At 71.6% G+C, this 112,108-nt stretch carries 104 protein-coding genes, 7 pseudogenes and 1 riboswitch (2 of these 112 only partly in view); of the genes and pseudogenes, 59 read left to right on the top strand and 52 right to left on the bottom strand.

The genetic code is table 11. The annotated features are described in order from the left end of the window. Positions 1 to 108, top strand: the final stretch of a protein-coding gene (locus ACWC5C_RS21530; RefSeq protein WP_385437910.1) for an inclusion body family protein. The gene continues 399 nt to the left of window position 1, outside the view; only the last 108 of its 507 coding nucleotides appear in the window; the start codon falls outside the window, past its left edge; the stop codon is at positions 106 to 108. 99 nt (positions 109 to 207) lie between these two features. On the opposite strand, the gene ACWC5C_RS21535 is transcribed toward ACWC5C_RS21530, so the two are convergent. Further along, a complete protein-coding gene (locus ACWC5C_RS21535) occupies positions 208 to 519 on the bottom strand; it encodes a hypothetical protein (protein ID WP_450877524.1) in 312 nt (103 codons plus the stop codon). Positions 520 to 692: 173 nt separating this feature from the next. On the opposite strand from ACWC5C_RS21535, the gene ACWC5C_RS21540 reads away from it, so the two are divergent. From ACWC5C_RS21540 to ACWC5C_RS21555, 4 genes are all read left to right on the top strand, one after another. Continuing rightward, a complete protein-coding gene (locus tag ACWC5C_RS21540) occupies positions 693 to 1,409 on the top strand; it encodes a GntR family transcriptional regulator (RefSeq protein WP_450877526.1) in 717 nt (238 codons plus the stop codon). Between the two features lie 64 nt (positions 1,410 to 1,473). Continuing rightward, positions 1,474 to 2,481, top strand: a complete 1,008-nt coding sequence (locus ACWC5C_RS21545) for an ADP-ribosylglycohydrolase family protein (RefSeq protein ID WP_450877528.1) — start codon at positions 1,474 to 1,476, stop codon at positions 2,479 to 2,481. A gap of 33 nt (positions 2,482 to 2,514) precedes the next feature. After that, a complete protein-coding gene (locus tag ACWC5C_RS21550) occupies positions 2,515 to 4,002 on the top strand; it encodes a purine-cytosine permease family protein (RefSeq protein ID WP_450877530.1) in 1,488 nt (495 codons plus the stop codon). Next, positions 3,999 to 4,967: a PfkB family carbohydrate kinase gene (locus ACWC5C_RS21555; protein WP_450877532.1), complete on the top strand. Its 969-nt coding sequence runs from the start codon at positions 3,999 to 4,001 to the stop codon at positions 4,965 to 4,967. Before ACWC5C_RS21550 ends, ACWC5C_RS21555 begins: the two co-directional genes overlap by 4 nt. On the opposite strand, the gene ACWC5C_RS21560 is transcribed toward ACWC5C_RS21555, so the two are convergent. Beyond that, the gene (locus ACWC5C_RS21560; protein ID WP_450877534.1) at positions 4,935 to 5,846 is read right to left on the bottom strand and encodes a LysR family transcriptional regulator; all 912 of its coding nucleotides are present in this window, start codon (positions 5,844 to 5,846) and stop codon (positions 4,935 to 4,937) included. The genes ACWC5C_RS21555 and ACWC5C_RS21560 overlap by 33 nt on opposite strands. Positions 5,847 to 6,093: 247 nt before the next feature. Between ACWC5C_RS21560 and aspA the strand changes: the two genes are divergently transcribed. Together aspA and ACWC5C_RS21570 are read left to right on the top strand one after the other, a co-directional pair. Continuing rightward, positions 6,094 to 7,494, top strand: coding sequence for an aspartate ammonia-lyase (gene aspA / locus ACWC5C_RS21565; RefSeq protein ID WP_450877856.1), 1,401 nt, complete (start codon positions 6,094 to 6,096; stop codon positions 7,492 to 7,494). Positions 7,495 to 7,558: 64 nt separating this feature from the next. Then, positions 7,559 to 8,896: a dicarboxylate/amino acid:cation symporter gene (locus ACWC5C_RS21570; RefSeq protein WP_450877536.1), complete on the top strand. Its 1,338-nt coding sequence runs from the start codon at positions 7,559 to 7,561 to the stop codon at positions 8,894 to 8,896. A gap of 17 nt (positions 8,897 to 8,913) precedes the next feature. Here the strand turns inward: ACWC5C_RS21570 and ACWC5C_RS21575 are convergent, their stop codons facing one another. Further along, entirely contained in the window at positions 8,914 to 10,326 is a 1,413-nt protein-coding gene (locus tag ACWC5C_RS21575) for an MFS transporter (RefSeq protein ID WP_450877538.1), read from the bottom strand. A gap of 118 nt (positions 10,327 to 10,444) precedes the next feature. Between ACWC5C_RS21575 and ACWC5C_RS21580 the strand changes: the two genes are divergently transcribed. From ACWC5C_RS21580 to ACWC5C_RS21590, 3 genes are all read left to right on the top strand, one after another. Next, complete coding sequence (locus ACWC5C_RS21580; RefSeq protein ID WP_450877540.1) at positions 10,445 to 11,170, top strand: GntR family transcriptional regulator; 726 nt, start codon at positions 10,445 to 10,447, stop codon at positions 11,168 to 11,170. 130 nt (positions 11,171 to 11,300) lie between these two features. Next, positions 11,301 to 12,707: a cation:dicarboxylate symporter family transporter gene (locus ACWC5C_RS21585; RefSeq protein ID WP_450877542.1), complete on the top strand. Its 1,407-nt coding sequence runs from the start codon at positions 11,301 to 11,303 to the stop codon at positions 12,705 to 12,707. An 8-nt stretch (positions 12,708 to 12,715) separates the two neighbouring features. Further along, positions 12,716 to 14,065 carry a class-II fumarase/aspartase family protein gene (locus ACWC5C_RS21590; protein WP_450877544.1) on the top strand — a complete coding sequence of 450 codons (1,350 nt, stop codon included), beginning with the start codon at positions 12,716 to 12,718 and terminating at the stop codon, positions 14,063 to 14,065. 104 nt (positions 14,066 to 14,169) lie between these two features. On the opposite strand, the gene ACWC5C_RS21595 is transcribed toward ACWC5C_RS21590, so the two are convergent. From ACWC5C_RS21595 to ACWC5C_RS21620, 6 genes are all read right to left on the bottom strand, one after another. Further along, a complete protein-coding gene (locus ACWC5C_RS21595) occupies positions 14,170 to 14,967 on the bottom strand; it encodes a hypothetical protein (protein ID WP_450877546.1) in 798 nt (265 codons plus the stop codon). Positions 14,968 to 15,054: 87 nt separating this feature from the next. Beyond that, entirely contained in the window at positions 15,055 to 15,903 is an 849-nt protein-coding gene (locus ACWC5C_RS21600) for an alpha/beta hydrolase (RefSeq protein ID WP_450877548.1), read from the bottom strand. Positions 15,904 to 15,971: 68 nt separating this feature from the next. After that, complete coding sequence (locus ACWC5C_RS21605; RefSeq protein WP_450877550.1) at positions 15,972 to 17,504, bottom strand: aminobutyraldehyde dehydrogenase; 1,533 nt, start codon at positions 17,502 to 17,504, stop codon at positions 15,972 to 15,974. After that, positions 17,501 to 18,382 carry a dihydrodipicolinate synthase family protein gene (locus tag ACWC5C_RS21610; protein WP_450877552.1) on the bottom strand — a complete coding sequence of 294 codons (882 nt, stop codon included), beginning with the start codon at positions 18,380 to 18,382 and terminating at the stop codon, positions 17,501 to 17,503. The genes ACWC5C_RS21605 and ACWC5C_RS21610 overlap by 4 nt, the downstream gene beginning before the upstream one ends. Positions 18,383 to 18,428: 46 nt before the next feature. Next, entirely contained in the window at positions 18,429 to 19,820 is a 1,392-nt protein-coding gene (locus ACWC5C_RS21615; RefSeq protein ID WP_450877554.1) for a protoporphyrinogen/coproporphyrinogen oxidase, read from the bottom strand. A 38-nt stretch (positions 19,821 to 19,858) separates the two neighbouring features. Further along, positions 19,859 to 21,208, bottom strand: a complete 1,350-nt coding sequence (locus ACWC5C_RS21620) for an MFS transporter (protein ID WP_450877556.1) — start codon at positions 21,206 to 21,208, stop codon at positions 19,859 to 19,861. A 230-nt stretch (positions 21,209 to 21,438) separates the two neighbouring features. Between ACWC5C_RS21620 and ACWC5C_RS21625 the strand changes: the two genes are divergently transcribed. Continuing rightward, positions 21,439 to 23,301, top strand: coding sequence for a helix-turn-helix domain-containing protein (locus ACWC5C_RS21625; RefSeq protein WP_450877558.1), 1,863 nt, complete (start codon positions 21,439 to 21,441; stop codon positions 23,299 to 23,301). 26 nt (positions 23,302 to 23,327) lie between these two features. On the opposite strand, the gene ACWC5C_RS21630 is transcribed toward ACWC5C_RS21625, so the two are convergent. Continuing rightward, the gene (locus ACWC5C_RS21630) at positions 23,328 to 23,993 is read right to left on the bottom strand and encodes a GntR family transcriptional regulator (RefSeq protein ID WP_450877560.1); all 666 of its coding nucleotides are present in this window, start codon (positions 23,991 to 23,993) and stop codon (positions 23,328 to 23,330) included. Between the two features lie 96 nt (positions 23,994 to 24,089). Here ACWC5C_RS21630 and glyA point away from each other — a divergent pair, with 96 nt between their 5' ends. From glyA to ACWC5C_RS21665, 7 genes are all read left to right on the top strand, one after another. Next, positions 24,090 to 25,412, top strand: a complete 1,323-nt coding sequence (glyA, locus tag ACWC5C_RS21635; RefSeq protein ID WP_450877562.1) for a serine hydroxymethyltransferase — start codon at positions 24,090 to 24,092, stop codon at positions 25,410 to 25,412. A 13-nt stretch (positions 25,413 to 25,425) separates the two neighbouring features. Then, positions 25,426 to 26,646 (top strand): sarcosine oxidase subunit beta family protein, encoded by a 1,221-nt coding sequence (locus ACWC5C_RS21640; protein WP_385446287.1) that lies wholly within the window; start codon positions 25,426 to 25,428, stop codon positions 26,644 to 26,646. A 10-nt stretch (positions 26,647 to 26,656) separates the two neighbouring features. Next, positions 26,657 to 26,953 carry a sarcosine oxidase subunit delta gene (locus ACWC5C_RS21645; protein ID WP_450877564.1) on the top strand — a complete coding sequence of 99 codons (297 nt, stop codon included), beginning with the start codon at positions 26,657 to 26,659 and terminating at the stop codon, positions 26,951 to 26,953. Further along, a complete protein-coding gene (locus tag ACWC5C_RS21650; RefSeq protein ID WP_450877566.1) occupies positions 26,950 to 29,835 on the top strand; it encodes a sarcosine oxidase subunit alpha family protein in 2,886 nt (961 codons plus the stop codon). Before ACWC5C_RS21645 ends, ACWC5C_RS21650 begins: the two co-directional genes overlap by 4 nt. Next, positions 29,828 to 30,448: a sarcosine oxidase subunit gamma gene (locus ACWC5C_RS21655; RefSeq protein WP_450877568.1), complete on the top strand. Its 621-nt coding sequence runs from the start codon at positions 29,828 to 29,830 to the stop codon at positions 30,446 to 30,448. Before ACWC5C_RS21650 ends, ACWC5C_RS21655 begins: the two co-directional genes overlap by 8 nt. A gap of 104 nt (positions 30,449 to 30,552) precedes the next feature. Then, complete coding sequence (locus tag ACWC5C_RS21660; protein ID WP_450877570.1) at positions 30,553 to 31,647, top strand: winged helix DNA-binding domain-containing protein; 1,095 nt, start codon at positions 30,553 to 30,555, stop codon at positions 31,645 to 31,647. Between the two features lie 28 nt (positions 31,648 to 31,675). Beyond that, positions 31,676 to 32,368 carry an HAD family hydrolase gene (locus tag ACWC5C_RS21665; protein ID WP_450877572.1) on the top strand — a complete coding sequence of 231 codons (693 nt, stop codon included), beginning with the start codon at positions 31,676 to 31,678 and terminating at the stop codon, positions 32,366 to 32,368. Between the two features lie 382 nt (positions 32,369 to 32,750). On the opposite strand, the pseudogene ACWC5C_RS21670 reads toward ACWC5C_RS21665, so the two are convergent. Beyond that, positions 32,751 to 32,984, bottom strand: a pseudogene (locus ACWC5C_RS21670) (hypothetical protein); the annotation flags it as partial. A 59-nt stretch (positions 32,985 to 33,043) separates the two neighbouring features. On the opposite strand from ACWC5C_RS21670, the gene ACWC5C_RS21675 reads away from it, so the two are divergent. Further along, on the top strand, positions 33,044 to 33,943 hold the full coding sequence (locus tag ACWC5C_RS21675) for an NAD(P)-dependent alcohol dehydrogenase (protein ID WP_450877574.1): 900 nt from the start codon (positions 33,044 to 33,046) through the stop codon (positions 33,941 to 33,943). A 73-nt stretch (positions 33,944 to 34,016) separates the two neighbouring features. On the opposite strand, the gene ACWC5C_RS21680 is transcribed toward ACWC5C_RS21675, so the two are convergent. Both ACWC5C_RS21680 and ACWC5C_RS21685 read right to left on the bottom strand, forming a co-directional pair. Next, entirely contained in the window at positions 34,017 to 34,646 is a 630-nt protein-coding gene (locus tag ACWC5C_RS21680) for a hypothetical protein (RefSeq protein WP_450877576.1), read from the bottom strand. 111 nt (positions 34,647 to 34,757) lie between these two features. Then, positions 34,758 to 35,927, bottom strand: coding sequence for an aminotransferase (locus tag ACWC5C_RS21685; protein WP_450877578.1), 1,170 nt, complete (start codon positions 35,925 to 35,927; stop codon positions 34,758 to 34,760). Positions 35,928 to 36,025: 98 nt separating this feature from the next. Here ACWC5C_RS21685 and ACWC5C_RS21690 point away from each other — a divergent pair, with 98 nt between their 5' ends. Both ACWC5C_RS21690 and ACWC5C_RS21695 read left to right on the top strand, forming a co-directional pair. Continuing rightward, on the top strand, positions 36,026 to 36,850 hold the full coding sequence (locus tag ACWC5C_RS21690; RefSeq protein WP_450877580.1) for a hypothetical protein: 825 nt from the start codon (positions 36,026 to 36,028) through the stop codon (positions 36,848 to 36,850). Positions 36,851 to 36,993: 143 nt separating this feature from the next. Then, positions 36,994 to 37,875: a peptidoglycan-binding protein gene (locus ACWC5C_RS21695; RefSeq protein ID WP_450877582.1), complete on the top strand. Its 882-nt coding sequence runs from the start codon at positions 36,994 to 36,996 to the stop codon at positions 37,873 to 37,875. Between the two features lie 298 nt (positions 37,876 to 38,173). Here the strand turns inward: ACWC5C_RS21695 and ACWC5C_RS21700 are convergent, their stop codons facing one another. After that, positions 38,174 to 38,788 carry a TetR/AcrR family transcriptional regulator gene (locus ACWC5C_RS21700; protein WP_450877584.1) on the bottom strand — a complete coding sequence of 205 codons (615 nt, stop codon included), beginning with the start codon at positions 38,786 to 38,788 and terminating at the stop codon, positions 38,174 to 38,176. A 161-nt stretch (positions 38,789 to 38,949) separates the two neighbouring features. Continuing rightward, positions 38,950 to 39,717 carry an IclR family transcriptional regulator gene (locus ACWC5C_RS21705; RefSeq protein ID WP_450877586.1) on the bottom strand — a complete coding sequence of 256 codons (768 nt, stop codon included), beginning with the start codon at positions 39,715 to 39,717 and terminating at the stop codon, positions 38,950 to 38,952. Between the two features lie 129 nt (positions 39,718 to 39,846). Between ACWC5C_RS21705 and ACWC5C_RS21710 the strand changes: the two genes are divergently transcribed. Then, on the top strand, positions 39,847 to 40,848 hold the full coding sequence (locus tag ACWC5C_RS21710) for a 2-hydroxyacid dehydrogenase (RefSeq protein WP_450877588.1): 1,002 nt from the start codon (positions 39,847 to 39,849) through the stop codon (positions 40,846 to 40,848). 167 nt (positions 40,849 to 41,015) lie between these two features. Here ACWC5C_RS21710 and ACWC5C_RS21715 read toward each other — a convergent pair whose 3' ends face one another. Next, positions 41,016 to 41,708 (bottom strand): GAF and ANTAR domain-containing protein, encoded by a 693-nt coding sequence (locus ACWC5C_RS21715; RefSeq protein WP_450877590.1) that lies wholly within the window; start codon positions 41,706 to 41,708, stop codon positions 41,016 to 41,018. Positions 41,709 to 42,005: 297 nt separating this feature from the next. Here ACWC5C_RS21715 and ACWC5C_RS21720 point away from each other — a divergent pair, with 297 nt between their 5' ends. Next, positions 42,006 to 42,269 carry a hypothetical protein gene (locus ACWC5C_RS21720; RefSeq protein ID WP_450877592.1) on the top strand — a complete coding sequence of 88 codons (264 nt, stop codon included), beginning with the start codon at positions 42,006 to 42,008 and terminating at the stop codon, positions 42,267 to 42,269. Positions 42,270 to 42,418: 149 nt separating this feature from the next. Here the strand turns inward: ACWC5C_RS21720 and ACWC5C_RS21725 are convergent, their stop codons facing one another. The 3 genes from ACWC5C_RS21725 to ACWC5C_RS21735 all read right to left on the bottom strand — a co-directional run bounded on the left by ACWC5C_RS21725 (position 42,419) and on the right by ACWC5C_RS21735 (position 44,334). Continuing rightward, entirely contained in the window at positions 42,419 to 42,646 is a 228-nt protein-coding gene (locus ACWC5C_RS21725) for a cytochrome P450 (protein ID WP_450877594.1), read from the bottom strand. An 81-nt stretch (positions 42,647 to 42,727) separates the two neighbouring features. Further along, positions 42,728 to 43,384 (bottom strand): response regulator, encoded by a 657-nt coding sequence (locus tag ACWC5C_RS21730; RefSeq protein ID WP_450877596.1) that lies wholly within the window; start codon positions 43,382 to 43,384, stop codon positions 42,728 to 42,730. 2 nt (positions 43,385 to 43,386) lie between these two features. Next, a complete protein-coding gene (locus ACWC5C_RS21735) occupies positions 43,387 to 44,334 on the bottom strand; it encodes a HAMP domain-containing sensor histidine kinase (protein WP_450877598.1) in 948 nt (315 codons plus the stop codon). A 280-nt stretch (positions 44,335 to 44,614) separates the two neighbouring features. Between ACWC5C_RS21735 and ACWC5C_RS21740 the strand changes: the two genes are divergently transcribed. From ACWC5C_RS21740 to cobF, 5 genes and pseudogenes are all read left to right on the top strand, one after another. Beyond that, entirely contained in the window at positions 44,615 to 45,028 is a 414-nt protein-coding gene (locus ACWC5C_RS21740; protein WP_450877600.1) for a hypothetical protein, read from the top strand. 3 nt (positions 45,029 to 45,031) lie between these two features. Beyond that, a complete protein-coding gene (locus ACWC5C_RS21745; RefSeq protein WP_450877602.1) occupies positions 45,032 to 46,264 on the top strand; it encodes a cation:proton antiporter in 1,233 nt (410 codons plus the stop codon). A gap of 65 nt (positions 46,265 to 46,329) precedes the next feature. Beyond that, positions 46,330 to 46,446: pseudogene (locus ACWC5C_RS21750) on the top strand (FAD-dependent monooxygenase); the annotation flags it as partial. Between the two features lie 10 nt (positions 46,447 to 46,456). Then, positions 46,457 to 46,783: an FAD-dependent monooxygenase gene (locus ACWC5C_RS21755; protein ID WP_450877604.1), complete on the top strand. Its 327-nt coding sequence runs from the start codon at positions 46,457 to 46,459 to the stop codon at positions 46,781 to 46,783. A gap of 22 nt (positions 46,784 to 46,805) precedes the next feature. Beyond that, positions 46,806 to 47,606, top strand: coding sequence for a precorrin-6A synthase (deacetylating) (gene cobF / locus ACWC5C_RS21760; RefSeq protein WP_450877606.1), 801 nt, complete (start codon positions 46,806 to 46,808; stop codon positions 47,604 to 47,606). Between the two features lie 61 nt (positions 47,607 to 47,667). Here cobF and ACWC5C_RS21765 read toward each other — a convergent pair whose 3' ends face one another. Both ACWC5C_RS21765 and ACWC5C_RS21770 read right to left on the bottom strand, forming a co-directional pair. After that, positions 47,668 to 48,237, bottom strand: a complete 570-nt coding sequence (locus ACWC5C_RS21765; protein ID WP_450877858.1) for an inositol monophosphatase family protein — start codon at positions 48,235 to 48,237, stop codon at positions 47,668 to 47,670. Between the two features lie 13 nt (positions 48,238 to 48,250). Further along, a complete protein-coding gene (locus ACWC5C_RS21770) occupies positions 48,251 to 48,919 on the bottom strand; it encodes a TetR/AcrR family transcriptional regulator (protein ID WP_450877608.1) in 669 nt (222 codons plus the stop codon). A gap of 115 nt (positions 48,920 to 49,034) precedes the next feature. Here ACWC5C_RS21770 and ACWC5C_RS21775 point away from each other — a divergent pair, with 115 nt between their 5' ends. After that, on the top strand, positions 49,035 to 50,243 hold the full coding sequence (locus ACWC5C_RS21775; protein ID WP_450877610.1) for an FAD-dependent monooxygenase: 1,209 nt from the start codon (positions 49,035 to 49,037) through the stop codon (positions 50,241 to 50,243). A 215-nt stretch (positions 50,244 to 50,458) separates the two neighbouring features. Here ACWC5C_RS21775 and ACWC5C_RS21780 read toward each other — a convergent pair whose 3' ends face one another. Continuing rightward, entirely contained in the window at positions 50,459 to 51,373 is a 915-nt protein-coding gene (locus tag ACWC5C_RS21780; protein ID WP_450877612.1) for a helix-turn-helix transcriptional regulator, read from the bottom strand. Positions 51,374 to 51,533: 160 nt separating this feature from the next. On the opposite strand from ACWC5C_RS21780, the gene ACWC5C_RS21785 reads away from it, so the two are divergent. The 3 genes from ACWC5C_RS21785 (at position 51,534) to ACWC5C_RS21795 (ending at position 54,253) form a co-directional block, all read left to right on the top strand. Beyond that, entirely contained in the window at positions 51,534 to 52,295 is a 762-nt protein-coding gene (locus tag ACWC5C_RS21785) for a nuclear transport factor 2 family protein (protein WP_450877614.1), read from the top strand. Positions 52,296 to 52,436: 141 nt separating this feature from the next. Continuing rightward, complete coding sequence (locus tag ACWC5C_RS21790) at positions 52,437 to 53,375, top strand: protein-ADP-ribose hydrolase (protein ID WP_450877616.1); 939 nt, start codon at positions 52,437 to 52,439, stop codon at positions 53,373 to 53,375. Beyond that, the gene (locus ACWC5C_RS21795) at positions 53,372 to 54,253 is read left to right on the top strand and encodes an NAD-dependent protein deacetylase of SIR2 family (RefSeq protein ID WP_450877618.1); all 882 of its coding nucleotides are present in this window, start codon (positions 53,372 to 53,374) and stop codon (positions 54,251 to 54,253) included. Before ACWC5C_RS21790 ends, ACWC5C_RS21795 begins: the two co-directional genes overlap by 4 nt. Positions 54,254 to 54,367: 114 nt before the next feature. Here ACWC5C_RS21795 and ACWC5C_RS21800 read toward each other — a convergent pair whose 3' ends face one another. From ACWC5C_RS21800 to ACWC5C_RS21815, 4 genes are read right to left on the bottom strand one after another with little or no spacing between them, the layout of a single operon-like run. Then, entirely contained in the window at positions 54,368 to 55,456 is a 1,089-nt protein-coding gene (locus ACWC5C_RS21800; RefSeq protein ID WP_450877620.1) for an ABC transporter ATP-binding protein, read from the bottom strand. Further along, positions 55,453 to 56,331, bottom strand: coding sequence for a molybdate ABC transporter permease subunit (gene modB / locus ACWC5C_RS21805; protein WP_450877622.1), 879 nt, complete (start codon positions 56,329 to 56,331; stop codon positions 55,453 to 55,455). Before modB ends, ACWC5C_RS21800 begins: the two co-directional genes overlap by 4 nt. Continuing rightward, a complete protein-coding gene (gene modA, locus ACWC5C_RS21810; RefSeq protein WP_450877624.1) occupies positions 56,328 to 57,155 on the bottom strand; it encodes a molybdate ABC transporter substrate-binding protein in 828 nt (275 codons plus the stop codon). Before modA ends, modB begins: the two co-directional genes overlap by 4 nt. A 35-nt stretch (positions 57,156 to 57,190) precedes the next feature. Further along, entirely contained in the window at positions 57,191 to 57,577 is a 387-nt protein-coding gene (locus ACWC5C_RS21815) for a TOBE domain-containing protein (RefSeq protein WP_450877626.1), read from the bottom strand. 177 nt (positions 57,578 to 57,754) lie between these two features. On the opposite strand from ACWC5C_RS21815, the gene ACWC5C_RS21820 reads away from it, so the two are divergent. The 4 genes and pseudogenes from ACWC5C_RS21820 to ACWC5C_RS21835 all read left to right on the top strand — a co-directional run. Next, the gene (locus ACWC5C_RS21820; RefSeq protein WP_450877628.1) at positions 57,755 to 58,195 is read left to right on the top strand and encodes a molybdopterin-dependent oxidoreductase; all 441 of its coding nucleotides are present in this window, start codon (positions 57,755 to 57,757) and stop codon (positions 58,193 to 58,195) included. Positions 58,196 to 58,208: 13 nt separating this feature from the next. Further along, complete coding sequence (locus ACWC5C_RS21825; protein ID WP_450877630.1) at positions 58,209 to 59,408, top strand: methyltransferase domain-containing protein; 1,200 nt, start codon at positions 58,209 to 58,211, stop codon at positions 59,406 to 59,408. Positions 59,409 to 59,468: 60 nt separating this feature from the next. Then, entirely contained in the window at positions 59,469 to 60,044 is a 576-nt protein-coding gene (locus tag ACWC5C_RS21830) for a TetR/AcrR family transcriptional regulator (protein ID WP_450877632.1), read from the top strand. A gap of 208 nt (positions 60,045 to 60,252) precedes the next feature. Then, positions 60,253 to 60,453 (top strand): annotated as a pseudogene (locus ACWC5C_RS21835) (molybdopterin-binding protein); the annotation flags it as partial. Between the two features lie 62 nt (positions 60,454 to 60,515). Here ACWC5C_RS21835 and ACWC5C_RS21840 read toward each other — a convergent pair. The 13 genes and pseudogenes from ACWC5C_RS21840 to ACWC5C_RS21900 form a co-directional block, all read right to left on the bottom strand. Beyond that, a complete protein-coding gene (locus tag ACWC5C_RS21840; protein ID WP_450877634.1) occupies positions 60,516 to 61,193 on the bottom strand; it encodes a pyridoxine/pyridoxamine 5'-phosphate oxidase in 678 nt (225 codons plus the stop codon). A gap of 124 nt (positions 61,194 to 61,317) precedes the next feature. Next, positions 61,318 to 62,631: a tRNA uracil 4-sulfurtransferase ThiI gene (thiI, locus tag ACWC5C_RS21845; RefSeq protein WP_450877636.1), complete on the bottom strand. Its 1,314-nt coding sequence runs from the start codon at positions 62,629 to 62,631 to the stop codon at positions 61,318 to 61,320. A 9-nt stretch (positions 62,632 to 62,640) separates the two neighbouring features. Continuing rightward, entirely contained in the window at positions 62,641 to 63,384 is a 744-nt protein-coding gene (locus tag ACWC5C_RS21850) for an ABC transporter ATP-binding protein (RefSeq protein WP_450877638.1), read from the bottom strand. Further along, positions 63,377 to 64,338: pseudogene (locus ACWC5C_RS21855) on the bottom strand (ABC transporter ATP-binding protein). Before ACWC5C_RS21855 ends, ACWC5C_RS21850 begins: the two are co-directional and overlap by 8 nt. A gap of 50 nt (positions 64,339 to 64,388) precedes the next feature. After that, positions 64,389 to 65,230: pseudogene (locus ACWC5C_RS21860) on the bottom strand (ABC transporter permease). Between the two features lie 4 nt (positions 65,231 to 65,234). Then, positions 65,235 to 65,786, bottom strand: a complete 552-nt coding sequence (locus ACWC5C_RS21865; RefSeq protein WP_450877640.1) for a GNAT family N-acetyltransferase — start codon at positions 65,784 to 65,786, stop codon at positions 65,235 to 65,237. A 44-nt stretch (positions 65,787 to 65,830) separates the two neighbouring features. Continuing rightward, positions 65,831 to 67,051, bottom strand: coding sequence for a GTP-binding protein (locus tag ACWC5C_RS21870; RefSeq protein WP_450877642.1), 1,221 nt, complete (start codon positions 67,049 to 67,051; stop codon positions 65,831 to 65,833). A 7-nt stretch (positions 67,052 to 67,058) separates the two neighbouring features. Next, positions 67,059 to 67,229 (bottom strand): 50S ribosomal protein L32, encoded by a 171-nt coding sequence (gene rpmF, locus ACWC5C_RS21875; protein WP_450877644.1) that lies wholly within the window; start codon positions 67,227 to 67,229, stop codon positions 67,059 to 67,061. 154 nt (positions 67,230 to 67,383) lie between these two features. Further along, positions 67,384 to 68,010, bottom strand: a pseudogene (locus tag ACWC5C_RS21880) (ABC transporter ATP-binding protein); the annotation flags it as partial. Between the two features lie 7 nt (positions 68,011 to 68,017). Next, positions 68,018 to 68,998 (bottom strand): annotated as a pseudogene (locus ACWC5C_RS21885) (FecCD family ABC transporter permease); the annotation flags it as partial. After that, positions 68,980 to 69,138: riboswitch (cobalamin riboswitch) on the bottom strand. It overlaps the preceding pseudogene by 19 nt. 60 nt (positions 69,139 to 69,198) lie before the next feature. Then, a complete protein-coding gene (locus ACWC5C_RS21890; protein ID WP_450877646.1) occupies positions 69,199 to 69,717 on the bottom strand; it encodes a copper chaperone PCu(A)C in 519 nt (172 codons plus the stop codon). Further along, a complete protein-coding gene (locus ACWC5C_RS21895; RefSeq protein WP_450877648.1) occupies positions 69,698 to 72,118 on the bottom strand; it encodes a heavy metal translocating P-type ATPase in 2,421 nt (806 codons plus the stop codon). Before ACWC5C_RS21895 ends, ACWC5C_RS21890 begins: the two co-directional genes overlap by 20 nt. Next, positions 72,115 to 72,390, bottom strand: a complete 276-nt coding sequence (locus ACWC5C_RS21900) for a hypothetical protein (RefSeq protein ID WP_450877650.1) — start codon at positions 72,388 to 72,390, stop codon at positions 72,115 to 72,117. The genes ACWC5C_RS21895 and ACWC5C_RS21900 overlap by 4 nt, the downstream gene beginning before the upstream one ends. A 262-nt stretch (positions 72,391 to 72,652) precedes the next feature. Between ACWC5C_RS21900 and ACWC5C_RS21905 the strand changes: the two genes are divergently transcribed. The 3 genes from ACWC5C_RS21905 to ACWC5C_RS21915 all read left to right on the top strand — a co-directional run bounded on the left by ACWC5C_RS21905 (position 72,653) and on the right by ACWC5C_RS21915 (position 76,817). Continuing rightward, positions 72,653 to 72,868 (top strand): heavy-metal-associated domain-containing protein, encoded by a 216-nt coding sequence (locus ACWC5C_RS21905; RefSeq protein ID WP_385446965.1) that lies wholly within the window; start codon positions 72,653 to 72,655, stop codon positions 72,866 to 72,868. A gap of 259 nt (positions 72,869 to 73,127) precedes the next feature. Further along, a complete protein-coding gene (locus tag ACWC5C_RS21910; RefSeq protein ID WP_450877653.1) occupies positions 73,128 to 73,823 on the top strand; it encodes a DUF5134 domain-containing protein in 696 nt (231 codons plus the stop codon). Between the two features lie 123 nt (positions 73,824 to 73,946). Continuing rightward, positions 73,947 to 76,817, top strand: a complete 2,871-nt coding sequence (locus ACWC5C_RS21915) for a tetratricopeptide repeat protein (protein ID WP_450877655.1) — start codon at positions 73,947 to 73,949, stop codon at positions 76,815 to 76,817. Positions 76,818 to 76,837: 20 nt separating this feature from the next. Here ACWC5C_RS21915 and ACWC5C_RS21920 read toward each other — a convergent pair whose 3' ends face one another. Then, a complete protein-coding gene (locus ACWC5C_RS21920) occupies positions 76,838 to 77,581 on the bottom strand; it encodes an SDR family oxidoreductase (RefSeq protein WP_450877657.1) in 744 nt (247 codons plus the stop codon). 95 nt (positions 77,582 to 77,676) lie between these two features. Here ACWC5C_RS21920 and ACWC5C_RS21925 point away from each other — a divergent pair, with 95 nt between their 5' ends. The 4 genes from ACWC5C_RS21925 (at position 77,677) to ACWC5C_RS21940 (ending at position 80,649) form a co-directional block, all read left to right on the top strand. Then, the gene (locus ACWC5C_RS21925; RefSeq protein ID WP_450877659.1) at positions 77,677 to 78,240 is read left to right on the top strand and encodes a TetR/AcrR family transcriptional regulator; all 564 of its coding nucleotides are present in this window, start codon (positions 77,677 to 77,679) and stop codon (positions 78,238 to 78,240) included. Between the two features lie 101 nt (positions 78,241 to 78,341). Beyond that, positions 78,342 to 79,793: an amidase gene (locus ACWC5C_RS21930; protein WP_450877661.1), complete on the top strand. Its 1,452-nt coding sequence runs from the start codon at positions 78,342 to 78,344 to the stop codon at positions 79,791 to 79,793. A 176-nt stretch (positions 79,794 to 79,969) separates the two neighbouring features. Beyond that, on the top strand, positions 79,970 to 80,122 hold the full coding sequence (locus ACWC5C_RS21935; RefSeq protein WP_450877663.1) for a hypothetical protein: 153 nt from the start codon (positions 79,970 to 79,972) through the stop codon (positions 80,120 to 80,122). Positions 80,123 to 80,178: 56 nt separating this feature from the next. Then, a complete protein-coding gene (locus ACWC5C_RS21940) occupies positions 80,179 to 80,649 on the top strand; it encodes a hypothetical protein (RefSeq protein WP_450877665.1) in 471 nt (156 codons plus the stop codon). A gap of 84 nt (positions 80,650 to 80,733) precedes the next feature. Here the strand turns inward: ACWC5C_RS21940 and ACWC5C_RS21945 are convergent, their stop codons facing one another. The 6 genes from ACWC5C_RS21945 to ACWC5C_RS21970 are packed head-to-tail and all read right to left on the bottom strand — an operon-like array spanning position 80,734 to position 87,306. Next, entirely contained in the window at positions 80,734 to 81,954 is a 1,221-nt protein-coding gene (locus ACWC5C_RS21945) for an acyl-CoA dehydrogenase family protein (protein ID WP_450877667.1), read from the bottom strand. Further along, on the bottom strand, positions 81,951 to 83,288 hold the full coding sequence (locus ACWC5C_RS21950; protein WP_450877669.1) for an NtaA/DmoA family FMN-dependent monooxygenase: 1,338 nt from the start codon (positions 83,286 to 83,288) through the stop codon (positions 81,951 to 81,953). Before ACWC5C_RS21950 ends, ACWC5C_RS21945 begins: the two co-directional genes overlap by 4 nt. Positions 83,289 to 83,299: 11 nt before the next feature. Further along, complete coding sequence (locus ACWC5C_RS21955; protein ID WP_450877671.1) at positions 83,300 to 84,661, bottom strand: LLM class flavin-dependent oxidoreductase; 1,362 nt, start codon at positions 84,659 to 84,661, stop codon at positions 83,300 to 83,302. Then, positions 84,658 to 85,563 (bottom strand): MetQ/NlpA family ABC transporter substrate-binding protein, encoded by a 906-nt coding sequence (locus tag ACWC5C_RS21960; protein WP_450877673.1) that lies wholly within the window; start codon positions 85,561 to 85,563, stop codon positions 84,658 to 84,660. Before ACWC5C_RS21960 ends, ACWC5C_RS21955 begins: the two co-directional genes overlap by 4 nt. Before the next feature lie 43 nt (positions 85,564 to 85,606). After that, complete coding sequence (locus ACWC5C_RS21965; protein WP_450877675.1) at positions 85,607 to 86,266, bottom strand: methionine ABC transporter permease; 660 nt, start codon at positions 86,264 to 86,266, stop codon at positions 85,607 to 85,609. Continuing rightward, positions 86,263 to 87,306, bottom strand: coding sequence for a methionine ABC transporter ATP-binding protein (locus ACWC5C_RS21970; protein ID WP_450877677.1), 1,044 nt, complete (start codon positions 87,304 to 87,306; stop codon positions 86,263 to 86,265). The genes ACWC5C_RS21965 and ACWC5C_RS21970 overlap by 4 nt, the downstream gene beginning before the upstream one ends. 558 nt (positions 87,307 to 87,864) lie before the next feature. Here ACWC5C_RS21970 and ACWC5C_RS21975 point away from each other — a divergent pair. From ACWC5C_RS21975 to ACWC5C_RS22050, 16 genes are all read left to right on the top strand, one after another. Then, positions 87,865 to 89,295, top strand: coding sequence for an FAD-binding oxidoreductase (locus tag ACWC5C_RS21975; protein ID WP_450877679.1), 1,431 nt, complete (start codon positions 87,865 to 87,867; stop codon positions 89,293 to 89,295). Between the two features lie 53 nt (positions 89,296 to 89,348). Continuing rightward, a complete protein-coding gene (locus ACWC5C_RS21980; RefSeq protein WP_450877681.1) occupies positions 89,349 to 90,527 on the top strand; it encodes an aminotransferase-like domain-containing protein in 1,179 nt (392 codons plus the stop codon). Beyond that, positions 90,524 to 91,078 (top strand): GNAT family N-acetyltransferase, encoded by a 555-nt coding sequence (locus ACWC5C_RS21985; RefSeq protein WP_450877683.1) that lies wholly within the window; start codon positions 90,524 to 90,526, stop codon positions 91,076 to 91,078. The genes ACWC5C_RS21980 and ACWC5C_RS21985 overlap by 4 nt, the downstream gene beginning before the upstream one ends. Beyond that, the gene (locus tag ACWC5C_RS21990; RefSeq protein WP_450877685.1) at positions 91,071 to 92,687 is read left to right on the top strand and encodes an ABC transporter substrate-binding protein; all 1,617 of its coding nucleotides are present in this window, start codon (positions 91,071 to 91,073) and stop codon (positions 92,685 to 92,687) included. Before ACWC5C_RS21985 ends, ACWC5C_RS21990 begins: the two co-directional genes overlap by 8 nt. After that, on the top strand, positions 92,684 to 93,667 hold the full coding sequence (locus ACWC5C_RS21995) for an ABC transporter permease (protein WP_450877687.1): 984 nt from the start codon (positions 92,684 to 92,686) through the stop codon (positions 93,665 to 93,667). Before ACWC5C_RS21990 ends, ACWC5C_RS21995 begins: the two co-directional genes overlap by 4 nt. Beyond that, positions 93,664 to 94,497, top strand: a complete 834-nt coding sequence (locus tag ACWC5C_RS22000) for an ABC transporter permease (RefSeq protein ID WP_450877689.1) — start codon at positions 93,664 to 93,666, stop codon at positions 94,495 to 94,497. Before ACWC5C_RS21995 ends, ACWC5C_RS22000 begins: the two co-directional genes overlap by 4 nt. Beyond that, the gene (locus ACWC5C_RS22005; protein ID WP_450877691.1) at positions 94,494 to 96,197 is read left to right on the top strand and encodes a dipeptide ABC transporter ATP-binding protein; all 1,704 of its coding nucleotides are present in this window, start codon (positions 94,494 to 94,496) and stop codon (positions 96,195 to 96,197) included. The genes ACWC5C_RS22000 and ACWC5C_RS22005 overlap by 4 nt, the downstream gene beginning before the upstream one ends. Before the next feature lie 73 nt (positions 96,198 to 96,270). Then, positions 96,271 to 96,351 (top strand): putative leader peptide, encoded by an 81-nt coding sequence (locus tag ACWC5C_RS22010; protein ID WP_450877860.1) that lies wholly within the window; start codon positions 96,271 to 96,273, stop codon positions 96,349 to 96,351. A 254-nt stretch (positions 96,352 to 96,605) separates the two neighbouring features. Beyond that, complete coding sequence (locus ACWC5C_RS22015) at positions 96,606 to 97,793, top strand: SfnB family sulfur acquisition oxidoreductase (RefSeq protein WP_450877693.1); 1,188 nt, start codon at positions 96,606 to 96,608, stop codon at positions 97,791 to 97,793. A 27-nt stretch (positions 97,794 to 97,820) separates the two neighbouring features. Next, positions 97,821 to 99,017, top strand: coding sequence for an acyl-CoA dehydrogenase family protein (locus ACWC5C_RS22020; protein WP_450877695.1), 1,197 nt, complete (start codon positions 97,821 to 97,823; stop codon positions 99,015 to 99,017). 20 nt (positions 99,018 to 99,037) lie between these two features. Then, the gene (locus tag ACWC5C_RS22025; RefSeq protein ID WP_450877697.1) at positions 99,038 to 100,387 is read left to right on the top strand and encodes an ABC transporter substrate-binding protein; all 1,350 of its coding nucleotides are present in this window, start codon (positions 99,038 to 99,040) and stop codon (positions 100,385 to 100,387) included. 50 nt (positions 100,388 to 100,437) lie between these two features. Continuing rightward, complete coding sequence (locus ACWC5C_RS22030) at positions 100,438 to 101,292, top strand: carbohydrate ABC transporter permease (RefSeq protein ID WP_450877699.1); 855 nt, start codon at positions 100,438 to 100,440, stop codon at positions 101,290 to 101,292. Continuing rightward, positions 101,289 to 102,194 (top strand): carbohydrate ABC transporter permease, encoded by a 906-nt coding sequence (locus ACWC5C_RS22035; protein WP_450877701.1) that lies wholly within the window; start codon positions 101,289 to 101,291, stop codon positions 102,192 to 102,194. Before ACWC5C_RS22030 ends, ACWC5C_RS22035 begins: the two co-directional genes overlap by 4 nt. Then, positions 102,191 to 103,591, top strand: coding sequence for an LLM class flavin-dependent oxidoreductase (locus tag ACWC5C_RS22040; RefSeq protein ID WP_450877703.1), 1,401 nt, complete (start codon positions 102,191 to 102,193; stop codon positions 103,589 to 103,591). The genes ACWC5C_RS22035 and ACWC5C_RS22040 overlap by 4 nt, the downstream gene beginning before the upstream one ends. A 48-nt stretch (positions 103,592 to 103,639) precedes the next feature. Next, positions 103,640 to 104,863 (top strand): LLM class flavin-dependent oxidoreductase, encoded by a 1,224-nt coding sequence (locus ACWC5C_RS22045; RefSeq protein ID WP_450877705.1) that lies wholly within the window; start codon positions 103,640 to 103,642, stop codon positions 104,861 to 104,863. Positions 104,864 to 104,885: 22 nt separating this feature from the next. Continuing rightward, on the top strand, positions 104,886 to 106,262 hold the full coding sequence (locus ACWC5C_RS22050) for an NtaA/DmoA family FMN-dependent monooxygenase (protein ID WP_450877707.1): 1,377 nt from the start codon (positions 104,886 to 104,888) through the stop codon (positions 106,260 to 106,262). A gap of 36 nt (positions 106,263 to 106,298) precedes the next feature. Here the strand turns inward: ACWC5C_RS22050 and ssuE are convergent, their stop codons facing one another. The 6 genes from ssuE to ACWC5C_RS22080 form a co-directional block, all read right to left on the bottom strand. Beyond that, positions 106,299 to 106,862 (bottom strand): NADPH-dependent FMN reductase, encoded by a 564-nt coding sequence (gene ssuE, locus ACWC5C_RS22055; RefSeq protein ID WP_450877709.1) that lies wholly within the window; start codon positions 106,860 to 106,862, stop codon positions 106,299 to 106,301. 66 nt (positions 106,863 to 106,928) lie between these two features. Then, positions 106,929 to 108,332 (bottom strand): FAD-binding oxidoreductase, encoded by a 1,404-nt coding sequence (locus ACWC5C_RS22060; RefSeq protein ID WP_450877710.1) that lies wholly within the window; start codon positions 108,330 to 108,332, stop codon positions 106,929 to 106,931. Next, entirely contained in the window at positions 108,329 to 109,504 is a 1,176-nt protein-coding gene (locus tag ACWC5C_RS22065) for an acyl-CoA dehydrogenase family protein (protein WP_450877711.1), read from the bottom strand. The genes ACWC5C_RS22060 and ACWC5C_RS22065 overlap by 4 nt, the downstream gene beginning before the upstream one ends. Next, positions 109,501 to 110,535, bottom strand: coding sequence for an ABC transporter substrate-binding protein (locus tag ACWC5C_RS22070; protein WP_450877713.1), 1,035 nt, complete (start codon positions 110,533 to 110,535; stop codon positions 109,501 to 109,503). Before ACWC5C_RS22070 ends, ACWC5C_RS22065 begins: the two co-directional genes overlap by 4 nt. Positions 110,536 to 110,588: 53 nt before the next feature. After that, a complete protein-coding gene (locus ACWC5C_RS22075; RefSeq protein ID WP_450877715.1) occupies positions 110,589 to 111,689 on the bottom strand; it encodes an LLM class flavin-dependent oxidoreductase in 1,101 nt (366 codons plus the stop codon). Between the two features lie 8 nt (positions 111,690 to 111,697). Next, positions 111,698 to 112,108 carry the final stretch of an ABC transporter substrate-binding protein gene (locus tag ACWC5C_RS22080; RefSeq protein WP_450877717.1) on the bottom strand. The gene runs 600 nt beyond the window's last position, so only the last 411 of its 1,011 coding nucleotides appear in the window; the start codon falls outside the window, past its right edge; its stop codon occupies positions 111,698 to 111,700.

Genomic DNA, 112,108 nt, shown 5'->3' on the forward strand with positions numbered 1-112,108 from the left:
ACCGGCCGGGTCACGTACCGCTTCTACTTCCAGGTCCTGGACGGCGACCTGAAGCCGGTGGGCTACTTCCAGTGGGACCCGTTCATCACCATCGACAAACGCTCCTGACGACCCTCGCCGCGGTGGGGTAACACCCTCCCCGGCACACCACGTGGACGGCGCGCAGGCCCGCGCCGTCCACCCCGTCGTTCCTGGGGTCCGTGGGCGTCAGCGGATCCAGATGGCCCGCCCCAGCACGGCGATTTCGCCTCCGTCGGACTCGCCGTCGGGCGGGATCACATCGATGACGGGCCCGGAGCAGTCGTTGTTCATGTAGGCGAGCGCGTATTCGTTGGTTTGGTTGTACACGTGGAATCGGTTGTCCTCCAGCGGCACGGAAATGCAGCCGCTGGGGTTGACGGTGCGCCAGGTGCTGTTGAAGAGGTCGCCGTGAGCGGCGGAGGCCGATGGTGCCATGCCGAGGACGAGGGCTCCCGTGGCGGCCAGAATCCCTGCCGTGGTGGTGAGGCGGCGCATCATGCCGGACTCCTTCCCGGAGTGCTGCGGTCGGTGTGGCATATCCAGACCGACTGACCACCTACCTGGATACCGGTACCCACAGGAATTTCGGTGGAGCCCCGGTGGGCGGCAGGAGCCGGTCGATCCCGTCCCCCCTCTAGACAGGACTGGACATGTATGGCTAGCTTCCGGACATGACTGAACAGGTCCGCAAGCACCAGCGCGTCGCCCGCGTCCTGGCCCGTGAGATCCACAGCGGTGCCCTGGAGCCGGGCAGCAGGCTGCCCGGCGAACACGCGCTCACCCGGCGCTTCGCGGTCAGCCGGACCACCGTCCGCCAGGCGCTGGACGAGCTGAGCAAGCAGGGGCTGATCTCCACCCACGCCGGCGTCGGCTCGTTCGTCACCTTCGACGGAACCCTGCTGGACAACCGGCTGGGCTGGACCAGGGCCCTGGCCGACCAGGACGTCCGGATCACCACCGAGGTGCTGCGTCTCGAAGCGGTACGAGACGAAGCGCTGGCCGGGGAGCTGGAGACCGACGGTGGCCGCTTCCTGGCCCTGGACCGCCTGCGCGTCCTGCCCGGGAACACCCCCGTATCGCTGGAGCGCAGCAGGGTCCCGCTGACCCCCGCCCTCGCCGAGGTACCGCTGCGCGGCCTGGTGGACGGTTCGCTGACCAGGACCCTGGCCGAGGTGGGCATCCGCGCCACGTACGGGGACGAGTGGGCGTCGATCACCAGGCTGGACGCGGACGAGGCGGCCCTGCTGCGCCGTGGCGAGGGGGAGGTGTTCCTCCGTACGCGCCGGGTCAGCCGAGGGGCGGACGGCCGCGTCGTCGAGCACGTGACCAGCCTGCTGGACCCAGCCCGCTTCGAACTCCATCTCGGCTTCGGCGAGCCGCCCGGATGAGCCGCCGCCCCGTACCACTCAGCTCTGTACCGCACCCGCACCGCACCGACAGGAACCACCCTTGATGAACGACCAGCACGACCGCGCCCTCGGAGCCCTGTACGGCCTGGCGATGGGCGACGCGCTCGGCATGCCGACCCAGATCATGTCCCGGCGGTCGATCGTCACCCGGTTCGGCGCCGTCACCGGTTTCGAACCGGGCCCGGCCGACAATCCGGTGAGCGCCGGAATGCCCGCTGGATCGGTCACCGACGACACCGACCAGGCCGTCATCGTCGGCCGCCTGCTGGTCGACGGGAGCGGGCGCATCGATCCGACGCGGCTCGCCCAGGAGCTGCTGGAGTGGGAGCGCGCCATGAAGGCCAAGGGCTCCTTCGACCTGCTGGGCCCGTCCACCAAGGCCGCCCTGGAGGCCGTGTCCCGTGGCACACCGCCCGAGGAGGCGGGGAAGTCCGGCGCCACCAACGGAGCCGCCATGCGGATCACCCCGGTCGGCGTGGCCTTCCCCGACACACCGCTGGAGCCCTTCATCGACCAGGTCGCCGCGGCGTGCCAGGTCACCCACGACACCACCCTCGGCATCGCCTCCGCCGCCGCCGTGGCCGCGGCGGTGAGCCGGGGGATCGGCGGCGGTGGCCTGGAGGACGCCATCGCCGCGGCCATCACGGCCGCGACCGCCGGTGCCGAGCGCGGCCACTGGGTCTACGGGGCCGCCATCGCGGCCCGTATCGAATGGGCCGTGGAGCTGGTCCGGGGGCTGCCCGAGCAGCAAGCCCTGGACCTCATCAGCGACCTCGTGGGCACCAGCGTCGCCAGCCAGGAGTCGGTTCCCGCGGCCTTCGCCGTCCTGGCCCTGGCCGACGGCGAACCGTGGCGCGCCTGCCTGCTGGCCGCCAACCTCGGCGGCGACTGCGACACCATCGGCGCCATCGCCGGGGCCGTCGCCGGATCCCTCAGCGGCGCCTCCGGCCTCCCGGCCGACGCGCTCGCCACCCTCCGCTCCGTCAACGGCCTCGACCTGGCGCCGCTGGCCACCTCCCTCCTCGCACTGCGGGCCGCCGCGACCGGGTGACTGCTCTCCCCGAACAGAAAGACAGGTACGACCATGGCCGGATCAGACAACGACCGCGTCGGCGCGGTGGAGACACGTGGCATCGAGCCCGTGCCCGACGCCGAACGCCATGGCCACCCGGGGCAGATGTTCTGGACCTGGTTCGCGGCCAACATCAGCATCCTGGGTCTGCCGCTCGGCGCGGCGCTGGTCAGCTTCCGCGGCCTGAACATCTGGCAGGCGGCCATCGTGGCCGTGCTCGGCTCCTTCGGCTCGTTCGCCCTGGTGGGCGCCCTCAGCATCGCCGGAAAGCGCGGTGGCGCACCCGCGCTCACCCTGTCCCGGGCGGTGTTCGGGGTCCGGGGCAACGCGGGCCCCACGCTGGTCACCTGGCTGAGCAGGCTCGGCTGGGAGACGATCAACACGACCACGGCCGCCTTCGCCCTGCTGGCGCTGCTCGACGTCGCCTTCGGCGTGCGGAAGAACACCGTGCTCACCGTGGTCTGCCTGCTGGTCTTCATCGGCTGCACCCTGCTGATCAGCGGCCTCGGACACGCCACCATCATGTGGATCAACAAGTGGGCCACCTACGTCTTCGGCCTGCTCAACCTGGTCGTCATCGCCTTTCTCGTGGCCACCGTGGACTGGCACAAGGTCTTCCAGGCCCCGGCCGCCCCGGTGGGCGCCATGGTCGTGGGCACCGGCATGATCGCCGCCGGAACGGGCATCGGCTGGGCCAACGCCGGTGCGGATTACGCCCGTTACCTGCCCCGCCGGATCCCCGGCGGCAAACTCGTGGCCGCCTCGGCGTTCGGCGCGGGCATTCCCCTGGTCGTCCTCATCTCCCTCGGCTCGCTGCTCGCGGCGGGACAGCCGGACCTCGCCTCCGCGGCCGACCCGGTCTCGGCGATCAACGCGATGCTGCCCCGGTGGATGGCCATCCCGTACCTGATCGCCGCCTTCGGCGGGCTGCTGCTCTCCAACCACCTGTCCGTGTACTCGGCCGGGCTCACCATGATCACCCTGGGCATACGGGTCCGGCGCACCCTGGCCGTCGCCCTGGACGTGGTGGTCACCTTCGTCGGCGGCATCTACTTCATCCTGATCGCCAAGGACTTCTACGGTCCGTTCATCACGTTCCTCACCCTCCTCGCCGTCCCGATCACCGCATGGGTGGGCGTCTTCGCCGTCGACCTGCTCCTGAGGCGGTCGTACGACACCGACGCCCTGATGAACACCGGCCGCACCAGCCGCTACTGGTACCGGGGCGGCTACTCCTGGCCCGCCACCAGCGCATGGGCGGTGGCCATCGTGGTGGGGCTGTGCTTCACCGAAGCGGGCACCGGCGCCACCGACATCTGGTTCTCCGGACCGCTCTCGGACAGCTGGATCGGCACCAACGGACTGGGATGGGTGGCGACCCTCACCCTCGCCGCCGCCGTCTACGCCATGCTGCGCCGCCTGGACGGCATGGACCGCGGCGACGACACCTCCGCGCGGCACACCACGCCGCTCGCGCCGACCGCACAGGAGCACGCGTGAGTGGCAGGCTCGTACTCCTCGGCAACGCCATCATCGACCTGGTGATGCGGGTGCCGGAGGTGCCCGAGCGCGGTGGCGACACCGTGTCCACGGACACCACCTTCGCCACCGGCGGTGGCTTCAACGTCCTCGTGGCCGCACACCGCCTGGGTCTGCCCGCCCTCTACGCCGGAGCCCACGGCACGGGCCCGTTCGCGGACCGGGTGCGCGCCGACCTCGCACACGAGGGCATCGAGGTGCTGCTGCCGCCCCTGGCGGACACGGACACCGGATTCTGTGTCGCCTTCGTCGACGACGGCGGCGAGCGCACCTTCGCCACCAGCCCCGGGGCGGAGGCCAGGCTGACCGAGGCCGACGCGGCCACGGTGCTCGCCGCGCTGCGCCCCGGCGACCTGGTGCAGGTGTCCGGGTACGGGCTCGCCTACCCGGTGAACGGCCCGGTCCTGGCCTCGCTCATCACCCAGCTTCCCGACGACGTCAGGGTGTTCCTCGACCCGGGGCCACTGGTCGCCGACATTCCCCCGGACGTGCTGGAACCCGTCCTGGCGCGGTGCGACTGGATCACCTGCAACCAGCGTGAGGGACGGCTGCTGACCGGCCTGGACGACGCCCCGCGGATCGCGGCCGCGCTCGCCGCGCGGCTGGGCCCGGACACCGGGGTGATCGTACGGGCCGACGCGGCCGGATGCCGTCTCGTACCGCCCGGCGGCGAGGCCGTACACCTTCCCGGCCGCCGGGTGACCGCCGTCGACAGCAACGGCGCGGGCGACGCCCACACCGGCGCCTTCCTCGCCCTCCTCGCCAGCGGGCTGGCCCCGGTCGAGGCGGCGCGGGGCGCCAACGCGGCGGCCGCCTTCGCCGTCACCCGGCACGGCCCCGCCACCGGGCCGACCCGCGGCGAACTCCGCGGTTTCCTCGACGGCGACCCGCCGTCAGGAGCGGAGGGCGGCGGCCCGGTCCCGTAGTTCGCGCAGCGCCAGCCTCAGCAGCGGGTGGCGCTCGCTGCCGCGCCGGACGGCCGTGAACACCCGCCGCGTGGGGCGGTGGCCGTGGACCGGGCGCGTGGCGGCGCCGCCGAAGGCGATGCCGTGGAGCGCCGAGCGGGGCACCAGCGCCACACCCGCACCCGCCGAGACGAGGGCGCACACCGCCCGGGAGTCATCGGCGAGGCATTCCACCCGAGGCTGGAAACGGGCGTCCTCGCAGGCGCGCAGGACGACGTCGTGCACCGGGTTGCCCGGCCAGGGCGTAACCCACGGATCGTCGCTCAAGTCGGCCAGGTCGACCTCCGGGACGTCGGTCAGCCGATGGCCGGACGGCAGCACGACATCGAACGGCTCCGCGTACAACGGCTCGCGCAGCAGCTGCTCGCTGTTCTGACCGGGGATGTCCCGGTGCTCCACCGACAGGGCGATATCGACCGCACCGTCGATGAGGAGCCGTTGGCTCGCATGGCCTTCGGCGTCCTTCACACGGACCCGCACCTGCGGAGCGTCCTCCCGCAGCATCGCCACCGCCGGGGCCACCACTTCGGTGATCGCGCTGGCGAACGCGGCGATGGTCACTTCACCGGCCAGGCCCTCCGAGCACGCGGCCATCTCGGCCTCCGCCTGCTCCAGCTGCGCGGCGATCTTCGTCGCGTGTGCGGCCAGCACGGTGCCGGTGGGAGTCAGCCGGACGGTGCGCCCGCGCCGTTCCAGCAGGCCGTGGCCGACCTCCGCCTCAAGCGCGGCGAGCTGCTGCGATGCCGCGGACGGGGACATGTAGAGCGCCTGGGCGGCGGCGGTGACGGTGCCATGTTCGGCCAGCGCCCGCAGCACCCGGAGCCTGCGTGGATCGATCACACGACGGAGTAGACCAGAAGCGTGTCCATGAAGCAAAGCTTCATAAGCAACCGGGGAAATTGCCGATGGACCTCACAGCGGCGGCACCGCAGAGTGGTCCTTCATGAGGGCCGCGGTGGCCCTCGCCTGGTACGTCCCCCTCGATACCGATCATCGGCCCGTCGTCGGCGATATGCGCTGACATGCCCGCGTCATGTCCCGTCCCGCATGCTCACGCCCCACCCCCACGAAGGAAACCTCTGTGTCCATCACCGCGGACCATCGCCGCGAGCACGATCTCCTCGGCGACCGGGACGTCCCCGCCGACGCGTACTGGGGCATCCACACCCTGCGCGCCCGGGAGAACTTCCCCATCACCGGTACGGCGATCTCCGCGTACCCGCACCTGATCAACGCGCTCGCGGCGGTCAAGGAGGCCACCGCCCGCGCCAATGAAGACCTCGGACTCCTGGCCCCGGAGAAGGCCGCGGCCATCGTCGCCGCCTGCCAGGAGATCCGGAACGGCCGACTGCACGATCAGTTCACCGTGGACGTGATCCAGGGTGGCGCCGGTACCTCGACGAACATGAACGCCAACGAGGTCATCGCCAACCGGGCCCTGGAGATCCTCGGCCATGAGAAGGGCGAGTACGGCGTCCTCCACCCCAACGAACACGTCAACCTCAGCCAGTCCACCAACGACGTCTACCCGACGGCCCTCAAGGTCGCCACCGTCATCGCCGTCCATGAACTGCTTGACGCGATGGGTGTGTTGCGGGAGGCGTTCGCCGCCAAGGCCGAGGAGTTCCACGACATCCTGAAGATGGGCCGCACCCAGCTCCAGGACGCGGTGCCCATGACGCTCGGCCAGGAGTTCTCCTCGTACGCCGTGATGCTGGAGGAGGACCAGAGCCGGTTGCTGGAGGCATCCGGCCTGGTGCACGAGATCAACCTCGGCGCGACCGCGATCGGCACCGGCCTCAACGCCCCCAAGGGCTATGCCGAGGCCGCTCGCGGGCATCTGGAGGACATCACCGGGCTGCCGCTGATCACCGCCGCCAACCTGGTGGAGGCCACCCAGGACTGTGGCGCGTTCGTCCATCTGTCGGGCGTTCTCAAGCGCATCGCGGTCAAGCTGTCCAAGAGCTGCAACGATCTGCGGCTGCTCTCCTCGGGTCCGCGTGCCGGGCTCAATGAGATCAACCTGCCGCCGGTGCAGGCCGGTTCGAGCATCATGCCCGGCAAGGTCAACCCGGTCATCCCCGAGGTCGTCAACCAGGTGGCGTTCGAGGTGATCGGCAACGACGTGGCCATCACCATGGCCGCCGAGGCCGGACAGCTCCAGCTCAACGCCTTCGAGCCGATCATCCTGCACTCCCTCTCGGAGAGCGTCACCCACCTGCGCGCCGCCTGCCTGGTCCTCGCCGACCGGTGCGTCTCCGGCATCACCGCCAACGCCGACGAGCTGCGCGCCACCGTCGAGAACTCCATCGGCCTGGTCACCGCACTCAACCCCCACATCGGCTACACGGCCGCCACCCACATCGCCAAGGAAGCCCTCGCCACCGGGCGCGGAGTCGCCGAACTCGTCCTGGAGAAGGGACTGCTCCCGGCCGACCGGCTGGCCGCCCTGCTCCGCCCGGCCGAGATCGCCAGGACAACCGGCTGACGCCGATCACGGCCGCAGAGCCGCTGGCCACCACGTAACGCGTGCAACCTATGGAGTTCCCCCTATGAAGACACCTCAGATCCCCGATGAGCGCGCCGGAGGCGACTCCTCTGTGACGGCCTCGCCGACGCGCACCCGGCGCTGGTGGCGGCTGCCGCTCGGTGTGCAGTCGGCGCTCGCCGTCGGCCTCGGCGCGCTGATCGGAGCGCTCGCGCCGAACGTGGGCGAGCAGCTCAAAATCCTCGGGGACATCTTCCTGAACCTGGTGCAGATGGTCGTGCTGCCCCTGGTCTTCCCGCTGATCGTGCTGGGTGTCGCCCGCATGGAGTCGGTGAAGAAGGTGGGCCGGATCGCCGGTAAGGCCATCCTGTACTTCGAGATCGTCACCACGGTGGTCCTCGTGGTCGCGGTGACCCTGGCCGAGGTCACCGGCATCGGCAGGGGCGCCCCGGTCGCCGGTGGCGACACCAAGAGCCTGGAAACCATGGACCAGGGCGTCGACTTCCACGAGCTGATCCTCCACTCGGTCCCGAAGAACGTCTTCGCCGCGTTCGCCGAGGGCAACCTGCTCGCCGCGATCGTCTTCGCGCTCTTCCTCGGCGTCGGGATGGCGGCCATCGGCGAGAAGTCCGCGCCCGTCGCCTCGGTCCTGGAATCCCTCTCGTCGGCCATGTTCAAGGTCGTCGGCTATGTCATCCGCGTCGCTCCGGTGGGCGTCCTCGGCTTCATCAGCTACGACGTGGCGCACTACGGATTCGGCAACCTCAAGAGCCTCGCCGGTTTCATCGCCGTGGTCTACGCGGGCCTGGCCATCGTCCTCGGCGTGATTTTCCCGGCCATCGCGCTGATCTACCGCATCCGGTACGTGGACCTGCTCAAGACGATCGGCGGACTCGTCGGCATCGCCTTCATCACGCGCAGCTCCGAAGCGGTGCTGGCACCGCTGATGGGCAAGCTCGAAGACTTCGGCGTCAGCCGCTCGACGGCCTCGTTCGTCGTCCCCCTCGGCTACTCGTTCAACACCGACGGCTCCGTGCTCTACCAGGCCACCGCCCTGGTGTATCTCGCCCACGCCTACGGCACGGACACCTCGATCCCGTCGCTGCTGCTCATGGTCGGTGTCCTGGTGGTGCTGTCGAAGGGGATGGCGGGCGTCACCTCGGCCTCGATCGTCGTGCTCCTCGCCGCGGGCAAGACGATCGGCATCCCGCCCGAGGGGGTCGCGCTCCTGGTCGGCGTCGACTTCATCGTCGACATGGCCCGTACCGCGGTGAACGTCGTCGGGAACGCGCTGGCCGCCGCCGTCGTGGACCGTTCGGAGTCCAAGAGGAACGCCGGACAGGACACGCCGCGCGAGGCGGGGGAAGTGGCCGTACCCGACCACGAGCCCGTGAAGAGCTGACCGGGGTGAAGGGCCCGTCAGACGGCCACGTGGCGGGGCGCCTTGCGGGGGACACAGAAGAGCGCGAGGACGGCGGCCGTCAGATAGGCCGCCGCGCCGATGGCCATACTGGCCCGCAGCCCCGCGCTGAAGCTGGTCGAGGCGGCCAGCAGCGACCCTCCCAGCGCGACGCCCACGGCGCTGCCGATCTGGCGGGCGGTGTTGAAGAGGGCGGAGGCGGTGCCGGAGTACTCGTCCGGGGCGGCTGACATCACTGTGGCGGTCGACCCGGTGAGGGCGAAGGACGTGCCGAAGCCCGCCGCCATCATCGGTGCCACGAGCAGCGCGTAGCCCGGCTCCGGTCCGGCGGCGGCCCAGCCCGCCAGCCCCGCCGCTCCCAGGAGCATGCCCGTGAGCACCAGCGGACGGTGTCCGGTGCGGCGCGCAAGCCGCCCGGACAGGACGGAGGCGAACATCGTCATCACCACCGCCGGGAAGAGGGCGATCCCCGTGCGCAGCGCGGACAGGCCGCGCTGGTGCTGGAAGTACAGGCTGGCGGTGAAAATCATGCCGTAGAAGGCGAAGTTGAACAGCAGACCGATGGCCGCGCCCCCGCTCAGCGAGCGGGAGCGCAGCAGCCGCAGGGGCAGCACGGGGGTGCGGGCCAGGCGCTCGCGCAGGATGAACGCGACAGCGGCGAGCACACACAAACCGGCCCCGACGAGAATCAGCGGGTCCGCCGGGCCCCGTCGTCCCGCCTCGTTGAGGACGGCGATCAGCAGGGCCACCATCGCGATGAGCGCACACTGGGCGGGCCAGTCCACGGGGCGGTCCAGGCGCCGGGCCGAAGCGGGTACGTGGCGCAGCGTCAGCAGCAGACACGCGCAGCCGACGGGCAGGTTGATGAAGAACACCCAGCGCCACCCCACGGTGGTGACCAGCAGGCCGCCCAGGAGAGGGCCGACGGAGGCGGCGATGCCTGCCATCGAGCCCCACAGACCGAAGGCGCGCGAGCGCGCGGCGGGCGAGGGATACGCCTGCTGGAGGAGGGCGAGGGAGCCGGGCACGATCAATGCCGCGCCGAGTCCTTCCAGGAGCCGGGCGGCGACCAGGGTCCCCGCGCTCCGCGCCACCCCGCACCCGGCCGAGGCCACGGTGAACACCACCACCCCGGTGCAGAAGATCCGGCGGTTTCCCAGCCGGTCGCCCAGCGCGCCGCCGGTGAGCAGCAGACCGGCGAAGACCAGGGTGTAGCCGTCCGTGATCCACTGGATTCCGGTGATCGAGGCCGACAGCTCCCGTCCCACCACGGGAACGGCGACGTTGATGACGGTCACGTCCAGGATGACCATGAAATAGCCCGCGCAGACCGCGAGAAGCGGGGCCAGGGACCGGTCCGGAGCCCCGGCCCTGTCCGGCTGATCGGCCTGCGGAGTACCGGCGCGCACCATGGCGACACGGTATTCCCAGGACGCGTGCCTCCCACGGCTTGACCAGCTCAGCGGCGTGCCGGGCCGCTGGGAGTACTAGGATTCCGGTGGTTGGGTCCGGAGCAGCAGGGAGTTCGTCGTGGGTGAGCCGCGGTACGTGGTGATCGCGGGCGACCTCATGAGGAAGATCGCGGCGGGCCGGTGGGCTGTGGGCGACTTGCTGCCCACCGAGCCCGAGCTCGCCGCCGAGTACGGCGTCTCGCGGGAAACGCTGCGGCGGTCGTTGCGGCGTCTGGAAGAGGCCCGTCTCATCTCCCGGCATCCGGGAACGGGCACCCGGGTGGAACGCTCGGCGCCGGTCGCCGCGTTCACCGCGCAGCTCGGGAGCGTCGGGGATCTGACGCAGTACGGCGAGGCCGCCGTGCGGAGCGTCCTGTCGGTGGAGCCGGTGACGGTGGACGCCGCGCTGGCGGCCGTCACCGGACTGGCCGAGGGATCCAGGCAGGTGTGCGTCACCTCCACCCGGCGGGACCCCGGAAGGCCCGATGAGGTCGTGTCCTGGGCGCGGGTGTATCTGGGCCCGGAGGACGCCAAGGCGGTGGCCGGGGACCTGGAGGAGAGCCGCCGGCTGATCGCCGACTCGGTCGAGGCCCGCACCGGGCGCGCCGTGGAGCGGGTGGTGCAGCAGGTACGGGCGGTGGGCGTGTCCGCGGAGGCGGCGGCGTACCTCGGGGTGGCGCCGGGAACCCCAGGGCTGGAATTCGTACGCCGCTACTACGACGCCTCGGGTGCCCTGTTCGAGGTCGCCGTGAGCACGCACGCCGGTGACCGCTTCGTTTACGAGACGGTTCTGCAGCGGAATTAGCGCGACCGGCGCGCGTCGGCCGCACACCGTGAGCGACTGCCCGAACACCTTTCCGAACAACTCTTGACACTCGCTTTCTCGTGAGCATTCTTGTCTAGACACACCTCATGTCTAGACAAGGACGTGCTGCATGAGATCGCAACAGCAGCTTCTGGACACCGGCCCGCCCCCGGCGGCTCACAAGCCCTGGTACCGGGGGCTCATGGCACAGGTCGTCATCGCGATGGCCCTGGGCGTCGCCGTCGGCTTCGCCTTTCCCGGCTTCGCGGCGGACCTGAAGATCATCGGCGATCTGTTCCTGGCGCTGGTCAAAGCCGGGGTCGCGCCGCTGGTCTTCTTCACCGTGGTCATGGGCATCGCCTCGGCCGGAGATCTGAAGAAGGCCAGTCGCCTCGGGCTCGTGGCGCTCATCTACTTCGAGGTCGTCTCCACCGCCGCCCTGCTCATCGGCCTGGTGGCCGCGAACCTCTTCGGCGTGGGCAAGGGCGCGGGGGACCTCGCCTCGGGCGCCGACGCGTCCCAGGCGCCCCCGGCGGGGGAGGGCGAGCACGGGATCACCGCCTTCCTCCGGGACATCGTTCCCGACAACTTCGTCGGCGCCTTCTCCTCCGGGCAGCTCCTGCAGGTCGTCGTCGTGGCCGTCCTGTTCGGAGTCGGCCTCCTGGCGCTGAAGCCGCAGATGCGGGAGCGGATCAACTCGGGCCTCGAAGTCGTCTCGGAGGCGTTCTTCGGCTTCGTCAACGTCGTCATGAAGCTCGCCCCGATCGGGGCCTTCGGCGCCATCGCGTACTCGGTGGGCACCAGCGGCGGCGCGATGCTCCTGGCCCTGACCGAACTCGTCCTCCAGTACTGGCTGGTCGTCGCCGTGTTCGTATTCGGCGTCCTGGGGCTCGTCTGTCTGATCGCCGGATTCAACATCTGGCGCATCCTGCGTTACGTGCGCGTCGAGATGACGCTCGTCCTCGGCACCGCATCGTCCGAAGCCGCGCTGCCCGGGCTGCTGAAGAAGCTGGTCAGGGCCGGATGTTCGAAGCAGAGCGTCGGCCTGATCGTGCCCACCGGCTACGCCTTCAACCTCGACGGCACCTCCCTCTACATGTCCATCTGCACCCTGTTCGTCGCCAACGCCTACGGGATCCCGATGGGCATCCCCGAACAGCTCGGCCTGCTGCTCATCATGCTGCTGACGTCCAAGGGCGCGGCCACTGTGTCCGGCGGGACGTTCGTCGTCTTCGCCTCCACCGTCGCCGCGACCGGCAACCTCCCGGTCGAGGGCACGGCCGTGCTCTTCGGCGTCTACCGCTTCATGTCGATGGCCACCGCGTTCTGCAACACCTTCGGCAACGTCGTCGCCACCTTCGTACTGGCCAAGTGGTGCAAGGAGATGGACGTCCACACGGTACGGCGGGCCCTGGTCGACCCCGACGCGTTCCTCGCCGAACCCGAACCCGAACCCGAACCCGAACCCGAACCCGAGTCCGCTCCCGAGCCCGATCGATACGACATGCCCCGCCCCCGCCCCACCACCGCGAAGTGAGCCAGCGAATGAGCAGCACCGTCTTCGATTCCCTGCTGTTCCGCGACATGTTCGGCACCCCGGACATGCGCGAGGTCTTCAGCGACACCGCCTACGTCCAGCGCATCATCGACACCGAGATCGCCCTCGCCCGCTCCCAGGCCAAGGTGGGCATCATCCCCGCCGAGGCGGCGGAGAACATCGCCGCCGGGGCCGACGCCGAGGGTCTCGACCTGGAGCGGCTGCGCACGGAGACGGAGATCGTCGGCTATCCGGTCCTGCCGGTCGTCAGGCAGGTGGCGGAGCAGTGCGGGGACGCGGGCCGGTACCTCCACTGGGGCGCCACCACCCAGGACGTCATGGACACCGCGGTGATGCTCCAGTGCAAGAGCGGCGTCGCGCTCCTCCAGGACCGGCTCGACCGCGTACGCCGCGCCCTCCAGCAGCTCGCGGACGACCACGCCGACACCGTCACCGCCGGACGCACCCACCTTCAGCACGCCCTCCCCGTCACCTTCGGCTACCGCTGCGCCGTATGGCTCTCCGCCCTGGACCGGCACGCTGAGCGCCTGGAACAGGCCCGCCGACGCGCCCTGATGGTGCAGTTCGGTGGCGCCGCGGGCACCCTGGCCTCCCTCGGCCCGGGCCCGGAGGGCCTGGAGACCCGGGCCGTCCTGGCCGCCGAACTGGAGCTACGCGACCCCGAGATCACCTGGCACGTCGCCCGTGACGGACTCGTCGAACTCGTCACGCTGTTCGCCGCGATCGGCGGCTCACTGGGCAAGATCGCCTGGGACGTGATGATGATGTGCTCCTCCGAATTCGGCGAAGTGGCGGAGCCCTTCGTCCCGGGGCGGGGAGCCAGCTCGACCATGCCGCAGAAGCGCAATCCCATCTCCAGCGAGCTGATGTTCGCGGCCGCCAAACTGCTCCGCGACAGGTCCACGACCGTCCTCGACGCCATGATGCAGGACTTCGAACGCGCCACCGGCCCCTGGCACCTGGAGTGGGCCGCGGTGCCCGAGGCATTCCTGCTCCTGTCCAGCTCCCTCCACCAGGCCGAGTTCATGCTCTCCGGACTGGAGGTGAACGTCGACAGGATGCGTCAGAACACCCACATCACCGGAGGGCTCATCGTCGCCGAAGCCGTCATGATGGACGTCGCGCCCGTCCTGGGCCGCCAGCGGGCCCACGATGTCGTCTACGAGGCCTGCCGCGCCGCCATCGAGACCGGTACCACCCTGGAGGCCGAACTCCACGGCCACGCCGAGCTGGTGAAGCGGCTGGGCGCCGAACGGATCAGCGAGCTGTGCGATCCCGCCCGCTATCTGGGGAGCGCGACCACCATGGCCCGCGGTGTGGCCCGCACCCCTCGATAGAGGTGGCCGTGTGGCCGCACCCGGCCACCGTGCCCCCGGGAAACTCAGGGTGGCGTGGTGGGCGGGTACGGCCGGTGTACGGGTCCGTCAGCCGGGAGCCGTTGTCAGCCGTCCGTGGACCGGACGGTGGCCATGACCTTCTTGATCTCGGTGTCCGTCAGCGCGTTCGGCACACCCTGGTCCGCGTAGATCACCCAGCCGTGCATGGTGCCGTCCGGCAGCTTCTGCGCGATGCTGTGCACGACCGCGGTCGGCGGGACACACTTGCTGGGGCGGTTGGTGACGGTGACCTTCGCGGTCGCGGTGTAACCGCTGATCCCGCCTTCCTTCCACGGCTTCGGCTGGCTGACCTCGATCTTCGGCTTGTGGTCCGGACCGCCGTACGCGGCGAAGCCCCAGTTGCCCGCCCAGTTGCGGGCGTTCTCCTGCAGGCTGCCGTCCGTGCCGCCGCCCGTGGTGCCCACGGTGGCGAGCTGACCCTTGCCCGCCTCACCCATGGCCTTCGGGTTGGGGCTCGACGAGCAGCCGCCCTCACGGTAGTTGGCGGACCCGGTCATGACGACGATCGGCTTGCCGTTCTGGTCCGTGTAGGAGAGGGCCGTGTCGGCGCCGAGGACCTTCCACTTGTCGGCCTTGGCGGGCACGTCATAGCTGAAGTGGTGCTTCTGCGATGTCTGCGTCTGCCATCCCGCGGCCACCGGCTTGTCGGCCGAGGAGCCCGTCGGGGCGGACGACGGGGACGAGTCCGCCGAGGGCGCCTTCGACCCCGCCGCACCGGTGTCCTTATCCGCGGCCTTGGTGTCTTCGTTGCATCCGGTCAGGGCGACGGCCATGCCGATGCCGAGGGCCGCGATCAGGGTCTTCTTCGGAGCGTTGCGCAGGAAAGCTTTTGACTGAGACATGATCGACACCCTAAGTGAACAGCGCTTTCGCGCCATCCACCGGGTGGGTGTCTGCTACGAGACGGATACGCGCTCGTGACACATCGCTCACAGCGTGGCGAGTTCACCCAGAACTCGCGCCGCCGGTGCCGGGTCGGTCAGCCACTTCAGATGGCTGCCGTCGAGGGTGCGGACGTCGTACGGGTTGTCCGGCGTCAGCGCGTCGCCCTCGCGGATCAGCCGGTCCTGCAGGGCGAGCGGCAGGCTCGCGTCATCGGCCAGCCGTACGTAGGTCTTCGGGAGGCGGCCCCAGGTCGCGGCCTGAGCCCGGTCGGCGGAACTTCCGACGTCCAGGTTCTCGTCGGGCTGGAACGTGTTCAGGAACGTCAGGAACTCGTCGTCGGTGCCATCGGCGAAGAAGGCCGCCTTGAACGCCGCGAGCACGTCCGGATCCGCAGTGCGGAAGTTGGTGCGGAGCAGGCCCAGTTCCGCCGGGTTCCCGGCCATCGCCGGAGCCAGCGACGCCACGTCGACGGTGGCCATCTCCGGCTCGGCGTAGTAGCCGCCCACGTCCAGATCGACCGGGCACCAGGCCGAGACGTAGACGATGCGGTCGATCAGGTCCGGCCGGGCGTTGGCCGCGGCGGTGGCCGTGACACCGCCACGGCTGTGCGCGACGAGGATGACCGGACCGTTGCGCTTGGCCCGTTCCAGGACCGCGATCAGGTGAGCCGCGTTGTCCGCGAGGGTGACGCCCTTGATCGAGCCCGGTGCGGTGGCGAACTCTTCAAGGTCCTGCGGCGCCTGATAGGCGCGCGGGTAGGTTGCCCCGAAGCCATGGCCCGGCAGATCGACGGCGACCGAACGGTGCCCGAGGAGGCCGAGTTCGGCCTGGAGTGGTGCGAAGGAGAAGGAGTTCGCGAAAGCTCCGTGAACCAGTACAAACGTAGGCTGCATTGGCTCACCTTACTCAGCGGAACCGGAGCCGTGGCGCGAACTCCTCCCGACCTCATCACCGCACGGGATCAGCGTCCGTGGTGGTGCATCACATGCTTGGTGCGCGAGAAGTCCTCCAGCGCGTAGACCGACAGGTCCCGGCCGTAGCCGGATCCCTTGAAGCCGCCCCAGGGAGCTTCGCAGGCCAGGACGAGGTGTGAGTTCACCCAGACCGTTCCGCTGTCCAGGCGCGCGGCGATGGCGTGGCTGCGGCGGGCGTTCTCGGTCCACACCGACGCCGACAGGCCCAGCGGGGTGTCATTGGCCCGCCGTACCGCCTCGTCCTCGTCGGCGAAGGTCTCGACCGTGACCACGGGGCCGAAGATCTCCTGGCGAGTGGCTTCCGCTCCCTCGGGGAGGCCGACCAGCACGGTCGGGGCGATGAAGTAGCCGGGCCCGTCGAGAGCTTCGCCCCCGGTCGCCACGCGGGCGCCGTCCTTCTTCGCGCGCTCCAGGTACCCGGTGACGCGGTCGAAGTGTGCCTTCGAGACCATGGGGCCGACCTCGGTCTCCTCGCCCGCGCGTGGCTCGCCGACCGCCAACGACCCTACCTCGCCGACGAGTTGTTCCGTGAACCGCTCGGCGACCGATTCATGGACGAGGATCCGGCAGGCGGCCCCGCACTCCTGGCCCGCGTTCCAGAACGCGGCGGTGCGCAGGGACGAGGCGGCGGCCGCGAGATCGGCGTCCGGGAAGATCAGAACCGGGGCCTTGCCGCCGAGTTCGAGGTGCACGCGCTTGAGAGTGTCCGCGGCGGCCCGGGCCACGGCGCGGCCGCTGGGGACCGAACCGGTCAGGGCGATCATGTCCACGTCCGGGTGCTCGGCGAGCCGGGCGCCGGTCACCGCGCCGTAGCCGGTCACCACGTTCACCACTCCCGGCGGCAGAAGACCGGCGACGAGTTCGGCGAACTTCAGCGTCGTCAGCGGAGTCTGCTCGGACGGCTTGATGACCAGGGTGTTACCCGCGGCGAGAATGGGCGCGATCTTCCAGGCCGCCATCAGCAGGGGATAGTTCCACGGTGTGATCACCCCGATGACCCCGAGTGGTTCCCGCAGAATGACCGACAGGTGGTCCTCGGCGTACTCCCCGGCGGCCATCGAGGTGGTCGCGCGCGACGCACCGGCCATGAAGCGGAAGGCGTCGATGGTCATGGCGACGTCGTCCCGGGACACCTCGAGCGGCTTACCGGTGTTCGCCGACTCCAGCCGGACGAGGAGGTCGGTGTGCTCGGCCAGCCGGTCGGCGATGGCGTGCAGCACCTCCGAGCGGTCCTTGGGGACCAGCCGCGCCCAGGTGTCCTTCGCCCCCGCCGCGGCGGCCACGGCCCGGTCGATGTCCTCGGCGGTGCCCTCGGGAATCCGGGCGATGACGCTCTCCGTGCTCGGATCGACCACCTCGATGACGCGCTCGGACGAGCCCTCGGGGAACGTTCCGCCGATGAAATGACGGGCCGGAGGGAGGTCGGCGGGGGAGATCAGCGGCGGGGCGTCATCCGGTGCGCGGCGGACGGTGGCCGCCGTGGGTCCGGTGGCCGTCGTGGGTCCGGTGGAAGTCGTCATGCCAGCTCCTCGATCAGGGCGGAGATCCTGGTGGCCGTGGCGGCGTCGAGGCCGAGCACCGGTTCGCGCGGAGGCCCGATGGGGAACCCGGACGCCTCCAGGGCGGCCTTGACCGCCGGAATGAACGGAGCGGACATCATCGCGTCCATCAGCGGGTAGATCCGCGCCCACTGCGCTCGCGCGCGCCCAAGTTCGCCGTCGCGCAACGCACGGTGGATGGAGACGAGTTCGGCCGGAATCACGTTCGCCGTCCCGGCCATGATCCCGGCGGCGCCCTCGGAGATGGCCTGGAGCAGGAGGCTGTCCCAGCCGATGAAGGTGGAGATGACGTCGCCGTACCGGTGGATCAGCTGCCCGGCCTGCGCCATGTCGGCGCTGGTGTCCTTGATGTACTGGATGTTCTCGACCTCGCGGGCGAGCTGCCCGACCGTCTCCGGTGGGAGCGGCACACCGGTGGCCGCGGGCAGGTTGTAGAGCATGATGGGGATGTCCACGGCATCGGCCACGGTGCGCAGATAGCGCAGCGTCTCCTCCAGCGTCAGCGGCTCGTAGTACGGGGCCACCACCATCAGGACCGAGGCTCCGGCGGACTGCGCGTGGCGGGAGAGCGCGACCGCCTCCTTCGTGCTCAGCGCACCGGTCTGGGCGATCACCGGCACCCGTCCGGCCACCTGGTCGATGACGGTCTCGACCACCTGGCGCCGCTCCGCGCCGTTCATCGCCGCGAACTCACCGGTGGAACCGCAGGCCACGACGCCGTCGACCCCGCCGTCGACACTGCGGTCGACCAGGCGGCGCAGTGTCTTCTCGTCAATCTGCCCGTCCGGCGCGAACGGTGAGGCAAGGGCGGTCAGGACACCGCTCAGCTGTGACGACATGCTTGAGTCTCCTCGGAAGAAACTGGGGGACAGGGGGGCGGTGGACTCAGGTGACGGCGCGCAGGGGCGCCAGGCCGTGCGGGATGGCCTGCCGGTCGGTGGCCAGCAGGCTCTGCGCCTCTTGCGCGGCGGACAGGCCGGTCTGGATCGCGGTCTCGGTGTAGAGGGTGCCGAGGTAGTCACCGGCCAGGAGCACCCGGCCGCTGCGGCGGGTCAGGGTCTGCTGCAACGCCCCGCGGCCGGGGAAGCAGTAGGGCGAGCCGGTGGGCCAGCGCTGGACCTCGGCCTCGACGACGTGGTCGGCGCAGCCCGGCAGGACCTGGTCCAGGTCGGCGAGGTAGGTCCGGCGGATGTCGTCGTCGTCGCGTTCGAGGAGCGACCGCGCCAGAGTGCCCGGCGAGAAGGCCATGACGCTGCTGCCGGGACGGCGCTCCGGCTCCAGACCGCGCGCGATGTTCGACATGTTCAGCAGGACGTTGAAGGACCGCTTCGGCGTCGCGATGGCGTAGGCGCCGTCCCACTTCTGACGCTCGGTCTCGTCGGTGAGGAACGCCGCGCTCACATACGGGCCGTAGACGATCTTCGACAGGGCCTCTCGGACGTCGCGGTCGAGGTCGACCGCGATCCGGTGGCTGACGGTCGCGGGAGTGGCCAGGACCACGCAGCGGGCCTCGACCTCTTGCGCGGCGCCGTCCTGCCGGTAGCGGACGACGACCGAGCCCTTCTTCTGGACGATCTCGTCGACGGCCGCGTTCCGCCGCACCCGGTCCGACAGGGCCGCGGCGATGCCCTCGGTGAGGGTGGAGGGGCCGCCGAGGATGCTCTGGGAGAGACCGGCGCCGATGTTCCACACCAGGCTGAAGTAGCCGACGCCCGCGCCTGCCGACAGCTGGTCGATGTCGGCGGACGAGCGGGTCACCGTGGGCTTGAACAGCGCCTCGGCGTCCTCCGGCAGATCGCCGATGAAGTCCTTGAAGGAACGGTCGTTCATGAACGCGTAGACCCGCCGCTGGCGGGCGGCCTCGTCCTCGCCGGGCCGCAACCGCACGATCCGCGCGTACTTGGCGACGGCGAGCGCGACCTTGGCACCGGCCTTCATCATCCCGGCGCGGGCGGACCACGGCATCGGGATCCGGAACGGATAGCTTTCCACCCGGCCGTTGAGAAGCAGCTTGCCGTTCATGGCCAGCCCGGCCAGCGATCCCGTCACCGGCGTGGAGTCGATGCCGGTGTCGCGCAGGAGCCACGCCGTGGAGGAGTTTCCGCCCGCGTAGACGTGTCCGCCCCAGTTGAGCCAGTACGGTCCGCGGCGCTCCGAGCGGATGCGTCCGCCGACCCGGCCCTCCGACTCCAGCACCAGCGTGTCCCAGTGCCGCAGGCGCCAGCCCGCGGACAGCCCCGCGATGCCGCCTCCGACGATCACTACGTCCTTCATCATGTCCTTCCCTAGCCGTTGCGGGGGGAGATGACTTGCGGTCAGACACTCGCCGGGCGCCCGGCGGTCTCGGCGCTCTCGCCGGTCCGGGTGGGCAGCGCGGCCGCTTCGTGCAGGGCCATGCCCCGGGTCTCGGGCGCCCACAGGACGGACACGAGGGCGCCGACGAGGCTGATCGCGGCGGCGGCGATCATGGTGCCGCCGATACCCCAGCTGGTCAGCGCCAGCGGGACGAGATAGGTCCCGACGGCGGCGCCGATACGGCTGACGGAGGAGGCCAGCCCGACGGCGGAGCCGCGTACTTCGGTCGGGAACAGTTCGTTCGGGTAGATCCACTGGAGGATCTGGGTGCCGCCGATGATGATCGCGTACAGGGCGAACAGGGTCATGATCACGCCCGACGGGGCGTGCGGGAAGATGCCGAGCAGCAGCAGGGCTAGGCCCGACCAGACGAAACTGTGGATGACCAGGGTGCGGCGGCCCATCCGGTTCACCCCGAGCAGGGCGATCACACAGCCGAGCAGGAACATGACGGTGATCAGCGCCTCCCCGATGTTGGCGAGGCCGCCTTCCAGCTGAAGCGCGTCCAGGATCTTCGGACCGAAGGCGTAGATGGCGAACAACGGGACCACGGAACAGGTCCAGAACACGGAGATGTACAGCATGCGTCCGCCGTAGCCGGAGCGCATGATCGCCTTGACGTCGACGTTCTCGTGCTCCTCCGACGTCAGGTCGGCGATCGTCGCGTCGGGACCGTACACCTGCTTGAGGACGGCCTCGGCCTCGTCGGTGCGGCCCTTGTTCGCCAGCCAGCGCGGCGACTCGGGCGTGCCATGGCGCAGCAGCACGATGACCGTGGCGGGCAGGGTGGCGCTGGCGAGCATCCACCGCCACCCGTCGTCACCGGTCGACAGCAGAAGCTCGCCGACGACGTACGCGGTGGCGGCGCCCACGAACCACATGACGACCAGGCCACCGAGCAGCGGCCCCCGGTAGCGGCGCGGTGTGAACTCGGCCAGCAGCGAGGTGGCGATGGGGTAGTCCGCGCCGACCGCCATGCCGATCAGCAGCCGCAGGACGAACAGCCACACCGGATCGGTGGCCCAGAACTGGGCGACCGAGCAGACGATGATGGCGATCAGGTCGATGGTGTACAGGAGCTGCCGGCCGAACTTGTCGGTCAGCCAGCCGCCCACGAAGGCACCGAGGAAGATGCCGATGAGCGCCGAGGCGCCGATGAGGCCCTGGGCGGAGTCGGACAGGTCCAGCTGTGGCGTGATCTGCACCATGGCGACGCCGATGATGCTCAGGACGTAGCCGTCGAGGAACGGTCCCCCGGAGGAGTACAGCGCCAGTTTCTTGTGGAAGCCCGACAGGGGAGCGTCATCCACTCTGTTTCCTGCGTTGCTTCCTGCGTTTGCGGTCATCACAGCCTCCGGGAGCGGTACCCGGACGGGCCCGGGGCAGGGCCGTCCGGTCCAGGTCGGGGTTGAGGTCGTGTTGTCGGCGGCCGCCGGATGGCAACGAAGTATGTGAACGCCAGGAGCGGCCAACAATGCCCGCGGCGCCCCGCCCGGCCCGGGGGTACAGCCGAATCAGAAGTTCGGCTACGGTTGCCGCCATGGTCGGCCGCCCCCGCGACGCCGTGGTCCTCACCGAGGACGAACGGGCCGCACTGCTGACGTGGACCCGCAGCCGCAGCTGCTCGCAGGCCCGGGCGCTGCGCGCGCGGATCGTGCTGGCCTGCGAGGACGAGCCCACCAACACCGGCGTGGCCAGGCGCCTCGGCATCTCCCGCGACATGGTCGGCACGTGGCGCGCCCGCTTCCTCGCCGAACGGCTGGCGGGCCTGGACGACCAGCCCCGGCCCGGGCGGCCTCCCGCCGCGGACGACGACACCGTGGCCCATGTCCTCGTCCGCACCCTCACCCCGCCACCGCCCGGTGCCGGACAGGCCTGGTCGACCCGTTCCATGGCCGCCGAAACCGGCCTGAGCCAGAGCACCGTGAGCCGGATCTGGCGGGCCTACGGCGTCCGGCCGGGGGCGGGCGCCACGGTCGGGCCGCGCCGGGCGTGGTCCCTGCCGGACCGCGCCGGGGAGGTGGTCGGTCTGTTCATCGCCCCGCCGGTGTGCGTGCTCGCCGTGGCGGCCCGGACGGGTCGTCGGGGCGCCGTACGACGGGCCGGGGGCGTACGTACCTCCGTGGCGGCCTCCGCGGCCCGGCTGTTCGGCCAGGACCGGGATGTGCCCCATGTACTGGCCGTGGCCTGCGCGTTCGCGGCCCTGCGGGGCGCGCGGCACCCGGGGGACACGCCGTGGACGGACCACTCCGCGCTGCGCGCGTTCCTGGAGCGGGCGAGGGCGGCGGCGGACACCGGGGGAGTGGTGCACCTGCTGGCGTACGGTCTGCCCGCCGAAAGCTCCGGCGCCCCCGAATCGCCGGAAGCGGCCGCGTCCTCCCGGCTGCGATGGCACCACCCGCCCGGCCCGGCCGCGTGGACCGATGAGACCCGGCGCCTCTTCGCCGCCGGTGCCCACCACCCTCCCGAGGCCGCGCCCGGTGTGCCCCGCCTCCGGGACCCGCTGCTGAGCTGGTCCACCACCTGGACCCCCGCCGCGGCCGCCTTCACCCGGATCGCCGCGCCGCGCCCCGCGTACGACACCCCGGCCATCTGCGGCTCCGACAGTGACTCGAACGTCCCCGCGGCGTGCGCATCCGGCCACTCCGCCACCCCCGGAGCGGCGCCGGTCACATCGCCCGATGCCCCGCCGCCCGGTGCCCCCAGCACGACGGATCCCGTGGTCGGCCTGTTGCGCGAAGCCCTCCTCGCCGGTCCCCTCCGGCCCGGCGACCGCGTCCGGGAGGCGCCGCTCGCGGCCCGCCTCGGCCTCTCGCGCCGGGCCGTCCGCGCGGGGCTGCGGGCGCTGTCCGAGGAGGGCATGCTCGACCTGCTGCCGGGCGGCGCGACCGCCGTCCCCGCCGTCACGACGAAGGACGTCCTGGACCTCTACGCCTTGCGCGCCAGCCTGGGCGCGCTGCTCATCCGGCGCGTCGCCATGCTCGGGCCCGAGTCGCTCGCCCCGGCCTCAGCGGCCCTGGCGGAGGTCCGCGCCGCCGCCCGGGACGGCGATGACGCCCGGGTGCGGGAAGTCGACTTGTGGTTTCAGGACGCCCTCGCCCGCACCGCCGACCTCCCGCAGGCGGCCCACACCTTCGAACGCCTCACGGCCCGGCTGCGCATGTTCGTCACCGTGCTGGACATGGACTACAGCCAGGCGTGCGACACCATCACCGACGAAGACACCGGCGTCTACGAGGCGTTGTGTGACGCCGACGGGAACGAGGCGGCCCGGCTGTGGCGGGTCAAGATCGAACGCTGCGTCCGCTTCATGATCGCCCAACTCCCCGAGGACGACGCCGCCCCGCATCTGTGGACCACCCTGGCGGGCAGGCCCCGCACACGCCGGGACGACGGGCACTGACACGTAAGTGGGCTCCGGAGGCCGTCTCAGATCGCGGCGCGAATGGCCCGTTCGAAGCCCTCGACATGGTCGCGCGCGAGCTGCGCCGCCTTCTCGGAATCCCCGGCGACGACCGCCTCGATCAGCGGCCCGTGCTCCTCGACGTGACCGGCCATGTCGGAGAGGCGGTCGATGAACAGACACCAGATGCGGGTGGCCAGGTTGTCGTGGCGGACGAGGGTGTCCTCGAGGTACGGGTTGTGGGTGGCGGCGTAGATGGCGCGGTGGACCTGGAGGTCCAGGCGCATGAGGTCGTCGGCGTCGTACCCACGGGCGTCCACGTGTCCCAGCTCCCGTAGCGCGGCCGTCAGGGCCGCCCGGTCGGCGGCCGTGGCGCGGCGCGCGGCCTGCGCGGCGGCCAGGGGTTCCAGCTCCTGGCGCACCTCGGAGATGTGGGCGAGGTCGGTGATGTTGACGTCGGTGGCGAAGGTGCCGCGCCGGGGGTAGGTCGTGATCAGCCGCTCGTACTGGAGCCGCTTCAGCGCCTCGCGCACCGGTGTCCGCCCGACGCCGAGGGACTGGGCCAGCTGGTCCTCGTTGATCGGTGCGCCCGGGCGGATGTCGAGCATGACGAGCCGGTCGCGGATGGCGCGGTAGGCGCGCTCGGCGAGGGACAGCTCCTCGCCCCCCGGCTCGGTCGCCACGTGCCGCATGAAGAGCCCCCTTGACCTGTTCGGCGAGCTCCCATACCTTACCGCAGAGGCTGATATATCAGTTGCCCATTAGTTGGCTCTCAGGATGGTGCACAGATGGCAACGAACCCGTCGATCACCACAATCACCTCCCCCACCTCCCTTCTCTCCTCCCCGCTCCGCGATCTCGACCCGGATGTCGCCGCCGCGGTGGACGCCGAGCTGCACCGCCAGCAGTCGACCCTGGAGATGATCGCCTCGGAGAACTTCGCTCCGGCCGCGGTCATGGAGGCCCAGGGCTCGGTCCTGACCAACAAGTACGCCGAGGGCTACCCCGGCCGCCGCTACTACGGCGGCTGCGAGCACATCGACGTGGTCGAGAAGCTGGCCATCGCCCGGGTGAAGCAGCTCTTCGGCGCGGAGGCCGCCAACGTCCAGCCGCACTCGGGCGCCCAGGCCAACGCGGCCGCCATGTTCGCGCTGCTGAACCCCGGCGACACGATCCTCGGGCTCGACCTGGCGCACGGCGGCCACCTCACCCATGGCATGCGCGTCAACTACTCCGGCAAGCTCTACAACGTCGTGCCCTATCACGTGCGCGAGTCCGACATGCGCGTCGACATGGCCGAGGTCGAGCGGCTCGCGCTCGCCCACCGCCCCAAGATGATCGTCGCCGGGTGGTCGGCCTACTCCCGGAGGCTGGACTTCGCCGCGTTCCGGCGCATCGCCGACGAGGTCGGCGCGTATCTGCTGGTGGACATGGCGCACTTCGCCGGTCTGGTGGCCGCGGGCCTCCACCCGAGCCCGGTGCCCTACGCCGACGTCGTGACGACCACCACCCACAAGACCCTCGGCGGCCCGCGCGGCGGTGTGATCCTCAGCCGCGCCGACCTGGCGAAGAAAATCAACTCCGCGGTCTTCCCGGGCCAGCAGGGCGGACCGCTGGAACACGTCATCGCGGCCAAGGCGGTGGCCTTCAAGGTGGCGGCGGGCGCGGAATTCACCGAGCGCCAGCGGCGCACCCTGGCCGGTGCCCGCATCCTCGCCGGACGGCTGCTGTCGGACGACGTGGCCGAGGCCGGGATCACAGTGCTGACCGGCGGCACCGAGGTCCATCTCGTCCTCGTCGACCTGCGCGGCTCCGCGCTCGACGGGCAGCAGGCCGAGGACCGGCTGCACCGCATCGGCATCACCGTCAACCGCAACGCGGTGCCGTTCGACCCGCGCCCGCCGATGGTCTCCTCCGGGCTGCGGATCGGCACCCCGGCCCTGGCCGCCCGGGGCTTCGGCGACACGGAGTTCCGGGAGGTGGCGGACATCATCGCCCAGGCCCTGAAGGACGACCGGTTCGGCGACGAGAGCACGGGCCCGCTGCGTGCCCGGGTCGAAAAGCTCGCCGGTGCGTTCCCCCTCTACCCCCACCTCAACGCCCCCACCTGAACGGAGACGCGGCATGACCACCCAGCCGCTGCCGGAGCACCCGGACTTCCTCTGGCGCAACCCCGAGCCGCGCTCCTCCTACGACGTCGTCATCGTCGGCGCGGGAGGCCACGGCCTCGCCACCGCCTACTACCTCGCCAAGAACCACGGCATCACCAACGTGGCCGTCCTGGAGAAGGGCTGGCTGGCCGGTGGCAACATGGCGCGCAACACCACGATCATCCGCTCCAACTACCTGCTGGACGAGAGCTCGGCCATGTACGAGCACGCGCTCGGCCTGTGGGAGCGGCTTCCGGAGGAGCTGGGGTACGACTTCCTGTTCAGCCAGCGCGGTGTCCTCAACCTCGCGCACACCCTGCAGGACGTGCGCGAAGGTGTGCGCCGCGTGGGCGCCAACCGCCTCAACGGTGTCGACGCCCAGTGGCTCACCCCGGACGAGGTGGCCGAGGTGTGCCCCATCCTCAACGTCTCGCCCCGCACCCGGTATCCGGTCCTCGGCGCCACCTTCCAGCCGCGGGCCGGGATCGCCAAGCACGACCATGTCGCCTGGGCGCTGGCCCGGCGGGCCGACGAACTGGGCGTAGACCTGATCCAGGGGTGCGAGGTCACCGGCTTCGTCAAGGACGGCGACCGGGTCGTGGGCGTCGAGACCAGCCGCGGCCGTATCCTCGCGGGCCGGGTCGGCCTCGCGGCCGCCGGGCACAGCAGCGTCCTGGCCGAGCTGGCCGGTTTCCGGCTGCCGGTGCAGTCACACCCCCTCCAGGCGCTGGTTTCGGAGCTGCACGAGCCGGTGCACCCCACCGTGGTGATGTCGAACCACGTGCACGTCTACGTGTCCCAGGCGCACAAGGGCGAGCTGGTGATGGGCGCCGGTGTCGACGCGTACAACGGCTACGGGCAGCGCGGCTCGTTCCATGTGATCGAGCAGCAGATGGCGGCAGCCGTCGAGCTGTTCCCCGTCTTCGCCCGGGCGCATGTGCTGCGCACCTGGGGCGGCATCGTGGACGTCACCCCGGACGCCTCCCCGGTCATCGGCGCCACCCCCGTCGAGAACCTCTACGTCAACTGCGGCTGGGGCACCGGTGGTTTCAAGGCCACCCCGGCCGCGGGCTGGACCTTCGCGCACACCATCGCCACCGGCGAGCCGCATCCGCTGAACGCCCCCTTCGCCCTCGAACGCTTCACGACGGGCGCACTGATCGACGAACACGGCGCCGCGGCCGTGGCCCACTGAGGAGAACACCGTGCTGCTGATCACCTGCCCATGGTGCGGTCCTCGCGACGAGGCCGAATACCACTACGGGGGACAGGCCCACGTCCCCTACCCCGGAAACACCACGGACCTCACCGACGAGCAGTGGGCCGCGTACGTCTTCTACCGCGACAACCCCAAGGGGCCCTTCGCCGAGCGGTGGACGCACAGCACCGGCTGCCGCCGCTGGTTCAACGCCCTGCGCGACACCGCGAGTTACCAGGTGCTCGCCACCTACCGGCTCGACGAGCCCCGCCCCGCACTGCCCCAGACCGGAGGGAACCGATGACCCAGCGTTTCCGGCTCCCCCATGGGGGCCGTATCGACCGCGCCACCACACTGCGGTTCACCCTCGACGGCCGGGAGCTGACCGGCCACCCCGGGGACACCGTCGCCTCGGCCATGCTGGCGAACGGGCTCATGGGGGTCGCCCCGTCGATCTACCGAGGCCGTCCGCGCGGCATCGTCGCCGCGGGCGTCGAGGAGCCCAACGCCCTGCTGCGGATCGACGGCCCGTGCGCGGAGGGCATGCTGCCCGCCACGACGGCGGAGCTGTACGACGGGCTGTCCGCCACCACGCTGTCCGGGATGAGCCGCCTCGACCCGGCGCCCGACCCTGCCGTCTACGACAAGAAGTACGTCCACACCGACGTCCTCGTCATCGGCGCGGGGCCCGCCGGGCTCACCGCCGCCACCGCCGCCGCGGGCGCCGGAGCCCGGGTGATCCTCCTCGACGAGCAGCCCGAACCGGGCGGTTCGCTGCTCTCCGGGCGCACCGAGACGGTCGGCGCGCGGACCGCCCTCGCCTGGGCCGCCGAGGCCGGCGCGGCCCTCGACGCCGCCCCCGAGGTCGTCGTCCTGCGGCGCACCACCGCGTTCGGCAGCTACGACGACAACTATGTGCTGGCCGTGCAGCGCCGCACCGACCACCTCGGCGCCGACGCCCCCCAGCCGTCCGACGGGGTCTCACGCCAGCGGCTGTGGCACATCCGGGCCCGCCAGGTGGTCCTGGCCACCGGCGCCCACGAACGTCCGCTGGTGTTCGCCGGAAACGACCGGCCCGGGGTGATGCTGGCCGCGGCCGTGCGCGCGTACCTCAACCGGTACGCCGTGGCCCCGGGCACCCGGGCCGTAGTGAGCACCACCAACGACAGCGCCTACGACACGGTCGCGGATCTGCACGCGGCCGGAGTCGACATCGCCGCGGTGGCCGACGCGCGCCCCGCACTGTCCCACCGGGCCGCCGAGGTGGCCGTGGCCACCGGGGCGCGGGTGCTGACGGGCAGCGCGGTGGTGGCCACCTCGGGCGAGCACCGTCTCACCGGCGTCACCGTCCAGGCCCTGGACGACGACGGCCAACTCATCGGCGAAGCAGAGGCGTTGGACTGCGATCTGCTGGCCGTCTCGGGCGGCTGGACCCCGGTGGTGCACCTGCACAGCCAGCGCCAGGGCAGGCTGCGCTGGGACGACGGCCTGGCCGCCTTCGTGCCCGAGGGCACCGTACGGGACCAGCGGGTCGTCGGCGCGGCCAGGGGGACGTACGGCCTCGATGGCTGTCTGGCCGAAGGGGCGCGGGCCGGTGCGCGGGCCGCGACGGACGCCGGATTCCCGGTCCCCGTACCGCCATCCGACGAGGCGCGGTCCGAGGCCGGCCCGGTGCGCCCGCTGTGGCTGGTGCCCGCGCCCGAGGGCGAATCCGCCACCGGGGACACCCACTTCGTGGACCTGCAGCGCGATGTGACGGTCGCCGACGTCCGGCGGTCGGTCGGCGCCGGGATGCGCGGCGTCGAACACGTCAAGCGCTACACCTCGCTCGGTACGGCCAACGACCAGGGCAAGACGTCCGGCGTCAACGCCATCGGGGTGATCGCCCAGGCCCTCGGCACGGGCGCGTCACCCGGCGACATCGGCACCACGAGCTACCGGGCGCCGTACACGCCGGTGGCCTTCGCCGCCCTGGCCGGGCGTGAGCGCGGCGAGCTGTTCGACCCGGAGCGCACGACCTCCATCCACCGCTGGCACCTCGAACACGGCGCGGTGTTCGAGGACGTCGGGCAGTGGAAGCGCCCCCGGTACTACCCCGGGCCCGGCGAGGACATGGACACGGCCGTGGCCCGCGAGTGCCGCGCGGCCCGTGACGGGGTGGCGTTCATGGACGCCACCACCCTCGGCAAGATCGAGATCTGGGGCGCGGACGCGGGCGAGTTCCTGGGCCGTATCTACACCAACGGCTTCAAGAAGCTGAAGCCCGGCATGGCCCGCTACGGCGTGATGTGCAAGCCCGACGGAATGATCTTCGACGACGGTGTGACGCTGCGCCTGGACGAGAACCGCTACTTCATGACCACCACGACCGGCGGCGCCGCCGGGGTCCTGGACTGGCTGGAGGAGTGGCTGCAGACCGAGTGGCCCGAACTCGACGTCCACTGCACCTCGGTGACCGAACAGTGGACCACCATCGCCGTCGTCGGCCCCCGGTCCCGCGATGTCGTCGCCCAGCTCGCACCCGACCTCGACCTGTCCGCCGACGCGTTCCCCTTCATGGCCTTCCGCGAGACCACCCTCGCCTCCGGCGTTCCGGCCCGTATCTGCCGGATCTCCTTCTCCGGCGAACTCGCCTACGAGATCAACGTGTCCGCCTGGTACGGCCACGCGGTGTGGGAGGAGGTGTACGCGATCGGCCGACCTTACGACATCACCCCGTACGGCACCGAGACCATGCACGTCCTGCGCGCCGAGAAGGGCTACATCATCGTCGGCCAGGACACCGACGGCACCGTCACCCCTGGGGACGCGGGCATGTCCTGGGTGGTCTCCAAACAGAAGGACTTCGTCGGCAAGCGGTCCTACGCCCGCGCCGACACCGCCCGCCCCGACCGCAAACAGCTGGTCGGCCTGCTGCCGAGCGACGGCACGACCCGGCTGCCCGAGGGCGCCCAACTCATCGCGTCGGACGCCCCCTTGGACACGGTGCCCGTGCCGATGCTCGGCCACGTCACCTCCAGTTACCACAGCCCGGCCCTCGGCCGCCCCTTCGCCCTCGCCCTCGTCGCGGGCGGGCGGGAGCGGATCGGGCAGACCCTGCTCGCCCCGGTGGGCGAGGAGCTGGTGCCCGTCCTGGTGGCCGACTCCGTCCTCTACGACCCCGAAGGGACCAAGCGCGATGGCTGAGCTGACCGCCCCCGGCCCGGTGCACCTGCGCCGCAGCCCCCTGTCCCATCTGGAGTCGCGGATGCGCGCCGCCGCCGTCACGGGCGCCCGTGGCGTCCGGCTCGCCGAGTGGCCGTTCCTCACCATGGTGAACCTGCGCGTCGCCCCCGAATCCGACGCCGCCGACCGCATCGGCAAGACCCTGGGGGCGCCGCTCCCGCAGCGCTGCGGCCACACCGCCGCCTCCGGGCCCCACACGGTCCTGTGGCTCGGCCCCGACGAGTGGCTCGTGGTGTCACGGACCGACGGGCCCTCCGTGGCCACCGAGTTGCGGGAAGCACTCGCCGGAGACCCCGGCTCGGTGGTGGACCTCTCGGCGAACCGCACCACCCTGGAACTGAGCGGCCCGGCCGCCCGTCAGGTGCTGGAGAAGGGCTGCCCGCTGGACCTGCACCCCCGGGCCTTCGGCCCCGGCCAGGCGGTGTCGACCACGGTGGGCCCGGTCGCGGTGCTGCTCTGGCAGGTCGACGACGCGCCGACGTACCGGCTGCTCCCACGGTCCTCGTTCGCCGACTATCTGGCGCGGTGGCTCATCGACGCGATGAACGAATACCGCGCCCCCGAGATCCCGTAGCGGAGAATCCCTCGCCGTACCTCAGGAGATGCGGTCACACCCTGACCGCATCTCCTGAGATCGTGCGTTCCGCACACACGGAACCGAAGGGAACACGCGCCACGATGACCGTTCTGGACACCCGGGCGCTGGGCCGCGCCACGCTGGCCCGGCAGTCGCTGCTCGACCGCGCCGACGTACCCGTGCGCGACGCCGTCGCGCACCTCGGCGGTCTGCAGGCGCAGGAGCCACAGGAACCGTTCACCGGCCTCTGGTCGCGGCTGCGCGCGTTCGACCCGGCGGCACTGGACGCCCTGCTGACCGGGCGGAGCGTGGTGCGCACCCACCTCATGCGCCGCACCGTTCACCTCGTCACCGCCGACGACGCCCTGGCGTGGCGGTCCCGCCACGACCCCATGCTGCGCCAGCGGGTGTTGGGCGTCTACCGCACCGAACTCGACGGGGTCGACCTCGGCGAACTCGCCGCGGCGGGCCGCGCGGTGCTGGCCGACGGCGAGCCCCGCTCGATGCCCGAGGTCGCACGCGCCCTCGCCGACCGCTGGCCCACGGTGGGTACGCGGGCACTGGGCGAGATGGTGATGGCCGCCCTCGTCCCGGTCGTGCAACTGCCGCCGCGCGGACTGTGGCGCGTGAAGTCGGGGGTGCGCAACACCCCGCTCGCCCGCTGGCTGGGCCGCGAGCCCGAGCCGCCCGCTCCGGAGGGGACCGACCCGGTCGGCGAGGAGCTGGTACGCCGCTATCTGGCCGCGTTCGGCCCCGCGGCCTCGGCCGACCTGCGCGCCTGGTGCGGCCTCGCCGGACTGCCCGCCGCCGTGGCCGCCGTCCGCGCGGAGCTGGTCACCTTCCGCGACGCGCGCGGCCGCGAACTGCTCGACCTGCCCGACGCGCCGCGCCCCGACCCCGACACTCCCGCGCCGGTGCGGTTCCTGCCCGCGTTCGACAACGCGGTCCTCGGCTATCACGACCGCGGCCGGATCATCGACGACGCCCACCGTGGCCTGTCCGTCGCGGGCGCCCGCGTGGTGCTGGTGGACGGCCGGGTCGCCGCCACCTGGACCGCCGACGCGGGCACTGTGACCGTCACCCCGCTGCGCGGCTTCACCCGCGCCGAGCGCACGGCCGTCACGGAGGAGGGCCGGGCCTTGTCGTCGTTCCTGTCCGACGACGACAGCGACCGCATCAAGATCGCCACGCCGTAACGCCGCGCGGCGGGCTTACGATCGCGGCATGGTCAACGGAGTGATGTTCGACTTTTCCGGAACGCTGATGCGCGTCGAGTCGGTCACGGAATGGCTCGGCGCCGTCCTGACGGAGGCCGCCGTCCCCGCGGACGGCGACACGTTCTCCGACTGGGTGCGACAGCTGACGGAGTACGGAGCACTTCCCGGCGAACCGGCACCCCGGCGCGTTCCCCCGCACCTCGAATCCCTTTATCGCGCACGAGATCTGAGCGCACATCAGCACCGCGCCGCCTACTCGGCGCTCATCGCGGAGGCTGGTCTGCCGACGGCCGAGCTGGTACGGGCGCTCTACGACCGCCACAAGACCCCCGCCGCGTGGCGGCCCTACCCGGACACCGAGGCAACGCTGCGGGAACTGCGCCGACGCGGCATCCCGGTGGCCGTGGTCAGCAACATCGGCTGGGACCCGCGGCCGGTGTTCCGGGCGCATGAACTGGACGGACTGGTTGACGCGTACGTGCTCTCCTACGAGCTGGGCGCGCAGAAGCCCGACCCCGCCATCTTCCAGGCCGCCTGCGACACGCTCGGCCTCGCCCCCTCCGAGGTGCTGATGGTCGGCGACGACCGCACCGCGGACGGCGGCGCGCGGGCGCTGGGCTGCGCGGTGCATTTCGTCGACCACCTGCCGGTCGACCAGCGCCCGGCAGGGCTCGCGCCCGTCCTGGAGCTCCTCGGCTGAGCCCTCCTCGGTCTGGCACGCAGAGCGTTACTGAAGGGCGTTGCGGCCGTTCCCCAGTTCCATCGCCGGGGGAGGTGGGAGAGCGCCAGGGCGCTGTGCCCGGAAACCCGCGAAGAGATAGGCGAGCAGTCGCCGGGAGGCGGCCCTCTTCGGCGCAGTCGCGTTCGTGATCGTGGTCCAGGGCATCGGGAAACCCGTCCAGGAATACGGGGGCGAAGCCACGGTCGGTCACCTGCGTGGTGCACATCCTCTCCAAGAGTGCGTACAGGCCGTGCCCGGGATCAGGGTCGGTAAGGGCATCGTCGAAGGCTGCCGCGCACAGGGCGAGTTGCTCGGCGAAGGCGGCGGTGGCAAGGGCGGTGCGGGTGGGGAAGCGGCGGTAGAGGGTGGCCACGCCGACACCGGCGCGGCGGGCGACCGCGCTCATGGGGGCGTCGATGCGCCGAGAACACCTCGCGCGCGGCTTCGAGAATGCGTTTCCGATTGCGCCGGGCATCGGCGCGCAGACCCGGCGGGTCCGCGTCGCCGGGCACATCGCCGACGTGCCCGGACGGCTTGTGAGAAGGCTGAGGAGGCAATATCTCTCACTTCGAACCAAATGGATGATGCCGTCCATTTACCGGTTTAGCGTGAGCGTACCAGCGGGCGCACACAGGGCCTCCGCAGGTCCTCTACGTGGGCAAGCGGCCGACGCCGACCCCCGCCCCCGACGAGGTGCTGGTGCGGGTGCACGCCGCTAGCGTCAACGGCGGCGAGTTGCTCGATCGGGCCGGGAAAATGCGCTGGGTGACCGGCCGTACATTCCCCAAGACGAGCGGAATCGACTTCGCCGGGGAGGTCGCCGCAACCGGTTCGTCGGTCACCGGATTACGTGAAGGGGACCGGGTCTGGGGGCTGCTGGGGCGCAAGAGCGGCAGCATGGCCGAGTACGTCGCCGTACGCCCCCGACAGATCGCCCCCGCTCCAGCCAACCTCACCCCGGTGCAGGCCATCTCGCTGCTCACCGGCGGGGCCACGGCGGTGACCGCTCTGCGCGAGAAGGCCTTCATCAAACCTGGTGAGCGACTCCTGGCGCGCGGAGGCAGCGGCGGCGTGGGCAGTGTCACGGTGCAGATCGGCAAGCTCTACGGTGCCCATGTCGTCGCTCTCGCGGGTGGGAGGAACCTCGGCTTCGTCCGGGGCCTGGGCGCCGACGAAGCACTCGACTACCGGACGGCTCACCTCTCCGAGCTGGGCCGTTTCGACGTCATCGTCGACACCGTGGGCTCACAGCAGCCCCGCTTCCGCCGCCTGCTGGCACCCGGCGGGCGCATGGTCGCCGTCACCCCCGACTTCGACAGGCTATTCGCCAGCCTCGCCACCATCCTGGCCTCGACCATCCACGGGAGCGGACGCATACGCGCCTTCAGCGGCAACCCCGGCACCGAGCTGCTGACCGAGATCACCCGCTACGCGGAGCACGGCGACATCGTCCCCGTCGTGAACGCCGTCCATCCTCTCGACCGGATCGCCGACGCACACCGGGCCCTGGAAGCCGGTGGCGTCCGGGGCAAGCACATCATCCGGATCACGTGAGGGGCGAACACCACCGCGGCCCCCGACTCCGCTACGTCATCGGCGGGGGCCGCGGCCGGGGATGGATGGCGGGCTACAGGCCGTCTCGTACCATCGCGGCGACGATGTTGACGTGCCGGTCGGCGGCGGTCTGGGAGAACTCGTTGTCGTAGTTCAGGCCGTACGGCCAGAAGTGGCCGCCTCCGGCGGACAGCTTGGCGCTGGCGCCGTCGTACTGCCGGACGAGCCGGGTGGCCTCCGCGCCCTGCCAGGTGCCGCCGCTGGTGAGCGAGGCCCAACGGCCGCTCGTGCCGACGCCGATCGTGTGCGCGATCTCGTGCAGGGCGGTGCGCTCGGTCATATAGGCGCGGTTGCCGAACCGTATGGTCCCGTTGATGTTGCCGTCCGCCGTGGGGACACCCGGGTTGTACTGCACGGTGATGTTCTTGCCCAGGTCGCTCAGGTTGTTGTATCGGGCCACCGCGGCGTTCATGGCCGAGGTGATCCGGTTGTAGGCGTCCTGCTGGTCCGGGGTGGGGTTCGGGGCCTTCTGCAGCGACCAGGTGATGGTCGCCAACGCGGCCTGGGGCGCCCGCTGTTGAGCGGATATCGGCGCCTTCGTGGGGGCGGCGGCCTGCGCCATGGCCGGGGCGGCCATCGTGAACGTGGCGGCGGCCAGCGCGGCGGCCAGGGCTCGGCGTCTGGGGCGGGGTAACGACGTCATGTCCCGTACTCCTCGTGATGCGTGGGGGTGTGCGAGGTCGTTCGACCTTGTGCGGGTATTACGACAAGGCACGGGTGACGGTGTGTCAAGTTGTTGCGCACAGAAGCCACATCAGCGCGGCAGATCCTTGGCCATCAGCTGGAGCCGCCCGGCGAATTCGGTGAGCCCGGCCCGGTCGACGTTGCCGAAGCTGACCCGGAACACCTGGCGGTCGTCGGGCAGGAAGGCGGTGCCCGGGATGACGAGCGTGTCGTAGCGGGTGACGAGATCGCGTACGACGTCGTCGGTGGCGCGCCCGGCGAAGGGGTGGCGGACCCACCCGAAGAACCCTCCGCGGCTCAGCAGCTCGAAACCGCCAGGCCGGTCGGCCATCACGGTCTCCAGCCAGCGCCGCTTGCCGGTGACCTCGTCCGCGCGCGCACGCCGCCACTCCTGGGCCGAGGCCAGCCCGGCCCAGGCGGCCTCCTGCCCGACCCGCGGAGGGCAGATCGCCACGCAGTCGAGCAACTTCATCACCTCGCGGTTCAGCTCCGGCGACGCCACGACCGCGCCCACCCGGTAGCCGGGAATCGCCAGGTCCTTCGAGAAGCTGTGCAGGCTCACCAGGGTGCCCGCCCAGTCCGGCTCGGCGAACAGCTCGTGCGCGGGCTCCCCGGTGTCGCGGAACGAGCGGTAGGTCTCGTCAAGGATCAGCGCGATGTCGTGCCGCTTCGCCACCTCGTAGAAACCCGCGAGCACCTCCGGCGGAATCGTGACACCGCTCGGGTTGCCCGGGGTGACCAGCACGATCGCCCGGGTGCGCGGCGTGATGAGTGCTTCGGCCGCCTCCGGGCGGGGCACCAGGCCGGGCCCGGGCTCCAGATAGCGCGGCACGACGCCGTTCATCCGCAGCCACATGTCGTAGTTGAAGTAGTACGGGAGGGCTTCGATGACCTCGTCGCCCGGCTCGGTGAGCGCCTGGGCGACGAGGCAGAACGCCTGGTTGCAGCCCGCCGTGACCACCATCTGGTCCGGCCCCACCGGGCTCCCGTACCCGTGGCCGAGGTCGGCGGCGAAGGCCTCCCGCAGCCGGGGCAGCCCGGGGCTCGGCACATAGGCGGCGCCGTTCGGCTCGTGGGCGACCGTGGCGACGTGCTCGATCATCTCGTCCGCGGGCGGGTAACTCGGCGCGGCCTGGGCCAGATCGAGCAGCGCCCGCTCTCCGCTGCGACCCGCCAGCAGAGCGTAGGTCGCGCCCATCGGCGAATCGATCTCACGCACGGTTCGCGGGCTGAGTCGCACGTCGGCACTCCTTCGGGGCTGACTGGCCGTTGCCGTTTCACGGCGATGCTACCGATATCCGCCGGGTGCGCGACGGGTAGCGGCGGTACCGTGCCGCCATGTGCATTTCGACAGGTGAGGCCGCGTTCTCCGGCACGATCGTGTACTGCGGGCGGCAGCACCACCCGGTGCACGGCCTCATCCACGTGCTGGGCTACCAGAACACCGCCGTCAACCTGGCGGACGGGCCGAACGCCATGCTGCTGCACCTGCCCACGCGGCAGCTCACCCCCGGCCACTTCCTCTCCGCCGGACGCACCGGCGACGTGCTGCGGCGCATGGTCGCCGCCGTCGAATCCGCCACCGCCGCCGACGACGGCATGGCGTGGATGAGCGCGGAACCGCAGCCCGTCCAGGTCTTCGACCACGACGTCTACACGGTGCTCCTGGCCGCCGACCCCACCCTGATCCCCACCGCTCTGCACCAGGTGCCCTGGCGGCGGCGCCCACGCCTCGACCCGCACCTCCTGCGGTTCTACGCCGACCACTTCCCCGATCACACCATCGCCGTGTGCTGCTTCGACAACGCCGACGCGCGGCGTGCCAAGCCCCTGCTGCTGTGGTACCCGCCCCTCGACCCCGACCAGCTGACCGTGCCCGCGCTGGACAGCCACACCGGAGCGGCGCCGGACCTCGACGCCGGCGTGCCGGTGGACCACTGGGTCCTGCTCTCCACCGACCAGGCCCCCGCCGGCTGGGGCGAACCCGTCGACTACCCGCCCGCCATGCGCCATAATCTGCGCACCTTCCTCCCCACAGCCGTCATGGGCCGGTACTACGGCGAAGGGCAGACCCTGCCCAACGGGGACTTCACCATCAGCCACCGCGATCTGCTCACCGGCGACCTCGACCGCATCACGCGCCTCCAGCCGCCCCGACGCTGAACGGCGACCACGAACGTCCGTACGAGTGGCTAAAACCCACGCCTGTAAAGGAGTTGATGCGTCACACACGGACCGCAACTGAGTCATGCCATCGGGGCATCCGTATAGGACACATACCAGTAGCACCGAAGGAGCACTCCACGATGGCAACACCCCTGAGCGCCGACAGACTCCTGAAGGCCCTGCGCAACGAGGGCCTGACCGTCCACGAATACCGCAACTGGCGCTCGCACAACCGCAACTCCAAGGGCCCGTGGGGCCCGGTGAACGGTGTCATGATCCACCACACCGTCACCTCCGGCACCGCCAGCTCCGTCGAACTCTGTTACGAGGGCCACGCGTCGCTGCCCGGCCCGCTGTGCCACGGCGTCATCGACAAGAAGGGCGAGATCCACCTCGTCGGCAACGGCCGCGCCAACCACGCGGGCCTCGGCGACAACGACGTCCTGAACGCGGTGATCAACGAGACCAAGCTGCCGACCGACAACGAGGCCGACAAGGACGGCAACGCCCGCTTCTACGGCTTCGAATGCGTCAACCTCGGCGACGGCGACGACCCGTGGCCCGAGGCGCAGAAGCTGGCCATCGAGAAGGTGTCCGCCGCCATCTGCCGCGCCCACGACTGGAGCGAGCGGTCGGTGATCGGCCACCTGGAGTGGCAGCCCGGGAAGGTGGACCCCCGGGGCTTCACGATGAACTCCATGCGCACCCGCATCGCCAAGCGGCTCGGCGCCAAGCCGGACGGCCCGACCCAGCCCAAGCCGAAGCCCCCGGCCACGTACGAGCCCTTCCCGGGCGCCGACTTCTTCCGCGGCGGCCGCGTCAGCAAGATCATCACAGCCATGGGCAAGCGTCTCGTGGCCGAGGGCTGCGGCCGCTACGAGGAGGGCCCGAGCCCGGAGTGGACGGACGCCGACAAGAAGTCGTACGCCGCGTGGCAGCGGAAGCTGGGCTACTCCGGCGATGACGCCGACGGCATCCCGGGCAAGAAGAGCTGGGACAAGCTGCGCGTCCCGAACGTCTAGAACCCCCGTTCGGCGGCAGCGACTCATCGGCATTGGAGCCGCTTCGGCCCAGGCCGAGACGGCCCGGACGACGCGGGCAGCCGGATGGGAGTACTACAACTGGTACCTCAGCCAGAACAACTGCCTGGTCGCGGGCGGCGAACTCTCGAAGAACGACCCCAGCATCCGCCAGTACCGCTGCGACGGGGAAGAGGGTTCGTTCCGGTACCTCTACCTGTACCGGGCGTGAACCGCCCCGCCCCCACCTGACGAACCACGGCGCTCCACCGCCCCACGGTGAGAGGCGGTCCGGCCGGAGTCACCCGAGGCGACTCCGGCCGGATCTCGTTCCGTCTGGCTGGTCCTCCGCCGTGGACCAGCCGATCAGGGCGCCGCGGAGGGCGGACACCAGGCGGGTGGCGGCCTCGTCCTCCGTTCGTCCGCTCTTGATGAGGTCGAGGATGTCGCGGGGGTCGAACAGGGTGTTCCACAGATACAGGGCCGCGTCCCCCAGGTCGGCGAGGCCGAGTTCCTCGGTGGTCTGCCGCAGGGGCTCTTCGAGCGCCTCGGCCTGCGGGGCGAGGTAGCCGGTGCCCTCGCGCAGCCGCTCCAGGTAGCCGCGGTGCGAGCGCATCTGCGCCATCGCGCCGCCGTGTTCCAGGACGAGCGAGACCCAGTAGCGGGAGACCGCCTCCAGCTTGACCATGCCGGTGGTGGTCTGCCGCGCGCTGAACTCGCACAGTTCGGAGCCCACCTGTGACCGGAAGGCGTGCAGGATCTCCTCGACGGAGGAGAAGTGCCGGTACGCCGTCGCGGTGGACACCTCGGCGTGCTTGGCGATGTCGGCCAGGCTGACCTGGGTCGGCGAATTCTCGAACAGCCGCGCGGCGGCCTTGATGAGCTGCCTGCGGTTGCGCTCGGTGTCACTGCGCATCGGCCGACTCTCCTGTTGCATGTGAACCACCGTTCAGCGAAGGGCCGAGAGGCCGCGAGCCAGTCGTCGGACCCCCTCGGTGATGGATTCCGGGCTGGCAGGCAGCGTACGACAGCCGTACGTGCCCTTCGCCCCGGGCGCCGAACTCCTCGGATTCGTCGTCAGCGGACCGGCAGCCGGACGCCCAGCTCGGAGGCCGCCGCCTGCAGCAGCGGCACCATGGCGACCAAGTCGTCCATGCTGCGGCGGAAGGCGGGCGCGGCGGTGGACAGGGCGGCGAAGACGCTTCCGCCGGGCCGCAGGACGGGGACGGCGATGGCGCGCAAGCCCCGGTGGTGTTCCTCGTCGGCCGTGGCGTAGCCGCGCTCGGCGGCGTGGGCGACGGCCTCGCGCAGGACGTCGCGGTCGGTGATGCTGTTCGGCCCGTGCGGGGTCAGCTCGACCCGCTCCAGCAGGTCGGTGCGCACATCGTCGGGGGCGAAGGCCATCAGCACCTTGCCCATCGAGGTGCAGTGCAGCGGGCCGTGGCGGCCGGGATCGCTGCGCACGCCGACCGGCTGGGGGCCGTCCACGTAGTGCACGTACAGATGGCGCGTACCGTCGAGGACGGACATGAGGGTGGCTTCCTCGGTCTGCCGCGTCACGCGCTGCATCACGGGGAGCGCGGTACCGGCGAAGCCGTACACCTGGCCCGCCTGCTGGCCGAGCTGGAACAGCCGCAGCCCCGGCTTGTAGCGCTTGCCGTCGGCCTCGAACTCCACCAGGCCCTCCCGGCAGAGCGAGTTGACCAGCCGGTGCGAGGTGCTGACGGGGACGCCGCTCTCGCGGGCCAGGGCCGACAGCGTGATGCCGTGTGGGTGCTCGCCGACGAGGACGAGCAGCCGGATCGCCCGGCCGACGACATCGGCCGGTACGTCGCTGGTGGTCACGCTGTGCAAATTACCACTCCGCGGAATCGATTTTCACTCAGTGGTTGACATCACCCGGCGATCGTACTGACGATGCTTCCCATTGAATAGATGGATTTTCCACTCAGTGGAAAAATAAGGGAGTGGCGCATGACGCAGCGAGTACTCACCACCCGGCCCGCCCTGCCCGGCGGGGGTCTGGACCGGCTGGCGGCCCAGGCGGACCTGGTGCGCTGGGACGGCCACGGCAAGCCCGAACCGGCCGAACTGCACGCCCTCGCCGCCGGTGCGACCGGCATCCTCTGCCTGGGCAACGACCGGGTGGACGCCGCTCTGCTCGACGCGGCCGGGCCCTCCCTGAAGGTCGTCGGACTGGCCAGCATGGGCTTCGACGGCGTGGACCGGGACGCGGCGGCCGAGCGCGGCGTCGTCGTCACCCACACCCCCGGCGTGCTCGCCGAGACCACCGCCGACCTCACCTTCGGCCTCATCCTCATGGCCCGCCGCCGCCTGGGCTCCGCCCGCGACTCGCTCGCCGCCGGGCAGTGGGGCCTGTTCCGGATGGACGACTACCTGGGGCTGGACATCCACGGCGCCACCCTCGGCCTGGTCGGCTTCGGCCAGATCGGCCGCGCGGTGGCCCGCCGCGCCCAGGGCTTCGGCATGCGCCTGCTGCACCACGACCCCTTCGCGCCCGACGACACCCAGGACCCGCCCTCCAAGGCCGTGGACCTGACCACCCTGCTCGCCGAGGCCGACGTGGTCTCCCTGCACGTCCCCCTGACCCCGCAGACCCGCCACCTCATCGGCGCCGACGAGCTGGCGGCCATGAAGTCCACCGCCACCCTGGTCAGCACCTCCCGCGGCGGGGTCATCGACGAGGACGCCCTGCTCAGCGCCGTACGCGAGGGAACCATCCACTCGGCGGGCCTGGACGTCTACGAACGCGAACCCATGGGCGCCGACCTGTCGCCGCTGGCCGGTGAGCCGAACGTGGTGACCCTTCCGCACATCGGCTCGGCCACCGAGGCCACCCGGGCCGCCATGGTCGATCTCGCCGTCGACAACATCCTCGACGTGCTCGCGGACCGGCCCGCGACCACGCCGCTGCCGGGCAGCGCGGCCCGGCCCGGAGCCACGGCCCGCCCCTGAGACGGCCGTGGGGCGGACGGTGAAGGGGCCACCCCACTCGCACCGGTCGACGCGGTTACCGGGTTACCGCCGCCGCGTCGAACCGGAGCGGGTACGGAGTGTGCGCACGGCCTGCCGGACGACCGCCACGGCGGACACTCCATGGGGACCTCGGCCGAACTGACGCGCTATGCGTGGCCGTCGATGTCGCCGCGCTCGCTGATCTGCCGGGCGATGTCCCGCAGTTTGATGTTGCGTTCCTGGGACACCCGCCGCAGCACGCCGAAGGCCTCGTCCTCGCCGATCTTGCGGCGTTCCATGAGGATGCCCATGGCCTCGCCGATGGTGTGCCGGGTGGTCAGCGCGTGCTGGAGCTGGTCGGCGGTGCGGGCGCTGGAGAAGGCGACCGCGGCGTGCGAGGCCAGCAGCCAGCCCGCCGTCTCACTGCCCTCGGTGAACACCGCCGGTCGCCGCGCGTACAGATTCAGGTAGCCGAGTTCCGCTTCGCGCGTGTAGAGCCGGAACGCCATCATGCTCCCGACGCCCTGCGCGTGAACCCGCCTCGCGAACTCGGGCCAGGCCTCCTGCGGCTCGGCGAAGTCCCGGATCCGGTAGACGGGACGGCTACGGAGCGCGGCGTCGAAGCACGGGCCCTCGGCGAGCTGATCCTGCGACTGGTCGGCGCGGACCACCAGCCCGTCCGTGGGGGCCAGGGTTTCCACCCGCTGACCGTGGAAGATCAGAATTCCGGCCGCGTCGCACCCCTCGACGATGTCCACGGCACACGCGGTGATCCGCTCCAGGGTCGCGTCGACCGAGTCCTGCGCCAGCAGGTCCCGCGCCATCGTCGCCATCCGCTCGGCGAACCGTGCCCACTCCATGACCACCCGTCCCTCTCGCCATCACCGCGTCTGCCGTGCGCCCAGGATGGGCACTGGGGGCGTTGCTCGACGTCAGGTTACGGGGAGGCCGGGAGGCCGCGCAGGTGTGTTGGCGGCGAAGCGGCCGACGCCCGGGGCCCGTTCGATCCTGTTGTCCGGGACGCGATCCGGACACGCTCTGATCAGCCCGGACACATCGTGGCTGTCCGGGACAGCCAGCATCTCTTGTTCCGGCCTCTCAGCGGTCAGCAGTCTCTGTGGCATGCCCTCGCCGAGGGCTGCTGAGAGGAGCGAGTCATGCGTATCGGACGAATTCTGGCGGGCACCGCACTGGGGGCCGTACTCGCGGTCGGAGCCGCGACGGTCCCCGCTCAGGCGGCCACCACTCCCGCGCCCCAGACCGTGTCGGCGGCCACCCCGATGGCCATGGAGTTCTACGACGACTACTGGACCCAGGGCGAGTGCCTGCGCGTGGCGAAGGCGGGCGTGAAGGCCGGGATGTGGAAGATCTACAGCTGCCAGCCGTCGGCTTGGGACTGGGACCTGTACGTCGGCTACTGACGTGGACTAGTCGACGATCACTTGGGACGGGCGACCGTCCCAAGTGGTCGTCGCCATCGTCCGCCGCATCCGCAGCCTGCTGGCGGCTGGTCCGAGCACCTCAACGATCACCACGGTCCTGCCGTGCCTGCGGGACACCGGCGACCGTCTTAGCTAGACGAGAACAGGGAGAGCCGTCGGGCCATGAACCAGGCGGGATCGCGCTTGGCGGCCCCGATGGCCACCTGCACCGGGGCATCCGCGGGGGTCTCGACGCCGCCGAGGGTGATGGCCTCCGTGGTGTACCGGAACGTGGCCATGCTGACGGGGGAGCTGAGGCGAAGCAGCTCGTCCAGCACTCCCGGTACGAGGTCCGGTGCGCGGCGCAGCCGTTCCACAGCAGGCCCTTGTCGGCGAAGAAGGCAGCGGTGCCGAGGGGCCGGTGTTCGGCTTGCCGGTCAGCGGGGCAGTGGGGACGGCTACGGTTCGATGAGTCCGGCACGGATGGCGTAGCGGGTGAGTTCGAGACGGTCTTTGAGGCCGAGTTTCTGCAGCAGGTTGGCGCGGTGGCGTTCGACGGTCTTGACGCTGATGACGAGCATGTCGGCGATCTGCTGGGAGGTGTGGCCTTCGGCGACGAGTTTGAGGATCTCCTCCTCGCGGTCGGTGATGGCCCGCTCGGGCACCGGCTCGCCCTGCCGGGCCCGGTCGAGGTGGTTGCGGATCAGGGCGTTGACGGCGCCGGGGTAGAGGAAGGGCTCGCCGCGCATGGTGGCGCGGCAGGCTTCGACGAGGTCGCGGTCGGCGACGGATTTCAGGACGTAGCCGGAGGCACCGGCGGCGAGGGCTTCGAAGAAGTACTGCTCGTTGTCGTACATCGTCAGCATCAGGATGCGGATACCGGGCTGGGTACGGTCGAGTTCGCGGGCGGCCTGGAGGCCGGTCATGCGGGGCATGGCGATGTCGAGGATGGCCAGGTCGGGGTGGTGGGCGCGGGCCGCTTCGAGGGCTTCGGCGCCGTTGCCGGCTTCGGCGACCACGGTCAGGTCGGGCTCGGCGTCGAGGATGAGGCGTACTCCGCGGCGGACCAGCTGGTGGTCGTCGGCGAGCAGGATGCGCGTTTCGGCTGCGGGCATGGTCAGTGGCTTTCGTGGTGGAGGGGCACGACGAGACGTACCTCGGTGCCGCTGTCGGGGCGGGGGCTCAGGGTGAGGTCGGCGCCGATGAGAAGGGCGCGTTCGCGCATGCCGCTGATGCCCGCCCCTTCGGCGGCGCCCTGGATGCCGTGGCCGTCGTCGCGGACGCTCAGCTCCATCCCCGCGGGGACGCGCTTGAGGGTGAGGTCGACGCGGCGGGCGCCCGAGTGGCGGGCGGCGTTGGTCAGGCCTTCCTGAGCGACGCGGTAGACGACGAGTTCCGTGTCGCGGCTCAGGGGCGGCAGGTCGGCGTCGACGTGGTGGCGTACGGCCAGGGTGGGGCCGGTGAACTCGCTGGTGAGGGCTTTGAGGGCGCTGGCCAGTCCGAGTTCTTCCAGGACGCCGGGGCGCAGTCGGCGGGCGATGCGGCGGATCTCGTCGAGGCTGGCGCGGGTGGTCTCCTGGACCTGGTGGAGTTCCTCGCGTACGGCGGATGGCGCGTGGTCGGCGACGCTTTTCAGCTCGAGCAGGACGGCGGTGAGGGTCTGGCCGATCTCGTCGTGGAGTTCCTGGGCGATGCGGTGGCGTTCGGCCTCTTGCGCGGACAGGGCGCGGACGGCGCTGGTGGCGCGTTCGGCCTCCAGCCGGTCGAGCATGGCGTTGAAGGTCGTGATCAGTTCGGCGACCTCGCCGTGGCCGCCGACGGCCGGACGCGTTCCCGGTCGCAGCAGGTCGGTGGTGGTCATGGCACGCGTGAGGCGTTGCAGCGGGGCGAGCCCGACGCGTAGCAGCACGCCGTTGGCGATGAGCATCGCGGCCAGTCCGGCGGTCAGGACGGCGGCCTCGGTGAGCAGGACGGGGGTGGAGACGGTGACCGGTCCCAGCAGCAGGGTGGTCGCCGCTATCAGCACCACGGCGTTGAGCAGGAAGATCCGCCAGAAGAGGGACATCGATACCGCCTCCTCCCGTCGCCGCGCCGACGGCTGCGACCGGTCCGGTTCCGCACACCGACGCGGGTGCCCTGGCTGCCGTCGAGGGGGCTTCGGCCCTTATAGCCAGACTGCCGGGTGCGGTGCGGCGGCGTCCATCGGTGCCGGTGCCCACATGACGGCCGCTCGTGGGGGTCGGGCCCCCGCCGAAATGGGTGCCGCACCCGATGGTGAGGCCGCGAGGCCGCGTGTGACGGTGGCATGGAGCCCGCCTTTTGCCGGTCCCCGGAGGGAGGAAGCCATGGCGCGGCCCGGCACCCAGCCCTCGCACGACGTCCAGGCGCGGACACAGCGAAGCGCCTCTCCCGGCGCCCACGGTCCGGCCGCAGGACACCCGAGCAGGGCGCACGCGGCCCGGCGGCGGCGCGGCCCGGCCCGGGCACTGCTGGCCCTCTCCGTGGTGATGCTGGTCATGGGCATGGTGCTGCCGCAGGGCCTGCTCCTCGCGGCCGGTCTGGTCACCGCGGGGGCGGCGCATCTGCTCGCGCCGCCACCCGACCGGGGCCGCCCCTTACGCGCGGCGCCGCGCCCCACCCGGCAGGGACCATCAGAGCCTGCCAGCCCCGGAACACCTGCCAGCCCCGGAACGAAGGAGGACGTATCCCCTCCCGCCAGCCGCGACACACCACACCCACCACGCTGCGGAAGGTCGTGACCCGTGGGACACGCTGACACCCTGCTCGCCATGGGCGGCGCCTTCCTGGCCGCCGCCGTCTTCGCCCGTCTCGGCAGACGGATCGGGCTGCCGACGATCCCGCTGTTCATCCTCGCCGGGATCCTGCTCGGCCCCCACACCCCGGGCCCGGTCCTGGTGGAGAACCCGCACGACTTCGAGATGCTCTCCGCGCTCGGGCTGGTCCTCCTGTTGTTCTACCTGGGGCTGGAGTTCCACCTCGACGATCTCAAGAGCGGCGGCAGGCGCCTGCTGGCCGCCGGTGGCACCTACCTGCTGCTGAACGTCGGCGCGGGGCTGGGATTCGGGTTCGCCCTGGGATGGGGAGCACGCGAAGCCCTGGTCCTCTCCGGCGTTCTGGGCATCTCCTCCTCCGCGATCGTCACCAAGATCCTCATCGACCTCGGTCGCCTCGCCCGCCCCGAGACCCGCCTGATCCTGGGCGTCACCGTTGTCGAGGACGTCTTCCTCGCCCTGTATCTGGCCGCGCTCCAGCCCGTCATCAGCGGCGCCCAGGGCGTCACGGAAACCCTCCTTCAAGCGGCCAAGGCGTTCGGCTTCCTGATGGTGCTGGCCATCGCGGCCCGCTACGGCACCCGCCTGATCGGGCGCCTGGTCGCGGTGCGCGACAACGAACTGCTGGTCACCACCTTCCTCGGCGCCGCCATACTCGTCGCGGGCGTTTCCGAGGTCCTCGGGGTGGTCGACGCCATCGGCGCCTTCATGGTCGGCCTGATCCTCGCCGGAACCCCCTCCGGGCCTCGGATCCGCGAACTGGTGCATCCGCTGCGCGACGCCTTCGCCGCCATCTTCTTCTTCGCCTTCGGCCTGGCCATCAACCCCGCGAACCTCGCCTCCGTCGCCGTACCGGTCGCCGCCGCGACCGCACTGACCATCGCCATGAACGTGGTCGCGGGACTGTTCGCGGCACGCCTGTACCGCTACGGCCCCCAGCAGGCCGCGAACATCGCCACCACGCTCCTGGGACGTGGCGAGTTCGCGCTGATCCTGGCCGCCATGGCCGCCGGTGCGGGACTCGATGACCGCCTCGCCCCGTTCATCGCCGGGTACGTCCTCGTCCTCGCCGTCCTCAGCCCCATCGTCGCCGGGCGCTCGCACCTCCTCGCCCGCGCCCTGCACGCCGCCCCCTTCCTGCCGCCCGGCGACCGCCCCCGCCCTCCCACGCCCGCCGCCCCACAGGCCGACCCGGCCCGGTGAGCACCGATCCGGCACCGGGACGGACGGGCGTTCCCGGGCACGCGTAGGAACTCGGAGGGCATGTCGAGCTCCACAGCGAACTGACCGCCCTCGCCCAGGACACGCACGCCGTCACCGCGACCGTGCGGCACTCCGACGGCGGCGAAGACGTGATCCGGGCCCGTTACCTCATGGCCGCCGACGGGGGCCGTGGTGGTCCACTTCACCGCTCCCGGTGCGCAGCCGGACGTCGGCCGGGACACCGCACCGCAGGCGCTGCGGCGGTTACTCCAGCACCGCACGGGACACGACCTCACGGTCCGCGAGGTCCGCTGGGTATCCGCTCTCCGGATCCGGGCGGCGATGGCCGACCGCTTCCGTATCGACCGCGTGTTCCTCGCGGGAGACGCGGCGCACACCCGAGGAAGCGGTGCGGGTCTGCCGGATCGGCAAACCCGGACCGGACCCGCAGGGCACCGACCTCACCGACCCAACCGACCTCACCGACATCGCGGGGCACGAACCGCCGTGGCGGCATAGCCGACCTGGGAGACTGCCCTCCATGACCACGCAGCAACGCCGGATTCTCGTCATCGGTATCGGAGCGGGCGACCCCGACCACCTGACGCTCGGGGCGGTCAAGGCGATGCGCCGCGCCGACGTGTTCTTCATCGTCGGCAAGGGGGACGCCAAGTCCTCCCTCACGGATCTGCGTCACCGCATGCTGGAGGAGCACGCGCGGGGGCCCTACCGGGTCGTGGAGGTGGACGACCCGAGCAGGGACCGGCGTCCGATGGACCGGGGCGAGTACACCTCGGCCGTCCAGGACTGGCGCACCCGCCGCGCGGACCTCTTCGAGGACATGCTGCGCGAGGAGATGACGGCCGACGAGACGGGCGCGTTCCTCGTGTGGGGCGATCCGTCGTTGTACGACAGCACCCTCGGCATCCTCGCCGACATCGAGCAACGCGGCGCCGTCGCGCCGGACATCGAGGTCATCCCCGGCATCAGCAGTGTCTCCTCGCTCGCCGCACGCCACCGCATCCCCCTGAACCAGGTGGGACGGCCGGTGCACATCACCCCGGCCCGACGGCTCTCCGACGTGGGCCAGAACGACGAGGGCGACATCGTCGTGATGCTCGACGCGCACGAGTCGTTCACGCGCGTCGAAGGAGACGACGTCTGGATCTACTGGGGCGCCTACCTCGGCACACCGGACGAGCTGCTGGTGGCGGGCCCCCTGCGGGAGGTGTCCGACCGCATCCGGCGGGTGCGGGCCGAGGCGCGTGAGCGGCATGGGTGGATCATGGACACGTATCTGCTGCGCATGAGGGAGCAGCCGACCGCGCCTGAGGGACCGTAACCGCCTCTCCGCTGGGTCGGCGACGACACCCTGTGGGGTGTCAACCGGCGCCACGAAGACACTAGCCTCGACCGCGGATCATCGACAACAGCAGCCCGTGAGTCTCGGCGTCCGAGGCCACGACGAGCCCTCGGCCCGCCTGCCCGATCGGCGTGCCATCGACTCCGGTGATGACGCAGCCAGCGGCCCGGCACAGAGCGATACCGGCGGCGAAGTGCACGCTCCCGGCGAGGTCACCGCCATCGGTGACGTATGCGGCGCGCTTTCCGGCCGCGACCCAGGCCAGCGCCAGCGTCGTGGACACGACTCGTGGCCGGAACCGTTCGACGAACCCGGGGTGAGCGAGCACGTCCACGGCCCTGAATCCAGGCGCGCTCGGAAAGGGCGGATCCAGGTTCACGTCCACCAACTGGGTGGCAGCCGTCGGCGCCAGCCGCGTGTCGCCCCCGTCGTGCCGAACCCAAGCGGTCGCGCCGTCCTCAGGCCGCGCGGCACGGATGACGCCGAGGATCGCCTCCTCGGCCGCCACATCGGCGTCAGTGGCGAAGTCCCCGGCACCTTTGTCGATGCGGGTGAGCCGCCGCCCGTACCTGGCGCGTACGGCCTCCGCACCGGCACGCGCGGCGGCTATCGCGAAGCGGGCATCACATCATGGCCTGGTGGACTTCGTCCGGGGCGAGCGCGCGGTGGGGGAGGGGGGACGGGCCGCTCCGGTCGCGGCGCATGCCGTCCAGGATGAGGGTGAAGTAGCGCTTCCACAGGTCCGGTGCGACGGCCCTGCCGTTCTGGGTGACGGCTCCGAGCATGATGTGGATGAAGGGGAAGTCCGTCGCCTCGATGTCGTCGCGGAGCGGGCCGTGCTGCTGGGCCCGCGCGAAGACATCGCCGATCAGGGGGTGGAGATGCTCCCGGACGGCGTCCACCCGGGGCCTGCTGTGCGCGCCGCCCAGCAGGACCTCTCTCAGTCCGCGGCTTTCGGCGAAGCGCTGGGCGGTGGCCTGGAGGAACTCCACGAGCCCCTCCCAGGGATCGTCCCGGGTGAGGACCTGCTCCGCATGCGCGACCACCTGCCGCACCGCGTCTTCGAAGACGGCCTCGATGAGTTCCTCGCGGCCCGAGAAGCGGCGGTAGACGGTACCGACACCGACCCCCGCGTGATGGGCGATGTCATCGAGGGTGACGTCCAGCCCTCGTTCGGCGAAGACCTCCTGAGCAGCGGCGATGATGCGCTGCCGATTGCGTTCGGCGTCCGCCCGCAGAGGGCGCGCCGGAGTGTTCCCGGAGGGCGGGGTGGAGACGGATCGGCTGCTCATGAGTCCACTGTACCCCGTAACCGGAGAAGGGATCTCCGGTTTGGTGCTACAGTGGCTGCCGTAAGTGGAGATGTCATCTCCGCTTAGCGTCTGCTGCGCCGAAGAAAGGACCGCCATGAACAAGCCGCGCGCCCTGATCGTGGGCATGGGGATCGGGGGCCTGTCCACGGCCCTGCGCCTGCACGACATCGGCTGGGAAACCCTGATCGTCGAGCGCGCTCCCCGGCGCCGTCCCGCGGGCTACTTCATCGGGCTGTTCGACACCGGCAAGTACGCCGCGCAGCGGATGGGCGTGCTCGACGCCATCGGCAACCGGGCCACCTACGAGAGCAAGACGTACGACATCGACCGCAAAGGCCGCCGACGGCCCGGCCTGGGATACGGCGACCTGCCCGGCTCTCCCCGCCTGCTGCTCCGGGGCGACATCGAGGCCGCCCTCTACGACTCCGTCGAGCCCCTCACCGACATCCGCTACGGCACGACACCGGCGGCCATGGAGGAGCACCCCGGTGGTGTGGACGTCACGCTGCGCACCACCTCGGGAGCGGCCACCGTCGAGACCACGGAGCGGTTCGACCTCGTGGTGGGGGCCGACGGCCTGCGCTCCACCGTGCGCCCGATGGTCTTCGGCCCCCACGCCGACTACCTGCGCCCGTTCCACCACATCATCGCCGCCACGGTCCTCAAAGAACCCGTACCCGGCTACGCACTCACCGACGGCATCATCCTGGCGGAACCGGGCCGTTCCGCCTGGGTCTTCGCCTTCTCCGACCACCGGCCGGGGCTGCTGCTCTCCTACCGCACCGACGACGAGGACGCGGAGTTCCGGCGCCCGCCCATCGAGTCGCTGCGCCGCGCCTTCGGCCCCGAACCCGGCGGACCGGTGCTGGAGAACCTCCTCCAGCAGTTCGAGCAGGCCGACGACTACCTCTTCGACTCCGTCCACCAGGTGGTGATGCCGACCTGGCACACCGACCGCGTCGTCCTCCTCGGCGACGCCGCTTGGTGCCCGACGCTGTACTCCGGCATGGGCGCCTCCAGCGCCATCGTCGGCGCCGACCTCCTCGGCACCATGCTCCAGCGCAACCCGGGCAATCCCTCGCGCGCACTGCGCGAGTGGGACCAGAAGCTGCGGCCCTTCATCACCACCATGCAAGAACACGGCCGCAAGGAACTGGGGATGTTCGTCCCCCAGACCCGCCGGGACAAGCTCAGCCGCACCCTCATCACCTCGCTGGCGGGCAACCCGGTCGGCAAGCGCGTGATGAAGACCCTCCTCGCGGGCTCGTTCAAGGACAAGTCCATCGACCCCGCCGCCGCCTGATCCGCCGACCGTGACGGCGCCAGCCGTGGGCCCACCGCCTTCTGGGCGAAGATCCACGTGATGGCGCTCCACGACAACTGCCTGAGCACCGTCGCGCTGCTCCAGGAACCGGACGGCCACCCCGGGCGGCGAGCCCCACGGCTTCACGACGAAGCGATGGGGGTACGACCTGGCCGCTGCCGCTGTCCACCGGCAGATGCCGGAAGGTCCTCGGTTCAGGACTGCTCGCGGCGTACGGCTGTCCAGCCCCCGCGGACCGTGTCGCGGAAGGTGATCGGGGTGTGGCCGGTGCGGTGGTGGAAGTACTTGCTGAAGTGGGTCGCGCTGGAGAAGCCGAGGCGGTCGGCGATGCGGGCGGCGGCCTGGTCGCTGTGGGCCAGGAGGCGCTTGGCCTCCAGGACGACGCGGCGGTCGATGAACTCCTTGGCGCCGAGACCGGCGGCGGCGAGCGTGGCGCGGGAGAGGGTGCGGACCGAGTAGCCGAGCGTTTCGGCGTAGTCCTCCACCCGGCGGGTGCGCGCGAAGTCCCGTTCCACGGCATCGCGGAAGCGCAGGTAGGTGGCGTCGGGTTCGGGGGCGGGGCTGCCGGCGGGGGCGGTGAGGTGGGCCAGCCGCAGGACGAGGACCGCGAGCAGGTGGCGGAGGGCCGCGGTGTGGACCTCGAGGGGCAGGTGTCCGAGGGCGTGGAACTCGGTGGTGAGGTGGTCGGCGGCCAGCCGCAGGGCCGCTTCGTCGTCGGGGAGGGGGCGGCGCAGGATCGGGGCGTGCGGGTCTTCTGTGCTCGCGCCGTGTGTGGTGGCCGGGTCGAGGAAGTCCTGGCCGAAGAGGACCAGGGTGCCGTCGGCGTGGGTGAGGTCGCCCCACTGCTGGACCTGCCCGGGGCGTACCCAGAGCCAGGAGCCGGGTTCGAGGGCGTAGGCGGTGAAGTCGACCGTGTGCCACAGGGTCCCGCCGGTGAGGGTGATCAGGTGGTGGAAGCCCGGGCGCTGGGGGACCACGAGCCGCTCTGCGGGGACCCGGTGGCGCAGGTCTGCGAGGGACAGCACTTCTACGCCGGCGGGGGTGCCTGCGGGTGCGGCGAAGGAGATCTCCGGGATGCCTCGATCGGCATCGTGTCGCTTTTTGACCATGGTGAGTCGTCAGCGTATCCGATTCGGCCTGCTCAGCGCCCATAACGTGAAGGTGTCAGCTCGTCCGGAGCCGAGCCGATGTCGGAAAGCAGTAAGAGGTGAGGAGCGACCACAACCTTCCAAGCCTCCCCTACAACCTGACCTTGCGAGGAGAACCGTCATGAGCAACGCCAAGAACACCGTCCTGACCGCAGCCGGTGAGCTGTTCGGAAAGAAGGACCCGAGCGCGGTGGACCGCTGGGCCGCCGCCGATTACCGCCAGCACAGCGCCCTGGCCGCCGACGGCCCCGAGGCGCTGCGCCAGCTGGTCGCCGGGCTGCCGGAGGGCTTCCGGTACGAGGGCGCCCGGGTGATCGCCGACGGCGACCTGGTCGTCCTGCACGGCACGTACCACGGCTTCGGCCCCGTCCCGCTGGTCGCCTTCGACATCTTCCGCGTCGACGCCGACGGCAAGCTCGCCGAGCACTGGGACGCCCTGACCCCGCTGGTCGAGGACACCGCCTCCGGCCGCTCCCAGACCGACGGCCCCACCGAGCCGGGCGACCAGGACAAGACCGAGGCCAACCGCGCCTTGGTGGGGGAGTTCGCCGAGAAGGTCCTCAAGGGCGCCGACTACTCGGTCCTGACCGACTACATCTCGACCGAGACCTACCACCAGCACAACCCGGAAGCGGCCGACGGCCTCGACGGCTTCGGCGCCGCCGTCGCGAAGTGGTCCGAGCAGGGCAAGAACCTCGTCTACAAGACCGTCCACAAGGTCATCGCCGACGGTGACTTCGTCCTGGTCCAGTCCGAGGGCGAGTTCGGCGTCCCCGCCGCGTACTACGACCTCTTCCGTGTCCAGGACGGCAAGATCGTCGAGCACTGGGACGTCGTCGTCCCCGTGCCCGCCGAACTCCCGCACTCCAACGGCCTGTTCTGACACCGGACCGGCACCCCCGCCGAGGTGGCCCCCGGGCCCGACCACGCCGCAGTGCCCCACCGGCGAACGGGTGAGGGCACTACGGCGTGCCGTGCGCCAGACCTACGACCCGTCACGTGCCCCACTGCCCGGAGGACAACCGTGTACGCCCCGACCGCACTGCCGATCGCCGCCTACCGCGCCGCCGTCGCCCTGGACGAGCCGTTCCGGCCCGCCATCTGCCATGAACCGGATCAACGGTCCGATGGCCTGGTCCGCGAGGCGCTCGGCCTGCTGGGCGACGACCCGGCGGCAGTGCGGGCCGGGCTGCGCCCCGGCGCGGCGGACCGGCTCGACGATGCCGCCGCCCGGCGACTCCTGCGCGCTGTGCTGACCGTCCGGGAGGCAGCCCCTCTGCCCGGCGGGACCGCCCGTGTGCTGGACGCGCTCCTGTCCGGCGAACGCGTGGCGCGCGGCACCACCGACGCCGCCTCGCTGCCCACCATCCGCACCACACTTCCCCCCACCACATACCGGGCCGCCGACCGTACGGCGCTCTGGCAGGGCGACATCACCACCCTTGGCGCCGATGCCGTCGTGAACGCCGCCAACAGCGCCTTGCTCGGCTGCTTCGCCCCGATGCACCCGTGTATCGACAACGCCATCCACGCCGCGGCCGGCCCCCGCCTGCGCGCCGACTGCCACACGATCATGACCCGGCAGGGCCACCCGGAACCGACCGGCACCGCCAAGATCACCCGTGGTTACCAGCTGCCCGCCCGCTACGTCCTGCACACCGTCGGCCCCATCGTCGACGGCCCTTTGCGCCCGGTGCACGAACAGGCGCTGGCGGCCTCGTACCGTGCTTGTCTCGACCTCGCCGCCGAGGTCGACGGTCTGCGCACCGTCGCGTTCTGCGGCATCAGCACCGGCGTCTTCGGCTACCCCCGGAAGCCCGCTGCCCGCACCGCCCTGGACACCGTGGCCGACTGGCTCGCGACCCACCCCGGACGGCTCGACCGCGTGATCTTCAACGTGTACGCGGACGACGACCACGCCGCCTACACCCAGGCACTGACCGAAGGGACCCCGTCCCGATGAACCAGCCCGTCTTCGACCTGGCAGCCGCCGTCGGCACGATACGCACCTGGCTCTCGGAGGCCGATCGCGTCCTGATCACCGCCGGGGCCGGACTGAGCGCCGCCGCCGGATACGACTACGGCGACGAGGACCGCTTTCGGCAGCTCTTTCCCGCCCTGTACCGCCGTGGCCTGCGCTCCCGCTACATGGTCGGCGTGCCCCTGCCGCCGGCGCTGTTGTGGGGCTACTGGGCCGTCCATATCGACGACGTTCGCTTCTCCACCGCCCCCAACCCCCTTTACCAGCGGCTGCGCGCACTGGTCGACGGCAAGGACCAGTGGGTGATGACGTCCAACGTGGACGGTCTCTTCGCCCGGGGTGGCTTCGCGCCCGACCGGATCTTCACCCCGCAGGGCGACTACGGCCGTTACCAGTGCGGCACCCCCTGCACTCCCGCCACGTGGGACAGCCGCCCTCTCGTCGGACAGCTCCTCGCCGCCTACGACCCGGCCACCGGCGCCGTCACCGCCCCCGCTGCCCTGCCCCGATGCCCGAACTGCGGAGGCGAGGTCGAGATCAACGTCCGCGTCGGCCCCCAGTTCGTCGACACCCCGTACCTCCCCGCGGGCCACCGCCTCCAGGAGTGGCTGGGCACGGCGCCCGCCGATACCCGCCTGCTGATCCTGGAGTTCGGCGCCGGATTCAACACCCCCGGCGTGATCCGGCGGCCTGGCGAACACCTCGCCCGCCACTTCCCCGCCGCACGTCTCGTCCGCGTCAACCCCGACCATCCCGAAACCCCCGCCGACCTCGCCGATCGGGCCCTGCCGGTCCCCGTCGGCGCGGGCCGCCTGCTGGACATACTCACCGCGCCGCACCGGCGCCCGACCCTACGGTGACACCATGAGCGCCCCGGAAAAGAACAAGGCCGCGGCCAAAGCGTTCTACCACTCCGGGCTTTGGACGACGATGCGCAGGTGGGGTTGGCCGGGGGTGATGGGTCCGGCCGGGAATCAGGCGGGGTAGGCGTGTGTCTGGGCGGCCTTGACCGCCGCCCACACCGTGGCGCCCGGGTGGAGTTCGAGTTCGGTCGCGGCGACCGTGGTGAGGTCCGCGGCGAGGCGGAGGTCGCCGGTGAGGTCGGCACGTACCTGGTCGCCGTTGGTCTCCAGGCCGGTGACCTCGCAGTGCCAGAGGTTGCGGGCGCTGGAGCCGGTAGGGCAGTCGCGGTACAGGGTGACCGCGCTCGGCGGGAACGCGACGAAGACCGGACCCGTCAGATCGTCCGTGGTCGTGACCTCGGGCCCGCCGTCGACGCGCACCGTGTGGCCCTCGGCCTCGCCCCGGTAGAGGTTGAGGCCGACCAGGTGTGCGATGTAGTCCGTGCGCGGGCGGCGGGCGATATCGGGCGGGGCGCCCTCCTGGACGATCTGGCCGTCCTCGATGACGACGAGGTGGTCGGCCAGGACCATGGCGTCGAGCGGGTCGTGGGTGACCAGCACGGCGACCGCCTCGAACTCGGCCAAGTGGCGGCGGAGCCGGGCGCGGACGTCGAGGCGGGTGCGGGCGTCGAGGGCGGCGAGGGGTTCGTCGAGGAGCAGCAGCCGGGGGCGGGTGGCCAGGGCGCGGGCGAGGGCGACGCGCTGGGCCTGCCCGCCGGAGAGGCGGCGGGGTTTGGCTCCGGCGTGGTCGGCGAGGCCCATGTGGTCCAGCCACTCGGCGGCCTCCGCACGGGCCTCCGCCTTGGTGGCGCCGTGGCAGCGGAGGCCGAAGGCCACGTTGTCGAGTGCGGAGAGGTGGGGGAAGAGCAGATAGTCCTGGAAGACCACACCGACCGGGCGGGACTCCGGGGGCGTACGGTCCAACTCGGCGCCGTCCAGCCGGAGATGGCCGCCGGTGAGCGGGGTGAGTCCGGCGAGCGCGCGCAGGGCGGTGGTCTTGCCCGCGCCGTTGGGGCCGAGGAGCGCGACGACGTCACCGGGCGTCGCGGTCAGCGCCACGTCGAGACGGAACGAACCGCGCTCGATCACGAGCCGGGCGTTGAGCCCCGCACCGCCCCGGGCACCCGTCGTGCTGTGCGTCGTCTTCTCGGTGTGGGTCATGAGGCGGTCATCCAGCGGTCACGGAGCCCGGCCAGTACCGCGATGGACACGGCCAGCAGGACCAGGCTGAGGGCGATGGCCGCGTCCGGGTCGTTCTGGAGGGCGAGGTAGACGGCGAGCGGCATGGTCTGGGTGCGGCCGGGGAAGTTGCCCGCGAACGTGATCGTCGCGCCGAACTCGCCCAGCGCGCGGGCCCACGCGAGCACGGCGCCCGCCGCGATGCCGGGGGCGATGAGGGGGAGCGTGACCCGGCGGAAGGCCGTGAAGCGGGAGGCGCCCAGGGTGGTGGCGGCCTCCTCGTAGCGGGGGTCGGCGGCGCGCAGCGTGCCCTCGACGCTGATGACGAGGAACGGCATCGCCACGAACGCCTCGGCCACCACAACCCCCGTGGTGGTGAACGGCAGCGTGATCCCGAACCAGGAGTCCAGCCACTGCCCGACGACCCCGTTGCGCCCGAGCGCCATCAGCAGCGCCACACCGCCCACCACCGGCGGCAGGACGAGCGGCAGGGTCACCAGCGCCCGTACGAGGCCACGCCCGGGGAACTCGACCCGGGCCAGCAGCCAGGCGAGCGGTACACCGACGACCAGACTCACCGCGGTCGCGGCCGTGGCGCAGACCAGGGAGAGCTGGAGCGCCTGCCAGACCTCGGTGCTGGTCAGCAGGTCGGGCAGGCTGCGCCAGGGGGCCCGGACCAGCAGGGCGACGAGCGGGACGAGCAGGAACGCCAGGCCGATCAGCGCGGGCAGGAGCAGCGGCAGCGGGGCGCCCTTGCGGACCCGGCCACGGACACGGCCCCGGTCCCGGCCGCGCCGCGGAGCGCCCTCCAAGGTCTCCGCGGCGTCTGCCTTGTCCTGCGGGGCCTGCGAGGTCACGGCTTCAGGAACCCGGCCTTGCCGAGCACCTTCTGGCCCTCGGCGGACTGCACCAGCTGGATGAACGCCTTGGCCGCGGGGGCGTTGGGGGCGTTCTTCAGCGAGGCGATCGGGTAGTCGTTGATGGCCTTGGCCGACTCGGGGAACTCCACGCCCTGCACCTTGTCGCCCGCCGCCTTCACATCGGTCTTGTAGACGACGGCCGCGTCGGCCTCCTTCAACTGCACCTTGTTCAGGGCGCTCTTGACGTCCTGCTCGTAGGAGACCGGGGTGAGCTTGAGCTTGCTGGCGTCAAGGGCCTTCTGAGCGGCGGCCCCGCACGGGACCGTCTTGTCGCACAGGACGACCTTCAGCCCGGACTTGGTGAGGCTCTTCAGGGAAGAGATCTTGTCGGGGTTGCCCGGCAGGGTGGCGATCTCCAGCTGATTGCGCACGAAGGTGGCGGGCTTGCCGGAGGTGTCCCCCTTGTCCATGACGGTCTTCATCGTCTTGGGGCTGGCGGCGGCGAACACGTCGGCCGGGGCGCCACCGGTGATGCTCGCGGCGAGGGCGTCGCTGCCACCGAAGCTGAAGGTCACCTTCGTGCCGGGGTGCTCCTTCTCGAAGGTCTTCTTCAGCTCGGTGAAGCTCTCCTTCAGCGAGGCGGCCGCGAAGACGGTCACCGTGCCGGACACCTTGTCCGAGGCGGAGCCGGAATCGGAGGAGTCCGACTTCTTCGACGAGGAATCGCCGGACGACGAGCAGGCGCTGAGGGCCAGCAGGGCTGCGGCGCCAGCAGCAGCCACCTGCGACGTCCGGCGGGTCCGGCGCGCGGAACGGGTCATCACGGGTCCACTCCCTTTGGTCCTGACGGACACATTTACGGTCTCTCGACAACCACGTTGGTCGACTTGATCACGGCATCCGCCGGAACGCCAGGCTCCAGCTTCAGCTCCTCAGCCGATTCGCGGCTGACCATCGCCACCACCCGGAACGGTCCGGCCTGGATCTCCACCTGCGCCGACACATCACCGAGGATCACATCGGTGACGATGCCGGAGAAGCGGTTGCGCGCCGAGGAACCGGCGGACTCCCGCTCCATGCGGTGGACCTCCCGGGCGTAGGCCGCGAGAGTCGGCCCGGGGATGATCCGGCGGCCCAGTTCGTCCCGTTCGGCGGTCAGTTTCCCGCCGTCGACCAAACGCCTCACGGTGTCGGCGCTGACACCGAGCAAGGCGGCCGCGTCCCCGATCCGGTAGGTGTGCATGCCTGGATCATACTGCCGCAGATGCCAGGGCATATACCCCTGTCCCTTCGCATGAGCTGGACCCCTGATCTGAGAGCATGGCATGTGCGTTTGTACGGGATAGGTGTTCGGGCACGGGTCAGCCAGGAGGTGGTAGCCCGTGAGTCAGTCCCTCGCCCCTGCGAATACGACCACCCGGTGGCCGAACTCGTTCTCACCGGCGATCTGACCCGTCCGGCCCGGCTGACGGTGTCCGACCTGATGGCCTGGCCCCAGCACCGGGCACAGGTCAGTTTCGAGTGCGCCACCAGCGGCATACAGCACCACCGCTTCACCGGGCCGCTCCTGCATGACGTCCTCGTGGACGCCGGTCCCGGTTTCGACCCCGCCAAGCGCAAGGACCGCCTGCGCTTCCTGATCGCCGTACACGGCGCGGACGGCCACCGCGCGATGCTGACGTGGGCGGAGATCGACCCGGACTTCGGGCGCGCTCCCGTCCTGCTCGCGGTCACCATCGACGACGCCCCGCTCGACCGGGCGGGTCCTCAGCTCGCGCTGCCTCAGGACCGCTGCGGAGCCCGGCACATCAGCGGCATCGACGCGGTGCGCGTGGACGGCGGTTACCCCGCGTGGACGTGAGGAGAGCGAGCGAGTGAGCCTTGCTGCCACCGCGGATGTGCTGATCGTGGAGCATGCGCCGCAGGAAGGTCCGTACGCCATGGGGACGGCGCTGGAGGCGGCCGGACTGCCGATTCGGGCCTGCCGGACCTGGGCGGGGGACCCGGTGCCCGAGTCGCTGGGCGGCGCCGCGGCGCTGGTGGTGATGGGCGGTCCGGCGGCGGCGTACGAGGACTTTCCCGGCCGTACGGAGGAGCTGGCGCTGCTGCGGACGGCGCTGGAAGCCGAAGTTCCCGTACTCGGGATCTGTCTCGGCGCCCAGCTCCTCGCGGAGGCGGCGGGCGGCCGGGCCCGCACCGGTTCGGGGTCGCAGATCGGCTGGGGCGAGGTACGAACCGCACCGGCCGCGCACACCGATCCGCTGTTCGCCGACGCCCCGGGGCAGCTGACCGTCCTGCACTGGCACGGCGACACCATGGACCTGCCCACCGGGGCGACACTGCTGGCCTCCTGCGACCGCTACTCGGTTCAGGCGTTCCGGATCGGCGGCTCGGCGTGGGGCGTGCAGTTTCATCTGGAGGTCGACAAGGCGGCCGTGGACGCCTTCGCCCGCTTCGCCGCGCTCGTGGCGGGCCGCGCCGCGCGGAGCCGGACCCGGGCCTTCTTCACCTCGATGGCGGCCACGTGGGAAGAGCGCTTCGCCGACGACACCCCGAGGTACGCGGCGGCGGTCGCCCGCATGGGCCTGCGGCCCGGCCAGCGGGCCCTGGACGTGGGGTGCGGCAGCGGACGGGCGCTGCCCGCGCTGCGCGCGGAAGTCGGTGACGAGGGCCTGGTCCTCGGTGTGGAACTCACCCCGGCGATGCTCTCCGCCACCGCCGCCGTGGAGGGCCGCGCGGGCCTCGCCCGGCTGCTCATGGCCGACGCCTGCCGACTGCCGTTGGCGGCCGGGGCGGTGGACGGCAGCTTCAGCGCGGGCCTGATCAACCATGTGCCCGACCCCGCGGTGGCGCTGTGCGAGTGGGCCAGGGTGACCGCCCCGGGCGGTGTGCTGCTGCTCTACCACCCTTCCGGCCGCGCCGAGCGGGCCGCCCGCCACGGCCGTCCACTCGACCCGGACGACCCGCTGGCCGAGGAGAACCTGCGGCCCGCGCTGCACACCGCCGGATGGGCCCTGGACCTCTACGAGGACGCCACTCGCCACTTCCTGGCCCGCGCCGTCCGCGTCCGCTGATGTCGCGGACGGAACATTTCTGACCATGAGTTCTGATCCCCGGAGTATCTGAAGAGGCCTATGAACGCGCCAGCTCGCCGTATGGACGCGGTGCAGAACCGGACCCGCATCGTGGAGGCCGCCCGCGCGGCCCTCGCCGAGTCCAGCGACGTACGCCTCAACGAGATCGCGAAGCGCGCCGGGGTGGGGCAGGGGACGCTCTACCGGAACTTCCCCAACCGAGAAGCGCTTCTCGCCGAGGTGTACCGGCGCGATGTCGAAGAACTCGTGACCGCCGCCTCCGCGCTGCTGGCGGAACACGAGCCGGTGGAAGCCCTGCGCCACTGGCTCGACCGAGTCATCGACTACGCCGAGATCAAGCGCGGTGTCCTGGCGGCGCTCGAACCGGTGGCGTGGCAGGACCTCGTCGCCCACAGCCACAACCCGATCGAAGGTGCCCTCGCCCACCTGCTGGACGCCGGGAAGGCGGCCGGTTCCCTCCGCACCGACGTGGACGCTCCCGGCGTCCTCCTGCTCATCGCCTACCTCGGCCGACTGGACCGGGACGTGTGGGAATCAACGGCGCGGCCCCTGATGAGCGTCATCCTCGACGGCCTCCGCCGACAGAACGCGGACCGGTGGCCACCGGCAATGTGACTGGTCGTCGGCGGTAAACGGGCGGTGGCACAGTGGGAGGCCCGGCCCCTGGCGGCTGCGGGGCACCGTACGCGCGGGCGAGGACGCCCCGGCCGGTGCGTGCCTGGCGCCGCCCGGGACCCGGATCGGTCCCGCCCTGATCGGCCTGGCCGCCGCCCGTGGCCCCGGCACCCTTCCGGTACGACGGCGGCCCCGCGTGTGCGTCCTGGTGACCGGCTCCACCTCGGTCGGTGCCACCGACCAGTTGCGGGCGCTGCTGGGCGAGAGCGGCGCCCGGTGGATCGTGGACACGGTCGCCTGCCGCCCCGGCCATCCCCAGTTGCTGGCCCAACTCCCGGACGGCCGCTGGATCCTGGGCCTGCCCGGCAATCCGTACGCCGCTCTCACGGCAGCGCACACTCTGCTGGCCCCGCTCCTCGCGGGCCTGACCGGACGCCCGCTGCCCACCCGCTCTCCTGAACTCCCGCTACGTCACGGCCACAGCAGTTCATGGCGCCAGGGAGCACGGACGGTGTCCCTGCGGTACACCACCCGGTGGTGGACCCGGTCGACGCTCGCTGCCCAGAACTCGACCTCGGTGGGGGTGATGGCGTAGAGGGTCCAGGCCGGAGGGCACGGCACCTCGCCCGGGTAGCGGGAGCCGAGGCGTTCGTACTCGGCCAGCGCCGTGTGCCGGTCGGGGAGCGGGCCGGGCCGGTGGAGGTGGGCGGCGAGCCGGGAGCCGCGCCCCCGCTCGGCGAAGTCCGCCTCGGAGGCGGCGCGGCCCTGGTCGGCCGCGGTCCCCACGATCCGTACCTGCTGCCCGGTGACCGGCCAGTGGAAGTGGGCCGCCACCTGCGGATTCGCTGCGATGTCGAGGCCCTTGCGGCTGTCGGAGGGGGTCGCGAAGAACAGTCGGTCGTCGTCGATGTCCTTGACGATCAGAACCCGGCTCGACGGAACCCCCGACGCGTCCACCGTGCACAGGCTCATGGCATGCGGTTCCTGCTGGCCCGCGGCACCCGCCGCGAGGATCCACGCGCCGATCGCGGGCACGGGGTTGTCCGGCAGCCCGCGCTCCTCGATGTGCGCGCCACCCACGTCCGCGAACACCGGGAGCGATCTGAGCCTGCCGCGCATCGTCTCGTGCGTGTTGTGCATGCTGTGCATGTGCCGGATGCCACCTCTCCACACGGACCAATTCGATGTGCCGCAGCAGGATAGGCAACCGGACGTTCGCCACCATGGCGGATGACGAACGAACACGCGCGGCCCGGCTGGCGGCATGGGTGGATCATGGACACGTATCTGCCGCGCATGACGGAGCAGCCGCAGGGGCCGACCGCGACTGCGGGACGGTAACCGCCTCTCCGCTCGCCTGCGCGCCGGGCGTGGCGTAGGCGTCGCTGTCCCCGTCCCCGTCCGCTCCGGGCAGCATCACCTGGACGCTGTCCAGCAGGGCCTCCGTCACCTCGTCGAGGTCGAGCCGCTTCTCGACGGCCCGCAGCTGGGGCACACCGGCCCGGGTGGTGACCCGTGGGGGTGTCAGGAGCTGGCAGCAGTCCTCATCGGGCAGCACCGAGATGTCGGCCGTGCCGATGGACCTCGCCTCGTCGATGATCTCCTGCTTCTCCCAGCCGATCAGCGGACGCAGCACCGGCAGCGCCGCGGCCTCGTCCACCGCCACCAGGTTGGCCAGCGTCTGGCTCGCCACCTGCCCCAGGCTGTCGCCCGTCACCAGGGCCTGCGCGCCGGTGCGGGCGGCCAGCTCGGAGGCGGTCCGTACCATCAGCCGCCGCTGGGCGACGACCTGGAGCCGGCCCGCACCGGCCACCGCCAGCTGCTTCTGGGCCTTGCCCAGCGCGACGACATGCAACCGGCCGGGCGGCTGGTAACGGTTCAGCTCGCGGGCCAGGGCGTAGGCCTTGTAGACCGACGACGGGTTGGTGTACGGGGCGCCGCTGAAGTGCACGAAGTCGCAGGACAGGCCACGGCGCATGGCCCGGTGGGCGGCCACGGGGGAGTCGTAGCCGCCGGAGAGCAGCACCAGGGCGCGCCCGCTGGACCCGACGGGCAGACCCGTCACACCGGGGTGGCGGGTCCAGGAGAGGTACGTCTCCTTGCGGTCGATCGTCACCGTCAGCACGACGTCGGGCCGGGTGAGGTCGACCCGCACACCGTCGACCTCCTCCAGGATCCGCGCCCCCACATGCCGCTCCATCCGGGACGACGTCAGCGGGAACGTCTTGTCCCGCCGCCTCGCCCGTACGGCGAAACCGCACCCCGGCCGCTCGGCGGCGACCGAGCGCAGCGCGTCGACGGCCGCCCGGTCTATCTCCTCCAGGGCGCTGGGCACCCGCACGGCGGGCTCGACGGCGTTGAAACCGATGACCCGCCGGGCCCGCTCCACCAGCGCCTCCTGCGGGACCCCCTGACCGCCGAGCACGGTGACGTTCTGGGCGGTCTTGATCCAGGTCGAGCCGCCGATCCCGAGCAGAGCCACCCGTAGATTGTCGTGGAGCCGCTCGGTGAAGCGCTGGCGGTTGTGCCCCTTGAGGAAGACCTCGCCGTGCTTGAGCAGCACGCAGAGATTGCCGGTGGCGGACATGTGAGCCTTTCAGAAGTCCCGGTCGTCGTCGGCGGTGTTCTTCCGCCTCGCCCATAACGTAGGACGATCCGGAGCGTGGTGCGGCATCGCCTCGGCGGGAGGAGCCAGGCTGCCCCAATGGACGCTGCGGTCGCACCAGCGGTGCAGGAGCACCGCGTCGTGCCCGACCGCGAGCAGGCCCGCGCCGGTGGTGGCGCGGTGGTCCTCGACGACCGCGACCAGCGCGGCGGTGGTGGAGGCGTCGAGCATCGCGGTCATCTCGTCGCAGATCAGCCAGCGGGGACGCAGCACGAGGGCGCGGGCGAGGCAGGCGCGCTGGAGCTGGCCGTCGCTGACCTCGTGGGGGCGGCGGCCCAGGAGGTCCGGCGTCAGGCCGACCGCCGCGGCCAGCTCGCCGACACGTTCCGGGATGTCCTTGCGGCGGCCGGTGGAGCGCAGCGGTTCGGCGATCACGTCGGTGAGCCGCAGCCGGGGATCCGCGGCGAGTCTGGGCTGCTGCAGGACGACACCGAAGGCGGTGCGCTGATCGCGCGGGGCGCGGTGGCGCCACCGTCGTACGGGTTCGCCGTCGAGCAGCAGGGTGCCGGAGTCGGGGCGGTGCAGCAGGGCCGCGACGCGCGCGAGGGTGGACTTGCCGCAGCCGCTGGGGCCGAGCAGGCCGACGGCTTCGCCGGGCGCGACGGCCAGGTGGGCGTTTCGCACCACCGGGTCTTTTCTGCCGTATCCGGCGGTGATGGCGCGCAGTTCAAGCACGGAGGTCCTCCGGGGCCGGGGCCGGGGCCGACGCGGCGGGACGGGGGTGATGGCAGGCGAGTCCGTCGGTCGTCGGGGGAGGCGCGGCGCAGGCCGGGGAAACCCGTCCGCAGCGCAGAGCGAAGGCGCAGCCGCCGGGGAGGTCGCCGAGTTCGGGCGGCATGCCGGGGATGGGGGTGAAGGAGCGGTCCGGGAGGGCTTGGAGGAGGCCGCGGCTGTACGGGTGGCGGGGCCCGTGGGGCCCGTGGGGCCGAAGAACGTGTCCGCGTCGGCCAGTTCCACGATGCGGCCCGCGTACATGACGGCGACCTGGTCGGCGATGCGTTCTGCCGCGGCGAGGTCGTGGGTGATCATCAGCAGGGCCCGCCCGGTTCCGCCCGTGCGGCCGGGCTCGTCGACGTGGCGGCGCAGTTCGTCCACCGTACGGTCCACCAGGTCGCGGTCGAGCCCGGTGGTCGGCTCGTCGGCGGGTACCAGGGGTGGGTCGCCGACGAGGGCGAGCGCGGTCGCGGCGCGCTGGGCCAGGCCGCCGGAGAGCTGGTGCGGATGGCGGTCGAGATGGTCCGCGGGGAACGCGGCGCGTTCGGCGGCTGCCAGGGCGGCGGCCCGTACGGCGGCGCGGCCACGGACCCCGGTCAGCGCGGCGACCGTCTCCTCCAGCTGGGAGCGGACGGTGCGCACGGGGGTGAGATGGGCGGCCGGGCTCTGCGGTACGAGTCCGATCAGGCGCCCCCGCCCCTTGCGGGCAAGGGTCCGCTCGTCGGCGGAGAGCAGATCGAGGTCGCCGAGGCGGGCCTGCCCCGCGGCCTGGGCGTTGGCGGGGAGCAGCCCGAGGAGCGCGGAGGCGAGGACGGATTTGCCGCAGCCGCTCTCGCCGATCAGGGCCAGACACTCTCCGGCCGCCACGTCGAAATGCGCGTCGGTGACGGCGGCGATGCGCCGTCCGCCCGGCATGAGGAAGCGCACCGACAGCCCGCGCACCGACAGGACGGGGTGTGGCTGGGTCACAGCATCAGCTCCGATCGGCGGCGGGGGCTGATCCGCTCCCGCCAGGCCCCGGCGAGACCGGCGATGGCGAGGGTGGGGACGATGATGAACAGGCCCGGGAAGAGGGTGGGCCACCACTGCCCGGCGAGCAGTGAGCCCCGTGCGCTGTTGATGAGGGTGCCCAGACTCGCCGTATGGGTGGACAGGCCCAGTCCGAGGAAGGACAGGGCCGACTCGTGCCACATCGCGTGCGGCACCATCAGCACGGCGGCCAGCGTGGCCTGGGGCAGGACGGCGGGGAGCAGATGCCGCACCGCCACCCGCCACCGGGACGCGCCACCGGAGACGGCGGCGTCGATGTACGGGCGCGAACGCAGGGAAAGGACCTCGGCGCGGACGATCCGGGCGGTCGACAGCCAGTGGGTGAGCCCGACCGAGACGACCACCGGCCAGACGCCCGGCCGGAACATGGCGACGATGAAGATGCCGAGCAGCAGATGGGGGACGGACGAGAAGGTGTCGACCACCCGCATGACACCCCGGTCGACCCAGCCGCCCAAAGCCCCGGCGGTGGCCCCGACGGCGGTGCCGATCACGGTGGCGGCGAGAGCGCGGCCGCCACGCCGACGAGCAGCGAGACCCGCAGCCCGTAGACGCAGCGCAGCAGCAGGTCCCGCCCGAGGTCGTCGGTGCCCAGGGGATGCGCCCGGCTCGGCGGCAGCAGCTTGGCGGCCAGATCGACGGCCTGCTCGTCGAGTTGGACCAGCGGCGGCAGGACGAGGACGGCGAGGACGGTCGCGAGGGCCAGCGCGGCCGAGGTACGGACCCGCACCGGCAGCCGCGTGAACGGGCGGGTCAGCCCCTCAGCGTGGCATCGGGATCTCGAAGTGCACCGTAGCGAAGCCCGGGCCGTGCTCTCCCGTGGTGCGGGCGTCGAAGATTTCTTTCGCCACGCTGTGCCAGAACGGGAGGGCGCCCGCGATGTCGGCGTTGGTGTGCAGGTAGATGCTCTCGTAGCCGTCGGTCGCGGCGGCGAACTCGCACGCCTGGCGCACCATCGTCCGCGCCAGGCCGTGCCGTCGGTGCTCCGGTCGCACGTAGACGCGGAGCAGCTGCGCGGTGGTTTCGGACGGGTAGCGCTCGGCGAGCCACCCGGGATGCGGAGGGTGGGTCGGCCCCGCCGAGCGAACGCAGGTCGTTCCCACGACCTCGTCGCCGTGCACGGCCACCAGCAGCAGGTGCCGGGGGTCTTCGAGGTAGGTTCCCACGATGTCCACGACGTCGCGGTGCCACGTGGGGACGTAGCCGTAGCCGAACTCCCGGTAGAACGTGTCGAGTATGACGCGGCGCGCTCCGTCGGCGTCGGCGGTGGTGGCGGGGCGCACGGCGTAGGCGTGACGTGCGGAATCGGTCACGTGGGTCTCCTGCGGGGATGGTGGACACAGCAGCGTGTCGAGCTTCAGCGCACCGGTAGGGGTTCGGCCTCGTGCGGACCATGCTCGTGGTCGCACGTCTCGTCGAGGCCGTAGGTCTCCCAGGCGGGAAAGGGGTCGTCCCAGGCCGACCAGCCCCGGGCGCCCAGCGCATGCTCCTCGTCGGTGAGCAGGCACGCGGACAGGGCGTGGTGCAGGGAGGCGGGGCGCAGGCCGGTGCCGATGAAGACGAGTTCCTGGCCGTGCTCGGCGGTTTCACCGGCCTCGCTGTGGCCGTTCCGGGCTCCGGAGGGTTCGAACCGGGCGACGACGCCTGCCTGCGACCACAGTCCGGTCACCCGGGGGCGGGTGGCCAGCCAGAAGAAGCCTTTGGAGCGCAGGATGCTGCCGTAGGCCCCGGTGTCCAGGTCATTGGCGATGAAGTCCCACAGCCGGGTGGGGTGGAACGGCTTGGTGGCGCGGAAGACGGTGCTGGAGATGCCGTACTCCTCGGTCTCCGGCATGTGGTCGCCGTTGAGTTCCCTGACCCAGCCGGGCGCCTGCTGGGCGCGTTCGAGGTCGAAGCGGCCGGTGCCGAGCACGTCCGTGGGGGCGACCCGGCCGTGTGCGGCGGGTACGAGACGGGCGGCCGGGTTGAGCCGCGACAGCGCCGCCGCCAGCCGTTCGGCCGTCTCCGGGGTGACCAGGTCGAGCTTGTTCAGGACGATGACATCGGCGAACTCGACCTGGTCCATGAGGAGATCGCTGACGGTGCGCTCGTCGTCCTCGTACTGGTCCAGTCCTCGTGCGGCCAGCTCGTCGCCGCCGTCCAGCTCCGGCAGGAAGTTCGCGGCGTCCACGACCGTGACCATGGTGTCGAGGCGCGCGACCTCGTCCAGCGTGGCGCCGTCGTCGCGGGGGAAGGCGAAGGTGGCGGCGACGGGCATGGGCTCGGAGATGCCGCTGGACTCGATGAGGAGATAGTCGAACCGTCCCTCTCCAGCGAGCCGGTCCACCTCCTCCAGCAAGTCGTCGCGCAGGGTGCAGCAGATGCACCCGTTGGTCATCTCGACGAGGCGCTCTTCGGTGCGGGAGAGAGCCGCGTCGCCGTCGCGGACGAGTGACGCGTCGATGTTCACCTCGCTCATGTCGTTGACGATGACGGCGACCCGCAGTCCGTCGCGGTTGGTGAGGAGGTGGTTGAGGAGGGTGGTCTTGCCGGACCCCAGGAAACCCGACAAGACCGTCACCGGAAGCTGGCCCGCCATGGCGCGCTCAGCCCTCGGGGCGCAGCAGACCACGCCGGTAGGCGGGGACGAGCCGTCGCGGCACCTGATGTTCGCGGCCGTCGATGGTGATCGTCACCAGCTCCGGCGCGCTTGCTTTCCACTGTGCGCGGCGGTGGCGGGTGTTGCTCCGGGACATCTTCCGCTTGGGCACGGCCATGACGTAGGGGTCCTCTCCTGATCGGCGCTGTCCCCGTAACCGTACATGAAAATGGGTCCCGTTTTCATGTGTCCCGTTTTCGTGTGTCAGGCCACTCGGCCCGATCGTCGGCTGCTTTGCGCGGGCAGGAAGGTCACCTGGGGTGCGCCGGTGCGTAGAGGCGGTCGCAGTAGTAGGCGGCGAGGTTGAGGTCGTGGAGGGCCGCCAGCGCCGTGGCGGGCAGCCGCCGCAGGATGCCCAGGACGTCCAACTGGTGCCGTATGTCGAGGTGGTTGGTCGGTTCGTCGAGTACGAGCAGGGACGGCTGTTGGGCGAGGGCACGGGCGATGAGTACCCGCTGGCGTTCGCCTCCGGAGAGCCGGTCGAAGGGGCGCGCCGCCAGCGTGGCCGCGTCCACCGACTCCAGGGCCGACTCGATCAGCCGGGCGTCCTCGGCGGTTTCGCCTTCGAGTAGCCGTTTGTGCGGGGTGCGGCCCATCGCCACCACCTCCCGCACCGTGAGGTCGAAGTCCGCCGCCGTCTCCTGGACCACGGCGGCCAGGGTTCGCGCCAGTCGCCGCACGGGCAGTGACCAGGCGTCGGCTCCGTCGACGCGGACGCGCCCGGCGTCGGGGCGCAGGACGCGGTAGACGGCACGCAGCAGACTGGACTTGCCGCTTCCGTTGGGACCGACCAGACCGATCACCTCACCGGGCCGGGCGGTCAGGGAGATGTCCCGTACCAGGTGGTGCGCACCGGCGGTGAGCGTCAGCCCCTCGACGGTGAGTTCGGCCCCGGTCATCCCGCCCCCCCCGTTCGGTGTTCCGCCGGGCGTCCCGGCGCATCAGCCACAGGAAGAACGGCCCGCCGCACAGAGCCGTCAGGACGCCGACGGGGATTTCCATGGGCGCGGCGACCGTGCGGGCGGCGACGTCGGCCCAGACCAGGAACACCGCTCCGGCCAGCGCGGCCGTCGGCAGCAGCCGCCGGTGGTCGCCGCCGACGAAGATGCGCACGATGTGCGGCAGCATCAGCCCGACGAAGCCGATCGGCCCCGTTGCCGCCACCAGAACGCCCGTCACCAGGGACAGCAGGACGAACATCCGGGCGCGGAACCGCGCCACGTCCAGCCCCATCGTCGTGGCGGACTCCTCGCCCGCCAGCAGCAGGTTCAGCGACCGGGCCTGTACCAGCAGCGCGGCGATGCCCACGAGCAGCGCCGTGGTGGGCAGCCACAGCATGTCCCACCGGACGCCGCCCAGCTCGCCGAGCGTCCAGGTCAGCACTTCCCGTGCCTGGTTGCCCCGGTCCGCGGTGAGCAGCAGCAGATCCATCACCGCGGTGAGCACCGACGCGACCGCCACTCCCGACAGCACCAGCCGCACCGAGGTGATCCGCCCGCCCGCGCGGGCCGCGGTGTACACGAGCAGCAGGGTGAGCAGGGCCCCGGCGAACGCGGAGACCGACAGGGACACGGTGCCGAAGAGGCCGACACCGGAGACGATCACGACGACCGCGCCCAGGGACGCCCCGGAGGACACGCCCAGCAGATACGGCTCCGCGAGCGGGTTGCGCACCAGCGCCTGCATGGCGGTGCCCACCACCGCGAGCCCGGCGCCGGTCACCGCCCCGAGCAGCACCCGAGGGGCCCGTACGTCCAGCACGATCGTCTCGCGCGCCCGGGACCAGACCGGCTCCGACCAGTCGGCACCCAGACCGTGTCCCACGATGCCCCACACCTCGCCGGGCGGCACCCGCACCGAACCGATCGCCAGCCCTGCGGTGAGGGACCAGGAGCAGGACTCGTGCTCAGTGGCCTCTTCGAAGGGTTCCACTCCCCGGTCACAGTGGCGGGACCGTGCCGGATTCGCACCGGCTTCCTGTCTCCCGTCGCGGTGATGACCGGGTGATCCTACTTTTCCTTGAGTGACGGATAAAGGGCGCACGTCCAGATCTCCCGCAGCTCCACAGCGCTGCGGACGAACTACTCTCACGGCTCGATGAGATGAGAGCGCATCGCCTCGGCCCCCACCCGGCCGCGGCCGGTGAACCACAGGTTGAAGGTCACCCTCTCGCCCGGCTTCAGCATCGGCGGGTCGAGGACCGCGACATGGATGCCTCCCCGCTTCATCCGCAGTGTGCTGTGCGCGGGGATGGCCACCTTCTTCGCCCAACGGACGGCGCCCGGCCGCCTCTTGTCGGGCTCGCGCAGCATGGAGACGCCCAGCTCCGGGGAGTCGGCGAAGACCAGGGTGTCGTCCCGGTCCCCGACGTTGCGGATCTCGAAGTACGCGGCGGCCACGTGCTCGGGGGACTGGAGGATCCAGCCGGCGCTGACCTCGATCCGCGGGACGGGCACTCCCGCCGCCCCGGTCGCCGTGTAGCCGGTGAGCAGGGCCAGGGCCAGTGCGCAGCCGCCCACCGGGATCAGGGCCGCCCGCGCTCCCCGGGCCACCGTCTCTCTCAGGCGGCGCAGCGGCGGGGTGCGGTCATCGGTCGCTGAGGACATCGTTCTTCCTTCTCGTACGGCCGTGCTCGGTGTCCGCTGAGTCATGGGACGCGAGGGGAGCGGGCGGTGTGCCGGTCCGGCGCCCGCCCGGGGCGTAGGCCCGCAGCCGCAGGCTGTTGGTGACGACCAGGACCGAACTCGCGGACATGGCGGCTGCCGCGACCATGGGGTTGAGCCAGCCCGTCGCGGCCAGCGGGACGGTGACCACGTTGTAGCCGAAGGCCCAGACGAGGTTGGCGCGGATGGTGCTCAGGGTGCGCCGGGTGAGCCGGATGGCGTCGACGACGGCCAGCATGTCCTCCCGTACGAGGGTGATGTCGGCGGCGCCGATCGCGGCGTCGGTGCCACCGCCCATGGCCATGCCGAGATCGGCGGTGGCGAGCGCGGCGGCGTCGTTGACTCCGTCGCCGATCACCGCGACGCACCGGCCCTCGGCGCGCAGCTCGGCGACGATCCGTTCCTTGCCCTCCGGGGTCACCCCGGCGTGGACCTTCTCAATGCCCGCTTGCTCGGCCATCGCCTGGGCGGGGGCGGTCCCATCACCGGTCACCAGCACCGGCTCGATGCCCAGCGCGCGCATCGCCGCCACCGCCTCGCGGCTGGTGGGCCGCAAGGTGTCACCGACGGCGAGCAGCCCGACCGGGCGGTCGTCGATCTCCACGATGACGGCGGTGTGTGCGGCGCGCTCGGCGGCATCCCGTGCCTCGCGCAGTGCGTCCGGCAGAGGCTCCGACGGACGCGGGCGGCGTACGCGCACACGGTGGCCCTCGACGTGGCCGGACACGCCCTCTCCGGGGTGGGCCCGGAACTCCGTCACCTCCGGCAGACCGGTGTCATCGGCCGCGTCGCGGCGGGCCGCCGCCACCACCGCGCGGCCGATGGGGTGTTCGGAGCCCTGCTCCACGGCCGCGGCCAGCCGGAGCAGATCCTTCTCCTCCGGCCCGTCCTCCGCCACGGCCACGTCGGCCAGGGACATGCGGCCGGTGGTGAGCGTGCCGGTCTTGTCGAGTACGGCGGTGTCCACGCGGCGCAGCCGCTCCAGCGCCTCCGGGCCGCGGACGAGGACGCCGAGCTGTGCCCCGCGCCCGCTGGCCACGAGGAACGCGGTCGGTGTGGCCAGTCCCAGCGCGCAGGGGCAGGCCACGACGAGGACGGCCACGGCCGCGGTGACGGCCGACTCACCCGCCGCACCCGCGCCGAGCCAGAAGCTCAGCACGGTGGCGGCGATGGCCACGATGACCGGTACGAAGACGCCCGCCACCTGGTCGGCGAGCCGCTGCATCCGGGCCTTGCCCGCCTGGGCCTCGGTCACCAGCTGTGTGATGCGGGCGAGTTGGGTGTCGGCGCCGACCGCCGTGGCGCGTACGACGAGCAGACCGCCGGAGTTGACGGCCCCGCCGACGACGGCGGTGCCGGGGGTCACCTCGACCGGCACGCTCTCGCCGGTGACCAGGGACAGGTCCAGCGCCGAACCGCCCTCGACGACCACCCCGTCCGTGGCCACCTTCTCGCCGGGGCGCACCACGAACTCCTGTCCCGTGGTGAGCGCGGACACGGGGATGCGGCGATTGCCGCCGGACTCCCGCAACTCCACGTCCTTGGCACCCAGTTCGGCGAGCGACCGCAGCGCCGAACCGCTCCGGTGCCGGGCACGCGCCTCCAGATGCCGTCCGAGGAGGACGAACAGCGGAACGGCGACCGCCGCCTCCAGATAGATGTGAGGCACACCGTCGTCGGCCGAGGGCAGCAGACTGAACGGCATCCGCATGCCCGGTACGCCAGCGCCACCCCAGAGCAGCGCGTACGCCGACCACGCGTAGGACGCGAGGACGCCGAGGGACACCAGGGTGTCCATGGTGGCCGCCGCGTGCCGCAGGCCGCGCAGCGCCCGGTGGTGGAAGGGCCACGCGCCCCAGGTCGCGACCGGAGTGGCGAGGATGAAACACACCTGCTGCCACCGGTCGAACTGCCAGGCGGGAACCATCGAGAGCACCATCACCGGCACTGCCAGCACCGCGGTGAAGATGAGCCGTTCGACGTCACCGGCGGCTTCGCGGTCCTGTCCATCTGACCCGTCCGTGGAATCCACGGAAAGGTCCCCGTCGGTGGTTCCGGGGGCGGGCGCCGGGAGTTCGGCGGTGTATCCGGCCCGTTCGACGGTGGCGATCAGCTCATCCGTGGTCACGGTCTCCGGGTGGGAGACCCGCGCCGTACCGGTGGCCAGGTTCACGGAGGCGCTCACGCCCTCGACGCGGGCCAGCTTCTTCTCCACCCGGTTCACGCAGGCCGCGCACGTCATGCCGCCGATCAGCAGGTCGGTGGTGTGGGTGGGCGCGTCGGAGGTGTCGGCCGGAGGGGACGTGGCATTCGGAGGGGACGCGGCGTCCGGGCGCTCGCTCATCGCTCCTCCGTCCACGCGCCGTGGCTCAGCGGTCCCATGCCGTGGGTGCCCATGCCGCCGCCCCCGTCGTCCTGCGGCACGCTCCGGTGGATGCCGGGATCCACCGGACCGGCGGCGCGCCCCACGGCGTAGGAGGCGGCCATCAACACCACCAGGAGGACGAGGAATCCGGCCAGCGCGGGAGGCGGCAGCGCGCGGCGCAACCGGGCGCCGAGTGGCTCCGCCTCGTCGGGCGCCGGTCGCGGCGGCGCGGCGGTATCGGTCAGCGGCATCTTCGGCACTCCCTGTGCTGGCTTCCGGAAACGGCTGGGGTCCGCTCACCATTACGGGCCGGGGCGGCAGGGCGCTCACCAAGCGGGGGCTCTGTCATACAAGGAGAAGACCGTCCCCGCCGGGAACTGCCCGGCCCTGTCGTCCGACATGTGGAGCGCGAGGTTTCTCCGCCCCGCCGGAGCCCGACGTGAACACCAGCGCTCATATGCGCGTATTCCCCATCGAAAGCATCACCCTCCCCGTACACCAGGAGCGATGACCATGACTGAGATCCGTTACATCGTCACCGGCATGACCTGCGGACACTGTGTCGCCAGCATCACCGAGGAGGTCTCCGAGGTGTCCGGGGTCAGCGAGGTCAGCGTGGACCTTCCGTCGAACGAGGTCACGGTACGCGGCACCACGCTCGACGACGAGCAAGTCCGCGCCGCGATCACCGAAGCGGGATACGGCGTCGCGGGCCTCGCAACCGCCTGACCCCACAGCGGACGGCCCGGCGGGGCCGCGGTATCCCGCGGTCCCTGCCGCGACCGACCGGCCCCGCTCATCACTGTCCGTGCCGCCGCCTGAGAGAAGGCCCAGCGATGCCCGACAAACAGACCACGCCGACCGCGACCGCGACCGCACATGCGCGGACGCGGCCGAACGGCCGTGAGGACCACGACCTCATACCCCGGAGCAGCGAATTGCCCGAGCCCCACCGGCCCGAACCCGTGACGACGCGGGGAGTGGCCCGATGATCGCCTCGACGGGTCTGCGGTGGATCCTGACCCTGCTGTTCGTCGTGCCCGCCCTCGCCGCGATGTGGCGGACCGGCGCGCCCGGACGCGCCGGAGGCGGCCCGGGCGCGGTCGAGAGGGTCGCACACCTGCTGCACGCGGTGATGGCCTTCGCCATGGCGGCGATGGTGTGGCCCTGGGGAATGGACCTCCCCGCCGGACCGCAGGTCGCGCTGTTCACGCTGGGCGCCATGTGGTTCGCGGGAGTGGCGCTGGCGCGACCCGCGTCCGCCTCCCGTACACGGGCGTTGCGGGGCGCCCTCCCGCACATCGTCATGATGGGCGCGATGGCCTGGATGGCCGCCGCGATGGTCTCGTCCGGCTCGATGGCGGGACACGGCTCCAGTGCGATGGCGGGCCACGGCGGTTCCCACGACATGGCGCACATGCCGGGGATGGACATGTCCGGTGGATCCGGCACCGTGACGATGGCTCTCACCGACACCGCCCCGAGGCTGACCGCCGGGCTGCTGGCCGTGGTGCTGCTCGTGCTGGGCGTGTGGTGGCTGGCGCGGAGCTTCGACGCCGCCCGGCTCGTCTACGCCACCGGTCCGCGGCGTCCCGCGGCCCCGGTCGAGCGCGACGCGTTCGGTCTCGCCTGCCACAGTGCCATGGCGCTGGGGATGGCGGTCACGTTCGTGGTGCTCGTCTGAGGACGGCCGTACCGGCGCACATTGGGGCGCTCAAGTATTTTTCCAGCGTTGGTGTACTTGTCCGGTGGTTCACTTGGGTCAGGCGTGCTCACGGGGGGCACAGGCCGAGGGGGGACACCGGATATGGCCACGCCCATCGTCACCGCACTGGCGGTCTATGAGGCCGGGAAGAAGGCGTACGAGGCGTACCAGGGCATCGTCGCCTTCGTCAGCCTCGGCAGCCACACCGCTACTCCCGAAGAGGAGATCCTGGCCAGGCTGGAGGTGCTGCACCAGGACTTCGTCGCGCTGCAGGGGCGGTTCGACGAGGTGCTGGAGGCCGTGAAACAGGCCGTCAGAGTCGAGCAGCAGGCGTATGTCCTCAATCTGCGGCGCGATCTGGACGGTCTGCGCGGCCGGGCCCGCACCGCCATGGACGAGCTGAACGCCTGGGTCGCGGGCGGCCGCACGGACCCGCTGCTGCGGTCCAACGCCGACAACAACGCGCGGCTGGCGGCGAATACGCTGCTGGAGGGCGACTCCTACTTCTACCGGCCGGACCCGAACTCACCGGAGAGCGTCTTCGACCACCGGCTGGCGTATATCGCCTACGTCTACGTGCTGACCGTCCGGTTCGGCGTGATCGCCGGGCTCAACCCGCAGTACCGCGAGGACCGGCTGGCCCGTGAGGAGCTGACCCGGCACGCGGCGCGGCTCGACTGGGTGTTCCAGCACGCCGACCAGGCCATCGAACCGCATACCGGCGGCGGTCCGGACAACCGCGGAAGCTACTTCCTGGCCCACCAGTGCGTGGACCACATCACCGGCTACGACACGGGACACACCGAAGTCGGCTGGCGCCCCGGAGGGCAGGCCGAATACGACGACGCCCGGTCCTACTACGCCGATCAGCTGCGCGCCGATATGCGGGTCCGCACGGGCCTGGCCAAACTCATCGGCTTCCACGACACCGTGGCCTACTGGGCCAAGGACCCGCGCACACCCGGATGGTCCCCCTGGACCCCGGTGGGGGTGCCGGACAGCATCGTGTCCCTGGCCGCGGTGTCGGACCGGCCGGGCCGCACCGTGCTGGTGTGGCGGGACCCGGACAAGGCACAGCTGCGCACCACCTCCTACGACTCCACCGCGACCGCACCGGCCTGGAAGCCCTCGGTGGCCATCAGCGCCGAGAAGACGGTGCGGGAGGAACCCACGCCCCGCGTCCTGTCGTCGGGGCCGGGCCTGGTCACGGTCGTGATGCGGGGCAAGGACGGCGGCGTTTACGCCACGCGCACCGACCCCACCCGGCCGACCGGCTGGCTGGACGCTCCGGTGAAGGTGAGCGGCGACACCATCGATGTCTCGTATGCCGAGGCGGCCGCGGCACCGGGCTTTGTCGTCGCGGTGTGGCGGGACAATGCCACCGGCATGCTGATGGCCGCCTTCCAGGACGCCAAGGGGGCGTGGGGGCCACCCCAGGCGGTGACCCCGGCGGACGCCACGTCGCTGAACTCGGACCTCACGGTGACCTGTCCATCGCCCGGGGCGGTGCTGGTGGTGTGGACCATGAACTATCGCACGGTGCACAGCGTCACCTACGACTCCCGCGCGGCCGCCCCCGCGTGGAGCGCGCCCGCGCAGATCGCCGAATTCCCCGGGGGCGACTTCCCCTCGTCCATCCAGGCCATGGGCAGCGGCGACGGCAAGGCCGATGTGGTCTGGCAGGGCAAGTTCGGGTCCATGTGGAACATCCACTACGACGGCGGCTGGAGCGCCCCGGCCGAGATCACCCCGCAGCACCTCACCAAATGGGGCGTGCCCTACACGACCGTCCCGGCGGTGACCGGGTCCCGGCGGGCTCACTGGTTCTGGCAGGGCCGGGACAGCCGCGTTCAGACCATCTACCGGGATCCCCAGCAGTCCCAGTGGTCGGCGCCGCTGTGGCTCGGCCAGCCCTGGTGGTCGTATTCCGAGCTGGCCGCGGTGTCGATGGGGGCGGGGAGCGTATCGCTCTACCGGGTCGACTTCGGCAGCGAGATCGGTGAGGTGCCGCAGTTCCTGACGTGTTCCTACGACACGGCCACGCCGGCCCCGTCGGCCCGGATCGCGGATGCGCGGGCCCTGGTGACGAGGGCCCAGACCCTGTGGAACCTGCCGGGCCCGGCGCGCGAGGAGGCCAACGCCCGGGCGGCCGACGCCATCGCGGTGGCCCGCGAGGTCGTGGCCCTGGACCCCGGCTACCGTGCGACGCTCGCGCAGTGGCTGGTGTTCCCGGCGGGCGCGTATCTGATGGGCAGCGGACGCCACGATGAATCCATCGCCCGTATGCGGGAAGCGCTCGCCCTCTACGACAAGCTGATCCGCGAACAGCCCGGATCCGACGACCTCGCCTACCGAAAGGCCTGGGCGCTGGTCAATCTGGCCCAGGCCCTGTGGGGCAAGCCCGACCACGCCCAGGGCGTCCAACGTGCCATCGAGGCCACCGATCTGCTCCGCCAGCTCGCCACCAAGAAGCCCTCCTACCTGCCCGGGCTCGCGCAGTGGCTGGTGTTCCCGGCGGGCGCGTATCTGATGGGCAGCGGACGCCACGATGAATCCATCGCCCGTATGCGGGAAGCGCTCGCCCTCTACGACAAGCTGATCCGCGAACAGCCCGGATCCGACGACCTCCGCTACCGGAAGGCATGGGCGCTGGTCAATCTGGCCCAGGCCCTGTGGGGCAAGCCCGACCACGCCCAGGGCGCGCAGCGCGCCATCGATGCCACCGATCTGCTCCGCCAACTCGCCACCGAGAACCCCGGGAGGTATCGCGGAGGCCTGGGCGACTGGCTGATGTTTCCGACGATCCCCTACCTGCGGCAGTCCGGCCGGAGGGATGACGCCCTCACCCGGGCGCGGGAAGCCGTGGAGATCTTCACCGCGCTCAACGCCACGGATCCCGCGGTCTATGGGCCGAAGCTGGCGGCGGCCAAGAAGCTCGTGGCCGACATCCAGGCTGAAACGCAGTCCGGCTGAGGTGCGTGGCAGGCGGTGTGTCAGGCCTGCATGGTGGGGCGGACGTTGATCTCGCCGATCTCGACGTCGTCGGGCTGCTCGACGGCGAAGGCCACCGCGCGGGCAACCGCCGCCGGAGGGATGCCCACCGCGTCCATGTTCTTGCGCGTCTGCTCGCGGAGGTGCGGGTCCGCCATGGAGTCGGCGAGGTCGGTGCGCACGTATCCCGGTGAAATGGCCGTGGTGCGCACCACCCCGTCGGTGGACTCCGCGCGCAGCCCCTCGTGGAGGGTGCGCACCGCGTTCTTGGTCGCGGCGTAGACGGCCATCGAGGGGGACACGGACCCCAGACCGGCCACGGAGACGATGCTCACCAGGTGGCCCGACCCCTGTTCGCGGAAGGCGGGCAGCGCGGCGGCGACACCGTTGAGCATGCCGCGGAGGTTGACATCGATCATGGCCGACCAGTTGTCGGTGTCGAGGTCGGCCAGCGGGCTGATCGGGGCGATGCCCGCGTTGTTCACCAGCACATCGATCCGGCCGTACTGGTCGGTGGTGGTGGAGACCAGGCGCCGCAGGTCATCGGCCTGGGTGACGTCCACGACGCACGTGGCAGCGCGGCCGCCCTCGTCCCGGATGTCCTGCGCTATGGCGTCGATGCGCTCGCTGCGGCGCGCCGCGAGGACGACCGAGGCGCCGCGCTGCGCGAGCAGACGGGCCGTGGCTTCGCCGATGCCGCCACTCGCGCCGGTGATAGCGACGATCTTGCCGTGAAGAGAGAGCACAGCTGCCTCCAAGTAAAGTGGACACGTGTCCGCCGTGTGGCGCACCCTACCGGACACGTGTCCACTTGTCAGAGGCAGAACATCAGGAGAGGCCCATGAACGCGCCAGCACGCCGTCCGGATGCGGTGCGGAACCGGACCCGCATCGTGGAGGCCGCCCGCGCGGCTCTCGCCGAGTCCAGCCACGTCCACCTCAACGAGATCGCGAAGCGCGCCGGGGTGGGGCAGGGGACGCTCTACCGGAACTTCCCCAACCGCGAAGCGCTCCTCGCCGAGGTGTACCGGCGCGACGTCGAAGAACTCGTGACCGCCGCCTCCGCCCTACTGGCGGAACACGAACCGGTGGAAGCCCTGCGCCACTGGCTCGACCGAGTCATCGACTACGCCGAGATCAAGCGCGGTGTCCTGGCGGCGCTCGAACCGGCCGCCTGGCAGGACCTCGTCGCCCACAGCCACAACCCCATCGAAGGCGCCCTCGCCCACCTGCTGGACGCCGGGAAAGCGGCCGGTTCCCTCCGCACCGACGTGGACGCTCCCGGCGTCCTCCTGCTCATCGCCTACCTCGGCCGACTGGACCGGGACGTGTGGGAATCAACGGCGCGGCCCCTGATGAGCGTCATCCTCGACGGCCTCCGCCGCCAGGACGCGGACCCGGCCTGATGCCGTTCCTGCTCGGTCCGTGGAGGCGGCCATGTCGACCGATTCCCATTGAGTGAAGCGGTATTTCATGCCCTGCTAAAGAGGCCGGTAGCGTCGAATTCATGGAGTGGAGCTTTCAGACGGCCGAAGATATGGCGGCCGCGTTGCGTGCCGGTGAAGTGACCTCGGCGGAACTGACCGATGAGGCGATTTCCCGTATCGAGCGCGACGACAAGGTGATCAACGCGATCTGTGTGCCGGACTTCGACCGTGCGCGGGTCGCCGCACTCGCTGCCGACCAGGCGCGCGCCCGAGGCGAGGATAGGCCGCTGCTCGGAATTCCGGTGACGGTCAAAGAGTCCTACAACATGGCTGGGCTGCCCACGACCTGGGGCATGCCGCAACACCGGGACTTTGTGCCGACCGAGGACGCGGTACAGGTGTCGCGGCTCAAGGCCGCGGGCGCGGTGGTGCTGGGTAAGACCAATGTGCCCTTGGGGCTGCAAGATATCCAGAGCTTCAACGAGATCTACGGCACCACTAAAAATCCGTGGGATCACGATCGCACACCGGGCGGATCCTCCGGCGGGTCAGCGGCGGCCCTGGCGTCCGGATTCTGCGCGCTGTCCATCGGCTCCGACCTCGCCGGTTCGCTGCGCACCCCCGCGCATTTCTGCGGCATCTATGCGCACAAGCCGACACTCGGACTGGCGGCAACCCGCGGCATGGTCGCGCCGCCGGCACTGCCCTTGCCAGTTGACCTCGACCTCGCCGTCGTCGGTCCGATGGCGCGCACTGCCCGCGACCTCACGCTCCTGCTCGACGTCATGGCCGGACCGGACCCCCTGACGTTCGGCAAGGCGCACGACGTGGCGCTGCCGCCCGCGCGCCACGAGCGGCTCGGCGACTTCCGGGTCCTGGTCGTCGACGAGCATCCGCTCATTCCGACCGGGTCCGCTGTGCGGGCGGGTGTGAACCGGGTGGCCGACGCCCTCGCCGACGGCGGCGCCCGCGTCGAACGGCACACTCCGCTGCTGCCCGATCTGGCCGAAGCCGCGACGCTCTACACGCAGTTGCTGTTCTCGGGCTCCGTCGCGCGCTTTCCCATCGAAGCGTACGAGCAGCTGCGGACCCGCGCCGCCGGACTGAGCGCGGACGACCAGAGCCTCGACGCGGCGCGGCTGCGTGGCATGGTGTTCAGCCACCGCGACTGGATCGAGGCGAACAACCAGCGCGAACTCCACCGCCACGGCTGGCGGCAGTTCTTCGCCGAGTTCGATGCCGTGGTGTGTCCGATCACGCCCACTCCCGCGTTCCCGCACGACCACAACCCCAATCCGCTGGAACGCCGGATCGACATCGACGGCGTCGAGTGCCCGTACTTCGACCAGCTCGTCTGGGCCGGTCTGCCCACGATGCCCGGCCTGCCCGCCACCGCCATACCAGCGGGCCGGTCTCCCGAGGGTCTGCCGGTGGGAGTGCAGCTCATCGGTCCGATGTTCGAGGACCGCACCCCGCTGCGGCTGGCCGAACTGCTCGAGCAGACGATCGGCGGCTTCCAGGCACCGAGGTAGGGCGTACTACCGGGTGAGAGCGATGTCCGCGCTGGCGGTCGGGCGGGGCGCGCACCCCGCGGCCCCCGTACGCGAGCTGGCTCCTGGTGCAGGGGGAGGCGCTGCGCAACGTGGCCCGCCACGCGGGCGTGGACACCGCGACCGTACGCGCCGGTCGGCGGGGTGACCGTGCCATCGTGACTGTCGGCGATGGCGGAGCAGGCTTCGACGTCACCCGCGTGCCCGACCACCGCTACGGGCTGGCGCGCTCGGTCGTGGACCGGATGGCGGCGGTCGGCTCCCGGCCCGGCCACGGCACGGAGGTACGGCTGGAGTGGCCTCATGTCTGAGAGGGCTGAGGTGTCCGGGATGCCGAGTGTGGCTGAGGCGCCCGACCCCATCCGAGGTGCTGGACGAGCGCATCGCCGACGATCTGCGCGGCGGGCTGTGGGTCGGCGGTCTCGTCATCCTCACCGCCGTCCACTTCGGGCTGACGCTGCCCGCCCTGCTCACGTTGATCATGGTGATAGACGCGCTGCCGGCCCGGCCGGGCCGCCGCCGTCATGGCCAGGCTGCTGCGGGACTGCGCGGCGACGGCCGGTGCCACCGCGCGCGAACAGGAACGGGTCCACACCGAGGCCGCGATATCCGCCCGGATCCACGCGGACCAGCGCGCCCGCTACGAGTACCTCCACCACTCGGTGCTGCCGCTGCTCGCAGGGCTGGCCGACGGTTCGCGGAGCGGGACCACGCCGTCGACCCGCTGGTCCATGAGCTGCGGGCCGCGATCGGGGTCGCCGAGCGCAAGGGCGTCGAATGCGGCTCGCGGTACGTGGCGCCGCCACCGAGGTGCCCCGGCACCTGCACCGCGCCCTGACCACGGCCGAACACAGCGCGCGCGGCATCCTGAACGGTCCTGGCCACGAGGCCCGGCCCTGGTGGGCCCGGCCCGCCCCGCCTCTCAGAAGAAGCCGGTCAGGGGCGGGGCCTCGGCGTTGAGGAGGAAGTCGCCCACCACGCGCGCCTTGTGGGCGATGGGATTGTGGCTGACGAGCGTCCGCGCGTTGCGCCAGTGGCGGTCGAAGTTGAACTCCCGCCGGGTGGCGGAGGCCCCGCCCACGTCGTACAGCCGCTCCGCCGCCCGCAGCGCCGCCTGGGCGGCGACCACCTGGGCCTGCGCCACCTCCGTGGCCGCCTCCGCGAGCGCCGGTTCGGTGCCCGCGACGCCGTCCTCGCCAGGGGGTTCGGCGAGCGCCCGGTCGATGGCGGCGGCCGCGCGGAGCACCGTGGCCTCGGCCCCGTACCCGAGCGCCGCGATCTCGCCCACGGTGTGCTGTACGAACGGATCCTGGACCGCCTGCTCGACGCCGCTGTGCCGGACCGCGCGGGCGCCGTCGCGGGCGTAGCCGATGGCGTCGCGCGCCGCGTTCTTGGCGATGCCGGTCTCCACGGCGGCGAGGAAGAGCTGGTGGTACGCGCCGAGATGGGTACGGCGCACACCGACGGCCTCGTCCACGACGACTTCGTGCGGGTGCACCACGACGTCGTCCAGCTCCGTGGTGCCGCTGGCCGTCATGCGCTGGCCCATGCCGTCCCAGTCGTCGATCAGCCGCAGGCCGGGGCGGCCGCGCGGCACGATGGCGCGCACCCGCCGGTCCCGGTGGTCCTTCGCGGCGACCACCACCCAGTCGGCGAACAGCGCGCCGGTGCTGTAGTACTTCGTACCGTTCAGCCGGTAGTGGTCACCGTCGGGTGCCAGCGCCGCGTGGATGTCGCCGGGGTGTTTGGCCGCGGTCTCCCCGGTGGCGTTGCCGAACAGCCCGCCCGCGAGGGCCGCCGCGAACCACCGCTCGCGCTCCGCCTCCGTACCGTCGCTGATGAGCTTCTCGACGAAACCGAAGTGCGGACGGAGCGCCTGCGCCACGTTGGAGTCCGCTTCCGCGAGGTCGATGACGACCTGGAAGAGGTCCACCAGACCCGCCCCCGGGCCGCCGTACGCCGCCGGGACCCGCAGGCCCCCGATGCCACTGGTCCGCACCGCGTCCAGGGACGCGTACGGCAGCTCCCGCGCGGCCTCGCGGCGCGCCGTGTCGACGGCGAGGGAGGCGGTCAGCTCCGGTACACGGTCGAGGAGTTCGTTGAGGGAAACGGTTCCGGGCCGGTGGGCCGTACTGGTGCTCATCGGGCCGTGGCCCCTTTCTGCTCGTAGGACGGTGCCGGTACGGGAAGTCCCAGGTGGTCGCGGAGGGTCGTGCCGGTGTAGCCGTGGCGGAAGACACCGCGAGCGCGGAGGATCGGCACGACGTGGTCGACGAAGGCGTCCAGGCCGTCGGGGAGCGCGTCGGGCAGCAGCGTGAAGCCGTCCACGAGACCGGCCGACCACCACGCGGTGATGTCGTCGGCGATCCGCTCGGGGGTGCCGACGACCGAGCGGTGGCCGCCGATGGTGCGCGCGGCGAGCCCGGCCAGGGACAGCCCCTCGCGGCGGGCGATCTCGGCGTGGGCGCGGAAGAAGCCGGTGGGCAGCCGGTCCGGTGGCGGCCCGGCCAACTGGGCCTCGGTCAGCGGCGCTTCGGGGTCGGTGGTGGCGGGGTCGAGGCCGAGCGTACGGGCCACCCGGCCGATCTGCCGCGCGTCCTCCCGTACGCCCGCCTCCAGCGTGGCGAAGCGGGTACGGGCCTCGGCCTCGGTGGAGCCGATGACGGGGGTGAGGCCGGGCAGCAGCCGGATGCCGGACCCATCCCGCCCGTAGCGGTGCGCCTGTTCGGTGAGCCGGGCGCGGTAGCCGCGGGCCGCCTCCGCGTCGAGCAGCGGGGTGTAGACCGCCTCGGCGAAGCGTCCCGCGAGCGCCAGGCCCTGTGGCGAGGCCCCGGCCTGCAGCGTCACCGGGCGGCCCTGCGGCGATCGCGGCACGTTCAGCGGCCCCGCGACGTCGAAGAACTCTCCCGTGTGGTCCACGGCGTGGATCCGGTCGGGGTCGGCGAAGCGCGCGCCGACGGTATCGGCGATGAGCGCGCCATCCTCCCAGGAGTCCCAGAGCCGGTGCACCAGGCCGGTGAACTCCTCCGCCCTGCGGTAGCGGGTGTCGTGGTCGAGGGGCGCGTCGAGGCCGAAGTTCCGTGCCGCGTCCGGGAAGAAGGTGGCCACCGCGTTCCAGCCGGTACGTCCACCCGAGGCATGGTCGAGCGAGAGCACACGGCGGGCGAGGTTGTAGGGCTCGTTGAAGGTGGTGGAGCCGGTGAAGACGACCCCGACGCGCTCGGTGGCGGCGGCGAGGTAGGTCAGCAGCATCGACGGCTCGAGCGCCTGCCCGGGGCCGTGGGCGATGCCGTGGTACAGGGCGGGGATGTCGGCGAGGAACACCCCGTCGAGCGCGCCGCGCTCGGCGGTTCGGGTGACGCGCACATGGTGTTCGGGGTCGATGTACGCGTCCGGGGACCGGCCGGGCAGGGTCCAGGCGCCGGGGTGGTTGCCGACCCCCGTGATGTTCACGAGGAAGCTGAGGGGGCGTGGCATCAGACGTGGCATCAGACGATCGCCTCCACGGCGCGTCGAGCGGGCTGGGCGACCGGGGGCCGGACCAGGCCGAAGTGGTCGCGCAGGGTGGTGCCCGCGTACTCGTCACGGAACAGTCCCCGGCGGCGCAGTTCCGGGAGGACGTGCTCGGCGAAGGCCGCGAGCCCGCTGGGAAGCACATCGGGCATCAGGTTGAAGCCGTCGGCCGCGCCCTCGCTGAACCACTCCTCGATGGTGTCGGCGATATCGGCCGGGCTCCCGGCGACGACACGGTGGCCGAGCCCGCCGCCGAGCCGCCGGATCAGCTGCCGGGCGGTCAGCCCCTCGCGCCGGGCGAGTTCGGTGGTGACGGTGAAGAAGGTCTGCAGCCCCTGGACGTGTTCGGCCGCGCCGATGAGGTCCCACGGCAGTTCCGCGTCCGGGTCGAGGGCATCCGGGTCGATGCCCAGGAGGGCGGCGAGCCGGTCCAGACCGTAGCGGAGCGGGATGAGGTCCTGCAGGCTGTTCAGCCGCTCCAGTGCCTCGTCGCGGGTGGCGGCGACCACCGTGGACAGCCCGGGCAGCACGACGATGTGGCCGGGGTCGCGGCCGAGTTCGGCGGCGCGGGACTTGACCGCCCGGTAGTACGCCTTGCCCTCGTCGAGCGTCTGCGCGGCGCTGAACACGGCCTCCGCGTGCGCGGCCGCCAGCTCGATGCCGTCGGGCGATCCACCGGCCTGGACGAGGACGGGGCGGCCCTGCGGCGATCGCGGGGTGTTCAGCGGCCCCCGCACCCGGAAGAACTCGCCCTCGTGGTCGATGGCGCGGATACGGTCCGGATCGGCGAACACGCCGCGCGCGGCGTCGCCGACGAGGGCGCCGTCGTCCCAGCTGTCCCACAGCGCACCGACGACGTCGACGAACTCGGCGGCGCGCCGGTAGCGGTCGCGGTGCGCCGGTGCCTGGTGGAGCCCGAAGTTGCGGGCGGCGGCGGGACCGGCCGTGGTCACCGCGTTGAAACCGGCCCGGCCCCGGCTCAGGTGGTCCAGCGCGGCGAACCGGCGGGCGATGTTGTACGGCTCGTTGTAGCTGGTGGAGGCGGTGGCGATCAGGCCGATGCGGCTGGTGTGCGCCGCGATCCCGGCCAGGATGACGGTGGGTTCGAGGGCGTACTCGGGCCGGTGGGCGACATCGGGGGTGAGCACCGGAGTGTCGGCGAGGAACACCGCGTCGAGCTTCGCGGCCTCGGCGATGCGGGCGGTGGTGATGTAGTGGTCGAGGGAGAAGGCGGCGCGCGGGTCGCCGTCCGGGGCGCGCCACGCGCCCGCGAAGATTCCGGACTGGAAGATGTTGACGCCCAGGTGCAGGTGGCGCTTGCCGTTTCCGCTGGTCATGGGGCGGCTCGCTGTCGCTGGTCGGTCGGGAGCTTCGCGGGCTGGGTCTCCACGTCGAGGTCGTGTTCGATGAATCGCGCGACCCGGGGGTCGGCGAAGGCGGCCTTGAGCCGCGTGATGGCGGGGTCGTCCTCATAGGCGGTGCCGACGACGAGCTGAATGGCGAAGCGTTCGTCGGCGGGCGGCAGCAGGATGCGCTGCTTGACCGGGACGTCGGCGACGCGGAACTTGTAGGCGTAGTTGATGGCCGCGTCGACGTCCGGGAGGGAGCGGGCGATGGCATCCAGCGACACCTCGTGCCACGTGAAGTGGTGTGGGTTCGCGGCGATGTCGCCGAGCTGCGCGGTGAGCGGATCCACGTCCTTCTTGAGCGTGATCAGCCCCACCTTCTGGAGGGTCAGCAGCGCCTGCGTCTGGTTCGCCGGGTCGTTGGGGAGGGTGACGCGCGCGCCGTCCGGGAGGTCCCGCGCGCTGGTGTACTTCTGCGAGTAGAGCGCGAAGGCCTGGGTGAAAATGGGCTGGACGGCCTTCGCCTGGTAGCCCTCGTTGGCCACGATGACCTTGAGCCACTCGGCGTGCTGGGTGATGTTCGCGGCGAGCTTGCCGTCCGCCGTTGAGCCGTTGACCTGATTGGCGTCGTTGACGGGATACGGCTTGACCGTGACGCCGTGGTCCTGGTCGACCTTGTCGGCGATGTACTTCACGATGGCGCTCTGCGGGATGCTTCCCTGGTTGTAGCCGACCTTGAGGGTCTTCCCCAGGGGCGGGTGGTCCTCGCCGCCGAGCCGCGCCGCGACGAGCGAGCCGACGGCGAGGACGGCGGCGCCGACCACGGCGGTGACGGCGATGCGACGGGGGGTTCTCGACTTCAGCTCGAACCCGTGGTCGTGTACGAAAGGCATGGTGGTTCCCCGGTAGGAGCGAAGCGCTGATGTGGGTGGCGGCTCAGTGGGAGAGCTTGCGCACGACGCGGTCGCCGGTGAACTGGATCAGCTGCACCATGACGATGAGCGTGACGATCGTGGCGGCCATGACGGTCGTGTCGAAGCGCTCGTAGCCGTAGCTGATGGCCAGATAGCCGATGCCACCGGCGCCGATGGTCCCGGCGATGGCGGAGAACTCCAGCATGCCGACGATCGCGATCGTCAGGCTTCCCGTCAGCGCGGGCAGCGCCTCCGCCAGCTGCACCGAGACGATCACCTGAAGCCGTGAGCCGCCCGCGGCGCGCCCGGCCTCGGTGGCCTCGCGGGGCACTTCGCGCAGCGCCGTCTCCACGAGCCGCGCGAAGTACGGGATGCCCGCGAGGGACATCGGCACGATCGCGGCGGACACTCCGATGGTCGTTCCCGCGATGTACCGGGTGAACGGGATGATCGCCGCCATCAGGATCAGGAATGGCAGCGAACGGCCCAGGCTGACCACCCAGCTGAGCACGGCCTGGGCGGCCCGGTGCGGGAACAGCCCGGCGGGCGAGGCGTTGTGCAGGACGACGCCCACCGGAGTGCCGACAGCGACGACGATGAGCATGACGGCCGCGACCATCCGCAGGGTCTGGCCGATCGCGGGGAAGAGCAGCGGCCAGAGGCTGTCGAGTCCGGTGCTCATACGGCCACCTCCGCGACCGCGCCGAGCAGGGGCGGTTCTTCGGTCAGGGGGCTGTCGTGCGCGGGCAGCGGTTCGGCGTGGATTCCCCAGCCTGCCAGGGTCATGGTCAGCTCGTCCGCCCGGTCCGTATCGACCGCGATGGTCGCCCGCCCGGCCACCCGCCCGGCGATCTCCTCCACGGTCGCGGACAACACGTGGACGTCGAGCCCGTGGTCCGCGCCGAGCCGCGTCAGCCAGTCCGTGGGCACCGTGTTCCCCCGATAGGTGAGGCGCCAGGTGCCCAGCCCCGGCCGCTTCCGTGTGAACGGGCGGTCGGGCAGCAGCGCGTTGCCGAGCGCGGACCGCGGATCGGCCACCAGCCGATCGACGGGCCCCGACTCGGCCACGCGCCCCTCACTCAGCAGGATCGCGGTGTCCGCCGCCTCGCGGACCACCTCCATCTCGTGGGTGATGAGGAGGATGGCCAGGCCCAGATCCGTACGCAGCTCGCGCAGCAGGGCGAGGACGGACCGGGTGGCGGCCGGGTCGAGACCGGAGGTGGCCTCGTCGGACAGCAGCACTCTGGGGCGCAGGGCCAACGCCCGTGCGATACCGACGCGTTGGCGCTGGCCGCCGGAGAGCTGGGCGGGATAGGAGTCGGCCCGGTCCGCGAGACCGACCCGCTCCAGCAGCTCGGCGACGCGGCGCTTCTCGTCCCGCGCGGTCACCCCGAGATACCGCAGTGGCATCGCGACGTTCTCGGCCGCCGTACGTCTGCGCAGCAGATTGGCGGACTGGAAGACCGTACCGATGGCCCGCCGGGCATGGCGCAGCTCGCGCTCCGGAAGGTCCGTCACATCGGTTCCGGCCACCCACACCCGCCCGGACGTGGGGCGTTCGAGCAAGTTGACGCAGCGCGCGAGGGTGCTCTTGCCCGCCCCGCTGGGGCCGACGACGGCACCGATGGTGCCCTGCGGGATGTTCAGGTCGATTTCATGGAGCACCGGCCGCGCACGCGTGCCGGTGCCGAAGGTCTTGTGCAGTTTCTCTACACGGATCACCGTGTGGACTCCTCGACGCTCTGGAGAGAGTGCGGGCAGGCACGGGTCATGGGGAGAGACGGCCTGCCCCGAGCGGGGATGAGGTTCAGTGAGAGAAACAGGCGGCACTGGTGATCACCATGTGATCGACCGTGCGTCGGCGCGTAAAGCGGCGGGTCCGCGACATGGGGATGGATGCTCACAGCCCTCGTCGTCAGAGGTCAAGGGCCGACCGCATCCTGAGATGGGCGGGGTGTCGCTCTCCGTTGGCGACTTGACCGCTCGACGGATGGCAGTGTTACGTGACGGCCATGGCCTCCGTGTTTCTGGTGCACCGCCACCACGTCGACTTCGGTCGAGTGGTGAGCGCGCAGTGTTGTTGAGGCGCTGACTCCTGCCTGCGGGCACCCTTGTGTGCGAGTTCCCCCAGGCCTGACTTCCCCCGTGGGGCCGTCCTTGTGTGCGCGGCGGCCCTGTCGTTCCCGTCCTCACCCCACGTCCGCGCCCGGCGCTCCGACGCGTGCCGACGCGTGCCCGACGTGCGTCCGGTGAGGCCATGAGGCCTACCAGGAAACCATCGTGACCACCCATCAGGCCCCCACGCCCCGCGCCGCCACCGAGGCCGAGCGCGCGTTCCTCCGGGAACTCGGCGAAGCGCTCGCCGAGGACGTGGCGTCCCTCGTCGACGACGAGCGCGCCCTTCCCTACCTCCACGACCGCTCCGGAGCCGAGGCGGCACGGACGGATGTCCGCGCGCTCGCCGTCGTACGCCCCGCCGACGCGGAGGGGGTCGCGGCCGTCCTCCGGCTCGCCCACCGCCACCGCGTCCCCGTCGTCACCCGAGGCGCCGGTACGGGGCTGTCGGGCGGGGCGTCCGCCATCGACGGATGCGTGGTGCTCAGCACGGAACGGCTGGACCGCATCGTGGAGATCTCGCCCGAGGACGAGGTCGCCGTCGTCCAGCCGGGGGTGATCAACGCCGATCTCAACAAGGCGCTCGCCGAACACCGGCTGTACTTCGCCCCCGACCCGGCCAGCCACGCCATCTCCACGATCGGCGGAAACATCGCGACCAACGCGGGCGGGCTGCGCTGCGCGAAGTACGGGGTCACCCGCGATTCGGTGCTCGCCCTCGACGTCGTCCTCGCCGACGGCACCGCCCTGCGCACCGGCCACCGCAGCGTCAAAGGTGTCACGGGGCTGGATCTGACGGCCCTGTTCGTCGGCTCGGAGGGCATCCTCGGTGTGATCGTCGGCGCGATTGTGCGGCTGCGTCCGCTCCCCGCCGCCACGGCTACCGTCAGCGCGTACTACCCGTCCGTACCGGCCGCGTTGACTGGCGTCCGAGAGATCACACGCGCGGGTGTCATCCCGGCGATCGCCGAACTGATCGACCATGCCAGTCTCCGCAACATCGACGAGTACAGCGGCTCCCGGCTGACCGACGGCGGGGAGGTGCTGCTGCTGGTGCAGACGGACGGACACGCCGCCGCGGCCGAGGCAGCCGATGTCGTCGCGGCGCTGTGCGTTACCGGCGGGGACGCACACCTGGTGGCCGACGAGCGGGAGGCCGAGCGGCTGTGGGAGCTGCGCCGCTCCGGGCGCGGCCGCACCCGCCCGGTGTGGTCGGTCGGCGAGGACGTCGCCGTGCCCAAATCCCGGGTGGCGGACATGTACGAGGAGCTGGAGCGGATCGGCCGGCGCCATGCGCTGGACTACGCCGCCGTCGCTCACGCGGCCGACGGCAACCTCCACCCGGCGCTCTCGCGACCCGTGCCCGAGGGCATCGACCCCGGCGCCCCTGCACCGCCCGAACTCGACGTCGCCGCCGATGAGTTGGTACGCGGGGCACTGGCCCTCGGCGGCACCATCACCGGCGAGCACGGGGTGGGCGCCACGAAGCGCCGCTGGCTGGAGGACGAGCTGGGCGCGGCCGGGCTCGCGCTCCAGCGGAGCCTCAAGGCCGTATTCGACCCGCACGGCATCCTCAACCCCGGCAAAGCGCTCTAGCCCCGGCCCCGGGAACCCCCGCCCGTATCACCCCTCACCAGGAGACACCCACCATGCCCCTGTCCCGCCGCGGCGCCGACACCACCGCCCTGGGCGGCTTCGGCACCCCGCCGCCCGCCGGAGTCCCCGGCTTCCTCCCGCTCACCAGCGGCACCCCCGCCGACGCGGCCTTGCCCGTCAAGGAGCTGGCCGAGGCCGCCGCCGGGGTGCTCGGCGGCCCGTCGGCGGGCGGTGCGTTCCAGTACTCCGGTGTGGAGGGGACCCCGGAGCTGCGCGCGTGGATCGGCCACCACGAAGGGGTCGGCGCGGACCGGGTGTTCGTCACCAACGGGGCGCTGCACTCGCTGTCGCTCGTCTTCGACGCGCTGCTCGACCTCGGGGACCTGGTCGCCGTCGAGGACCCCGTCTACCCCCTCGCGCTGCGTGTCCTCGGCCGTTCCCACGTGGAGTATCTGCCGGTCGCCACCGGTCCGGACGGCCTGGACGTCGACGCCCTCGCGCGGGCCCTCGAAGGCGGCGCCCGCCCCAAGGCGCTGTACACCGTGCCCGATTTCCACAACCCCACCGGCGCCACGCTGCCCGCACCCGCCCGCGTCCGGCTCGTCGAACTCGCCGAGCGTTACGGTTTCACGATCGTCGCCGACAGCCCGTACCGCGAGCTGCGGTACTCCGGCCACCACGTACCCCAGCTCAGCGCCGACAGCGACCGGGTGGTCCGCGTCAACAGCTTCTCCAAGACCCTCGGGCCCGGGCTGCGGCTCGGCTGGATCGTCGGCCCGCCGTGGCTGCTCCCGGCGGTGGCGCGGCTGCGCGCCAACCAGGACCAGCACTCCTCGACCTTCACTCAGGCCATCGCCACCGCCCTCCTCACCACACCCGGCCTGTTCGAGCGCGTCACCGCCGACGCGCGGGCGCTGTACGGGCGCCGGGCCCGTGCCCTGCACACGGCGCTCGGCACGGTGCTCGCGGGCCGGGTCGAGGCCGCACTGCCGGAGGGCGGGCTGTTCCTGTGGGCCACGGTGCTGGACGAGGACGTGGACCTGCACGCGGCGCGCACCCGAGCCCACGCGCTCGGCACCGACTTCGGCGTCGGCAGCCACTTCTCGCCACCCGGCGGGACCGGCTCGCCGGGGCGTTTCCGGCTCGGCATCGGCGCGGTGGGCGAGACCGACATGGCCACCGCGGTCGGCCGGCTGGCCGAAGCGCTGAAGCCCGAGGCAGCGGCCCGATGACCCACGCGCCGACCACCGCCCCCACACCACGCACGCCCGCGTTCGGCCCGGAGGGCCCCGTCCGCTGGGCGGCGGTCGGCTGGGACGACCCGGGGCCCGCCGCGCTCCGGGCGCTGATGGACGCGGAGCTGGGGCCGCGCTACGCGCCGTACGGGCCGCGCCCGCATCTGCCACCGCCGCCCACCGCCGACGAGATCGCGGTCACCTGGGTGGCCTTCGCCCCGTCCGGGGATCCCGTCGCGACCGCCTCGCTCCGCGCGCTCCCCGGCGACCGCTGGGAGATCAAGCGGGTGTTCGTCCGCGCGGACCACCGAGGTCGCGGGCTGGCGGCCGCCGCGCTGGCCGCCGTCGAGGCGTCGGCCGCCGAGCGGGGCATCGCGGAGCTGATGCTGCAGACCGGGATCGAGCAGCCGGAGGCCGCCGCCCTGTACACGCGCGAGGGCTGGCACCGCATCGCGCCGTATCCGCCGTACGCGCTCGACCCGTACAGCGTGTACTTCGCCAAGCCGCTGCACACCGCCCTCGACAGGGATCGGGGGAGCCATGCGTAACCTCCGGCCGCTCGCTGCCGCCCTCGGCGCGCTGCTGCTGCTCGCCGGGTGCGCCCCGTCCGGGGCGGGCTCCCGCACCTCGGCCTCCGGGTCGTCCCTCACCTGGGGCGTCACCACGGAGCCGCAGTGCTTCGACCCGCACCGCTCCACGCAGCAGAACGCGTTCATCGTCATCCGCAACTACGTCGACTCGCTCATCGGGAAGAAGCCGGACGGGACCTTCGCCCCCTGGCTGGCCAGGAGCTGGAAGGTGTCCGACGACGGCACGGTGTACACCTTCAAGCTCCGCGACGATGTGACCTTCCATGACGGCACCCCCTTCGACGCGACGGCCGCGAAGGCCAACTTCGACTACGTGGCCGACCCCGCGAACGCCACCGACGCCGCCAGCCTGCTCGTCAACTACAAGCGCGGCACCGCGCCCGACCCGACCACGTTCCGCATCGAGCTGAAGAAGCCCGACTCCTCGCTCCTGGAATCACTCTCCAGCGTCAAGCTCGGCTTTCTGTCGCCCGCGTCGCTGAAGAAGGGCGACAGGCTGTGCAACGCGAGCCGGGATCTGGCGGGCACCGGCCCGTTCGTCCTCGACAGTTACACCCGTGGCCAGTCCGTGCGCTTCCGTAAGAACCCCCGCTACGACTGGCCGCCCGCCTTCACCAAGCATCGCGGCTCCGCGTATCTGGACACTGTCACCTACCGCTTCCTGCCCGAATACTCCACCCGCTCCGGGGCGCTCTCCTCCGGCCAGGTGGACGTCATCGAGGGCGTGCAGCCCCTGGACGTACCGCTGTTCAAGGGTGTCAAGGGGTTCCGGTACCTGACCGGACCGTCCCGGCAGACCTCGTTCACCCTCAACGTCAACTACGCCCGGGGGCCCGGCGCCGACATCCGGGTGCGGCGCGCGCTGCGGGACGGCGCCGACCTGAACGCGGTGGTGCGGGCCGTCTACCGGGGCACCGTGCCGCGCGCGTGGTCCAACATCGGCCCGGACAACCCCGACTACGACACCTCGCTGAGGGGCAGTTGGGGCAACGACCCCAAGGAGGCCAACCGGCTCCTGGACGAGGCCGGGTGGACCGGGCGCGACAGCGACGGCTACCGCACCAAGCACGGCAAGCGGCTCACCCTGGAGGTCGGCTACCCCCAGCCGTACGTACGCGACAACCGCGATGTGCTGATCGAGGCGCTCCAGGCCGAGCTGCGGCAGAACATCGGCCTCGACCTCGACCTCAGGATCAACACCGCCGGGGAGTTCACCGAGCAGAAGGCCCAGGGCGACTGGACCATCTACCCGAACACGCTCAACGCGCTGGACGCGGGGATGGAACTCAACCAGGTCCTCGGCAGCACCGAATTCCTCTACGCCAACGTCCACGGCTACGACAGAAAGCTCGACGCCATGATCAAACACGCGCTGGCCACCACCGACCTGGACCAGCGGCGCCCGCTCCTCGCGCGGATCCAGCAGCGCGCCGTGGACCGCGCGTACATCGTCCCGCTGTTCGCGCCGCACTACCAGATCGCCGCGTCCGACAAGGTCCACGGCCTCGGCTTCGAGACCCAGCTCGACGCGCCCGCCAACCCCTACACGGTCCGGGTCGGCCGATGAGTACGGCCACCGCCACCACGGACCGTCCCGCCGGGGCATCGCGGGAGCGGGTGCGAGGGGTGGCCTGGCGCCGTGTCGCCACCCGGGTCGCCACCGGCGTCGGGGTGATGTGGGCGGCCGCCACCGTCGCCTACACCGTCCTGCACACCATGCCGGGCAAGATCGAGGACATCCTGGTGGGCGACCAGACGTATCCGGGAGCCCAGGAGGCGGTCGCCGCCGAATGGGGCCTGGACCGGCCGCCCCTCACGCAGTACCTCGACTATCTGGGGCGGCTCCTCCACGGAGACCTCGGCACCTCCTACGCGATGCGGCAGCCGGTCGCCTCCGTCGTCGGCGACCAGCTGTGGCCCACGGTCGAACTGACCCTGCTCGCCGCCGGGTTGGCCATCCTGCTCGCCCTGTCGGTGGCGGTCGGCACGGCGGGGCGGGCGCGTCCGCTGCGCGCACTCGCGTCGGTGACCGAGCTGGTCGCCACCTCCATGCCGGTGTACTGGCTCGGCATCCTGCTGCTGATGGTGTTCTCGTTCGAGCTGAACTGGTTCCCCGTCACCGCCGACAGCGGCGCGGCCTCCCTGGTCCTGCCCGCCGTCACCCTCGGGCTGCCCATGGCCGGGCTGCTGTCACAAGTGCTGCGCGAGGCCCTGGAATCCACCCTTGAGCAGCCGTTCATCACCACCGTCCGCGCCCGTGGTGTCGGCGAGACGCTGGTACGGCTGCGCCACGCACTGGCCCACGCGCTGCCACCCGTCATCAACCTGGGCGGCTGGATGATCGGCAACCTGCTCGGCGGCGCCGTCATCACCGAGACCGTCTTCGGCCGCCCCGGGCTCGGCGCCGTCACCCTGACCGCCGTGACCAACAAGGACGTGCCCGTCGTCCTCGCCGTCGTGCTGCTCGCCGCCTTCGCGTACGTGGTCATCTCCACGCTCGTCGACATCGTCAACCTGCTCATCGACCCGAGGCTGAGGACGCGATGACCCCAACGACCCCACGACTCGGGTGGCTGCGCCACACCGGCACCGCCCTGTGCGCCGCGCTCATCGCCGCCCTGCTGCTCGCCGCCGCCTTCCCCGGCCTGTTCGGCGACACCGACCCGCTGCGCTCCTCCATGCCCGAATCCCTCCAGGCACCCAGCGCGCGGCACTGGTTCGGCACCGATCTGCTGGGCCGGGACGTCTTCGCCCGGGTCGTGCACGGGGCGCGCTACTCCCTGCTGCTCGGCGTGGCCGCCATGCTCATCAGCCTGGTCCTCGGCCTGCTGACCGGCGTCGTCGCCGGACTGTCCGGCCGGAGGGCCGACGAGGCCGTGGCGCGCGTGCTCGACGTGGTGTCCGCGTTCCCGGGCGTCCTGCTGGCGATGCTCGTCGTGGTCTTCACCGGGCCCGGTGTCTTCAACATCGCGGTGGCGATCGGGATCTCGGGCGTACCGAAGTTCGCCCGGGTGATCCGCGCGCAGACCCGGTCGGTGAAGGACGCCGGATACGTCACCCACGCCAGGGTCCAGGGCCGTGGCCGAGGCTGGATCCTGGCCCGCCACATCGCCCCGAACGTCCTGGTCGCCGTCCCCGTCATCGCCACCATCGACATCGGAACGTCGATCGTGGCCGTGTCCGGCCTGAGCTTCCTCGGCCTCGGCCCGCAGCCCCCGGTCCCCGAGTGGGGCGTGATGCTCTCCGAGGGCCGCGACATCCTCCGTACGGCCTGGTGGGCGGGGCTCTTCCCAGGCCTGTCCATGACCGCGACCGTGATCGCCTTCACCGTCGTGGGCCGCAGGCTGCAACTTCTCCTGGAAGGCAGGACCCCATGACCGCCGCCACGCTCACCGAGCCCGCGAGCGCGCGGGAGGCGCCGCGCCGCCCCCTCGTCGAGGTGGACTCCCTCAGCGTCACCTTCCCCACGCGCGGCGGGCCCGTACCGGCCGTCCACGACGTCTCCTTCGCCGTCCACCCCGGCGAATGCGTGGCCATCGTCGGCGAGTCGGGCTCGGGCAAGAGCGTCACCGCACGCTCCCTCGTCGGGCTGAACCCCCGGGAGGCGGTGACCGGCGCGGGCGCCCTGCGGGTGGACGGCCGGGACGGCTTGCGCTTCTCCGCGCGGGACTGGCGCGCGCTGCGCGGCCGGTTCGCGGGGCTGGTCCTGCAGGACGCGCTGGTCTCGCTCGACCCCCTGCGCACCGTGGGCCAGGAGGTGGGCGAGCCGGTCCGCCACCACCGGCTGGCGCCCCGCGCCCAGGTGCGCGGCCGCGTACGGGACACGCTGCGCGCCGTCGGCATACCCGAGCCCGACCGGCGGATCGACGCCTACCCGCACGAGCTGTCCGGCGGGCTCCGGCAGCGGGCACTGATCGCCTCCGCCATCGCCGCGGAACCGCGACTGATCATCGCCGACGAGCCGACGACGGCGCTGGACGTCACCGTGCAGCGGCAGATCGTCGAACTGCTCGCCGCCCGTGTCGCCGAGGGCACCGGACTGCTGCTGATCAGCCACGACCTGGCCGTCGTCGCGGACATCGCCGACCGCGTCCTGGTGATGGAGCGCGGCCGGGTGGTGGAGGACGGGCCGGTACGGGAGGTACTGAGCCACCCGCAGGCCGCGTACACCCGGCAGCTGCTGGCGGCGATCCCGTCGGCCGCCTCACGCGGTGCGCGGCTGGCCGGAGACCGCCCGTCGGCGCCCACGGCCACCGACACCGCCGACACACCCGATCGCGAGGTCGTCCTGGAGGCGCGCGGTCTGACCAAGACGTACGCACCGAGCGGCCGGAGCCGCACGGGCGGACACCAGCGGTTCACCGCTCTGGACGACGTGTCCTTCCGGCTCCACCGGGGAGAGGCGCTGGGCATCGTCGGCGAGTCCGGCTCGGGCAAGACGACCTGCGCCGACATCGTGCTCGCGCTCACCGAGCCCGACTTGGGCGAGGTACGGCTGCACGGCGGCCCGTGGAGCGCGCTGACCGAGCGGCAGCGCAGGGCCTCGCGGCGGCTGGTCCAGTACGTGCCGCAGGACCCGCTCAGCTCCTTCGACCCGCGCTGGACCGTGGGCCAGGTGCTGGCGGAGAACATCCACCAGCCGGATACCTCCCGCTCCCAGCGGCGCGACCGCGCCGCCACAGCCCTGGAACGCGTCGGCCTGACGGCCGATCACCTCACCCGCCGCCCCCGCTCCCTCTCCGGCGGGCAGCGCCAGCGCGTGGCGATCGCGCGGGCGCTGATCGCCGAGCCGGAGATCATCGTGTGCGACGAGCCGCTGTCCGCCCTGGACGTCCTCATCCAGGCCCAGGTGCTCGACCTGATCGCGGACCTCCGGTCCGAGCTGGGCACGTCCCTGCTGTTCATCTCGCACGACCTCGGCGTCGTGCACCACCTCACCGACCGCGTGCTGGTGTTCAAGGACGGACAGGTGGTGGAACGCGGCGAGGTGGAGGAGGTCTTCACCTCCCCGGGCCACCCCTATACGCGCGAGCTGCTGGCCTCGCTGCCGGGCCGACGGCTGCGGAAGCCGTCCTGAGCAGGCCGTCCGCGATATGGAATCACTCCAGGCATTCTTGACCGGCCGCACTCCCGCTGGTTCTATCGGTCCTATGAAGCGACAGGAATTCACGCGTCGGCGCCACGTCGACCTCGCGCGCGTCTCCAGCGCGACCTGTTGCCGTCGGGCCTGAACGAGCCCGGAAGCAGCCTTCCCGGGAGCAGCCGCCTCGCCCCTTGATCGGGCGCGGCCTCCAGGCGTCCCTTCCTCACACCACATCTCCGGGCATTCCGCTGCCGTGACCCCGACGGGTCCGGTCCTCCGCGGCTGACATTCCTTGTCCCCGCCGTCCGTACGGCGGCGCGGGGTGGCGGCCGCTGATCCGTCCTGCCCGCATGCCCCGCCCCGGGGTCCGCTTGCCATGCCCCGCACCACCCGGAGTTCCTGATGGCCCATGTGATCACCAGCGAGGCGGAGGCGATCGCCGTCGCCGCCGATCTGGCCGACATCTTCGCCCGCGCGTCCGCGCGGCGCGACGCCGAGCGCATCCTCCCGTACGCCGAACTCGACCAGCTCTCCCAGTCGGGGCTGCTGGGTATCACCGTGCCCCGCGCCCACGGCGGCGCCGAGGCCGGTGCCCGCACTCTCGGCGAGGTCATCCGCCTGCTGTCGGCCGCCGACGCGAGCATCGGGCAGATCCCGCAGAACCACTTCTTCTTCGTTGAGGTGCTGAAGGAGAACGGGACGGCCGGGCAGCGCGACTTCTTCTACGCCGAACTGCTGGCCGGGCGCAGGTTCGGCAACGCCCTCGCTGAGAAGGGCACCAAGCACGCCCTGGAGTTCGCCACCCGGCTCGTCCCGGACCCCGCCAGCGGCGGCTTCCGGCTGACCGGCGTCAAGCACTACGCCACCGGTGCGCTGTACGCCCACTGGATCCCGGTCTTCGCCCTCGGCCCCGACGACCGCCTCACCGCCGTGTTCCTGCCGCACGACGCACCCGGCGTGACCGTCGTCGACGACTGGGACGGCATCGGCCAGCGCACCACCGCCAGCGGCACCGTACGGCTGAAGGACGTGTACGTCCCCGAGGACCGAGTGGTGCCGCATCACCTCACCTTCGAGCGGCCCGAAGTGTTCGGCGCCTTCGGCCAGTTCATCCACGCGGCCGTCGACACCGGCATCGCCCGCGCGGCGCTGGAAGAGGGCGGCCAGCTGATCCGTGACGTCGCCCGGCCCTGGGGGGAGTCAGGAGCCGACCGGGCGAGCGAGGAGCCGCTGGTGATCCAGAAGTTCGGCGAACTCGCCCTGCTCGTACGGGCCGCCGAGGCGCTGCTCGACCGGGCCGGGGCCGCCATCGACGCGGCCCGCCGCGCACCCGCCGACGAGCGGTCGGCCGCCGAGGCGTCGGTCGCGGTCACCGCCGCCCGCGCCCAGGCCGACACCGCGGCCGTCACCGTCTCCAGCGACATCTTCGCCCTCATCGGCACCCGGTCCGCGCTGCGCGGCGGCAACCTCGACCGGCACTGGCGCAACGCCCGCACCCACACGCTGCACGACCCACGCCGCTGGAAGATCCAGCACCTCGGGAACCACGCCCTCAACGGCGTCGACCCGCCCGCCAACGGCATCGTCTGAGGACTGAGGGACTGAGGAACCACACCCATGATCACACTCGCACCACCCACCACACACCACGAATGGGTCGCCACCGCCCGCGCGGTCGCCGCCGACCTCGCCACCGACGCCGTTGCCCGCGACCAGGCCAACCAGCCGCCCTTCGACGAGGCCGACCGCCTCCGCGAGGCCGGGCTGCTCACCCTCCTCATCCCCACCGAGCGCGGTGGCGGGGGAGCGGACTGGCGCACCGCCTACGCCGTCATCCGCGAGATCGCCGCCGCCGACGGCTCGATCGGCCAGCTCATCGGCTACCACTACCTCCTCTCCTGGAACGTCCGCTTCTTCGGCGGCGCCGCCCACACCAAGCGCGTCGAGCGCGCGGCGGCCGAGGGCCGGTGGCTGTGGGGCGGCGCCTTCAACCCCCGCGACCCCGATGTCGTCCTCACCCCGGACGGGGACGGATTCCGGCTCGACGGGCGCAAGAGCTTCGCCACCGGCGCCCGGGTCGCCGACCGGCTCGTGGTGGGGGCCACCCGTACGGACACCGGGGAGCCCCTGGTCGTCCTCGTCGACCCGGCGCACCCAGGGGTCGTACGCGACGACGACTGGGACAACTTCGGTCAGCGGCTCTCGGCCAGCGGCAGTGTGGAGTTCCACGCGGTGCCGGTCGCGGCCGGTGACATCCTCGGCTCCCTCTCCCAGGAGGACGGGGTGCTGTCTCCCTTCGCCACCCTGGTGACCCCGGCGATCCAGCTGGTGTTCGTCCACTTCTACCTCGGCATCGCCGAGGGAGCGCTGGCCGCCGCGGCCGACTACACCCGCACCACCACCCGGCCCTGGCCGCTGTCCGGAGTCGAGTCGGCCACCCAGGACCCGTACGTGCTCGCCACCTACGGCGAACTCGCCGTGGCCGCCCGTGGCGCCCGCGCCCTGGCCGACCAGGCCGCCGAGGCCGTCCAGAGCGGACTGGACCGAGGCCACGAGCTGACCGGCCACGAGCGCGGCGAGATCGCCGCCACCGTCGCCACCGCCAAGGTCGCCGCCACCAGGGCGGCCCTCGACATCACCGCCCGGATCCTCGAAGTCACCGGCGCCCGCGCCACCGCCACCGCGTACGGATTCGACCGGTTCTGGCGCAACGCCCGCACCCACACGCTGCACGACCCCGTCGCCTACAAGCTCCGCGAGGTCGGCGACCACTTCCTCAACGGCACCCACCCGCCGTTCACCCTGTACACGTAACACGCTCAGGAGAAATCCCCATGTCACCGCTCTCCCGCAGACAGCTCCTCCGTGCCACCACCGGCGCCGCCACCCTCGCCGCCGCCGGTCCCCTCCTCGCCGCCTGCGGGTCCGCGGAAGGCTCCAGTCTGGATCCGAACGCCAAGCCCGACCTGGACGGCGTCACCCTCAAAATCCTCGCCAACCAGCCCAACGCCCTCTCGTTCCAGTACCTCCAGAAACCCTTCGAGGAAGCCACCGGCGCCAAGCTCAAGGTCACACCGGTCCCGTACGACAAGCTCACCTCGAAGGCCATCCTCGACGTCCAGTCCGGGGCGGGCCAGTTCGACGTCTTCATGTACTGGTACGCCGCCGTCGGCACCCTCGCGCAGGGCGGTGTCATCGAGGACCTGACCGCCTACATCAAGGCCCACCAGGACATCGACGAGGCCGACTTCCTGCCCTCGCTCTACGACGCGTACACCCGCTACGACGGCAAGCGCTGGGGCCTGCCGTACGACGGGGACACCCACATCCTCTTCTACAACACCGAGATCTTCGAGCGGCACAAGGTCGAGCCCCCGAAGACCTGGGACGACTACAACGAGGCCGCGAAGAAGATCACCCGCGACGCCAAGGGCTCGTACTACGGCGCCATCATCGAGGCACAGCAGGTCCCGGTCATCCTCGGCTGCGCCTTCGCCAACCGCCTCGCCGGATACGGCGGCACCTTCCTGGACCAGGGCGCCTCCGGCCACCCCACCCTGGACACCCCCGAGGCGCTCGCCGCCGCCGAAGCCCTGTTCGCCGCCGCGCCCGACGCCCTGCCCACCCCCCTGCAGATCGGCTTCGACCAGGCGCTGCCCGCCTTCCTGGACGGCAAGGGCGCCATGCTGGACTTCTGGACCGACTTCGCCAAGCGCGCCGAGGACCCCAAACAGTCCAAGGTCGCCGGTAAGTGGGGCGTCACCACCCTGCCCGTCGGCGGCGACAACACCAAGCCGCGCACCTCGCTCGACGCGGGCTTCGGGCTCGCGGTCTCCACGGCGTCGAAGCAGAAGGAGGCCGCGGCCGCCTTCATCAAGTGGGCCACGGCGGCCAAGCAGAACCTCCTCGTGCTCGGCAAGAACGACGCGGGCGCGGACCCGATCCGCACCAGCACCCTCGAAGCCGACGCGTTCAAGAAGGCGTCCCCCGACTCGTACGACGTGGTCCGCACCGGACTGGCCGGGGACCCGCTCCCGTGGCCGACCGTGCCGAAGGCACCGCAGCTGCTGCAGAGCCTCGTCGACGAACTCGCCCTCGGACTCCAGGGCAAGCAGAGCGCGAAGACGGCACTGGAGAAGTCCCAGACGGCATGGGTCAAGCAGCTGAAGGGCGGCACGGGATGACCTCGCCCGCACCGCGTCCCGCGAGGGTGCGCCCGGCATCGAGCACCCGCGTGCCGGGCCTCCTCGCCCTGCCGTCCGTGCTCTTCCTGGTGGTCTTCGCCGGGTATCCGCTGGTCTATCTGCTCGGCCTGGCGTTCAGCAGCTCCACGCTCGCCCAGCCGCTCCAGCGGTGGACCGGGTTCGACAACTTCCGCACGGCGCTGGAGAGCGAGTCCTTCACCGGCTCGCTGTGGCGCTCCGCGCTCTTCGCGGTCGCCGCCGCCGCTGTGCAGCTGGCACTGGGCGTCGCGCTCGCGCTGCTGCTGCGCGCGCGGGCCCGGCGCCCCGGCACCCTCGGCGCCCTTCTGCTGCTGCCGATGGTCACCCCGCCCGTCATGGTCGGCGTCGCCTGGAAACGGCTGCTCGCCCCGGTCGGCGGCGCCCTCAACGGAGCCCTGCACGGCCTCGGGCTGCCCGGCGTCAACCCGCTCGGCGGCAGCACCAGCGCGTTCGTCACCCTGGTCATCATCGACACGTGGCAGTGGACGCCGTTCGTCATGCTGCTGACGTACGCCGCCCTGCTCGGCGTCCCCGACGAGCTGCGCGAGGCCGCAGCCCTGGACGGAGCCGGGCGCTGGCGGACCGTCCGCTCCGTGGTGCTGCCGTACATCGAGCCGACCCTGCTCTCCGTGCTGACGCTGAAGCTCGTGATCGGGTTCAAGGTGTTCGACATCGTCTACGTCGTCACCTCGGGCGGCCCCGGTTTCGCCACCACGACCAGCACGTACGACATCCAGCGCACCGCCCTGCAGGACTTCGACGTCGGCGGCGCCGCCGCCGCGACGGTGCTGTTCTCCCTGCTCATCGGCGTGGTCACCAGCGTTGTCGCGCTGCGCCGCACACGCCGTCAGGAGGTTGCCGTATGACCACGGCCCAACTCGACCGCGACACCGGGACATCGCGGCCGCCCCGCCCCGAACCGGCCCCTGCCGCGCCGCCACGCCAAGGCCGTCGCCGCGCCCGCCGCCGAGGGGCCCCGGCCACCGCGCTGCTGGTGCTCATCGCCGCCGCCACGATGATCCCGGTGCTGTACGTGGTCTCGCTGTCCGTGCGCTCCCGGGACGATGTGCTCAACGGCGGTCTGCTGCCCTCGCGTCTGTTCTGGCAGAACTGGCCCGACGCCTTCCACGCCCTCGGCCTCGGCCGCTACATCGCCAACTCCTGGGCGGTGGCCACCGGTTCCGTCGTCCTGACGCTGCTGATCGCGGTCCCGGGCGCCTACTTCACCGCGCGCGCCGGGCGGCGCGGGGCGCGGCTGGCCTCCGTGATCCTCTCCAGCTACTGCGCACCCCCGGTGGTGGCCATCCTCCCGCTCTTCTTCCTGCTGCGGGAACTGGGGCTGAACAACACCGTCACCGGCCTGGTACTCGTCGACGGGCTCGCCAATGTCCCCGTCGCCATCTGGCTGCTCGACGGGTTCGTCCGCGCGGTGCCCAGGGACATCGAGGAGGCGGCCTGGCTCGACGGGCTCGGCACCTGGGCCGCCCTGCGCCGCATCGTGCTGCCGCTCATCGGTCCCGGCGTCGCGGCCGCCGCGCTGATCTGCTTCTTCCTCAGCTACAACGAGTTCCTCTTCGCCCTCAGCTTCGCCCAGGACAGCGGTTCGCAGACCCTTCCGGTGGCGCTCTCGCTCTTCCAGGGCGACAAGTCGGTGCAGTTCGGCCAGCAGGCCGTCGTCTCCCTCATCGGCATCGCCCCCGTGTACGTCCTCGCCGTGGCAGCCCAGCGCCGACTGGTGTCCGGCCTGTCCGCTGGAGCCGTCAAATGACCCGCCCGCCCGTGCGCCGTATCCATCTGAACGCCTTCGACATGGCCTGCGTCGGCCATCAGTCGCCCGGGCTGTGGCGCCACCCCGACGACCAGGCCCACCGCTACACCGACCTCGCCTACTGGACCGACCTCGCCCGGCTGCTGGAGCGCGGCGGCTTCGACTCGCTCTTCATCGCCGATGTGCTCGGCGTGTACGACGTCTACCAGGGCTCGCGCGACGCCGCCGTCCGCCAGGGCGCGCAAATCCCGCTGTCGGACCCGCTGCCCGCCGTCTCGGCCATGGCGGCCGTCACCGAGCACCTGGGGTTCGGCGTCACCGTCTCGCTCACCTACGAGCAGCCCTACAAGCTCGCCCGCACCCTGACCACCCTGGACCACCTCACCAAGGGCCGGGTCGCCTGGAACGTCGTCACCTCCTACCTGGCCAGCGCGGCCAGCAACCTCGGGCTCGACCAGCAGATCGGCCACGATGAGCGGTACGAGATGGCCGAGGAGTTCCTGGAGGTCTGCTACAAGCTCTGGGAGTACTCCTGGGACGACGACGCGGTGGTCCGCGACCGCGAGCGCGGCGTCTACACCGAGCCCGGCCGCATCCGCGACATCGCCCACAAGGGCGAGCACTTCTCCGTCCCCGGGGTCTTCCTCAGCGAACCCTCCCCGCAGCGCACCCCGGTCATCTTCCAGGCGGGCGCCTCACCGTGCGGGCGGGCCTTCGCCGCCCGGCACGGTGAGGGCGTCTTCATCAACGCGGTCACCCCGCAGGCCACGCGCCGCGTCGTCGACGACATCCGGGCCAAGGCGGCGGCCGAGGGCCGGGACCCGTACAGCGTGAAGATCTACATCCTGCTGACCGCGATCACGGCAGCCACGGACGAGGAGGCGCGGGCCAAGTACGCCGACCTGATCTCGTACGCCTCGTACGAGGGCGCCCTCGCCCTCTACGGCGGCTGGAGCGGGCTGGACCTGTCCGAACTCGCCCCCGACGAGCCGCTGGAGTACGTCGACACCGATGCCGTCCGCTCGGCCCTGACGATCTTCTCCACCGCGGACCCCTCGCGTGAGTGGACCCCCGAACAGGTCGCCCACTACCTGGGCATCGGCGGTATCGGCCCGGTCGTCATCGGCTCGCCCGACACGGTCGCCGACGAACTCGAACGCTGGGTCGAGGAGGCCGATATCGACGGCTTCAACCTCGCGTACGCCATCACCCCCGGCACCTTCACCGACTTCGTCGACCTGGTCGTCCCCGAACTGCGGGCGCGTGGCCGCGTACCGCACACCTACGAGGGCGCGAGCCTGCGCGAGCGCGTGGGCCGCCAGGGGAGCGCCAGGGTCGCCACGGACCACCCCGCCGCCCGCCACCGCGAACGCGCCGCCCGAGAACGTCACGCATAAGCGGGGGCCGACGGTCCCCACCGGCCGATCAGGAAGGCACTTCATCCCGTGTCCGCATCATCCGCACACCCTTCGCCGCTTCCGCCGCTCCATCTCGCCGTCGCGCTCGACGGCGCGGGCTGGCACCCGGCCGCATGGCGCGAACCACAGGCCCGGCCCCGGGACCTGTTCACCGCCGCGTACTGGGCCGATCTCGTCACCGAGGCCGAACGCGGCCTGCTCGACTTCGTGACCTTCGAAGACGGGCTCACGCTCCAGTCCTCGCACCGCACCGAGCCCGACAACCGCACCGACCAGGTCCGCGGGCGGCTGGACGCGGTGCTCATCGCCGCCCGGGTCGCGCCACTGACCCGGCACATCGGGCTGGTGCCGACCATCGTCGCCACCCACACCGAGCCGTTCCACGCCTCCAAGGCGATCGCCACGCTGGACTACGTCAGCACCGGCCGCGCGGGACTGCGGATCCGGGTGTCCAGGCGACGGCACGAGGCGGACCACTTCGGCCGCCGCGACATTCCGCGCCTCGACCCCGAGAATCTGGACACTCCGGCAGTCCGGGAGCTGACCGCCGAACTCTTCGCCGAGGCCGCCGACTACGTCGAGGTGGTACGCCGTCTGTGGGACAGCTGGGAGGACGACGCGGAGATCCGCGACGTCGCCACCGGCCGCTTCATCGACCGCGACAAGCTGCACTACATCGACTTCGAGGGCGAACACTTCAGCGTCAAGGGCCCCTCGATCACCCCCAGGCCGCCGCAGGGACAGCCCGTCATCTCCGCGCTGGCACACCAGAGCGTGCCGTACCGGCTGGTGGGCCACTCCACCGACATCGGGTACATCACCCCCCACGACAGCGGCCAGGCCGAGGCCACCGTGGCCGAGATCCGCGCCGCACAGGCGGAGGCGGGGCGCGCGGACGAGCCCCTGCACATCTTCGGCGACCTGGTGGTGTTCCTGGACGACACACCCGGCGCGGCGGCCGCCCGCCGCGAGCGCCTGGACGGCCTCGGGGGCTCCCCGTACACCAGCGACGCGAAGGTATTCACCGGCACCCCCGGGCACCTTGCCGACCTGCTGCTGGAGTGGCAGCGCGCCGGACTCTCCGGCTTCCGGCTGCGCCCCGGCGTGATCGGCCACGACCTGGAGGCGATCACCCGGGGCCTGGTGCCCGAACTCCAGCGCCGTGGCGCCTTCCGCACGGCGTACGAGGCCGACACCCTGCGCGGGCTGCTGGGGCTCGCACGCCCCGCCAACCGCTACGCCACCGTCTGAGCAGCCGGAGGGACCACCGACCATGAGCAAGCCGCTCAAGCAGATCCATCTCGCCGCCCACTTCCCCGGCGTCAACAACACCACCGTGTGGAGTGACCCGGAGGCGGGCAGCCACATCGAGTTCAGCTCGTTCGCGCATTTCGCGCGCACCGCCGAACGCGCCAAGTTCGACTTCCTGTTCCTCGCCGAGGGGCTGCGCCTGCGCGAACAGGGCAGCCAGATATACGACTTGGACGTGGTGGGGCGGCCGGACACCTTCACCGTCCTGACCGCGCTGGCCGCCGTCACGGAACGGATCGGCCTGACCGGCACCATCAACTCCACCTTCAACGAGCCGTACGAGGTGGCCCGCCAGTTCGCCAGCCTCGACCATCTGTCGGGCGGCCGCGCCGCGTGGAACGTCGTCACCTCCTGGGACGCCTTCACCGGCGAGAACTTCCGCCGTGGCGGCTTCCTTCCGCAGGAGGAGCGCTATTCCCGGGCCAAGGAGTTCCTGGCCACCGCCACCGAACTCTTCGACTCCTGGCGTGGCGACGAGATCGTCGCCGACCAGGCATCCGGCACCTTCCTCGACGACGCGCGGGCCGGAGCCTTCGCCCACCAGGGACAGCACTTCGACATCGCCGGGCAATTCAACGTCCCGCGCAGCCCGCAGGGCCGTCCGGTGATCTTCCAGGCCGGTGACTCCGACGAAGGCCGGGAGTTCGCCGCGTCCAGTGCGGACGCGATCTTCGGCAGGCACGGCACCCTCAAGGAAGGGCAGGCGTTCTATGCGGACGTCAAAAGCCGCCTCGCCCGCCACGGCCGCACCCACGACCAGCTGCTGATCCTGCCAGCCGCCACCTTCGTCCTCGGCGACACCGACGCCGAGGCACAGGAGCTGGCCCACGAGGTGCGGCGCAAGCAGGTCAGCGGCGCCACCGCGATCAAGCATCTGGAGTTCGTCTGGAACCGCGACCTGTCCGCGTACGACCCGGACGGCCCGCTCCCCGACATCGACCCGGACCCCGGCGAGCACACCATCGCCCGTGGCCGCGCCCAGGTACGGAATTACCGCGACCCGCTGGCCATCGCCCGGGAGTGGCGGGAGCTGGCGGAGGCCAACAAGTGGTCGATCCGTGACCTCGTCATCGAGACCGGCAACCGCCAGACCTTCATCGGCTCCCCGGCCACGGTAGCCGAGACCATCAACTCCCTCGTCCAGAACGACGCCAGCGACGGCTTCATCCTCGTCCCCCACGTCACCCCGGGCGGACTGGACGGCTTCGCCGACACCGTCGTCCCCCTGCTGCAGGAGCGCGGCGTGTTCCGCACCGACTACGAGGGCACGACCCTGCGCGACCACCTCGGCCTGACCCACCCCGGCACCGAGGCGCACCAGGACCGGGCGGTCTCGTGAAGTTCCTGGCCATCACCCTCATCGTGCACGACGCGTTCACGCGGCGACGGCCTCGGCGTCGGCGGAACCCGGGCCGCTCAGCACGGCGGAGAACTGGTCGACGACCCGTTCGAGCCCTTCCCGCGCGGCGGGGTCCACCACGAGGCCCCCGTCGTCCCGCGTTTCGATGTGCTTGTCCAGCACGAACCAGCCCGGTGTGATGTGGCCCGCCCCCATGGAGGCGAGCACCGGACGCAGCCCGTAGTCGATGGCCAGCACATGGGCGGTGCTGCCGCCGGTCGCCAGCGGCAGCACCGTCTTGCCCTCCAGCGCGTACTGCGGCAGCAGGTCGAGCAGCGACTTCAGCAGCCCCGAGTACGCGGCCTTGTAGACCGGGGTGCCGATGACGACGGCGTCGGCCTGTGCGACGAGCTGGGTGGCGCGGACGATCTCCGGATGTCCGAAGTCCGCGTGCAGCAGGGCCTCGGCGGGAAGCGTGCGGACGTCCAGGGGGATCACCTGGTGCCCCTGTGCGGCGAGCCGGGCGTCCAGCCCGCGCAGGAGACGGCCGGTGCGGGAGGTTGCGGAGGGGCTTCCGGAGACGGACAGGACGGTGGACATGGACGGTCACCTCGAAATCGTCGGTACGCGGTACGGGGTAGGGGAAGCGGCGGCCGTGGGACGACGTCAGAGCGCCTTGCCCGGGTTGAGGATGCCGTGCGGGTCGAAGGCCGACTTGATGCGGCGCTGGAGCCGGTGCTGATCCGGTCCCAGCTCGTCGGCGAGCCAGCGTCGTTTGAGGGTGCCCACGCCGTGCTCGCCGGTGAGCGTGCCGCCGAGGCGCAGAGCGGCGCTGAAGATGTCGCCCGCGGCCTGCCAGGCGGCCTCCGGGATGCCGGGGAGGGCCGGGTCGAGGACGAGGATGGGGTGGAGGTTGCCGTCGGCGGCATGGGCGAAGGTGAAGATCCGCACCCCGTGGCGGTCGGCCGCGGCGTCGATCTCGCGTACGGCGGTGGCCAGCCGGTTCCGGGGTACGGCGATGTCCTCGATCAGGACCCGGCCCAGCCGCTCCAGCGAGGGCAGCGCGAGCCGCCGCGCGGCGAGCAGCCCGTCCGCCTCGGCCGGATCCGCGGTGACCTCGACCGACGTCGCCCGTTCGCGCAAGCACCGTACGGCCGCGTCGGCCTCGGCCGCCGCGCCCCGCCCATCGCACTGCAGGAGCAGCAACGCGCCCCCGCGCGACCGCAGATCCGTGCCCTGGGCGTCGTCCACCGCGCCCAGCACCGGGCCGTCGAGCAGCTCGGCCATGGCGGGCTCGATGCGGGCGGCGGTGAGCGCGGAAACGGCCTCGGCTCCTTCAGCGAATGTGGCGAAGTACGCGGCGACCGTGACCGTCTCCTCCGGCACCGGGCGCAGCCGCAGGGTGGCGGCGGTGATCACCCCGAGGGTGCCTTCGGAGCCGGTGAGCAGGCCGGTCAGGTCGTAGCCGGTGACGCCCTTGACCGTGCGCCGTCCGGTGCGCACCAGTGTCCCGTCCGCGAGCACTGCGTCAAGACCCAGCAGGGCGTCCCTGGTGACCCCGTACTTGGCACAGCGGAGCCCGCCCGCGTTGGTCGCGATGTTCCCGCCGATGGTCGAGATCGCCGCGCTCGCCGGATCGGGTGCGTAGCGCAGCCCGAACTCGCCTGCCGCGCGGTCCAGTTCGGCGGTGATGACACCAGGCTCGACGACGGCGATCTGCTCCTCGGGACTCAGCTCCAAAACACGGTTCATGCGTGACAGGTCGAGGACGACACTGCCCGCGCCCGCGCTCGCCCCTCCGGACAGCCCGGTGCCCGCCCCGCGCGGCACGACCGGTACCCGCAGGTCGTGGGCGTGGCGCAGCGCCGTCTGGACGTGCTCGACGCGCATGGCGTGGACGACCGCGAGCGGTACGCCGTCCGGCTGGCTGCCGGAGCGGTCGGTGGCGTACGGGCCGGTGGCCTCGGGCCCGGTGCCGAGCGCCTCGTCGGGCAGGTCGCGCCGCAGAGCCGTCAGCAGCGCGGCGGTGGCATCCGTATCCGTATCCGGATCGGACAGCGGGACGGTCATGTCGGCCTCTCACTTCGTGTGCCGAGCGCGGCCGCGCCGATGGCGAGCAGCGCCGTGTCTTCCTGCGGGGCGTGTACCGGGGCGCACTGCACGTCCCGGAAGTGGCGCTCCAGGGGGTTGTCGCGGGACAGCCCCGGATTCCCCAGTAGCCGCACCCCCAGGGCGACCGCCTCGGTGGCATGCCGGTCCGCCAGGACACGGGCGCCCAGCGCGTGTTCGGGGGAGTACGAGCCGTCGGCGCCGTCAACCCGCTCCGCACCCGTGAACACCAGCTGTTCGGCCGAGTCCAGCCGCAGCGCGATCTCACCGGCCACCCGCCGGAAGCGCTCGGTACGGGCCACCGGATGGCCGAGGTTGGCAGGGATCCGCTCGTGGGCGAAGCGGTGGACATAAACCTGGGCGGCCCGCGCCACGCCCAGGTAGAGGGCGGCGAGCGGCAGATGGAGAGCCGCGCCCGCGCGGTTGTCCTGCTCCGCCGCGGCGCCGTGCTCGGCCAGATCGATGACGTTGCCCTCGGCGATCTCGACGTCGTGCAGCGCGATGTCATGGCTTCCGCTGGCGCGCAGCCCCAGATGGTCCCAGCGGTGGGTGATCTCGATGCCGGGCGCGTGGCCTGGCACCACGAAGGTGCCGACCCGTGGCGTGGGCTCGTCCGTGGTGGCCCACACCAGCAGCCAGTCCAGCCCCTCCACCCCCGTCGCGAAGCGCTTGCGGCCGCTGAGCGACCAGCCGTCCGGGGTGCGCCGGGCCACCGTCGAGGGCAGCCCTCCCCGCGCGGGCGAGCCGAGTTCGGGCTCGACACGGATGTGGTTGAGCAGCACCGGCCGCGCGGCGGCCCCGGCCAGCACCTGCCCGTACAGCTCCTCCGGCCAGTGCGGCCGCACGGCCTGACGGCGGTGGACGGACAGGCTCATGGCGGCGATCAGCGCCACCGACGGATCACCTTCGCCGAGCGCGTGCAGGATGCGCGCGGTGTCCGCCACCCCGAGGGCGGGACCCCCGTACCGCTCGCCGACGGTGGCGGTGAGCAGCCCGGCCTCGTGCGCGGCGTGGATCCCCTCGGCCGGAAACACGCCGTCGCGGTCGTACGCGGCCGCGGTGGTGGCGAGCCGTCGCGTCACGGAGGACAGCGAGGACAGATCCGGGACGGGAAACGAAAAGTCGGTGGTCATGAGGCGAGCGCCTTCCGAAGCCGCGCGCTCAGCCGGTCGCTCCAGAATTCGCCCACGTTCAGCTTCCGCTTCACCGCGCCGAGGTCACCGAAGGCGTCGGCGACCTTCTGCTCGGAGGCGGTGGCCCCGGCGCTCACCGGCCGGATCCCGGTCTCGCGCTGGGCCTCTCCCACCGTGAACTCCTCCAGCGCCTGATCCACCGGCTGGTGGGTGGCGGCGGCCATGAGCTTCGCGTACTCCTTCTGGCGCCCGTCGCGCACATAGGCGAACGCCTTGTCGATACGGGCCAGCAGATCCGCCAGCGCCTTGCGCTCGGCCGCGCCGCCGAGCGTGTCGTCCGAGGCCGTCCACAGGAAGTTGCCGGAGAGGACGTCCTTGCCGGAACCGATGGTGCGGGCGCCCCGCTGATGGGCGGTGATGACCGCGTTGCCGTATCCGGCGAACGCGTCGATGGAACCGCCGTTCAACGCGGCGATCCCCTTGTCGGGATCGAGCGGGGCGGCCTCGATGTCGTCCCAGCCAAGCCCGGCCCGCTTCAGCAGTTCGTAGAGGAAATAGTGGGCGGTGGTGTTCTTGACGTAGCCGACCTTCTTGCCCCGCAGCTGCGACATCGAGGTGATCGGGGACCCCTTGGGGGCCACGACCTCCTGGTTGAGGGTGTTGCCGCGCCGCACGGCGACGACCTTGAAGTTCGGCTTTCCGTCGGCCGCCGCGAAGACCGGCGGGATCTCGCTGGAACTCGCCACGTCCAGCGCCCCGGCGCGCACCGCCTCCAACTGCCGGTCGCCGCCCTGGAACAGGCTCCACCGCACCTGGTACGGAGTGTCGTCCAGGTGCGCGAACTTCAGCAGGGCCTCTTCCTCCTTCCAGCCGGTCGCCCCGACCCGGAGGGTGACGGAAGAGCCCTTCCCGCCCGCTCCCGAGGAGCTGCCACAGGCGCTCAGCGCACCGGCGGTCAGCGCCACGACGGCGGCGAGAGCGGTACGGGCGCGGGCGCGCCGGGAACGGGAGCGGGCCAGTGGCCTGGACATCCGGATGATGCCTTTCACGAGGAGAAGGGGGAGAACGGGGGAGAGGAGGGGCGTCAGGCGGCCGAGGTGGCGGCGCGGTGCGCCAGCTCCTGACGGACCAGCGGCAGCACATGACGCCCGTAGTCGATGGCGTCGTTGAGCGGGTCGTAGCCACGGATGGACAGCAGCTCGCAGCCGATGTCGACGTAGTCGAGCAACGCCTTGGCCACCGTCTCGGGGGAACCGACCAGTGCCGTGGACGCACCGGCGGCGTTGGTGGCGGTGGCGGGCGCGGTCCACAGGCAGCGGTCGTGCACCTCGCCGCGCTCGGCGACGGCCAGCAGCCGCTGCGAGCCGACGTTGGCCGGGGCGCCCTGGCCGACCGCCGGGTAGTGGCGGTGCTTGGCCCGCTCGGCGTGGTTGGCCTTGACCGCGCCCAGGGTGCGGTGGGCCTTCTCCCAGGCCAGCTCGTCGGTGGGGGCGATGATCGGCCGGAAGGACACCCAGATACGTGGCCGGGGCCGCCCCGCGGCGTCCGCGTACGCGTTCACCGCCGCGATCTGCTCGGCGGTCTCCTTCAGCGGTTCGCCCCACAGCCCGAAGATGTCGCCCAGCTGCCCGCCCACCCGGTACGCGTCCTGTGACGAGCCGCCCACCGAGATGGGGATGGTGCCGTTGTAGGGGGCGACATCGGAGCGGAAGCCCTCGAAGCGGTAGTACGGGCCCTCATGGGAGACCGGCCCGTCGGCCTCCCACACGTTGCGCAGGATCCGGATGTACTCGTCCGAGCGCGCGTACCGCTCGCTCTTGCTGAGGTAGTCGCCCTCGCGGTGCTGCTCCTCGTCGTTGCCGCCGGAGATGATGTGCACCACCAGCCGCCCGGCGCTGATCTGGTCCAGCGTGGCCAGTGCGCGGGCCGCGTGGGTGGGGAACACCACCCCGGGGCGGTGGGCGAGCACCGGCTTGATGCGCTCGGTGTGGTGGGCGACGAACTGCGCCAGTTGCAGCGCGTCCGGCGAGGCGGAGTGGTAGGTGACCAGGGTGTAGTCGAAGCCGGAGTCGTCCAGGGCGCGGGCGTAGCGGCGGGCGTAGTCCACATCGATCCCGGAACCCGCGGTGGGGTCGCCCTCGGTGGCGGGATTGGGATGGACGGCGCTGATGAACTCGACGGGCATGGCTGAGGTCACTCCTTGACGAGGCTGGTGTCGACGTGGTCGGCGAGCGTCGGGTTGGGCGTGAGCACACCGATGCCGTGCATGGTGTCGCCGACCGTCTGCACGGACCGGATCACCGGCTCACTCACCGGCAGCAGGTCGCTGTTGGACTGGTCGACCAGGGTCTTGGCAACCGTGGCGGAGGCTCCGTTGGTGCGCTGGATGGCCTTGGCGTACTCGGCGGGGTGCTGGCGGGACCAGACGAGAGCCTTGTCGAGGCGGCGCAGAAAGTCGGTGATGGCTTTCTTCTTCGCCGGGGCATCAAGGGCCTTCTCGGAGGCCCCGATGAAGCCGTAGCCGCTCACCCGCCCGTTCGCCCCGTTGACCAGCAGACGGCCCCCGTGCTGCTCGGCCACCGTCTTGTACACGCCGAACGTGGC

It is taken from the genome of Streptomyces sp. NPDC001700, assembly GCF_053596435.1.

Excerpts from the sequence above, each read along its gene's own strand:
- ACWC5C_RS21535 (WP_450877524.1), bottom strand. The coding sequence starts at position 519 with ATGATGCGCCGCCTCACCACCACGGCAGGGATTCTGGCCGCCACGGGA.
- ACWC5C_RS21540 (WP_450877526.1), top strand. The coding sequence starts at position 693 with ATGACTGAACAGGTCCGCAAGCACCAGCGCGTCGCCCGCGTCCTGGCC.
- ACWC5C_RS21545 (WP_450877528.1), top strand. The coding sequence starts at position 1,474 with ATGAACGACCAGCACGACCGCGCCCTCGGAGCCCTGTACGGCCTGGCG.
- ACWC5C_RS21550 (WP_450877530.1), top strand. The coding sequence starts at position 2,515 with ATGGCCGGATCAGACAACGACCGCGTCGGCGCGGTGGAGACACGTGGC.
- ACWC5C_RS21570 (WP_450877536.1), top strand. The coding sequence starts at position 7,559 with ATGAAGACACCTCAGATCCCCGATGAGCGCGCCGGAGGCGACTCCTCT.
- ACWC5C_RS21575 (WP_450877538.1), bottom strand. The coding sequence starts at position 10,326 with ATGGTGCGCGCCGGTACTCCGCAGGCCGATCAGCCGGACAGGGCCGGG.
- ACWC5C_RS21585 (WP_450877542.1), top strand. The coding sequence starts at position 11,301 with ATGAGATCGCAACAGCAGCTTCTGGACACCGGCCCGCCCCCGGCGGCT.
- ACWC5C_RS21590 (WP_450877544.1), top strand. The coding sequence starts at position 12,716 with ATGAGCAGCACCGTCTTCGATTCCCTGCTGTTCCGCGACATGTTCGGC.
- ACWC5C_RS21595 (WP_450877546.1), bottom strand. The coding sequence starts at position 14,967 with ATGTCTCAGTCAAAAGCTTTCCTGCGCAACGCTCCGAAGAAGACCCTG.
- ACWC5C_RS21600 (WP_450877548.1), bottom strand. The coding sequence starts at position 15,903 with ATGCAGCCTACGTTTGTACTGGTTCACGGAGCTTTCGCGAACTCCTTC.
- ACWC5C_RS21605 (WP_450877550.1), bottom strand. The coding sequence starts at position 17,504 with ATGACGACTTCCACCGGACCCACGACGGCCACCGGACCCACGGCGGCC.
- ACWC5C_RS21610 (WP_450877552.1), bottom strand. The coding sequence starts at position 18,382 with ATGTCGTCACAGCTGAGCGGTGTCCTGACCGCCCTTGCCTCACCGTTC.
- ACWC5C_RS21615 (WP_450877554.1), bottom strand. The coding sequence starts at position 19,820 with ATGATGAAGGACGTAGTGATCGTCGGAGGCGGCATCGCGGGGCTGTCC.
- ACWC5C_RS21625 (WP_450877558.1), top strand. The coding sequence starts at position 21,439 with ATGGTCGGCCGCCCCCGCGACGCCGTGGTCCTCACCGAGGACGAACGG.
- ACWC5C_RS21630 (WP_450877560.1), bottom strand. The coding sequence starts at position 23,993 with ATGCGGCACGTGGCGACCGAGCCGGGGGGCGAGGAGCTGTCCCTCGCC.
- glyA (WP_450877562.1), top strand. The coding sequence starts at position 24,090 with ATGGCAACGAACCCGTCGATCACCACAATCACCTCCCCCACCTCCCTT.
- ACWC5C_RS21640 (WP_385446287.1), top strand. The coding sequence starts at position 25,426 with ATGACCACCCAGCCGCTGCCGGAGCACCCGGACTTCCTCTGGCGCAAC.
- ACWC5C_RS21650 (WP_450877566.1), top strand. The coding sequence starts at position 26,950 with ATGACCCAGCGTTTCCGGCTCCCCCATGGGGGCCGTATCGACCGCGCC.
- ACWC5C_RS21655 (WP_450877568.1), top strand. The coding sequence starts at position 29,828 with ATGGCTGAGCTGACCGCCCCCGGCCCGGTGCACCTGCGCCGCAGCCCC.
- ACWC5C_RS21660 (WP_450877570.1), top strand. The coding sequence starts at position 30,553 with ATGACCGTTCTGGACACCCGGGCGCTGGGCCGCGCCACGCTGGCCCGG.
- ACWC5C_RS21665 (WP_450877572.1), top strand. The coding sequence starts at position 31,676 with ATGGTCAACGGAGTGATGTTCGACTTTTCCGGAACGCTGATGCGCGTC.
- ACWC5C_RS21680 (WP_450877576.1), bottom strand. The coding sequence starts at position 34,646 with ATGACGTCGTTACCCCGCCCCAGACGCCGAGCCCTGGCCGCCGCGCTG.
- ACWC5C_RS21690 (WP_450877580.1), top strand. The coding sequence starts at position 36,026 with ATGTGCATTTCGACAGGTGAGGCCGCGTTCTCCGGCACGATCGTGTAC.
- ACWC5C_RS21695 (WP_450877582.1), top strand. The coding sequence starts at position 36,994 with ATGGCAACACCCCTGAGCGCCGACAGACTCCTGAAGGCCCTGCGCAAC.
- ACWC5C_RS21700 (WP_450877584.1), bottom strand. The coding sequence starts at position 38,788 with ATGCGCAGTGACACCGAGCGCAACCGCAGGCAGCTCATCAAGGCCGCC.
- ACWC5C_RS21710 (WP_450877588.1), top strand. The coding sequence starts at position 39,847 with ATGACGCAGCGAGTACTCACCACCCGGCCCGCCCTGCCCGGCGGGGGT.
- ACWC5C_RS21715 (WP_450877590.1), bottom strand. The coding sequence starts at position 41,708 with ATGGAGTGGGCACGGTTCGCCGAGCGGATGGCGACGATGGCGCGGGAC.
- ACWC5C_RS21720 (WP_450877592.1), top strand. The coding sequence starts at position 42,006 with ATGCGTATCGGACGAATTCTGGCGGGCACCGCACTGGGGGCCGTACTC.
- ACWC5C_RS21730 (WP_450877596.1), bottom strand. The coding sequence starts at position 43,384 with ATGCCCGCAGCCGAAACGCGCATCCTGCTCGCCGACGACCACCAGCTG.
- ACWC5C_RS21735 (WP_450877598.1), bottom strand. The coding sequence starts at position 44,334 with ATGTCCCTCTTCTGGCGGATCTTCCTGCTCAACGCCGTGGTGCTGATA.
- ACWC5C_RS21740 (WP_450877600.1), top strand. The coding sequence starts at position 44,615 with ATGGCGCGGCCCGGCACCCAGCCCTCGCACGACGTCCAGGCGCGGACA.
- cobF (WP_450877606.1), top strand. The coding sequence starts at position 46,806 with ATGACCACGCAGCAACGCCGGATTCTCGTCATCGGTATCGGAGCGGGC.
- ACWC5C_RS21770 (WP_450877608.1), bottom strand. The coding sequence starts at position 48,919 with ATGAGCAGCCGATCCGTCTCCACCCCGCCCTCCGGGAACACTCCGGCG.
- ACWC5C_RS21775 (WP_450877610.1), top strand. The coding sequence starts at position 49,035 with ATGAACAAGCCGCGCGCCCTGATCGTGGGCATGGGGATCGGGGGCCTG.
- ACWC5C_RS21780 (WP_450877612.1), bottom strand. The coding sequence starts at position 51,373 with ATGGTCAAAAAGCGACACGATGCCGATCGAGGCATCCCGGAGATCTCC.
- ACWC5C_RS21785 (WP_450877614.1), top strand. The coding sequence starts at position 51,534 with ATGAGCAACGCCAAGAACACCGTCCTGACCGCAGCCGGTGAGCTGTTC.
- ACWC5C_RS21795 (WP_450877618.1), top strand. The coding sequence starts at position 53,372 with ATGAACCAGCCCGTCTTCGACCTGGCAGCCGCCGTCGGCACGATACGC.
- ACWC5C_RS21800 (WP_450877620.1), bottom strand. The coding sequence starts at position 55,456 with ATGACCCACACCGAGAAGACGACGCACAGCACGACGGGTGCCCGGGGC.
- modA (WP_450877624.1), bottom strand. The coding sequence starts at position 57,155 with ATGACCCGTTCCGCGCGCCGGACCCGCCGGACGTCGCAGGTGGCTGCT.
- ACWC5C_RS21815 (WP_450877626.1), bottom strand. The coding sequence starts at position 57,577 with ATGCACACCTACCGGATCGGGGACGCGGCCGCCTTGCTCGGTGTCAGC.
- ACWC5C_RS21830 (WP_450877632.1), top strand. The coding sequence starts at position 59,469 with ATGAACGCGCCAGCTCGCCGTATGGACGCGGTGCAGAACCGGACCCGC.
- ACWC5C_RS21840 (WP_450877634.1), bottom strand. The coding sequence starts at position 61,193 with ATGCACAGCATGCACAACACGCACGAGACGATGCGCGGCAGGCTCAGA.
- thiI (WP_450877636.1), bottom strand. The coding sequence starts at position 62,631 with ATGTCCGCCACCGGCAATCTCTGCGTGCTGCTCAAGCACGGCGAGGTC.
- ACWC5C_RS21870 (WP_450877642.1), bottom strand. The coding sequence starts at position 67,051 with ATGGCGGGCCAGCTTCCGGTGACGGTCTTGTCGGGTTTCCTGGGGTCC.
- rpmF (WP_450877644.1), bottom strand. The coding sequence starts at position 67,229 with ATGGCCGTGCCCAAGCGGAAGATGTCCCGGAGCAACACCCGCCACCGC.
- ACWC5C_RS21890 (WP_450877646.1), bottom strand. The coding sequence starts at position 69,717 with ATGTCCTCAGCGACCGATGACCGCACCCCGCCGCTGCGCCGCCTGAGA.
- ACWC5C_RS21895 (WP_450877648.1), bottom strand. The coding sequence starts at position 72,118 with ATGAGCGAGCGCCCGGACGCCGCGTCCCCTCCGAATGCCACGTCCCCT.
- ACWC5C_RS21900 (WP_450877650.1), bottom strand. The coding sequence starts at position 72,390 with ATGCCGCTGACCGATACCGCCGCGCCGCCGCGACCGGCGCCCGACGAG.
- ACWC5C_RS21905 (WP_385446965.1), top strand. The coding sequence starts at position 72,653 with ATGACTGAGATCCGTTACATCGTCACCGGCATGACCTGCGGACACTGT.
- ACWC5C_RS21910 (WP_450877653.1), top strand. The coding sequence starts at position 73,128 with ATGATCGCCTCGACGGGTCTGCGGTGGATCCTGACCCTGCTGTTCGTC.
- ACWC5C_RS21915 (WP_450877655.1), top strand. The coding sequence starts at position 73,947 with ATGGCCACGCCCATCGTCACCGCACTGGCGGTCTATGAGGCCGGGAAG.
- ACWC5C_RS21925 (WP_450877659.1), top strand. The coding sequence starts at position 77,677 with ATGAACGCGCCAGCACGCCGTCCGGATGCGGTGCGGAACCGGACCCGC.
- ACWC5C_RS21930 (WP_450877661.1), top strand. The coding sequence starts at position 78,342 with ATGGAGTGGAGCTTTCAGACGGCCGAAGATATGGCGGCCGCGTTGCGT.
- ACWC5C_RS21945 (WP_450877667.1), bottom strand. The coding sequence starts at position 81,954 with ATGAGCACCAGTACGGCCCACCGGCCCGGAACCGTTTCCCTCAACGAA.
- ACWC5C_RS21950 (WP_450877669.1), bottom strand. The coding sequence starts at position 83,288 with ATGCCACGCCCCCTCAGCTTCCTCGTGAACATCACGGGGGTCGGCAAC.
- ACWC5C_RS21955 (WP_450877671.1), bottom strand. The coding sequence starts at position 84,661 with ATGACCAGCGGAAACGGCAAGCGCCACCTGCACCTGGGCGTCAACATC.
- ACWC5C_RS21960 (WP_450877673.1), bottom strand. The coding sequence starts at position 85,563 with ATGCCTTTCGTACACGACCACGGGTTCGAGCTGAAGTCGAGAACCCCC.
- ACWC5C_RS21965 (WP_450877675.1), bottom strand. The coding sequence starts at position 86,266 with ATGAGCACCGGACTCGACAGCCTCTGGCCGCTGCTCTTCCCCGCGATC.
- ACWC5C_RS21980 (WP_450877681.1), top strand. The coding sequence starts at position 89,349 with ATGCCCCTGTCCCGCCGCGGCGCCGACACCACCGCCCTGGGCGGCTTC.
- ACWC5C_RS21985 (WP_450877683.1), top strand. The coding sequence starts at position 90,524 with ATGACCCACGCGCCGACCACCGCCCCCACACCACGCACGCCCGCGTTC.
- ACWC5C_RS21990 (WP_450877685.1), top strand. The coding sequence starts at position 91,071 with ATGCGTAACCTCCGGCCGCTCGCTGCCGCCCTCGGCGCGCTGCTGCTG.
- ACWC5C_RS21995 (WP_450877687.1), top strand. The coding sequence starts at position 92,684 with ATGAGTACGGCCACCGCCACCACGGACCGTCCCGCCGGGGCATCGCGG.
- ACWC5C_RS22000 (WP_450877689.1), top strand. The coding sequence starts at position 93,664 with ATGACCCCAACGACCCCACGACTCGGGTGGCTGCGCCACACCGGCACC.
- ACWC5C_RS22005 (WP_450877691.1), top strand. The coding sequence starts at position 94,494 with ATGACCGCCGCCACGCTCACCGAGCCCGCGAGCGCGCGGGAGGCGCCG.
- ACWC5C_RS22010 (WP_450877860.1), top strand. The coding sequence starts at position 96,271 with ATGAAGCGACAGGAATTCACGCGTCGGCGCCACGTCGACCTCGCGCGC.
- ACWC5C_RS22015 (WP_450877693.1), top strand. The coding sequence starts at position 96,606 with ATGGCCCATGTGATCACCAGCGAGGCGGAGGCGATCGCCGTCGCCGCC.
- ACWC5C_RS22020 (WP_450877695.1), top strand. The coding sequence starts at position 97,821 with ATGATCACACTCGCACCACCCACCACACACCACGAATGGGTCGCCACC.
- ACWC5C_RS22025 (WP_450877697.1), top strand. The coding sequence starts at position 99,038 with ATGTCACCGCTCTCCCGCAGACAGCTCCTCCGTGCCACCACCGGCGCC.
- ACWC5C_RS22035 (WP_450877701.1), top strand. The coding sequence starts at position 101,289 with ATGACCACGGCCCAACTCGACCGCGACACCGGGACATCGCGGCCGCCC.
- ACWC5C_RS22040 (WP_450877703.1), top strand. The coding sequence starts at position 102,191 with ATGACCCGCCCGCCCGTGCGCCGTATCCATCTGAACGCCTTCGACATG.
- ACWC5C_RS22050 (WP_450877707.1), top strand. The coding sequence starts at position 104,886 with ATGAGCAAGCCGCTCAAGCAGATCCATCTCGCCGCCCACTTCCCCGGC.
- ssuE (WP_450877709.1), bottom strand. The coding sequence starts at position 106,862 with ATGTCCACCGTCCTGTCCGTCTCCGGAAGCCCCTCCGCAACCTCCCGC.
- ACWC5C_RS22060 (WP_450877710.1), bottom strand. The coding sequence starts at position 108,332 with ATGACCGTCCCGCTGTCCGATCCGGATACGGATACGGATGCCACCGCC.
- ACWC5C_RS22065 (WP_450877711.1), bottom strand. The coding sequence starts at position 109,504 with ATGACCACCGACTTTTCGTTTCCCGTCCCGGATCTGTCCTCGCTGTCC.
- ACWC5C_RS22070 (WP_450877713.1), bottom strand. The coding sequence starts at position 110,535 with ATGTCCAGGCCACTGGCCCGCTCCCGTTCCCGGCGCGCCCGCGCCCGT.
- ACWC5C_RS22075 (WP_450877715.1), bottom strand. The coding sequence starts at position 111,689 with ATGCCCGTCGAGTTCATCAGCGCCGTCCATCCCAATCCCGCCACCGAG.